General features: G+C 53.7%; 109 protein-coding genes and 6 pseudogenes (2 of these 115 running past the window's edge). 47 read left to right on the top strand and 68 right to left on the bottom strand.

The annotated features are described in order from the left end of the window. The 3 genes from HV318_RS02355 to HV318_RS02345 all read right to left on the bottom strand — a co-directional run. A protein-coding gene (locus tag HV318_RS02355) for a glucan biosynthesis protein D (RefSeq protein WP_182271373.1) crosses the window boundary here: on the bottom strand, window positions 1-111 show its 5' portion. The gene continues 1,545 nt to the left of window position 1, outside the view; the window shows 111 of its 1,656 coding nt (coding positions 1-111); it begins with the start codon at window positions 109-111; the stop codon falls past the left edge of the window. Window positions 112-342: 231 nt separating this feature from the next. After that, window positions 343-1,116: a transporter substrate-binding domain-containing protein gene (locus HV318_RS02350; protein ID WP_182271372.1), complete on the bottom strand. Its 774-nt coding sequence runs from the start codon at window positions 1,114-1,116 to the stop codon at window positions 343-345. Between the two features lie 33 nt (window positions 1,117-1,149). Continuing rightward, a complete protein-coding gene (locus HV318_RS02345; protein ID WP_182274510.1) occupies window positions 1,150-2,319 on the bottom strand; it encodes a pyridoxal phosphate-dependent aminotransferase in 1,170 nt (389 codons plus the stop codon). 113 nt (window positions 2,320-2,432) lie between these two features. Between HV318_RS02345 and HV318_RS02340 the strand changes: the two genes are divergently transcribed. Continuing rightward, window positions 2,433-3,275 (top strand): LysR family transcriptional regulator, encoded by an 843-nt coding sequence (locus HV318_RS02340; RefSeq protein WP_182271371.1) that lies wholly within the window; start codon window positions 2,433-2,435, stop codon window positions 3,273-3,275. Here HV318_RS02340 and HV318_RS02335 read toward each other — a convergent pair. Then, entirely contained in the window at window positions 3,262-4,770 is a 1,509-nt protein-coding gene (locus HV318_RS02335) for a carboxylesterase/lipase family protein (protein WP_182271370.1), read from the bottom strand. The two genes, HV318_RS02340 and HV318_RS02335, sit on opposite strands and share 14 nt — an antisense overlap. Before the next feature lie 42 nt (window positions 4,771-4,812). After that, window positions 4,813-6,156, bottom strand: coding sequence for a 2-oxoadipate dioxygenase/decarboxylase HglS (hglS, locus tag HV318_RS02330; protein ID WP_182271369.1), 1,344 nt, complete (start codon window positions 6,154-6,156; stop codon window positions 4,813-4,815). A gap of 273 nt (window positions 6,157-6,429) precedes the next feature. Here hglS and HV318_RS02325 point away from each other — a divergent pair, with 273 nt between their 5' ends. Next, on the top strand, window positions 6,430-7,353 hold the full coding sequence (locus HV318_RS02325; protein WP_182271368.1) for a LysR substrate-binding domain-containing protein: 924 nt from the start codon (window positions 6,430-6,432) through the stop codon (window positions 7,351-7,353). A 68-nt stretch (window positions 7,354-7,421) separates the two neighbouring features. Here HV318_RS02325 and HV318_RS02320 read toward each other — a convergent pair whose 3' ends face one another. The 3 genes from HV318_RS02320 to HV318_RS02310 all read right to left on the bottom strand — a co-directional run bounded on the left by HV318_RS02320 (window position 7,422) and on the right by HV318_RS02310 (window position 10,703). After that, entirely contained in the window at window positions 7,422-9,116 is a 1,695-nt protein-coding gene (locus HV318_RS02320) for a methyl-accepting chemotaxis protein (protein ID WP_182271367.1), read from the bottom strand. Window positions 9,117-9,275: 159 nt separating this feature from the next. Next, window positions 9,276-10,394: an S-(hydroxymethyl)glutathione dehydrogenase/class III alcohol dehydrogenase gene (locus HV318_RS02315; RefSeq protein ID WP_182271366.1), complete on the bottom strand. Its 1,119-nt coding sequence runs from the start codon at window positions 10,392-10,394 to the stop codon at window positions 9,276-9,278. A 33-nt stretch (window positions 10,395-10,427) separates the two neighbouring features. Beyond that, window positions 10,428-10,703: a metal/formaldehyde-sensitive transcriptional repressor gene (locus tag HV318_RS02310; protein ID WP_003857256.1), complete on the bottom strand. Its 276-nt coding sequence runs from the start codon at window positions 10,701-10,703 to the stop codon at window positions 10,428-10,430. 143 nt (window positions 10,704-10,846) lie between these two features. Between HV318_RS02310 and HV318_RS02305 the strand changes: the two genes are divergently transcribed. Together HV318_RS02305 and HV318_RS02300 are read left to right on the top strand one after the other, a co-directional pair. Next, entirely contained in the window at window positions 10,847-11,590 is a 744-nt protein-coding gene (locus tag HV318_RS02305) for a DeoR/GlpR family DNA-binding transcription regulator (RefSeq protein ID WP_182271365.1), read from the top strand. Between the two features lie 16 nt (window positions 11,591-11,606). Next, the gene (locus tag HV318_RS02300; RefSeq protein ID WP_182271364.1) at window positions 11,607-12,674 is read left to right on the top strand and encodes an oxidoreductase; all 1,068 of its coding nucleotides are present in this window, start codon (window positions 11,607-11,609) and stop codon (window positions 12,672-12,674) included. Between the two features lie 44 nt (window positions 12,675-12,718). Here the strand turns inward: HV318_RS02300 and cybB are convergent, their stop codons facing one another. Further along, window positions 12,719-13,255: a cytochrome b561 gene (gene cybB / locus HV318_RS02295; RefSeq protein WP_182271363.1), complete on the bottom strand. Its 537-nt coding sequence runs from the start codon at window positions 13,253-13,255 to the stop codon at window positions 12,719-12,721. Between the two features lie 190 nt (window positions 13,256-13,445). Here cybB and gap point away from each other — a divergent pair, with 190 nt between their 5' ends. Continuing rightward, window positions 13,446-14,447 (top strand): type I glyceraldehyde-3-phosphate dehydrogenase, encoded by a 1,002-nt coding sequence (gene gap / locus HV318_RS02290; RefSeq protein WP_182271362.1) that lies wholly within the window; start codon window positions 13,446-13,448, stop codon window positions 14,445-14,447. 33 nt (window positions 14,448-14,480) lie between these two features. On the opposite strand, the gene HV318_RS02285 is transcribed toward gap, so the two are convergent. Then, a complete protein-coding gene (locus HV318_RS02285; RefSeq protein ID WP_182271361.1) occupies window positions 14,481-15,275 on the bottom strand; it encodes a YdcF family protein in 795 nt (264 codons plus the stop codon). 425 nt (window positions 15,276-15,700) lie between these two features. Here HV318_RS02285 and HV318_RS02280 point away from each other — a divergent pair, with 425 nt between their 5' ends. Next, window positions 15,701-16,327: an O-methyltransferase gene (locus tag HV318_RS02280; RefSeq protein ID WP_182274509.1), complete on the top strand. Its 627-nt coding sequence runs from the start codon at window positions 15,701-15,703 to the stop codon at window positions 16,325-16,327. Window positions 16,328-16,440: 113 nt separating this feature from the next. Here HV318_RS02280 and hrpA read toward each other — a convergent pair whose 3' ends face one another. Continuing rightward, window positions 16,441-20,343 carry an ATP-dependent RNA helicase HrpA gene (gene hrpA, locus HV318_RS02275; RefSeq protein ID WP_182271360.1) on the bottom strand — a complete coding sequence of 1,301 codons (3,903 nt, stop codon included), beginning with the start codon at window positions 20,341-20,343 and terminating at the stop codon, window positions 16,441-16,443. 204 nt (window positions 20,344-20,547) lie between these two features. Between hrpA and azoR the strand changes: the two genes are divergently transcribed. Beyond that, complete coding sequence (gene azoR / locus HV318_RS02270; protein ID WP_182271359.1) at window positions 20,548-21,153, top strand: FMN-dependent NADH-azoreductase; 606 nt, start codon at window positions 20,548-20,550, stop codon at window positions 21,151-21,153. Between the two features lie 90 nt (window positions 21,154-21,243). Further along, window positions 21,244-21,942, top strand: coding sequence for an RluA family pseudouridine synthase (locus HV318_RS02265; protein ID WP_182271358.1), 699 nt, complete (start codon window positions 21,244-21,246; stop codon window positions 21,940-21,942). A 7-nt stretch (window positions 21,943-21,949) separates the two neighbouring features. Here the strand turns inward: HV318_RS02265 and HV318_RS02260 are convergent, their stop codons facing one another. Beyond that, the gene (locus tag HV318_RS02260; RefSeq protein ID WP_182271357.1) at window positions 21,950-22,489 is read right to left on the bottom strand and encodes a DUF2058 domain-containing protein; all 540 of its coding nucleotides are present in this window, start codon (window positions 22,487-22,489) and stop codon (window positions 21,950-21,952) included. A 209-nt stretch (window positions 22,490-22,698) separates the two neighbouring features. On the opposite strand from HV318_RS02260, the gene HV318_RS02255 reads away from it, so the two are divergent. Both HV318_RS02255 and HV318_RS02250 read left to right on the top strand, forming a co-directional pair. Next, the gene (locus HV318_RS02255) at window positions 22,699-23,673 is read left to right on the top strand and encodes a DUF1852 domain-containing protein (protein ID WP_182271356.1); all 975 of its coding nucleotides are present in this window, start codon (window positions 22,699-22,701) and stop codon (window positions 23,671-23,673) included. 27 nt (window positions 23,674-23,700) lie between these two features. Continuing rightward, complete coding sequence (locus HV318_RS02250) at window positions 23,701-24,729, top strand: methionine synthase (RefSeq protein ID WP_182271355.1); 1,029 nt, start codon at window positions 23,701-23,703, stop codon at window positions 24,727-24,729. Between the two features lie 210 nt (window positions 24,730-24,939). Here HV318_RS02250 and HV318_RS02245 read toward each other — a convergent pair whose 3' ends face one another. Next, window positions 24,940-25,551 (bottom strand): TetR/AcrR family transcriptional regulator, encoded by a 612-nt coding sequence (locus tag HV318_RS02245; RefSeq protein WP_182271354.1) that lies wholly within the window; start codon window positions 25,549-25,551, stop codon window positions 24,940-24,942. A 104-nt stretch (window positions 25,552-25,655) separates the two neighbouring features. Between HV318_RS02245 and HV318_RS02240 the strand changes: the two genes are divergently transcribed. Next, the gene (locus tag HV318_RS02240) at window positions 25,656-26,123 is read left to right on the top strand and encodes a nuclear transport factor 2 family protein (RefSeq protein ID WP_182271353.1); all 468 of its coding nucleotides are present in this window, start codon (window positions 25,656-25,658) and stop codon (window positions 26,121-26,123) included. A gap of 48 nt (window positions 26,124-26,171) precedes the next feature. Here HV318_RS02240 and HV318_RS02235 read toward each other — a convergent pair whose 3' ends face one another. Both HV318_RS02235 and HV318_RS02230 read right to left on the bottom strand, forming a co-directional pair. Next, window positions 26,172-26,711: an ester cyclase gene (locus HV318_RS02235; protein ID WP_182271352.1), complete on the bottom strand. Its 540-nt coding sequence runs from the start codon at window positions 26,709-26,711 to the stop codon at window positions 26,172-26,174. Window positions 26,712-26,736: 25 nt separating this feature from the next. After that, entirely contained in the window at window positions 26,737-27,855 is a 1,119-nt protein-coding gene (locus tag HV318_RS02230; protein WP_182271351.1) for an alkene reductase, read from the bottom strand. 99 nt (window positions 27,856-27,954) lie between these two features. On the opposite strand from HV318_RS02230, the gene HV318_RS02225 reads away from it, so the two are divergent. The 5 genes from HV318_RS02225 (at window position 27,955) to HV318_RS02205 (ending at window position 31,128) form a co-directional block, all read left to right on the top strand. Then, entirely contained in the window at window positions 27,955-28,863 is a 909-nt protein-coding gene (locus tag HV318_RS02225; protein WP_182271350.1) for a LysR family transcriptional regulator, read from the top strand. Between the two features lie 109 nt (window positions 28,864-28,972). Further along, on the top strand, window positions 28,973-29,287 hold the full coding sequence (locus HV318_RS02220) for a PTS sugar transporter subunit IIB (protein WP_182271349.1): 315 nt from the start codon (window positions 28,973-28,975) through the stop codon (window positions 29,285-29,287). 252 nt (window positions 29,288-29,539) lie between these two features. Beyond that, window positions 29,540-29,977 (top strand): VOC family protein, encoded by a 438-nt coding sequence (locus HV318_RS02215; RefSeq protein WP_182271348.1) that lies wholly within the window; start codon window positions 29,540-29,542, stop codon window positions 29,975-29,977. 201 nt (window positions 29,978-30,178) lie between these two features. Continuing rightward, the gene (locus HV318_RS02210) at window positions 30,179-30,721 is read left to right on the top strand and encodes a DUF3916 domain-containing protein (RefSeq protein ID WP_182271347.1); all 543 of its coding nucleotides are present in this window, start codon (window positions 30,179-30,181) and stop codon (window positions 30,719-30,721) included. A 134-nt stretch (window positions 30,722-30,855) separates the two neighbouring features. Then, the gene (locus tag HV318_RS02205; RefSeq protein WP_182271346.1) at window positions 30,856-31,128 is read left to right on the top strand and encodes a hypothetical protein; all 273 of its coding nucleotides are present in this window, start codon (window positions 30,856-30,858) and stop codon (window positions 31,126-31,128) included. A gap of 247 nt (window positions 31,129-31,375) precedes the next feature. Here the strand turns inward: HV318_RS02205 and HV318_RS02200 are convergent, their stop codons facing one another. The 16 genes from HV318_RS02200 to paaA form a co-directional block, all read right to left on the bottom strand. Next, complete coding sequence (locus HV318_RS02200; protein ID WP_182271345.1) at window positions 31,376-31,894, bottom strand: DUF2569 domain-containing protein; 519 nt, start codon at window positions 31,892-31,894, stop codon at window positions 31,376-31,378. Between the two features lie 111 nt (window positions 31,895-32,005). Next, window positions 32,006-32,350 carry a DUF1294 domain-containing protein gene (locus HV318_RS02195; protein ID WP_182271344.1) on the bottom strand — a complete coding sequence of 115 codons (345 nt, stop codon included), beginning with the start codon at window positions 32,348-32,350 and terminating at the stop codon, window positions 32,006-32,008. A 107-nt stretch (window positions 32,351-32,457) separates the two neighbouring features. Further along, the gene (locus HV318_RS02190) at window positions 32,458-32,850 is read right to left on the bottom strand and encodes a cell envelope integrity TolA C-terminal domain-containing protein (protein WP_182271343.1); all 393 of its coding nucleotides are present in this window, start codon (window positions 32,848-32,850) and stop codon (window positions 32,458-32,460) included. Window positions 32,851-32,980: 130 nt separating this feature from the next. Then, window positions 32,981-33,586 carry a phenylacetic acid degradation protein PaaY gene (paaY, locus tag HV318_RS02185; protein WP_182271342.1) on the bottom strand — a complete coding sequence of 202 codons (606 nt, stop codon included), beginning with the start codon at window positions 33,584-33,586 and terminating at the stop codon, window positions 32,981-32,983. Window positions 33,587-33,595: 9 nt separating this feature from the next. Further along, a complete protein-coding gene (gene paaX, locus HV318_RS02180) occupies window positions 33,596-34,531 on the bottom strand; it encodes a phenylacetic acid degradation operon negative regulatory protein PaaX (protein WP_182271341.1) in 936 nt (311 codons plus the stop codon). Window positions 34,532-34,641: 110 nt separating this feature from the next. Further along, window positions 34,642-35,964 carry a phenylacetate--CoA ligase PaaK gene (paaK, locus tag HV318_RS02175; RefSeq protein ID WP_182271340.1) on the bottom strand — a complete coding sequence of 441 codons (1,323 nt, stop codon included), beginning with the start codon at window positions 35,962-35,964 and terminating at the stop codon, window positions 34,642-34,644. 26 nt (window positions 35,965-35,990) lie between these two features. Further along, the gene (gene pcaF / locus HV318_RS02170) at window positions 35,991-37,196 is read right to left on the bottom strand and encodes a 3-oxoadipyl-CoA thiolase (protein ID WP_182271339.1); all 1,206 of its coding nucleotides are present in this window, start codon (window positions 37,194-37,196) and stop codon (window positions 35,991-35,993) included. Further along, window positions 37,196-37,618, bottom strand: a complete 423-nt coding sequence (paaI, locus tag HV318_RS02165; protein ID WP_182271338.1) for a hydroxyphenylacetyl-CoA thioesterase PaaI — start codon at window positions 37,616-37,618, stop codon at window positions 37,196-37,198. Before paaI ends, pcaF begins: the two co-directional genes overlap by 1 nt. After that, window positions 37,608-39,035, bottom strand: coding sequence for a 3-hydroxyacyl-CoA dehydrogenase PaaH (paaH, locus tag HV318_RS02160; protein WP_182271337.1), 1,428 nt, complete (start codon window positions 39,033-39,035; stop codon window positions 37,608-37,610). The genes paaI and paaH overlap by 11 nt, the downstream gene beginning before the upstream one ends. Window position 39,036: 1 nt before the next feature. Beyond that, window positions 39,037-39,825, bottom strand: a complete 789-nt coding sequence (paaG, locus tag HV318_RS02155; RefSeq protein ID WP_182274508.1) for a 2-(1,2-epoxy-1,2-dihydrophenyl)acetyl-CoA isomerase PaaG — start codon at window positions 39,823-39,825, stop codon at window positions 39,037-39,039. Then, window positions 39,825-40,592 (bottom strand): 2,3-dehydroadipyl-CoA hydratase PaaF, encoded by a 768-nt coding sequence (gene paaF, locus HV318_RS02150; protein ID WP_182271336.1) that lies wholly within the window; start codon window positions 40,590-40,592, stop codon window positions 39,825-39,827. The genes paaG and paaF overlap by 1 nt, the downstream gene beginning before the upstream one ends. Continuing rightward, window positions 40,589-41,659 carry a 1,2-phenylacetyl-CoA epoxidase subunit PaaE gene (gene paaE, locus HV318_RS02145; protein ID WP_182271335.1) on the bottom strand — a complete coding sequence of 357 codons (1,071 nt, stop codon included), beginning with the start codon at window positions 41,657-41,659 and terminating at the stop codon, window positions 40,589-40,591. The genes paaF and paaE overlap by 4 nt, the downstream gene beginning before the upstream one ends. A 7-nt stretch (window positions 41,660-41,666) precedes the next feature. After that, on the bottom strand, window positions 41,667-42,164 hold the full coding sequence (paaD, locus tag HV318_RS02140) for a 1,2-phenylacetyl-CoA epoxidase subunit PaaD (protein ID WP_182271334.1): 498 nt from the start codon (window positions 42,162-42,164) through the stop codon (window positions 41,667-41,669). A gap of 14 nt (window positions 42,165-42,178) precedes the next feature. Continuing rightward, entirely contained in the window at window positions 42,179-42,925 is a 747-nt protein-coding gene (gene paaC, locus HV318_RS02135; protein WP_182271333.1) for a 1,2-phenylacetyl-CoA epoxidase subunit PaaC, read from the bottom strand. Between the two features lie 8 nt (window positions 42,926-42,933). After that, window positions 42,934-43,221, bottom strand: coding sequence for a 1,2-phenylacetyl-CoA epoxidase subunit PaaB (paaB, locus tag HV318_RS02130; RefSeq protein WP_182271332.1), 288 nt, complete (start codon window positions 43,219-43,221; stop codon window positions 42,934-42,936). A gap of 11 nt (window positions 43,222-43,232) precedes the next feature. Then, a complete protein-coding gene (gene paaA, locus HV318_RS02125; protein ID WP_182271331.1) occupies window positions 43,233-44,162 on the bottom strand; it encodes a 1,2-phenylacetyl-CoA epoxidase subunit PaaA in 930 nt (309 codons plus the stop codon). A 284-nt stretch (window positions 44,163-44,446) separates the two neighbouring features. Between paaA and paaZ the strand changes: the two genes are divergently transcribed. The 3 genes from paaZ to HV318_RS02110 all read left to right on the top strand — a co-directional run bounded on the left by paaZ (window position 44,447) and on the right by HV318_RS02110 (window position 50,873). Continuing rightward, window positions 44,447-46,486, top strand: coding sequence for a phenylacetic acid degradation bifunctional protein PaaZ (gene paaZ, locus HV318_RS02120; protein WP_182271330.1), 2,040 nt, complete (start codon window positions 44,447-44,449; stop codon window positions 46,484-46,486). Window positions 46,487-46,651: 165 nt separating this feature from the next. Beyond that, a complete protein-coding gene (gene tynA / locus HV318_RS02115) occupies window positions 46,652-48,928 on the top strand; it encodes a primary-amine oxidase (RefSeq protein WP_182271329.1) in 2,277 nt (758 codons plus the stop codon). An 838-nt stretch (window positions 48,929-49,766) separates the two neighbouring features. Continuing rightward, window positions 49,767-50,873, top strand: coding sequence for a GGDEF domain-containing protein (locus tag HV318_RS02110; RefSeq protein WP_182271328.1), 1,107 nt, complete (start codon window positions 49,767-49,769; stop codon window positions 50,871-50,873). Between the two features lie 39 nt (window positions 50,874-50,912). On the opposite strand, the gene HV318_RS02105 is transcribed toward HV318_RS02110, so the two are convergent. Then, the gene (locus HV318_RS02105; RefSeq protein ID WP_182271327.1) at window positions 50,913-52,412 is read right to left on the bottom strand and encodes an aldehyde dehydrogenase family protein; all 1,500 of its coding nucleotides are present in this window, start codon (window positions 52,410-52,412) and stop codon (window positions 50,913-50,915) included. 241 nt (window positions 52,413-52,653) lie between these two features. Between HV318_RS02105 and feaR the strand changes: the two genes are divergently transcribed. Then, the gene (gene feaR / locus HV318_RS02100; RefSeq protein ID WP_182271326.1) at window positions 52,654-53,562 is read left to right on the top strand and encodes a transcriptional regulator FeaR; all 909 of its coding nucleotides are present in this window, start codon (window positions 52,654-52,656) and stop codon (window positions 53,560-53,562) included. On the opposite strand, the gene HV318_RS02095 is transcribed toward feaR, so the two are convergent. The 4 genes from HV318_RS02095 to gstA all read right to left on the bottom strand — a co-directional run bounded on the left by HV318_RS02095 (window position 53,563) and on the right by gstA (window position 57,632). Next, entirely contained in the window at window positions 53,563-53,883 is a 321-nt protein-coding gene (locus tag HV318_RS02095; protein WP_182271325.1) for a YdbL family probable chaperone protein, read from the bottom strand. Window positions 53,884-53,890: 7 nt separating this feature from the next. Then, entirely contained in the window at window positions 53,891-54,082 is a 192-nt protein-coding gene (locus HV318_RS02090) for a YnbE family lipoprotein (protein ID WP_182271324.1), read from the bottom strand. Continuing rightward, a complete protein-coding gene (locus HV318_RS02085) occupies window positions 54,079-56,718 on the bottom strand; it encodes a YdbH family protein (RefSeq protein WP_182271323.1) in 2,640 nt (879 codons plus the stop codon). Before HV318_RS02085 ends, HV318_RS02090 begins: the two co-directional genes overlap by 4 nt. Before the next feature lie 308 nt (window positions 56,719-57,026). After that, a complete protein-coding gene (gstA, locus tag HV318_RS02080; RefSeq protein ID WP_182271322.1) occupies window positions 57,027-57,632 on the bottom strand; it encodes a glutathione transferase GstA in 606 nt (201 codons plus the stop codon). A gap of 129 nt (window positions 57,633-57,761) precedes the next feature. Here gstA and HV318_RS02075 point away from each other — a divergent pair, with 129 nt between their 5' ends. The 6 genes from HV318_RS02075 to HV318_RS02050 all read left to right on the top strand — a co-directional run bounded on the left by HV318_RS02075 (window position 57,762) and on the right by HV318_RS02050 (window position 61,193). Then, window positions 57,762-58,652: a LysR family transcriptional regulator gene (locus tag HV318_RS02075; RefSeq protein WP_182271321.1), complete on the top strand. Its 891-nt coding sequence runs from the start codon at window positions 57,762-57,764 to the stop codon at window positions 58,650-58,652. Between the two features lie 375 nt (window positions 58,653-59,027). Further along, window positions 59,028-59,339 carry a type II toxin-antitoxin system HigB family toxin gene (locus HV318_RS02070; protein ID WP_182271320.1) on the top strand — a complete coding sequence of 104 codons (312 nt, stop codon included), beginning with the start codon at window positions 59,028-59,030 and terminating at the stop codon, window positions 59,337-59,339. Continuing rightward, complete coding sequence (locus tag HV318_RS02065; protein ID WP_182271319.1) at window positions 59,336-59,755, top strand: helix-turn-helix domain-containing protein; 420 nt, start codon at window positions 59,336-59,338, stop codon at window positions 59,753-59,755. The genes HV318_RS02070 and HV318_RS02065 overlap by 4 nt, the downstream gene beginning before the upstream one ends. 69 nt (window positions 59,756-59,824) lie before the next feature. Then, window positions 59,825-60,235 carry an Imm63 family immunity protein gene (locus HV318_RS02060; protein ID WP_182271318.1) on the top strand — a complete coding sequence of 137 codons (411 nt, stop codon included), beginning with the start codon at window positions 59,825-59,827 and terminating at the stop codon, window positions 60,233-60,235. 111 nt (window positions 60,236-60,346) lie between these two features. Further along, window positions 60,347-60,937: a hypothetical protein gene (locus HV318_RS02055; RefSeq protein ID WP_182271317.1), complete on the top strand. Its 591-nt coding sequence runs from the start codon at window positions 60,347-60,349 to the stop codon at window positions 60,935-60,937. A gap of 1 nt (window position 60,938) precedes the next feature. After that, on the top strand, window positions 60,939-61,193 hold the full coding sequence (locus HV318_RS02050) for a DUF2569 family protein (RefSeq protein WP_230857859.1): 255 nt from the start codon (window positions 60,939-60,941) through the stop codon (window positions 61,191-61,193). A gap of 128 nt (window positions 61,194-61,321) precedes the next feature. Here HV318_RS02050 and HV318_RS02045 read toward each other — a convergent pair whose 3' ends face one another. From HV318_RS02045 to HV318_RS24440, 5 genes and pseudogenes are all read right to left on the bottom strand, one after another. Continuing rightward, entirely contained in the window at window positions 61,322-62,560 is a 1,239-nt protein-coding gene (locus HV318_RS02045; protein ID WP_182271316.1) for an IS110 family RNA-guided transposase, read from the bottom strand. Window positions 62,561-62,820: 260 nt separating this feature from the next. After that, entirely contained in the window at window positions 62,821-63,930 is a 1,110-nt protein-coding gene (locus tag HV318_RS02040; protein ID WP_275943674.1) for a translesion error-prone DNA polymerase V subunit UmuC, read from the bottom strand. An 89-nt stretch (window positions 63,931-64,019) separates the two neighbouring features. Beyond that, window positions 64,020-64,116 (bottom strand): annotated as a pseudogene (locus HV318_RS24445) (kdo(2)-lipid IV(A) palmitoleoyltransferase); the annotation flags it as partial. Between the two features lie 200 nt (window positions 64,117-64,316). Further along, entirely contained in the window at window positions 64,317-64,589 is a 273-nt protein-coding gene (locus HV318_RS02035) for a hypothetical protein (RefSeq protein WP_182271315.1), read from the bottom strand. Between the two features lie 79 nt (window positions 64,590-64,668). Then, entirely contained in the window at window positions 64,669-64,845 is a 177-nt protein-coding gene (locus tag HV318_RS24440) for a YnfU family zinc-binding protein (RefSeq protein WP_220471149.1), read from the bottom strand. Window positions 64,846-65,000: 155 nt separating this feature from the next. Here HV318_RS24440 and HV318_RS02030 point away from each other — a divergent pair, with 155 nt between their 5' ends. After that, a complete protein-coding gene (locus tag HV318_RS02030) occupies window positions 65,001-65,234 on the top strand; it encodes a YnaE/YdfK family cold shock protein (protein WP_182274507.1) in 234 nt (77 codons plus the stop codon). 19 nt (window positions 65,235-65,253) lie between these two features. On the opposite strand, the pseudogene HV318_RS02025 reads toward HV318_RS02030, so the two are convergent. Next, window positions 65,254-70,647, bottom strand: a pseudogene (locus tag HV318_RS02025) (GH36-type glycosyl hydrolase domain-containing protein); the annotation flags it as partial. 70 nt (window positions 70,648-70,717) lie between these two features. On the opposite strand from HV318_RS02025, the gene tnpA (HV318_RS02020) reads away from it, so the two are divergent. The 3 genes from tnpA (HV318_RS02020) to tnpC (HV318_RS02010) are packed head-to-tail and all read left to right on the top strand — an operon-like array spanning window position 70,718 to window position 73,053. Next, a complete protein-coding gene (gene tnpA, locus HV318_RS02020; RefSeq protein ID WP_000839182.1) occupies window positions 70,718-71,122 on the top strand; it encodes an IS66-like element accessory protein TnpA in 405 nt (134 codons plus the stop codon). After that, entirely contained in the window at window positions 71,119-71,466 is a 348-nt protein-coding gene (gene tnpB, locus HV318_RS02015; RefSeq protein ID WP_000612626.1) for an IS66 family insertion sequence element accessory protein TnpB, read from the top strand. Before tnpA (HV318_RS02020) ends, tnpB (HV318_RS02015) begins: the two co-directional genes overlap by 4 nt. A gap of 48 nt (window positions 71,467-71,514) precedes the next feature. Beyond that, the gene (gene tnpC, locus HV318_RS02010; protein WP_008786790.1) at window positions 71,515-73,053 is read left to right on the top strand and encodes an IS66 family transposase; all 1,539 of its coding nucleotides are present in this window, start codon (window positions 71,515-71,517) and stop codon (window positions 73,051-73,053) included. A 38-nt stretch (window positions 73,054-73,091) separates the two neighbouring features. On the opposite strand, the pseudogene HV318_RS02005 reads toward tnpC (HV318_RS02010), so the two are convergent. Beyond that, a pseudogene (locus tag HV318_RS02005) lies at window positions 73,092-76,298 on the bottom strand (protein kinase family protein); the annotation flags it as partial. Window positions 76,299-76,444: 146 nt separating this feature from the next. Here HV318_RS02005 and HV318_RS02000 point away from each other — a divergent pair. Further along, window positions 76,445-76,785: pseudogene (locus HV318_RS02000) on the top strand (transposase); the annotation flags it as partial. Here the strand turns inward: HV318_RS02000 and HV318_RS01995 are convergent. The 9 genes and pseudogenes from HV318_RS01995 to HV318_RS01960 form a co-directional block, all read right to left on the bottom strand. Further along, window positions 76,780-77,086: pseudogene (locus HV318_RS01995) on the bottom strand (transposase); the annotation flags it as partial. The pseudogenes HV318_RS02000 and HV318_RS01995 overlap by 6 nt on opposite strands. Before the next feature lie 190 nt (window positions 77,087-77,276). Beyond that, entirely contained in the window at window positions 77,277-78,869 is a 1,593-nt protein-coding gene (gene tnpC, locus HV318_RS01990; protein WP_182271314.1) for an IS66 family transposase, read from the bottom strand. Window positions 78,870-78,899: 30 nt separating this feature from the next. After that, window positions 78,900-79,250 (bottom strand): IS66 family insertion sequence element accessory protein TnpB, encoded by a 351-nt coding sequence (gene tnpB, locus HV318_RS01985; RefSeq protein WP_135699773.1) that lies wholly within the window; start codon window positions 79,248-79,250, stop codon window positions 78,900-78,902. Further along, a complete protein-coding gene (tnpA, locus tag HV318_RS01980) occupies window positions 79,247-79,660 on the bottom strand; it encodes an IS66-like element accessory protein TnpA (RefSeq protein WP_182271313.1) in 414 nt (137 codons plus the stop codon). Before tnpA (HV318_RS01980) ends, tnpB (HV318_RS01985) begins: the two co-directional genes overlap by 4 nt. A gap of 81 nt (window positions 79,661-79,741) precedes the next feature. Further along, window positions 79,742-81,328: a tyrosine-type recombinase/integrase gene (locus HV318_RS01975; RefSeq protein WP_249421782.1), complete on the bottom strand. Its 1,587-nt coding sequence runs from the start codon at window positions 81,326-81,328 to the stop codon at window positions 79,742-79,744. Window positions 81,329-81,498: 170 nt separating this feature from the next. Then, a complete protein-coding gene (locus HV318_RS24140) occupies window positions 81,499-81,825 on the bottom strand; it encodes a hypothetical protein (RefSeq protein ID WP_249421781.1) in 327 nt (108 codons plus the stop codon). Then, window positions 81,822-82,820, bottom strand: coding sequence for a tyrosine-type recombinase/integrase (locus tag HV318_RS01970; protein WP_249421780.1), 999 nt, complete (start codon window positions 82,818-82,820; stop codon window positions 81,822-81,824). The genes HV318_RS24140 and HV318_RS01970 overlap by 4 nt, the downstream gene beginning before the upstream one ends. 80 nt (window positions 82,821-82,900) lie before the next feature. After that, window positions 82,901-83,125: pseudogene (locus HV318_RS01965) on the bottom strand (Y-family DNA polymerase); the annotation flags it as partial. 2 nt (window positions 83,126-83,127) lie between these two features. Next, window positions 83,128-83,547, bottom strand: coding sequence for a translesion error-prone DNA polymerase V autoproteolytic subunit (locus HV318_RS01960; RefSeq protein WP_182274505.1), 420 nt, complete (start codon window positions 83,545-83,547; stop codon window positions 83,128-83,130). A 447-nt stretch (window positions 83,548-83,994) separates the two neighbouring features. On the opposite strand from HV318_RS01960, the gene HV318_RS01955 reads away from it, so the two are divergent. Next, entirely contained in the window at window positions 83,995-84,984 is a 990-nt protein-coding gene (locus HV318_RS01955) for a 2-hydroxyacid dehydrogenase (protein ID WP_182271312.1), read from the top strand. Between the two features lie 39 nt (window positions 84,985-85,023). On the opposite strand, the gene dcp is transcribed toward HV318_RS01955, so the two are convergent. Further along, window positions 85,024-87,054 carry a peptidyl-dipeptidase Dcp gene (gene dcp / locus HV318_RS01950; RefSeq protein WP_182271311.1) on the bottom strand — a complete coding sequence of 677 codons (2,031 nt, stop codon included), beginning with the start codon at window positions 87,052-87,054 and terminating at the stop codon, window positions 85,024-85,026. A 143-nt stretch (window positions 87,055-87,197) separates the two neighbouring features. On the opposite strand from dcp, the gene ydfG reads away from it, so the two are divergent. Together ydfG and HV318_RS01940 are read left to right on the top strand one after the other, a co-directional pair. Then, window positions 87,198-87,944, top strand: a complete 747-nt coding sequence (gene ydfG / locus HV318_RS01945; protein WP_182271310.1) for a bifunctional NADP-dependent 3-hydroxy acid dehydrogenase/3-hydroxypropionate dehydrogenase YdfG — start codon at window positions 87,198-87,200, stop codon at window positions 87,942-87,944. Between the two features lie 91 nt (window positions 87,945-88,035). After that, a complete protein-coding gene (locus HV318_RS01940; protein WP_182271309.1) occupies window positions 88,036-88,722 on the top strand; it encodes a GntR family transcriptional regulator in 687 nt (228 codons plus the stop codon). Between the two features lie 41 nt (window positions 88,723-88,763). On the opposite strand, the gene HV318_RS01935 is transcribed toward HV318_RS01940, so the two are convergent. The 5 genes from HV318_RS01935 to HV318_RS01915 all read right to left on the bottom strand — a co-directional run bounded on the left by HV318_RS01935 (window position 88,764) and on the right by HV318_RS01915 (window position 94,579). Further along, window positions 88,764-90,227 carry a mannitol dehydrogenase family protein gene (locus tag HV318_RS01935; RefSeq protein WP_182271308.1) on the bottom strand — a complete coding sequence of 488 codons (1,464 nt, stop codon included), beginning with the start codon at window positions 90,225-90,227 and terminating at the stop codon, window positions 88,764-88,766. Window positions 90,228-90,451: 224 nt separating this feature from the next. Continuing rightward, the gene (locus HV318_RS01930; RefSeq protein WP_182271307.1) at window positions 90,452-91,819 is read right to left on the bottom strand and encodes an MFS transporter; all 1,368 of its coding nucleotides are present in this window, start codon (window positions 91,817-91,819) and stop codon (window positions 90,452-90,454) included. Between the two features lie 73 nt (window positions 91,820-91,892). Then, on the bottom strand, window positions 91,893-92,912 hold the full coding sequence (locus tag HV318_RS01925) for a Zn-dependent oxidoreductase (RefSeq protein ID WP_182271306.1): 1,020 nt from the start codon (window positions 92,910-92,912) through the stop codon (window positions 91,893-91,895). A 14-nt stretch (window positions 92,913-92,926) separates the two neighbouring features. Beyond that, complete coding sequence (gene rspA, locus HV318_RS01920) at window positions 92,927-94,141, bottom strand: starvation-sensing protein RspA (RefSeq protein WP_182271305.1); 1,215 nt, start codon at window positions 94,139-94,141, stop codon at window positions 92,927-92,929. Window positions 94,142-94,252: 111 nt separating this feature from the next. Beyond that, entirely contained in the window at window positions 94,253-94,579 is a 327-nt protein-coding gene (locus HV318_RS01915) for a YnfA family protein (protein ID WP_182271304.1), read from the bottom strand. Between the two features lie 153 nt (window positions 94,580-94,732). Here HV318_RS01915 and HV318_RS01910 point away from each other — a divergent pair, with 153 nt between their 5' ends. Continuing rightward, the gene (locus tag HV318_RS01910) at window positions 94,733-95,071 is read left to right on the top strand and encodes a DUF1283 family protein (protein ID WP_182271303.1); all 339 of its coding nucleotides are present in this window, start codon (window positions 94,733-94,735) and stop codon (window positions 95,069-95,071) included. Beyond that, on the top strand, window positions 95,071-95,631 hold the full coding sequence (speG, locus tag HV318_RS01905; protein WP_182271302.1) for a spermidine N1-acetyltransferase: 561 nt from the start codon (window positions 95,071-95,073) through the stop codon (window positions 95,629-95,631). The genes HV318_RS01910 and speG overlap by 1 nt, the downstream gene beginning before the upstream one ends. Before the next feature lie 16 nt (window positions 95,632-95,647). Here speG and HV318_RS01900 read toward each other — a convergent pair whose 3' ends face one another. Then, window positions 95,648-96,394 (bottom strand): YnfC family lipoprotein, encoded by a 747-nt coding sequence (locus HV318_RS01900; RefSeq protein ID WP_395122927.1) that lies wholly within the window; start codon window positions 96,392-96,394, stop codon window positions 95,648-95,650. 69 nt (window positions 96,395-96,463) lie between these two features. On the opposite strand from HV318_RS01900, the gene HV318_RS01895 reads away from it, so the two are divergent. The 4 genes from HV318_RS01895 (at window position 96,464) to clcB (ending at window position 101,485) form a co-directional block, all read left to right on the top strand. Further along, window positions 96,464-96,757 carry a DUF1161 domain-containing protein gene (locus tag HV318_RS01895; RefSeq protein WP_182271300.1) on the top strand — a complete coding sequence of 98 codons (294 nt, stop codon included), beginning with the start codon at window positions 96,464-96,466 and terminating at the stop codon, window positions 96,755-96,757. Between the two features lie 135 nt (window positions 96,758-96,892). Next, entirely contained in the window at window positions 96,893-99,334 is a 2,442-nt protein-coding gene (ynfE, locus tag HV318_RS01890) for a selenate/tellurate reductase subunit YnfE (protein WP_182271299.1), read from the top strand. A gap of 101 nt (window positions 99,335-99,435) precedes the next feature. After that, window positions 99,436-100,050 carry a Tat proofreading chaperone DmsD gene (gene dmsD, locus HV318_RS01885; protein ID WP_182271298.1) on the top strand — a complete coding sequence of 205 codons (615 nt, stop codon included), beginning with the start codon at window positions 99,436-99,438 and terminating at the stop codon, window positions 100,048-100,050. A gap of 124 nt (window positions 100,051-100,174) precedes the next feature. Then, entirely contained in the window at window positions 100,175-101,485 is a 1,311-nt protein-coding gene (gene clcB, locus HV318_RS01880; RefSeq protein ID WP_182271297.1) for a voltage-gated ClC-type chloride channel ClcB, read from the top strand. Here clcB and bioD read toward each other — a convergent pair. From bioD to ynfL, 3 genes are all read right to left on the bottom strand, one after another. Then, window positions 101,420-102,115, bottom strand: a complete 696-nt coding sequence (bioD, locus tag HV318_RS01875) for a dethiobiotin synthase (RefSeq protein WP_182271296.1) — start codon at window positions 102,113-102,115, stop codon at window positions 101,420-101,422. The two genes, clcB and bioD, sit on opposite strands and share 66 nt — an antisense overlap. A 130-nt stretch (window positions 102,116-102,245) precedes the next feature. Next, window positions 102,246-103,466, bottom strand: a complete 1,221-nt coding sequence (gene mlc, locus HV318_RS01870; RefSeq protein WP_182271295.1) for a sugar metabolism global transcriptional regulator Mlc — start codon at window positions 103,464-103,466, stop codon at window positions 102,246-102,248. Between the two features lie 121 nt (window positions 103,467-103,587). Further along, window positions 103,588-104,493, bottom strand: coding sequence for a multidrug efflux transcriptional activator YnfL/SxtR(Kp) (gene ynfL, locus HV318_RS01865; RefSeq protein ID WP_182271294.1), 906 nt, complete (start codon window positions 104,491-104,493; stop codon window positions 103,588-103,590). A 121-nt stretch (window positions 104,494-104,614) separates the two neighbouring features. On the opposite strand from ynfL, the gene ynfM reads away from it, so the two are divergent. From ynfM to HV318_RS01840, 6 genes are all read left to right on the top strand, one after another. Then, window positions 104,615-105,868 carry a multidrug efflux MFS transporter YnfM/SxtP(Kp) gene (gene ynfM, locus HV318_RS01860; protein ID WP_182271293.1) on the top strand — a complete coding sequence of 418 codons (1,254 nt, stop codon included), beginning with the start codon at window positions 104,615-104,617 and terminating at the stop codon, window positions 105,866-105,868. A 74-nt stretch (window positions 105,869-105,942) separates the two neighbouring features. Continuing rightward, window positions 105,943-107,427 (top strand): carboxypeptidase M32, encoded by a 1,485-nt coding sequence (locus HV318_RS01855; RefSeq protein WP_182271292.1) that lies wholly within the window; start codon window positions 105,943-105,945, stop codon window positions 107,425-107,427. 161 nt (window positions 107,428-107,588) lie between these two features. Further along, entirely contained in the window at window positions 107,589-108,131 is a 543-nt protein-coding gene (locus HV318_RS01850; RefSeq protein ID WP_182271291.1) for a thioredoxin fold domain-containing protein, read from the top strand. 178 nt (window positions 108,132-108,309) lie between these two features. Beyond that, window positions 108,310-108,801: an acid resistance repetitive basic protein Asr gene (asr, locus tag HV318_RS01845; RefSeq protein ID WP_182271290.1), complete on the top strand. Its 492-nt coding sequence runs from the start codon at window positions 108,310-108,312 to the stop codon at window positions 108,799-108,801. A 91-nt stretch (window positions 108,802-108,892) separates the two neighbouring features. Beyond that, window positions 108,893-108,976, top strand: coding sequence for a small membrane protein YdgU (ydgU, locus tag HV318_RS24435; RefSeq protein WP_021241182.1), 84 nt, complete (start codon window positions 108,893-108,895; stop codon window positions 108,974-108,976). 102 nt (window positions 108,977-109,078) lie between these two features. Next, entirely contained in the window at window positions 109,079-109,900 is an 822-nt protein-coding gene (locus HV318_RS01840) for a trypsin-like serine peptidase (protein WP_182271289.1), read from the top strand. Window position 109,901: 1 nt separating this feature from the next. On the opposite strand, the gene HV318_RS01835 is transcribed toward HV318_RS01840, so the two are convergent. From HV318_RS01835 to HV318_RS01820, 5 genes are all read right to left on the bottom strand, one after another. Then, window positions 109,902-112,064: a bifunctional diguanylate cyclase/phosphodiesterase gene (locus tag HV318_RS01835; RefSeq protein WP_182271288.1), complete on the bottom strand. Its 2,163-nt coding sequence runs from the start codon at window positions 112,062-112,064 to the stop codon at window positions 109,902-109,904. 84 nt (window positions 112,065-112,148) lie between these two features. Continuing rightward, entirely contained in the window at window positions 112,149-112,478 is a 330-nt protein-coding gene (gene mdtI, locus HV318_RS01830; protein WP_182271287.1) for a multidrug/spermidine efflux SMR transporter subunit MdtI, read from the bottom strand. Then, complete coding sequence (gene mdtJ / locus HV318_RS01825) at window positions 112,465-112,827, bottom strand: multidrug/spermidine efflux SMR transporter subunit MdtJ (RefSeq protein ID WP_182271286.1); 363 nt, start codon at window positions 112,825-112,827, stop codon at window positions 112,465-112,467. Before mdtJ ends, mdtI begins: the two co-directional genes overlap by 14 nt. A 118-nt stretch (window positions 112,828-112,945) precedes the next feature. Beyond that, window positions 112,946-113,116, bottom strand: coding sequence for a protein YdgV (locus HV318_RS24430; protein ID WP_419195709.1), 171 nt, complete (start codon window positions 113,114-113,116; stop codon window positions 112,946-112,948). Between the two features lie 151 nt (window positions 113,117-113,267). Continuing rightward, window positions 113,268-114,215 (bottom strand): zinc-dependent alcohol dehydrogenase family protein, encoded by a 948-nt coding sequence (locus HV318_RS01820; RefSeq protein WP_182271285.1) that lies wholly within the window; start codon window positions 114,213-114,215, stop codon window positions 113,268-113,270. 171 nt (window positions 114,216-114,386) lie between these two features. Between HV318_RS01820 and yajD the strand changes: the two genes are divergently transcribed. Then, a complete protein-coding gene (gene yajD / locus HV318_RS01815) occupies window positions 114,387-114,734 on the top strand; it encodes an HNH nuclease YajD (RefSeq protein WP_182271284.1) in 348 nt (115 codons plus the stop codon). A 116-nt stretch (window positions 114,735-114,850) separates the two neighbouring features. Here yajD and catA read toward each other — a convergent pair whose 3' ends face one another. Beyond that, window positions 114,851-115,343: the 3' portion of a type A chloramphenicol O-acetyltransferase gene (gene catA / locus HV318_RS01810; protein ID WP_182271283.1), read on the bottom strand. It continues 185 nt past the right edge of the window; 493 of the gene's 678 nt are visible here — the last part of the coding sequence; its start codon lies off the right edge, out of view — the gene reads right to left on this strand; the stop codon is at window positions 114,851-114,853.

Below are 115,343 nucleotides of genomic sequence, written 5' to 3'. Positions count from 1 at the left end.
AATATCAGAGTCAGCAGCGTATGCCGCCTGGGAAAACAGAGAAGCAAGGCCAGATGTGCCGCTCAGGGCAGCCATTGCCAGCGAGCCTTTTAAAAAACGTCTGCGATTCATGCCTGGAAAAACGTCCTTATGGTCGTGTGAATGTATTTCGCGAGTGGCGAAACGACGGCAAGAAAGAACGCACAGCCTAAACAAAAACGGTTAAGAATCCAATTGTTGCCAGGTGATTATATGAACAAAGTGAGAAATATTTTCTGTCGACCGGAACAGCACGGAAGTGATGTAAAGCGCGGTATAAAAGAGTCCCGGCTGGACATCAACAGCCGGGACCAAACGAGACGCTTATTTTACGCTGACATCGATACCCGGGAAGTACTTATCAGCGAGTCTGGCGATCGTGCCGTCGGCACGCACTTTATCGATTGCGGCATTAAGTTGCTTTTGGGTAGCCTCATCCCCCTTACGCAACCCAAAGCCGATACCGCTGCCCAGGATCGTGTCGTCAGACACCGGTTTGCCGATAAAACCAAACCCTTTACCCTGCGGCTTGCTGAGGAAACCTGCCTGCCCGGCAGCTGACATCACCAGCGAGGCATCAATGCGGCCATTCAGCAAATCTCCCCACGCCATGTTCTGATCTTTGTAAGACACTACGGTGACACCGTGTTTTTCCCAGTGCTCTTTAGCATAGGTTTCCTGAATCGAGCCCTGCAGCACGCCGATGGTTTTGCCTTTCAGCCCTTCAGGCGTTGCCTCAACCGCCGTGCCGGCCTTGCCGACGAGCTGGGAAGGGATACGGTAGATAGGCTGGGTAAAATCAATGCTCTTGCGCCGCTGTTCGGTGATGTTCATCGCCGAGTTAATAGCATCAAATTTCTTCGCCGCCAGTCCCGGGATCAACGCATCAAATGATGTTTCAACCCAGCTACATTTCAGCGCGGCTGCGTTGCAAATCGCCTTGCCCAGCTCAACGTCAAACCCTTCCAGCTCACCGGAGGCATTACGGCTCTCAAACGGTGGATATTCCGCTTCCAGCCCGTAACGCAGCTCAGTGGCGGCGAACGACGAAAACGTACACAGCAATCCCATGCCGACAACTAACGCGCGTAATTTCATCAACAACTCCTTCGAGCCTAATGGGATAGGCACTTAGCGTGGTTTAACCCGACACAGGGCCTGGGCACCTGCCCGTAACGTCGCCTCATCTTTCGCAAAAGAGAGACGGATCAATTTATTATCTGTGCCGTCAGCATAAAACGCCGACAGCGGGATCGTGGCAACACCGTATTCAGTAATCAGCCGTTTCACCATGTCGCTGTCACTCTCCTCGCTGAAATGGCTGTAATCCGCCAGCAGGAAGAATGAACCGGCACTCGGCAGCAGCCTGAACGGTGAATCACTCAACAAATTTTGCAGCAGGTCGCGCTTACGCTGATAAAACGCCGCCAGCGACAGCCAGGTTTGCGGATCGGTCATATGTTCGGCAAACGCGTGCTGCATGGGGGTATCGGCAGAAAACATCAGAAATTGATGGACCTTGCAGATTTCGTCCATCAGTACCGCTGGCGCAACACAATACCCTACGCGCCAGCCAGTGACGTGATAGGTTTTTCCGAAAGATGAGATAATGACGCTCCGCTCCGCCAGTTGCGGGTGCGTGGCCATCCCGTGGTGCGGTTCACCGTCAAACACCACATGTTCATACACTTCGTCAGACAAAATAATGATATCGGTATTACGGGTCACCGCCGCCAGCTGTTGCAGGTCATGCGCTGAAAACACCTGGCCACTCGGGTTATGCGGCGTGTTGATGATGATCATGCGCGTTCGCGGGGTGATTGCTGCCCGGACTTCATCCCAGTTAACGGCAAAGTCTGGTACGGTCAGCTTGATGGCAACCGGTGTGGCCCCCTGCAGGCGCACAATTGGCGCATAGCTGTCAAATGACGGCTCGAAGTAAATCACCTCATCACCCGGATGCACCAGTCCGCTGATTGCCGAGTAAAGCCCTTCACTGGCGCTGGCCGTGACCAGCACCTCGCTGCCCGGGTCATACTGTGTGCCGTAAAGGGTGGCGATTTTTTCCGCGATACGCTCCTTCAATGGCTGCAGGCCGGTCATCGCCGCGTACTGGTTATGCCCGGCTTCCATCGCACGGGTCACGCCGGCTATCAGTTTCGGGTCGCAGGAAAAATTCGGCGCACCCTGAGAAAGGTTGATGGCGTTATGTCGGGCAGAGAGCTGACCGATAACGGTAAAAATGGTGGTACCAACGTCAGGCAGTTTGGAACGGGCTTGCACCGGGGTTTTCAAAGTCATCATCTGTCCCTTCTCGTGGATATTGCATAACTATTCAAACAATAAGTGCGTTGTCGGGACAATCGAATTGTTGTCATAATAGCCATGAGAAAAATGCATAACTGAGGTGTTCTATGTCGCGCCGTTCATTCCCGCTCAATGCGGTTGACGCGTTTTTGAAAACCGCGCGTCACCTTAATCTCACCCATGCTGCCAGAGAGCTTTGCCTGACTCAGGGAGCCGTGAGCCGCAAAATTGCCGCCCTTGAAGCGTGGTTTGGTTTTCCCTTATTTGAGCGTCATTCACGCGGTCTGCGCCTCTCCCCGCAAGGCAGTGCCCTGCTTCCGGAGCTGCAATCCGCTTTTGAGCATCTGCTTACCGTGGCCCTGCAGGCCCGTGCCCAGCAAACCGTGATCCGTCTGAAAGCGCCTACCTGTGCCATGCGCTGGCTGGTACCCCGTCTGCTGGAGGTCGAGCGCGAGCAGCCTGATCTGCAAATCGCCTTAACCACGACCACCGATCACAACGTCAATTTCAAAACCGAATCCTACGACGCGGCCATTGTTTTCGGCACCCACATGAGTGCGGGCGATCTGCTGTTTGAAGAGGCCTTAACCCCGGTACTCAGCCCGTTGCGGGCGGGGGCGGCGCTGGAGTCACTGACGTTTCTCCACCCGACAAGGGATAAGACTGACTGGTCATTGTGGCTGGCGAAACAGACGCATCCGACATTTGTCATGCACAAAAATCAACACTTCGATACGATGGATCTCGCCATTACTGCTGCCATTCAGGGGCTGGGCATTGCCATCGCCGACGAGACACTGGTGGAAGAAGATGTCCGCGCCGGAAGGCTGGCGCGGCCTTTTGAGACGAGCATTAAAACCGGTGCGAGCTATCGGCTGGTGTTACGCGAATCGCCAGGCCCCGAACATGGCCTGGCGGCGTTTCGTTCCTGCCTGCTCAGTCGAGGCTGACGTGGTGCTTCATCACTCGCTTAAAGAGACTCATGCGGGCGCGCATAAAGCGGTTCTCAAGCCTGAAACCTGCATGTTTATTCACGCCAATACGTAGCAACACATCGCGGCCTTTGCGGCAGGCGGGCCAGTGCGTCGGCCCCGGGAGGATGTCACGGCTACTGTGGGCGTCACGTGCAAAGCTTACCCAGTAGTCGGCTACGTTTGCAGAAAACTGTAGATCGCGGGCGTTGACATACTGGCGGGAAGGTTCTATCTGTCCCAGCGTGTCAAAAACATAAGGCACTTCGTTACCGTGCCAGGCACCGTTGACATAAGTCGCATGTTCCGCTTCCGCCACATAATCAAACCAGTAGCGCCAGCACGGCGCGCCGATGCGTTGCTGAGCCTGCATCACCACATATCCCATCGTGGTGAAAGCCATATCACGACACACCTGCCTGCCCAGCTCCTCATCCCCCTTCACACCCGGATAGAGCAGCTTAATCAACCCCAGGCCAAAACGTCGTTCACGGCGAAGCTTCTGAATTTGCCCGGCAAGATCGATGCCAAATACCGCCATCACGCTGGCCTCATCGCTGTTAGAGCCAATCATGACCGGAACCGGATGCTGGCGGGCAGCAAAGAACATATCGAGCATCGCTTCCGGCAGGACACAATCTCCCACCACCGGCGCAGGGGCAATGTTCAGCGGAGCCGTCAGAGACCAGAACGCCTCTGGCGGAATGGCGCGCAACTGCTCCGCGCTGGCGTTTTCAAGGCCAAAATGTGTGGCCAGCGCTTCCCCTTTTTGCATTGCCTGCTCGCGCGGCGTGTCCGGTAACGTGTACCCGCTTTGCACAATCGCTTTATGGAATGCCCCCTCCGCCAGAGGAGATGCCAGCAGTGACAACACACTGCGCGCACCGGCTGATTCGCCAAACAGCGTGATGTTGTTCGGATCGCCGCCAAACGCGGCAATATTGTCCCGCACCCAGCCCAGCGCCGCAATCTGGTCGAGCAACGCGAAATTATGCACCACGCGATCTTCTTCTCCCTCCAGCGCAGGATGGGCGAAAAAGCCGAGATGCCCGAGACGGTAATTGAGGGTCACAACAACCACGCCACGTTCTGCCAGCGCTTTGCCGTTATACGGTGGAAGTCCACCCGCGCCGATGGTAAACCCGCCGCCGTGCAGCCAGACCATCACCGGAAGCGGAGCCTGGTGCGTGGCCGGCGACCAGACGTTGAGGTAAAGACAATCTTCAGAAAATTGACCGGGATCGCCGCCGCCAAGTTCCTGGCAATACTCACTGCTTTGCCAGCTTGAGGCAGAAAACGTCGTCGCCTGCCGCACACCGTCCCAGCGTTCGGGCGGTTGCGGGGAACGCCAGCGCCACTGACCAACAGGCGGTGCAGCATAGGGTATGCCGCACCAGACGTGAACATTGTCATCGGTAAAACCCGTCAGAGCGCCCTGCAGCGTTTCAGCCACGGGGGCGGAGGAATTTTTCATAACCACCTTCTTTTTCCATCACACCCCAGCAGAGTAACGATTTCAGAGTAAACCGCAACGCTGTTTGCTGCGTGTTTCCGCCTCCTGGTAAAGGGTAAACTCGTCATAGACCGGGCTTCCCAGCGCCGCTTCAAAAGCCTCGCGGCTGGCATTACCATGGCTTCGCGCCTGAGTTTCATTGCCGAGGTTCGACTGAAAAATCCCTGCTGCACTGACCGGCAGAAAATCTTCGTAGGTGATCGGCTGTGCGACCACCCACCCGCGCTCAATCAGTGGCTGCGGATCGTCACCCGGACGAAACGCATGGCGATGCGCTTCCCCTGCGGGTGTCAGGCGATAGCGGAAATACGCCAGCTCCTGACGGCGCATTAACATTTCGCTGTCCGGGAAAGCGCTAAAGATATCCTGCAAATGCAGCTGGTGCGTCAGGTTGTCTTTGCCCGTCCCGGCCTGCCCGAGCAAACTATCGTACAGTTCGCGGCCTTTCGGCGTGAGTGCGACGCCGCGCTGCTCAATTTCACCAAACCGGGCGGTATGGGTGCCTTTATGTTCCCCGGCAAAGAACACCGGTTCCTCCAGCGCTTTAAAGCTGGTCTGGCGTAGCAAAACTGGCACCTCTCGACGCGGCGGCCCTTCAATCAAAATTTTTGGCTCAATACCGTACTTCGGCATCAGCTCCTGCACCCGGTCGATATCCAGCGTGCGCGGTGTGAGATGGTTGATGTGGCAACCGGGGAAACAGACCACGTCGGCAATCAGGCGGTGTTCATTATGCAGTGCCAGGTAGGTTTCCTGATCGACCGTCGCATGGCGGTGCCAGCGGAAGGTTTCCAGTGCTTCCTGAACAAACTCACGCGCCTGTGCGTCGGTGAACTGCCCGGTTGATTCATGCAGTTCAATAAGTTCCAGACAGCGTGGCGTGAAGATGTATCGCCGTGAGAGGATCTCCGCCGCCCGTTCGCGCAGGGCGACATTTTCAATCAACTCAAGACGTAGCAGCGATGTGAAAATACGAAATGGATTACGGCAAAGTGCTGCATCCTCCACCGGCCGGAACGCCGTCGAGTGGACGGGAACCCCTGCCTGGGAGAGGTCGTAATAGCTGACCGGGTACATGCCCATAATGGCAAACATGCGACGTAATGTTGAAAGTTCAAGCGCAGTACCGACACGGATCGCACCGTGGCGCTCAACATTCAGACGCGCCAGTTCATCTGAGTTCGCCAGTTGTTCATGTAAGAGCGGGTTATTTTCCAGAACCGCCAGGTTTACGTCCGCAACCAGTTCAAGCAATGTGCCGTACTGCGGAACTTCCTGCTGGTACATCGCCGACATAGCCTGCGAAAAGTGTTCCCGAATATCATCAGCCGTGATGGTGTTCGCCATGATGTCATGCCTCCAGTGAATATTACCTGGAGTGTAGAGAAGCCCGTTCTTTCTGGCGGGAAGAATTTACGATTTGTGATCTGGACAGGCGAGTGGTTAAAGCCTGCTCTTTCCGGAACAAACTCAGAACCCTGGCTCATGAGGGAAAATTGCGCGGCGCGAAAAACAGCTTGTAACTCAAACAGATCAAATGTTAAAAATATTTTGCTATCAGGTTATCAAAATTAAACAACTTAACTTGTCACCCGCACCGCTCTGTTTTTAACATCGCCTATGGAAAAAAATGGTCTGTTCAGTCAGCGCATACGCTTGCGCCATTTGCATACATTTGTGGCCGTCGCTCAACAGGGAACGCTGGGGCGAGCGGCTGAAACTCTTAACCTTAGCCAGCCCGCCCTCTCAAAAACGCTAAACGAGCTGGAACAACTCACCGGAACCCGGCTTTTCGATCGTGGTCGCCTGGGCGCACAACTTACGCTTGTGGGGGAACAATTCCTGACGCACGCCGTCAAGGTTCTGGATGCTCTCAACACCGCAGGTCAGGCGTTGAACCGTAAAGAGGAGCACGCCAGCGAGATTGTGCGCGTTGGCGCTCTGCCTACGGCTGCGCTGGGGATTTTGCCTGCCGTTATTGGTCAGTTCCACAAGCAGCAAAAGCATACGACGATCCAGGTCGCGACCATGAATAACACCATGCTGCTCGCGGGGCTGAAATCCGGCGAGCTGGATCTCGGCATTGGGCGCATGTCCGATCCTGAACTGATGGGGGGGCTTAATTACGAACTGCTGTTCCTGGAATCACTGAAGCTGGTCGTGCGTCCCAACCACCCGTTGCTGCAGGACACCGTCACCTTAAGCCGCGTCATGGAGTGGCCTGTAGTGGTGTCACCAAAAGGTACAGTTCCGCGCCAGAACGCCGAGGCGTTATTAGAGATGCAGGGCTGCAAGCTACCTTCAGGTTGTATTGAAACGCTGTCGGCCTCTCTTTCACGCCAGCTCACCGTAGATTTTGACTACGTCTGGTTCGTGCCTTCCGGCGCGGTAAAAGACGATTTACGCCGGGGTACACTAACAGCACTGCCGGTCACATCGCCGGGGGCGGGTGAACCTATTGGGATCCTCACCCGGGTAGATGCCCCACTCTCATCAGGCGCACAAACGCTGCTCAGCGCGATCCGTAAATCAATGCCAGCCTGATGGCCCCTGTTAAGCGGACTGCATAAAAAAAGGGATCAGATGATCCCTTTTTTTGTCGGTTACCACACTCAGAACGTTTCCCAGTTATCCCCGTTATCCGCGACCGTTGGACGTAACGCCGCAGGTTTTACGGCCACAGAGGTCTGAGGTTGTCCACGCCCCTGTGTTTTACCACTCAACCGAAACGCTCCGACGGCCTCAGTCAGACGCGCACCCTGCTCTTCGAGCGATGCCGCGGCTGCAGAGGCTTCTTCCACCAGCGAGGCGTTCTGCTGGGTGACTTTATCCATCTCCGAAATCGCCTGGCTCACCTGCACAATACCCCGGCTCTGTTCGTCAGACGCAGCGGCAATCTCCAGCATAATATCGGTGACGCGTTTAACCGCCTCGACAATTTCATTCATGGTGTTGCCCGCAGCCACCACCTCGCCGGAACCCTGGTCAATCAGTGACACGGATTCGTTGATCAGACTTTCAATCTCTTTTGCTGCATTCGCACTGCGACTTGCCAGAGTACGCACCTCACTCGCCACCACCGCAAAACCACGGCCTTGCTCACCCGCTCGTGCGGCTTCTACCGCGGCGTTGAGTGCCAGGATATTAGTCTGGAACGCAATGCTGTTAATGACTGCGGTAATTTCAGAGATTTTCTTCGAACTGGTGGAAATGTTACCCATTGTTTTCACCACGCCGGAAACCATCTGACCACCGCGGCTGGCTTTGCCAGAGGCATCTTCCGCCAGCTTGCTTGCATGATGTGCGTTATCGGCGTTTTGCTTCACGGTTGCCGTCAGCTGTTCCATGCTGGCTGCCGTCTGTTCAATGGCGGCGGCCTGCTGCTCGGTGCGTGAAGAGAGGTCGGTGTTACCGGCAGAAATCTCGCTGGTGCCGCGGTAGATCTCTTCCGCTCCCTGACGCACGGTGCCTACCGTGGTCACCAGAGAGCGCTGCATGATTTGCAGATCGCGCGTCAGACGCCCGATTTCGCTACGCCCTGCCACATCCTCCGACATGGTCAGATCGCCTTTAGCGATATTCTCAATGCGCGTTGCAGCACGTTGCAGCGGGTTGATCACCGTGCGGCGCAGTACGATGAAGGTCATGACCGTCAGCACCAGTGCCAGCCCGAACGCACCGATCATAAACATCAGCCCCAGTTGTGTTCGGGTATGTGCCTCTGCTGTCAATGCGTTGGCACGATCGGTACGGATTTTAATCGCCTTCAACAACACGTCGTTATAGGCGTCATCCAGCGGACGCGCAATGTCATTTTCGTGGTTAATGATGGCTTCAAACATGCCGTTTTTGGCAAATTTGAGCATCGGCTGAAGGCCGGCGATATACGCGTCATAATGCGCTTTTATGTCAGTATCCAGCGCTTCGTCGGCAGGTGTGCGCACAGCGCGATTCATGTACGCGTTAAATCCCTCCTGCGACTGCTTAATACGCGTTTCTGCTTCACTGATGTTTTGCTTCATCGCCTCCATTTCAGCGATACGGCTTGCCGCACCTGCATGGATCATGTTGATACGCGCGGTTCGCAGGTGGTTAGAGCTGTTTGATAAACCCAGACGAACCTGAATTTCTGATGTGACATCCTGCTGATCGGTATCCGCTTTCAACAGGAAATAGCCCGCCAGGCCTGAGCTCAAGGCAAACAGAAGAATGATGCCACCGAGAATGGAGGAAAACAGCGGAACCAGCCTGATGTGATGCAAGAAGCTCAGCTTTTGCTGCGCCTGCATCGAAGTTGTGTTGTCCATGACCGTCGACTCTCTTGTAGGTAAGATGCGTATAAACACGCCTGTAAAATAGTCATCGGCACGGCAGGAAATTTGATTATGGCGAAAAGCGCAAGACAGGTCACACTTTAGAGAAGATTATTAAAGAAAGGCCAGCGGCAAAAACCGCTGGCAGAATAATTAGTTGTCGCCGAAATGGATGACGGTACGAATGGACTTTCCTTCGTGCATCAGATCGAATGCTTCATTGATCTGTTCCAGCGGCAGGCGATGGGTGATGAACGGATCGAGCTGAATTTTCCCGGCCATCGCATCTTCAACCATGCCCGGCAGTTGGGTGCGACCTTTCACGCCACCGAATGCCGAACCACGCCATACACGCCCCGTCACCAGCTGGAACGGACGCGTTTTGATCTCCTGACCTGCACCCGCCACGCCAATGATAACGCTCTCACCCCAGCCTTTATGGCAACATTCGAGGGCAGAACGCATCACGTCAACGTTACCAATGCATTCAAAGCTGAAATCGACACCACCGTCAGTCAGTTCAACAATGACGTCCTGAACCGGTTTTTCGTCATCTTTCGGGTTCACGAAATCGGTCGCCCCCATTTCACCCGCCAGCCGGAATTTCTCCGGATTGGTATCAACCGCGATGATACGACCGGCTTTTGCCTGTACCGCTCCCTGGATAACCGCCAGACCAATGCCACCGAGACCGAACACCGCAACGGTGTCGCCCTCTTTGACTTTCGCCGTGTTATGCACCGCGCCGATCCCGGTGGTCACACCGCAACCCAACAGGCAGACTTTGTCCAGCGGAGCCCGCGGGTTCACTTTTGCCAGCGAGATCTCCGCGCAGACGGTGTACTCACTGAAGGTACTGGTCCCCATGTAGTGATAAACCGGCTCACCGTTGTAAGAGAAACGGGTGGTACCGTCCGGCATCAGCCCTTTCCCCTGCGTCGCACGCACGGCCTGGCAGAGGTTGGTTTTACCGGATTTACAGAACTTACACTCGCCACATTCCGCAGTGTACAGCGGAATGACGTGATCGCCTGGCTTCAGGCTGGTCACACCCTCGCCCACTTCCACCACGATCCCACCGCCTTCATGGCCGAGCACTGCCGGGAATACGCCTTCAGGATCATCCCCTGACAGGGTGAATGCATCGGTATGACACACGCCGGTATGGGTAATTTTGATCAGCACTTCGCCTTTTTTCGGCGGTGCGACATCAATTTCAACGATTTTCAGTGGCTGGCCTGGGCCGAACGCGACAGCTGCGCGAGATTTCATAGTGTCTCTTCCCTTGTTGTGAGGTCTGTGGGTTTATTTTAGATAAGAGCGCAGTAAATGGCCGACTTCTGCCATCCGAACTGCCCGCTGATCCGGGGTTGTCTCCCCCGTCACCAGCTCATCTTTGAGGTGAATTTCGACCATCTCGCCCATCAGGCCATTGGCAGCACCGCGCACGGCGGCAATTTGCTGCAGGATAGCCAGACAGGGATCGCCTGATTCCAGCGCGCGCTCAAGCGCATCGACCTGCCCCCGAATGCGGCGAACGCGGGTCAGGATACGCTTTTTATCTTCGGGCGAATGCGGCATACGGCTCTCCTTAAGATACTATAGGGGGGTATAGTATTTGAGTTATTTGTTTATGTAAACCGTCCATTGCATCTGATATTCCCTTTCCCGCAAAATGCTGTAATATGCGATTTATTGCGACATTTTGCAGGATTAAAAGAAACATGCACAAAACCGCCAGGCAAAAATATGTCATTGATATTCTGAGTGAACAGGGCCAAGCCAGTATTACTGAGCTTGCAGAAAAGCTGCAGGTTTCTGCTGATACTATCCGCCGTGATTTGACCGACCTCGAAAAACAGGGTCTGGCACAGAAGAACCACGGCGGGGCTATCGCGCTTAATCTCCCGGCAATGGATCGCCAGGACAGAAATACGCTGCTGCCTGAAACCAAGCAACGTCTGGGAAAACGGGTGGCGGAAAGCGTCCCTGCCGGGTCGACGCTGTTTCTGGATGCCGGCAGCACGGTGATGGCGGTTGCGCGTTTTCTTAAGGGGCCATTGACGGTGATCACCCCCTCGCTGGATATCGCGCAGCATTTTAGCGACCGGGAAGATATCGGGCTGATCCTGCTCGGCGGAAAATGGGATCAGAAGCAGCGCCTGTTTGCCGGAAGTGCCACGCTATCCCTGCTGTCCCGCTACCGGGCGGACATTGCTATCCTCGGCGCGTGCGCCATTCACGCCCGGCTCGGCCTGAGCGCCAGCACAGAAGCCGATGCGGAAGTCAAACGAGCCATGCTGGCGGCAAGCCATGAACACTGGATCGTCGCCGACCATTTGAAATTAAACCACTGTGAACCGCATCTGGTTTGCGGGTTATCCGACATTCATCAACTGTTTTTAGACCGTCCCTGGGCAGAAGCCGGGGATACTGACGCATTGCAAATCACCCTTGCAGACGCGTAATAACGTGGAGAAGGTCATGAATAAAATGAAGACAATTAACATTGCACTGATCGGGTATGGATTTGTGGGTAAAACCTTCCATGCTCCGCTGATCCAGTCGGTTGAAGGACTTAAGCTGGCAGTGGTTTCTTCTCGCGATGAAGAAAAGGTCAAACGTGATATCCCGGATGTGACCGTTGTGGCGTCCCCCGAAGAGGCAATCCAGCATCCGGATGTTGACCTGGTGGTAATAGCCTCCCCTAACGCAACTCATGCGCCGCTGGCGACGCTTGCCCTCAACTCAGGCAAACATGTGGTGGTGGATAAACCATTCACCCTTGATATGCAGGAAGCACGCGACCTGATTGCCCTGGCTGATGAAAAGCAGCTGCTGCTCTCCGTCTTCCACAACCGCCGCTGGGACAGCGATTTCCTCGGTATTAAGCAGGTTATTGAACAAGGCAGTCTCGGTAAGATTAAACACCTTGAGTCACATATCGATCGTTTCCGCCCGGAAGTTCGCGTGCGCTGGAGAGAGCAAAACGTCCCGGGGAGTGGTTTGTGGTTTGACCTGGGGCCGCACCTGATCGACCAGACGCTGCAGCTCTTTGGCCTGCCTCAGTCCGTTCAGGGCAATATTGCGACACTGCGCGACGGCGCAGAAATTAATGACTGGGCACACGTTGTATTAAATTACCCGGAGCACAAGGTCATTCTGCATTGCAGCATGCTGGTTGCGGGCGGGACATCCCGTTTTACCGTCCACGGGGATAAAGGCAGCGTGGTAAAAGCCAGAATTGACCAACAGGAGGCGCAACTGCTGGCTGGCGTTATTCCAGGTAGCGAAAGCTGGGGGGAAGACAGCGACGATATGCTGCTGTTTGGTGCCAGCGGCGACGCGCAGGCGGTTAAAACCCCGAAAGGCGACCAGCGCCAGTATTACATCAATGTGCGCGATGCGCTGACAGGTAAGATCGATAACCCGGTTCATCCTGTTGAGGCATTAGCGGTCATGGCAGTGCTGGAGGCGGCAGTGAAATCATCAGAGACAGGGTCAACCCAGTCGCTGGAATTGACGCCAGAAGAACGCGCCCATCTGCAATAATCAGACGTGAAGGATGCCCTGCAGTTCACCGCAGGGCATAAAAATCATGGGGTCTGGCTTTTTTTCGGCATCATGCGCAGAAGCGTGTTGTCTTTCCAGAAGTAGTGATGCATCAGCGCCGCCAGTGCGTGCAGGCCAATGATAAAATACCCCAGATTGGCCAGCGTCACGTGCCACTCTTTCAGAACGTCCACCAGGTCAAAATTCGATTCCGCCGCGTACGGCATCACCATGCCAAAGGCAAACCAGTCATTACCACGGTTATACATCATCATAATACCCACCAACGGTAAGGCGATAAACAGCAGATAAACAACCAGATGCCCCAGATGGGATAACCCTGTCACCATCGCTTTAGGCTTCGGCTGGATCGGCGGTGAGCGGAATTTGAGGCGAACCAGCAGGCGCGTCACCATCAGCACCAGAATCGCGATACCGCACGAGGCGTGGATCATATTAATCAGGGGACGGGCGGTACGGGGGAAAAAGCCTCTGAACTCCATTGCACAGTAGGCCACGATAATTAACAGAAACACCAGCCAGTGAATGCTTATTTGCAGGCTTGTATATTTAGTGCGCATGTCATTTCCTGATAAAGAACAAATACAGCGCCAACATAACCAGCTTTCCCTAAAAATTCATTAACTTTTCTGCATGGTTTTTCAAATACTTCCCCAGGGATGAAGCATCTTCAATTGCCGCCATGCCCGTCATGGTCTAAGCCTGGATGAGTTCACACTGTCGCACCGACACGTTCACCAGGAGTAAACCATGAGTAAAATTGGTATTAACGGATTTGGACGCATTGGACGCCTTGTACTTCGTCGCCTTCTTGAAACCCGGGACAGCAACACCGTCGTTGCCATCAACGATCTCACCTCCCCTAAAGTTCTGGCCTATCTTCTCAGACATGATTCTAACTACGGCGGCTTTCCGTGGAGCGTTGATTTCACCGAAGATTCGCTGATTGTCGATGGCAAATCGATCGCGGTTTACGCCGAAAAAGAGGCTAAACATATTCCGTGGAAAGCGGCTGGGGTCGATATCGTCGTGGAATGCACCGGTTTTTATACTTCGGAAGAGAAATCCAGAGCCCATCTGGATGCAGGAGCCAGAAAAGTGCTGATCTCGGCCCCCGCAGGTGAGATGAAAACCATTGTGTTCAACGTCAACGACGACACCATCGATAGTCGCGATACGATCATTTCCGTCGCCTCCTGCACCACCAACTGCCTGGCTCCGCTGGCGAAAGCCCTGAACGACGCATTTGGTATCAACGTGGGTACCATGACCACCATTCACGCCTATACCGGTACTCAGGCGCTGGTGGATGGCCCGCGCGGGAAAGATCTTCGCGCCTCGCGCGCGGCGGCGGAAAATATCATCCCGCACACCACCGGGGCTGCAAAGGCCATTGGTCTGGTGATCCCGGCCCTCAGCGGCAAACTGAAAGGTCATGCGCAGCGCGTCCCGGTCAAGACCGGTTCCGTGACTGAGCTGGTTTCTGTCCTGAACAAAAAGGTCACCGTCGAGGAGATTCATCAGGCGCTGAAACGGGCCACGGAAAACAATGAATCCTTCGGTTATACCGATGAAGAGATTGTCTCTTCCGATGTGATCGGCTCTCACTTTGGGTCAGTATTTGATGCCACCCAGACAGAAGTGACGGATGCGGGTGACGTGCAACTGGTCAAAACCGTCGCCTGGTACGACAACGAATACGGGTTTGTCACACAGCTGGTGCGTACGCTGGATAAGTATGCCGCGCTGTAACTCAACATCCCCTCTCTGCTGAGAGGGGAATCTTCAGAGCAGTGAACGGCTGGCGAGGGCATCGGTCAGGATCGCGTCCTCGCGCAAGGTACGCCACGCGACGTCGACGTCTGAAGGAAATTCAACATGGGCGATAAAATCTCGCCCTGCCGGGCCGTAGCCGTTAATGTCGTCATGCAGGCGCGGGAGCTCACCCAGCACCAGCGACAAATAACGTTCAACAGGCCAAAGGCCTTCATTCCCGCCCCGCAAGACCAGACCATCATCGCTATTTTGCAACACCGGCGTTACGCCGGGATGGCTTACCCACATCGGTGATACAGGCTCGTCCCGACACACACGTGCAAAAGTCGCCATAGTGCGTCGCTGCATGGTAGGGTCCTGAACCACCAGCACGCGTTCAGCGGCCAGACGGTGGCGTTTTATCATCTCCCGGCTAAAGCGGGCGTTCTCACCACAGTTGGTTGACTGATCTTCCACCAGAATCCGTTCCGCAGGGATATTCCAGAACTCACGCGCGATATCCGCCAGAATGGCGGCTTCAGCGCGCCCAGCGGTGGGAAGCGTGTTATAGCGGGGATGGCGCGCAATCGCGGCATACAAAAAAGAGGTGGAGTGGCCGATACCACCACTGATAAGCAGCGGAACACCCTGCTCTGCCGCCACGCGACAGGCAGCGTCGATAGTCGGAATAACCGCATTTCCCGCCAGAATGACAAGATCAACGGACTGATCGTTCTGCAGATCGTCCTGCGCCAGCCACTCTCCCACAATGTTAATGGCATGGCGTGTGGCGTCGGGTAAACAAGGGAAACGTGCCCGTGTCATAGTGATATCCTTACAGTGTTTGGGTCAGAGTACTGCGCACATCGTGGCTGAACAGGAGATATCTCCGAAAGCCGACATCCCCGTCACCCCGGCAGATTGCCATCTTTCTGGAATAATCAAAAACAGCCGGGCTAACCTGCATTTTATGCTTTCGATTAACCATCATACAAAACATTACGCCACTCACCTCCAGTGAAAAAGCACCGATTGCTGATTATTTCATCGTGACCCTGTCAGCGCTCGTTTTTCATTAACTTTTCCACTTACATATGATTAACATGAATGAATCATATTCATTTGAACTCTGTTTTACGTCAGACGCTGAATCATCGGACACCAGGTAGTAGGCCAGGAAACGCTTTAAGACAAGCCTGAAACTAAGGAGTCAATCTGTGCAACAACAATGGTCTGTAGTCGATAATTACATGATTTCTTCGCTCATTCCTCAGGATGAGGTTCTCCAGCAGGTTCTCGAAAACAACAAACGTGCCGGTTTACCTGAGCACGACGTTGCCGCTAATCAGGGGCAGCTTCTGGCCCTCTTTGTCCGTATGACACAGGCAAGACGCATTCTGGAGATTGGCACGCTGGGTGCTTACAGCGCCATCTGGATGGCTCGCGCCCTGCCGGCTGACGGGAAGCTGATGACACTCGAAGCTGACCCGGTACATGCTGAGGTGGCACGCACGAATATCCAGCTGGCGGGGCTTAATGAGCGCATTGAACTGACAGAAGGTCCGGCGCTCAAATCCCTCGAACAATTTGGCGATATTCCCCCGTTTGACCTGATTTTTATTGATGCCGATAAACCAAACAATCCCGGCTACCTTGAGTGGGCACTGTACTACTCGCGTCCGGGCACGTTGATTATCGGTGATAACGTCGTGCGCGACGGCGAAGTCATTAACGGCCAAAGTGATGACGCACGCGTACAGGGCGTACGGCGGTTTATTGAGATGACGGGAGATAATCCACGTCTTACTGCCACAGCGCTGCAAACGGTAGGTCTGAAGGGGTGGGATGGCTTTACGCTGGCAATAGTGAACGGATGAACATGTGTGCCGGAGGGTTCCCCTCGCCCCAGAGGGGTGAGGGAATTGTGCACTGCCCGATTACTTTACGGGGGAACCCTCATCCCACCGGGAGAGGGATTCCCGGGTAACTGCTACGCTGAAACCTGCTCCATTGCCTGCAAAATACGTTTATCCGAAATCGGATATGGCGTTCCCAGCTGCTGAGCGAAGAAGCTGACGCGCAGCTCTTCAATCATCCAGCGGATCGCCTGCACGTCTTCATCTTCGCGGCGCGCCGGAGGTAACTTGTTCAGCCACTGCTGCCACGTCTGCTGAACGCTCTCCACTTTCAGCATCTGCGCGCGGTCACGATGTGGGTCGATGGCCATTTTCTCCAGACGTTTTTCTATCGCCTGCAGGTAACGCAGGGTGTCACCCAGACGTTTAAAGCCATTGCCGGTAACAAACCCACGGTAAACCAGCCCCGCCATCTGAGCTTTCACATCCGATAGCCCAAGCGCCATCGTCATATCCACGCGCCCTTTCAGGCGTTTGTTGATGTTGAACACGGTTGTCAGGATCTGCTCGACCTGTTTAGCAATTTCCACGACGGTGTCGTTCAGCTCTGCCCGCACCTTATCGTGCAGCGTGGCAAACGCCTCTTCCGACCAGACCGGGCCACCCGCCTCGTTAATCAGCTTATCCACGCCGCAGGAGATACAGTCGTCGATAAGATCCAGCACCTTGCCGTACGGGTTAAAGTACAGACCCAGTTTGGCTTTGTTCGGTAACTTCTCGTGCAGATACTTGATCGGCGACGGGATGTTGAGCAGCAGCAAACGACGCAGCCCGCGCCACATCATTTGCTGTTGTTCCTGCGGATTATCGAACAGCTTGATCGCCACGCTGTCACGCTCATCCACCAGTGCTGGCCAGGCCTTCACTTTATAGTTGCCGCGTTTCTGCTCGTAGCTTTCCGGCAGTTGACCAAAACTCCAGATGTGCAACCCGCTCTGCTCGATACCGTCATCCGCGACGGCAGAGAGTGTTTCCTGAACTTTGCCTTTCAGGGCATCTTTCAGTTCGGTTAGCGAACGGCCTTCCTGCAGTTTTTTGTTTTTATCGTCCACCACGCGGAAACTGATTTTCAGGTGATCGGGTACCTGATCCCAGTTCCAGTCATCGCGATCGATAGTGGTGCCGGTCATACGCCTGAATTCACGTTCAAGAGAATCCAGCAGCGGCAGCTCCAGCGGCGTCACGCGGCCTAAAAATGCTTCGGCATAGTTCGGCGCAGGAACAAAGTTACGGCGCACCGGTTTTGGCAGCGATTTAATCAACGCAATCACCAGCTCGCGGCGCAGGCCGGGGATCTGCCACTCAAACCCGCTCTCTTCCACCTGGTTTAACAACGGCAACGGGATATGCACCGTTACACCATCGGCATCCGTTCCCGGTTCAAACTGATAGGTCAGTCGCAGCTTGAGGTTGCCCTGGTGCCAGAAGTTCGGGTAATCGAGCTTACTGACCGACTCCGCCCCTTCCTTGATCAACATGCTCTTCTCAAAGTTGAGCAGGTCAGGCGTCTCTTTGCTGACTTTCTTCCACCAGTTGTCGAAATGACGGGCAGAAATCACATCGTGGCTGATGCGCTGGTCGTAAAACTCGAACAGTGCTTCATCGTCCACCAGAATGTCGCGGCGACGGGATTTATGCTCAAGTTCTTCAACTTCAGCACGCAGCTTAAGGTTTTCACGGAAGAACGCGTGGCGCGTCTGCCAGTCGCCTTCAACTAGCGCATGACGAATAAACAGCTCGCGGCACAGCGCCGGGTCAATCTGGCTGTAGTTAACCTTACGCGCCGCCACTACCGGCAGGCCATAAACGGTCACTTTTTCGGTCGCCATGACCGCGCCCTGCGCCCGCTCCCAGTGCGGTTCACTGTAAGCGCGCTTCAGCAGATGCTGAGCAACCGGCTCAACCCATTCAGGATCGATACGGGCAGCAATACGCCCCCACAGACGGCTGGTTTCCACCAGTTCGGCCACCATGGTCCACTTCGGCGGTTTTTTGAATAAACCAGAGCCAGGGAAGATGGAGAAACGGGCGTTACGTGCGCCGGTAAACTCCTGTTTTTCGGCATCTTTCATCCCGATATGGGACAGCAGACCGGTCAACAGCGCGATATGTATTTCACGGTATTCAGCCGGTTCGCTGTTCACCGGAATACCCAGTTCTTTCACCACCTGGCGCAGCTGAGTGTAGATATCCTGCCACTCGCGCACGCGCAGGTAGTTAAGGAAATCCACACGACACTGGCGGCGGAACTGATTCGACGACAGCGCTTTCTGCTGCTCGCCGAGGTAGTTCCACAGGTTCACAAAGGCGAGGAAATCGGATTCTTTATCGTGGAAGCGACGATGTTTCTCATCAGACGCTTGCTGTTTATCCATCGGCCGCTCGCGCGGATCCTGAATGGAAAGCGCCGAAGTGATGATCATCGCCTCGCGCACACAGCCGTGTTTCTGCGCTTCCAGCACCATACGTGCCAGACGCGGGTCAACCGGCAGCTGGCTGAGCTGACGCCCCTGCGGGGTCAGTTTATACGCCGTTGCCTGTTCGTCAGTGGTGATGGCTCCTAACTCTTCCAGAAGGCGCACGCCGTCCTGAATGTTGCGTTTATCCGGTGCTTCCACAAACGGGAACGCGGCGATATCACCCAGCCCCAGCGCGGTCATCTGCAGGATGACGGACGCCAGGTTGGTACGCAGGATCTCCGGGTCGGTAAACTCCGGGCGCGACAGGAAATCGTCCTCGGAATAGAGGCGAATACAAATCCCTTCCGATACACGGCCGCAACGCCCTTTACGCTGATTTGCAGAGGCCTGTGAAACCGGCTCAATCGGCAGACGCTGAACTTTGGTGCGGTAACTGTAGCGGCTGATACGCGCCGTACCCGGGTCGATGACATATTTAATGCCCGGTACGGTCAGCGAGGTTTCCGCCACGTTGGTTGCCAGCACGATGCGACGCCCGCTGTGCGCCTGGAACACACGGTTCTGTTCACTGTTCGACAGGCGTGCGTACAACGGCAGGATCTCTGTATGGCGCAGGTCGCGCTTGCTGAGCGCATCAGCGGTATCGCGAATTTCACGCTCGCCGCTCATAAAGATCAGGATATCGCCCGCGCTTTCGTTCCCCAGCTCATCGACGGCATCGAAAATAGCCTGCAACTGGTCGCGCTCGGTATCATCCGCCTCTTCAACAATCGGGCGATAACGCACTTCCACCGGGAAAGTACGGCCAGAAACTTCGATAATCGGTGCATTGTTGAAATGCTTCGAGAAACGTTCCGGGTCGATGGTCGCGGAAGTAATGATGATTTTCAGATCCGGGCGACGTGGCAGCAGCTCTTTCAGGTAGCCGAGCAGGAAATCGATATTCAGGCTGCGTTCATGCGCTTCATCGATGATGATGGTGTCGTACTGCATCAGCAGCCTGTCCTGCTGGATTTCGGCCAGCAGAATACCGTCGGTCATCAGCTTGACCATGGTGTTATCGCTAACGTGATCGCTGAATCGCACCTTGTAACCAATGCAACCGCCCGGCTCCGTTTGCAGCTCTTCGGCAATACGGTTCGCCACGGTACGCGCCGCCAGACGACGCGGCTGCGTATGACCAATCAGCCCTTTCACACCGCGCCCCAGCTCCATGCAAATTTTCGGCAACTGGGTGGTTTTCCCGGAACCCGTTTCCCCCGCGACAATCACCACCTGGTGGTCGCGCACGGCGTTAAGGATGTCCTGTTTTTTCTGGCTGACAGGCAGGTTTTCCGGGTAGGTGATATCCGGACGTGCGGCTTCGCGCAGCACAACTTTCCCTGCTGCCTGTTCAATCTCTTTCGCCATCTCCTGGTAAATGGCCTGTTGTGCATCAGGATTTTTAACCTTCTTGACCCCGTGCAGACGGCGGGCAAACCGCTGTTTGTCGCGCAGCATCAACGAATCAAGCTGCTGCAGGAGCATCGGGAAGGTTAATTTTTGTTGTTCTGTCATAGCGTTAACGGGCAGTGCTCTGCCGGGTAAAATCTCATTTTAATGATTGCTATAGAGTACCACATTGGCGCCTTCAGTGCCTTATTCAAAAAATTCGAACATAGACTTCGATATATTGCGCTATCTCTGCGACAGGATTGTGAATAAAGTGTCAACAAGCAACGGGGCACCCCCCTTCAATCAAATGCAAAACAGGAATCACCCATGAGCAAAGTATTAGTTTTGAAATCCAGTATTCTGGCAGGGTACTCTCAGTCTGGTCAGTTGTCTGATTACTTCGTTGAGCAGTGGCGTGAACAGCATCCTGCTGATGAAATCACCGTACGTGACCTGGCTGCCCGCCCAATTCCTGTGCTGGATGGCGAACTGGTTGGCGCGCTGCGTCCAGGCGACACCCCACTGACCTCACGTCAGCAGGAAGCGCTGGCTCTCTCTGATGAGCTGATTGCTGAACTGCAGGCGCACGACGTCATCGTGATCAACGCCCCAATGTACAACTTCAACATTTCAACTCAGTTGAAGAACTACTTCGACCTGGTAGCGCGTGCAGGCGTAACCTTCCGTTACACCGAGAATGGCCCAGAAGGTCTGGTTAAAGGTAAACGTGCTGTGGTTCTGACCAGCCGTGGCGGTATTCACAAAGATACCCCAACTGACCTGGTTACACCGTACCTGAGCGTCTTCCTGGGCTTCATCGGCATCACCGACGTGAACTTCGTGTTCGCCGAAGGTATCGCTTACGGCCCGGAAATGGCGACCAAAGCGCAGTCTGATGCGAAAGCCGCTATCGATGATTTCGTAGCCGCCTAAGATTTCCCCCTCTCACCGCCTGGTGAGAGGGTTTTTCTTTTTCCCGCCATTTCGTTATTATCCGCACCCACTCTCCTGTCGGGCTGCCTGATGTCTGCGATTATTGATACTTTTATTGCCCCGCCGTGCTTTGCGGAAATAGAGATCCTCTGGCAGGATGACGACCTTATACTGATCAACAAACCTTCAGGGTTGTTGAGCCTCTCAGGTAAAAACCCGCAAAACCTCGATTCTGTACACTACCGCCTGGTACAGGCCTTCCCCGGCTGCACGCTGGTGCATCGTCTTGATTTCGGCACCTCCGGGCTGATGGTGATTGCCCGTAATAAGGCGATCAATGCCGCGCTCTGCCATCAGTTCAGCCAGCGCGCCATCAACAAGGTTTACACGGCTCTGCTCTGTGGGCATGTGGATAACAACGAGGGGGTCATTGATGCACCGATTGCCAAAGATCCGGCGCTGTTCCCGCTAATGTCGATTTGCGCCATCAACGGCAAACCTGCCCGCTCCCATTATCGGGTGGTAGAGCGAATGTTTCAGGAACAGGAAGACGGAACGGTGTTACCGTTGACGCGCGTGCAGCTTACCCCGGAGACCGGGCGAACCCATCAACTACGCATTCACTGCCAGCAGTTAGGTCACCCGATTATCGGTTGCGATTTGTATGGTGGTCTTGAATGGCCGGGTACCGAACAGACGCCCCGGCTCATGCTGCACGCAAGCGGGCTGGATTTTGTTCATCCGGTGAGCGGAAAAGCGATCAACGCCCGTCACGACGCACCATTCTGAACGTTGCTTACCACATCAAATCATCAGGGATTTTGAAGTCTGCGTACGGATCGTCTTCATCCTGCTCTTCCTGGCTCAGCGCGCTGTTCAAAACAATACTTTCCGCATCACGCTGGGCGATTTTATCCGCCACCACTGCCGGGATAATCGCGTATTCACAATCACCGTTAGCGTTAATCACCAGGCGCGCAATGGCCAGACGACCATTAATCAACTGGGTTTGCGTCTGCTTATCGACGTCGATTTTTTTGATCAGATTACCGTCGGTGAAGTTAAAGGTGATCGTGCCTTTTGAAACGGTAATACGGTTCATTTCAATCAGCTGCTTCACCTGCGCTTTGAACTCTTTTGCAAGCACGGCCTGTTTTTGCTGTTCGCTGAGCTGCTTGTCACGTTCAATCTGCGCTTTCTTGTTCTCTTCCACAGCCTCTCTCGCCTCGCGAGCCTGTACGCGGGATTTTTTTGCCGTGCGCTGGACTTTAGCCATTTTCTTGCTGGTCACTAAGCCCGCTTTCAGCATCTGCTCTTGTAAGGTGAGTTTTGTCATGTTCGTTTCTAAACCGGTTGGAAATTTTGGCAATTATACCGGGAATTAGCGAGGGTGTACCAGACTGGCCGAACGTTAGTCCTTTTCACCGTGTATGAAGATAGCTCATGTTGCATTGAAATTAAGTCACTTCCCCTGCGCCACTGGCTAAGGCATAAATGATGTATTGATAACTTCCTGGCAACATGAACTTAGGATGCATAACCACAATGAATAAAAATTTTACATTCACCCTTAAGCGCAGTTGCTTCGATGAGAACTATAACCCTTCAGAAAATACGCGTACTACGACCAATTTTGCCAACTTAGCGCGCGGTGAAAAGCGTCAGGAAAATCTGCGTAATACGCTGGTGATGATTAACAACCGTTTTAATGCATTAGCACGCTGGGATAACCCTAAATCCGACCGTTATTCGGTCGAGCTTGAAATTGTTTCTGTTGATATGAATGTTGGTGACGACAATAGCTTCCCGGCAATTGAAATACTGCAAACGTTCATTGTCGACAAAGAAACCAACGAGCGTGTTGAAGGCATTGTCGGGAATAATTTTTCTTCATACGTACGCGACTATGACTTCAGCGTATTGCTGCTCGATCACAATAAAGATCAATCCAGGTTCAGCATCCCACATAACTTTGGTGATTTGCATGGCAACATCTTTAAGCACTTTACACAATCCGCTGAATACCAGCAGAACTTCAAAAAGCCGCCAGTGATCTGCCTGAGTGTCTCCAGTAAAGATATCTACCACCGCACAGGTAACTCCCACCCGGTGTTGGGTATTGAGTATCAGCCAGAGGGGTCATCATTGACTGAGCAGTACTTCGGTAAAATGGGGCTGAAGGTTCGTTATTTCATGCCTGAAAACAGCGCAGCACCTTTTGCCTTTTATTATTCCGGCGATTTGCTTGCCGATTACACCAATCTTGAACTGATCGGAACCATCAGTACGATGGAGACATTTCAAAAGATTTATCGTCCGGAAATTTATAATGCGAACTCGGCGGCAGGACAATGCTATCAGCCGGATTTGAATCAACAGGATCATTCATTAACAAAAATTGTTTACGACCGGGAAGAACGTAGCCAGCTCGCTATTCAGCAGGGCAAGTTTACGGAAGAGCAATTTATTAAGCCCTACAAACACATTCTTGAGCAGTGGTCTCATAACTTCACGCTGTGATTAATCAATATTAAAAGGTTTATTATTATGAAAACATTGCTCCCGACATCAACGGCTGGCAGCTTACCTAAGCCAACCTGGCTTGCCCAACCCGAAACGCTGTGGTCCCCGTGGAAATTGCAGGACGATGAATTACGTGCCGGTAAGCAGGATGCCCTGCGTTTATCCCTCGACGAACAGCTACGCGCGGGTATCGATATCGTCAGCGACGGCGAGCAAACCCGCCAACACTTTGTCACCACCTTTATTGAACATCTCAGCGGCGTGGATTTTGAAAACCGTCAGACTGTGCGCATTCGCAATCGCTATGATGCAAGTGTCCCTACCGTCGTGGATGCCGTGACGCGTCAAAAACCGGTTTTCGTTGATGATGCGAAGTACCTGCGCCAGCTCACTGACAAGCCGATCAAATGGGCACTGCCTGGCCCGATGACGATGATTGATACGCTCTACGATGCTCATTATAAAAGCCGCGAAAAGCTGGCCTGGGAATTTGCCAAAATACTGAATCAGGAGGCCAGAGAATTAGAAGCCGCTGGTGTCGACATTATCCAGTTTGATGAACCTGCGTTTAACGTCTTCTTTGATGAGGTGAACGACTGGGGTATTGCTGCGTTAGAGCGTGCCATTGAAGGGCTGAAATGCGAAACGGCGGTGCATATCTGCTACGGATATGGCATTAAAGCCAATACCGACTGGAAAAAGACGCTGGGCTCAGAATGGCGACAGTATGAAGAAGCGTTCCCTAAGCTGCAGACGTCAAACATCGACATTATCTCCCTGGAGTGCCATAACTCATGCGTGCCAATGGACTTGCTGGAACTGATCCGTGGTAAAAAAGTGATGGTTGGCGCGATTGATGTCGCCACGAACAGTGTCGAAACGCCAGAAGAAGTGGCCGATACGCTGCGTAAAGCGCTGCAGTTTGTCGATGCCGACAAGCTTTACCCGTCAACCAACTGCGGTATGGCCCCGCTTTCCCGTCAGGTTGCCAACGGTAAGCTGAAGGCCCTGAGCGCCGGGGCAGAGATTATCCGCAAAGAACTCGGCGCGTAACCACTACCCTCGACGCAGGGATCATCGCGTCTGGCTGAGAATAATGCGATCACATAGACGGTCTCCCAGCCAGGCGCGGTCGCAAGCGATGACTTTTAGCGGCACGGGCGAGCACATCCGCGGAGTATTTGTTCTGGCTCAAGCCCCGCGTCCTTCCGCAAGGTTTTCCAGCCGATATCAAGGGAGAATGTGCAGTTATGGGCCATACGCTCATTTCCGGTATGAATGTTGTTCAGGTGTATAGCCGTTTCCGCTCAGTCTCATTAAACCTGCCTTTAGCTGGTTTATTACCTCATCTGAATTTATCCCCATTTGCGCGTGAATAATCGCGCCATCAATGAGTAACATTATTTCACTGACGACGTTCTCATCAGCCATTCCCGTCAGCAACGTAATGACTTTCTTTGTTTCGAATTTATGATTGCGGCATATTTCTTTTATTTCGCTTTCAATATCTTCGGATTTTGCCTCTGCACTGGCGTTAATAAACGCACAGCCGTGAAACTGGGGCGAAGTAAACCATTCAGCGAGCGTTGCAGATAACACATCAGAAGGTATCTGGCTTTCGTCGAGATGTCGGCGCAGCGTGGTTTCAAACCACTTAATCCATATTTTATGCCGATATTGCAAATAGGCAAGAATAAGTAAACTTTTACTCGGAAAATGGCGATAAAACGTCACTTTCGTCACTTTCGCCTCTTTAATCAGCGTATCCACCCCTGTCGCCCTGAAGCCCGTGGAATAAAACAGATCGTGCGCCGTAAGTAATATCTTATCCCTGACGCTGATTTTTTTATCGTTGCTCGTGATTTCTGTATTCACTTTTCGGTAGCCTCAAACGAGTGTATTGACAGCGTTATTTTTCAGGACTAGATTACCGTAAGTAGACAGACCTGTCTACTTAATATCACTCTGAGGTAATCGCCATGAACACACGTCCTCCTTTACCGCCCTTTACGCGTGAAAGTGCCATCGAAAAAGTCAGACTGGCAGAAGATGGCTGGAACAGTCGCGACGCTGCGAAAGTCGCGCTGGCCTATTCGCTGGATACCCAATGGCGCAACCGCGCAGAATTCGCCAATAACCGTGAAGAGGCCCAGGCGTTTCTGGAGCGGAAGTGGAAGAAAGAGCTGGATTACCGTCTGATAAAAGAGCTTTGGGCATTCACAGAAAACCGGATCGCGGTTCGCTACGCCTATGAATGGCATGATGATTCAGGCAACTGGTTCCGTTCGTACGGCAATGAAAACTGGGAGTTCGAGCCGGACGGATTGATGAAGCGTCGTTTCGCCTGTGTAAACGATATGCCGATCAAGGGATCAGAGCGACTGTTCCACTGGCCGCTGGGCAGACGCCCGGACGATCACCCCTCGTTGAGCGACCTTGGGCTATAGGATTTACGCATCACTCCGGGCCACCCCCGGTTACCCGGAGTGATGAATTTACAGTGCGCCCAGCTGTTTCATCAGTGTCAGGTTATCCTCAATATGCCAGTTAGCCACAATTTTACCTTCGCTGATTTCATAGATATCCGTGGCGATGAAATCTATTTTCTGCCCCATCCCCTTCAGCTTGCCAAATGTCCCGGTGAACGTACCGCGAAAATGTAAATGGGATACGACACGGTTACCTGAAATAATCATTTGTTCAACGTCGCAGCGCAAATCAGGTACAGCTGAACGAAACGCCCTGGAGGCCAGAATTGCACCATCAGGTCCCTGCTTACGACCTTCAGGGGGCGTTTTATCAATGAAATTAATCGCCAGGGCGTCACGGGCCAGGGACTCTTTTCCCGTATTCCAGAATGTCGCATACTCTCTGGCAACATATTCATTCGCCGCTAATTGCGTCTGTGGCAGGCTCTTATCGACAATAAGATGTTCCGGTTTCACCAGTTCTACCTGGGCCGAAAAGGCTGTTCCTGTGGTAGCAGCAAGAATGAGCGCCATTACGCCTGGGGCCAAATACGTTGAATATTTCATAATCTCTCTCAACTCGTTATTAAGGTCACTGCAGATCATTCTCTTGCAGGTTGTAAATGGGGTAATCGGTATATCCCGTCGCGGTGCCACCAAACAGCGTGGCGGGGTCACGCACCCGAGCCAGAGGCAAATGGTGCTCAAGTCGATGCGGTAAATCCGGGTTGGCAATAAACGGCCGACCGAACGCGATCAAGTCGGCATAGCCCGCAGCCAGTATTTTTTCCGCTTTATCAAGGTCATAGTTCCCCGCGACGATAAGGGTTCCCGTGAATACCTCACGAAGTGATTTACGGAAGTGGTCAGGCACTTGTGGCGCATCGTCCCAGTCAGCTTCGGCCAGGTGGATGAACGCAATCCCTCGCTGTTCACACCAGGCCGCGAGAGCGAGTATTGCCTCAGTGACCTGCGGATCGTTCATCCCGCGTTGGGTAATAAACGGTGACAGGCGGATGCCCGTGCGCTCGTGACCAATGGCCTCAGCAATGGCGTTCAACACCTCCTGCGCAAAACGGATCCGGTTGGCGAGGGTGCCGCCATACTCATCCGTGCGTTTGTTTGAGGTTTGACGCAGAAACTGGTCGATCAGATAGCCGTTTCCCCCGTGGACTTCCACGCCATCAAACCCGGCCTGAACAGCATTCAATGCAGCCTGACGATACTGAGCAATAATGCCGTGAATATCCTTGCGTGAAAGCGTTCTCGGTTGCGGGCAGTCAACCATTTGGCCTTCACCTTTGTCATTCACTATCCACACCTTCGCGTCAGGAGCCAGGGCTGACGGGGCTACGGGCTTTCCATCCTGGTGAAAACTGGCATGCGACATCCGGCCGACGTGCCAGAGCTGAGAAAAAATCACACCTCCCGCCTGATGCACAGCCCCCGTGGTGAGTTGCCACCCTGTAACCTGGTCAGGAGAATGGATCCCGGGTGTCCATGAATATCCCTGGCCCTGGGGAGAGATCTGTGTGGCTTCCGTGATGATCAATCCTGCGCTGGTTCGTTGCCGGTAATACTCAGCCATCAGGGAGGACGGAATGTTTCCTGGCTGAAGGGAGCGCGCACGCGTCATCGGTGCCATAACGATACGATTTTTCAGGTTCTGTTTACCCAACCTGTAACGTTCAAAAAGTGAAATACGGTTCATGATTTCATCCCTTGTGCTTTGGATGAAAACACTTTACAGATGGCTACTGACTTTGATAATTACACGAAAAACAGATGCACTTTTCGGAAAAAATGAATAATGGGCAAACTTGAAGACATGGCATTGCTGGTTGAAGTCGCCGAGGCAGGAGGCCTTTCCGCCGCCGGACGACGCCTGTCGCTATCTCCTGCGACCATGACGGCCCGCCTGAAGGCAATTGAAGAGCGTTACCAGACTCGTCTGTTCCATCGTTCTACACGTTCCATCACGCTCACCCGCGCAGGCGAAGAGTTTTACCATGCCGCGCTGCGCGTACTGGAAGAGATGCATCACGCCGAGTCGTTACTGACACAAAAAGAAGGTGTTCTCAGTGGCAATATTCGTCTCTCCGCCCCCTCTGACTTTGGCAGGCAGTACCTTAGCCCCGCCGTTATCGAATTTTCCCGGCTCCATCCTGAAGTGAACTTTTTCATCTACTTAAGGGAACATGTTGAGGATCTGGTCGCTAACCGGCTGGATATGAGCATTCGTTTCGGCAACCTGCCGGACAGCAGCCTTGTCGTCAGAAATATCCGCCCGAATCACCGGGTTCTGGTCGCTGCCAGGGCTTATCTGAACGATCGTGGTACCCCCTCCACTTTTGCAGATTTAGCCCATCACCGGTGTCTGGCACTTGAGTCTCAGGGGGTGGTGATGAACGAATGGCGTTTTGAAAATGAGGGTGAAGAAACCGTCGTTCGCGTAGAACCAGCGATGGTGTGTGACGACGGGGCGTTGCTTCGCCAGTGGGCGCTCAGTGGGGCGGGTATAGCAGGAAAATCGTGGTGGGATGTGAAAGACGATGTTGAGACCGGCAGACTCACGGTGCTGTTTGCCGACAGTTTTACCGGATTTAGCCGATACGACCGCAAAGATGTCGGGATGCAATTTGTTTACCCGCAACGCAAATTACAGCCGCTTCAGGTCTCTGCTTTTAGCCAGTTTTTTCTCGACTGGCTTAAAAGGTAATAAGTCGTTGAGAGTCGCCATCCATTATTTGTCACAAAATAAGATGTAGCACTCATTTCAGGAATGATGCCAGGAATACCCTGTGAGCGGTTTTCAGGAGGTAAAAAACATGAAAAAGCTTCTGATATGTTGTTTGTTCGGTAATACCGCAAACTCTCTCGCCAAAAAGATGCAGTCTCTGGCTGAACGGGAAGGCTATCCGCTGATGATTAGCGCTGTCGGGCTGGATAACTTCGCCAGTGTCGCCCCCGCTTTTGACGGTTTTCTCATTGCGCCGCACATTCAATACAAACTTGATGAGATAAAAGAAACGGTTGGCAATACGCGTTCAATCGCCATTATTGAGAGTCTGCCCTATGCGTCCCTGGACGCGAAGAAGGTATTGAATTTCGTGAAGGAGCAAATGCCCGAACTGGCGGCCTGATATAAAAGGCCATATCGCACTGGAGTACCCTGCTCGGGTACTCCAGACAACAAAGTGCAAGGTAGCGGATATATGACTGCTGCGCTCATGCCATTAATGGTGGGGGATCGTCCTGTTTTGATTGTCATAGCCCTGACATTTAAACCCGTGGTGGTAAGCCCGTACAGTGAATGAGATACCAGAATTGAGGGTAGCGTTTAGGCCAGCCGTAATATAAATTCAGAATTAATTTCAGGCAATTAAGGGGGCGATATGTCGCAGATTTTACCAGGCGTTGACGTTTTGTTTGTCGCGGGTTTCGGGCCTATTTCACGAAATACAGAGTCCAGTGCCGGGTTTTATGTCGAGACACTCGGATTGCCGCTTAAGCCAATGGAGGGTAACTGCGACTATCTTCTTGCCGAAGAAGGTATGTTGGAGGGGGTTAAACATTTTGCCGTCTGGCCGCTATCACAGGCTGCAACATCATGTTTTGGCGAGGAGCAGTGGCCAGCCGACCATCCGATACCGCAGGGATGGATTGAATATGAGGTACAGGATCTCGCTTCTGCTACCCGTATCCTGAGTGAAAAAGGCTATCGCCTGCTGGTGGCTAACCGCACCGAACCGTGGGGGCAAACCGTTACTCGCCTGCTTAGCCCTGAAGGCTTGCTTACCGGGTTGACGATCACACCGTGGCTACGGGGGTAAGTGGTGTTCGCTTCTGGCGCGAAGCAGACTTGCATGAGGAAATGTGAGATCTGTTTTGAGCGAGGGGCAAACATAAATTCTTGCAAGCCGATTGCGGTGCATTAAATTGCAGACGTAACGATAAACTGAACAACTTAGGATAGAATGCTCTTTGTAGGGACACAACGTGAACCGTTTGAGCAGCTAAAAAGTAAATTATTCATGAGTAGACGACTTAACAGAGATCATCGAACCAAAGTCAGAAATATTCCCCGACGCATAAAAGCTCTTAACCGTTGGGCTGGTACTTTTCACAACCTTGAACGTAGTGTTTTTTCAGAAGATGAGCATTACTGGAATTTCAAAATTCCAGTAGATATCAACCTCGTTCAGGGGAAATATAGCACGCTTAAAACCAAAGCAGCTTGTGCGCAAGCTTTGATTAATGCATGTTCAAACCTCATAACGGCCACTGCTGGTATGAATTACAGCCCTCGGATTACCGCTGTAGTATGTCTTCCGGATATGTTTACAAGTGAGGTCTGTCTTTATCGCTCCGAGGAATATTATCAAGGCTTCGTAACTGAAGGTCGTTCTGAAAATGATGCTTCTGCTTTGATCAAAGATCGTAGCCTTGCTGCTGAGTGGGGACTCATTCTGCCAGCTAACGTACAGGAAATCGGTATCACACTCGAATACTATGGAAGCGAGGATCGTGATGAATGGTTCACAGGAGAACGCTGGTATTATGGTCAGGTTGCTTAGGTGTGTTGCATCCATAGGTTGAACTCACAGCAAAAAGCAGACGTACTCGTACCCTACTAATAACAATAGTTTCAGAAGTCTTACTAACGTTATATCAATGGTGTTAGGTATTTTTTCATGTAGAGGAAATAGATGTGAATAACTATGTAATCTTCATTAAAGGTGATGAGTCCAAAGTAATCGCTAAGAATCTATTGACGAGACATATTTCTAATGAACTGAAACATAAAGGATTTACTAGATATCCTTATACAATAGAAGCAGATAATGAAAAAGACGCCATTCAAATACTAAATAAACAAGGTCAAGAGCACCTAAACGCACTTTCTGAATACACAGGGAACATCTTTTTCTACTGTGCTGTTTTAGTTGCGGGATTGATGGTGGCACTCATTTTCTTCCGCTAATTTTTAAGAGACAGGCTGTCAATAAAAAAAAATCAACAAACCTTGACAGAAATCACAGATAAGCGGAATGCTACCGAATAATTGCTGCCCTGGTTATCTCGAATGAGATATTCCTTCTTTCACTTTTGTAATGTCCGCTCCAGGCGCAGGGCTGCAGTTGCAGCCCTGACAATCTGAGACTTCAACAGATTCAGCTTGTTCAATACCGGGAATCAAATCCACCAAAAATCCTTTAATATCGGTTCGCCTACCAAATGAACGTCTTTTTAACCCGTACGGAGGTGCGGAAGTACGGAATCCATATACAAGCGTAAATCACATATGTAATAACAGGCATCACCTGAGCAAAGTCCAGGGTGAGTTGCGGGAATATGTAAGAAGTGGCTACCCGATCAATTAGCATAAGTGTGATACTCGAAACAAGCAATGCACAATAAGCCAGGGGTAACTCTTTCTTTTTACGTAAAAACAGAGAAACAATATAAATGACAAAGAGCAGGAAAATTAAGTTAACCCCAGCAGCAATAAAGAGATAGATAGTCTGGGAGATCGGAAGACGACCTAACGTTCCCATGCCAGCACTTAAAGTTACTGCCAGAGAGTTGAAGTAAGAGTAAGCGATAAACAGTATATTGATCAGTGGCAGATATAACAAACCGCCTATTTTACGATATCGTTTTTCCTCACACTCAGCACAATATTCAAGATGCTGCGGGATCTCCTTGTCACATGTAATACACGTCCATTTAAAAGAGGTGTCGTTCATTATTCATCCTTATTGATATGTTCGATCTTAGTGATGTGGCTTTACCCCAGAACAGAGTAAAGCTTCACCAATATCGGCTAAGCATGCACTTTCTTTAGGGGTATTACCTGTTCAGGAAGGGAAAAATGGAGAGTACTGATAAACCGCCACCATCACTGAGAGACTCAATACCACGCTGATGATGAAATATGTTTTAAATGGTTGCTTTTGTGTTTTATGGCGAAAGAGCTGTTGACCCACAATCGCCCCCGGCCACCCCCCCATCAATCCAAACACCAGCAAAGTAGATTCTGGCACCCTGCGCCAGGCCTTACGCGCCGCCATTTTGTCTATGCCGTAAATCGTCAGTGTCAGTACGTTGACAAGCAGAAGCCACGTGACAAAGGGATACGACGTAAAAAGGCTCCCGAATGCCGCGAAGATCAGTAGCAGATAACAAAAGCGATTGAGATTCATATTATTAGTCACAGCAATTATCAGAATTGTATCGACACCGCATTATACGCAACATAAATGGCGGGAAGAACCCGCTGTCTGTCGCTTAGCCACGTGGAGGTGATGAACTAGCCGAGCATATCAAAGCGCGATTTTTGGAAATCTCCATATACCTCCGGATGGGTAAAGGCGGGGAATGTGGCTTTCTGAGCAGCGGATTTTAACGCTTCACAATATGCTTTATTACCATCACTGGTCGAAATATTTGAAGCAGTGCCATCCTGAGCAAACTCGATATGCAATCTGCATTTTTTCCCTTTCCAGCTTTGTGGTGCAACAAGTTTGGCATTAATAGCCGCTTTGATTGCCCGGGCCTGAGCGCCCCACTCATCCTGATCGTCCCAGCGGCCAGAACCGCAACTGCCCGTTGCCGTGGTTTTATGGCACCCGGAAGGATGTAACGGCGCACAACCCACAGCTAAACCGGCCAGAGCAATCAGTATGAAGATTTTCTTTTCCATATGACGAAATCCCTCTCGTTTTGTCAGCTAACGTTTAGCCCCCTATCATATTTCAATTCGCGCCCCTGACCAGCTACCATTATTGAACCCGGCGACAGAAATACTCGTACCTGTTCGCTTAATCAGCCCGTTAGCCCACTAACCCCGCCGACTTTGGCCTCAAATTCTCATCAAATATCAGCCGTTGCCGCCCGGGTTCTGCCTCGCGCAGCGGTTCAACCTGATGCATCGTCAGCTTGCAGCGTTCCACCAGCACCTGGTATTCCCGCGTGCCCTGCATCTTCCACGCTATTTCCTGTTCACTCAGCTCACGAATTGCTTTGGCCGGGCTGCCAATAATCAAATGGTTGGCAGGCATTTCCGCTTTCGCCTTCACAAACGCCGCCGCACCGACAATGCTGTTTTCGCCGATCACCGCGCCGTCCATCACCACCGCATTCATCCCGACCAGTGCGTTACGCCGGATAATGCAGCCGTGCAGAATGGCGCTGTGGCCAATATGCCCGTCTTCCTCGACCACGGTGTCCTGCTCCGGGAAACCATGCATCACGCAGTTATCCTGAATGTTGGCACCGTCTTTCACCACAATACGGCCAAAATCGCCGCGCAGGCTGGCATTTGGGCCAACGTAAACACCTTTACCCAGGATCACATCACCAATAAGTACCGCCGTCGGGTGAACATAGCTCTCGTCAGGCACGACCGGCGTCAGACCGTCAATTTGATAAACAGGCATCCTCACTCCTTATGCGCTTGTAAGACCACCAAAGCGTTGATAGTAGAGCGTGCCAGGCACGGGCAGTTCACCGACGGAGGTTTCGCCTTTCTCACTGACAAACGCCAGCGCTCCCGGTGCCACACGCTGATAAATATTGATGCAGAGCTGTCGGGCACTTTGCCCTGCCCAGTGCGCTGGTAGTAACTCTTCCGGCAACAGCGGGTCTTTCAGCACCACACGACGATAAAAATGGATCAGTAACAGCTGGATCTGGAAGCAACGTTCTGGCGTCAACTCTTCCGGCGCAGCCTCTTTCAGCAGCGGCAACAACGGCCGGAATGAGTCGATAAACGTCTCGTACATGACGTTTTGTTCTGTCAGTTGCCAGCACTCTTCTACCCGGGAGCGTAGCGCAGCGCGGGACAGTGCCAGCGGTGAGTGAGCCTCGAAGAAGATGACGTTTTCCGCCACGCCCGCGTCATGCAACAGGGACTGCACATCCGCCAGATGCTGAGATGGCGAGGCCATCAGGCTCGGCGCAAGCGTGCCAAACCCCTGCCATATAAGCTGTTTTTTCACATCGGCGAGGGTCGTTTTGTCCAGACCTTCAGAGAGCAGCAGCAGCCATTTGCCGTCCCATGCGGGCAGTTCCGCACGGTAGATTTTATTCTCCGCGCGACGGGTCAAACGCAGTCCTTTATCACTCAGACGGTAAAAGCTGCGACGCCCAATGCGGGAAACATCCAGCCAGCCCTCTTTGTTAAGGCGGAACAGCGCGGTACGCACAAAACGTTCACCAAACCCCATGCCTTCAAGTAAAGCGGCCAGGCTGCCGAGCCAGATTTCACCGCCTCGATGGGAAAGTGCATCACCGTATAGGGAAGAGATAAGCGATGTCCCGCTGATGGGAACGGAGCTGACTGCGTGCTGGATGAAGGCGTCGAGTTTATTCATGTGATTCATTCTGTTGTGATTTTTTTCCTGGATGAATCATAGCATAAAATGTTGTGCGGTTTGGTTCCCTCACCCAGCCCTCTCCCCAAAGGGAGAGAGCCAGGGTGACACGTCTGGCCTTAGCTGTTCGCCGCCACCTTACGCAGGTCGAACACCCGGCAGGCCTTCCCTTCAGAGCGCGGAATGCTGCCACAGTTAACGATCATCACATCGGTGGAGATCCCAACCATTGATTTAATGCGGTGGCGCAACTGATGACAAACCTGGCAGCGCTGCTCGTGAGTGAGCGTTAAGCTGCTCTCTTTCAGCTCCACCTTCACCGAAAGCGAATCAAGATGCCCACGGCGGTTCACCTCCAGCTGATAGTGCGGAGAGAGGTGTTCAAACTTGACGATCTCTTCTTCAAGCTGCGACGGGAATACGTTGACACCACGGATGATCAGCATATCGTCGCTGCGCCCGCTGATGCGATCCATACGGCGCATAGTGCGTGCGGTGCCCGGCAGCAGACGCGTCAGGTCACGCGTGCGGTAGCGGATCACCGGCAACGCTTCTTTGGTCAGCGTGGTGAACAGCAGTTCACCCTGCTCACCGTCGGCCAGCACCGTGCCGTCGTTCGGATTGACAATCTCCGGGTAGAAATGATCTTCCCAGATGGTCGGGCCGTCGGCGGTTTCGATACACTCCATCGCCACACCCGGGCCCATCACCTCTGACAACCCATAGATATCCAGGGCGGTGATCCCCAGTCGTTTTTCAATTTCACGGCGCATGGCCTGTGTCCACGGCTCAGCGCCGAACACGCCCACCCGCAGGGAACAGGTGCTGGCATCGCCCCCCATCTGGCGTTCCAGCTCTTCAATCAGGTTCAGGCAGTAGGACGGTGTAACCATGATCATGTCCGGCTGGAAATCACGGATCAGCTGTGCCTGCTTCTCGGTCTGACCGCCGGACATCGGGATCACCGTCGCCCCTAAACGCTCAGCACCATAGTGTGCCCCCAGTCCGCCGGTAAAGAGGCCGTAGCCGTAGGCCACGTGGATTTTATCTTTTGCGCTGCCGCCTGCGGCACGCAGGGAGCGGGCAACAATATTAGCCCAGTTGTCGATGTCGTTTTGGGTATAACCCACGACAGTCGGTTTACCGGTAGTACCGGACGAGGCGTGGATACGCACCACCTGCTCCATCGGTACGGCAAAGGTGTCGAACGGGTAGTTATCGCGCAAATCCTGCTTGGTGGTGCACGGGAATTTGCGAATGTCGTCCAGCACTTTGAAATCGTCAGGGTGAACGCCCGCAGCGTCAAACTTACGTTTGTACATCGGAACGTTGTTGTAGGCGTGATGCAGCGTCCACTTCAGGCGCTCGGTTTGCAGAGCCTGCAATTCGTCAATGGATGCAGTTTCGATCGGATCAAGCTTTGTTGTATTTGTCGTTGTCATTGTAGGGTACTCACATTGTAATTCGCTCAAACACGCTCAAGGATCATGGCGATGCCCTGACCCACACCGATGCACATCGTACAAAGCGCATAGCGCCCGTTGCGTCGGTGCAACTCATTGCTGGCAGCCAGTGCCAGCCTGGCACCGCTCATTCCCAGCGGGTGGCCTAATGCGATAGCGCCGCCGTTCGGGTTGACGTGTGCGGCATCGTCCGGTAATCCCAGTTGACGCAACACGCCCAGCGCCTGTGAAGCAAAGGCTTCGTTAAGCTCAATGACATCCATATCGTTAATATTCAGACCGGCGCGCTCCAGCACTTTACGGGTGGCTGGCACCGGGCCTAACCCCATCAGACGCGGTTCAACACCGGCGGTGGCCATCGCCACGATCCGGGTGCGTGGAACCAGACCTTGCGCAAGTGCCATTTGCTCGCTGGCGATAATCAGCGCGGCGGCACCATCGTTCACGCCGGAGGCATTCCCCGCGGTTACCACGCCGTTTTTACGAAACGGGGTTTTGAGCGCGGCGAGCTGTTCAGGCGTGGTATCGGCGCGCGGGTGCTCATCCACGCTGATTTCTGTCACCGTTCCCTTTTTACCTGGCACCCGTACCGGCACAATTTCCTGCGCCAGAACACCATTCTGCTGCGCCTGTGCGGTACGCTGCTGGCTGCGCAGGGCAAACGCGTCCTGATCGGCACGGCTGATATTTAACAATTCAGCTACATTCTCTGCCGTTTCCGGCATGCTGTCAGTTCCGAATTGCTGATGCATGAGCGGATTCACAAATCGCCAGCCGATGGTGGTATCAAAGATCTCCGCCTGACGCTGAAACGCCGCCGTGGCTTTACCCATCACAAACGGCGCGCGGGACATCGACTCCACGCCCCCCGCAATCATCAGATCGCCGTCACCGGCTTTGATAGCGCGAGCGGCAAAACCAATCGCGTCCAGCCCCGAACCGCACAGACGGTTGATGGTGGTACCGGAAACCGTCTGCGGCAAACCTGCCAGCAACGCCGACATGCGCGCCACGTTGCGGTTATCTTCCCCCGCCTGGTTGGCACAGCCGAAAATCACATCATCAATACGTTCCAGGTCGAGCTGCGGGTAGCGTGCCAGCAGCGCACGCAGCGGCACTGCCCCCAGATCGTCCGCACGTACACCCGCTAATCCGCCGCCATAGCGACCAACCGGGGTACGAACACCATCACAAATAAATGCATCACGCATCAGGCTTCTCCTGTCACACTGCCGCCAATGCGGTGAGATTTCCCGCGAAAGAGAGCGACCGTTTTCTGTTGTTGGTTCTGGATTTCAATGTCGTACACGCCGGTCAGCTTGCCCTGATGCTTCACCCGCGCAGTGGCGGTCAGCGTGTCCCCGGCAAAACCCGGGCGCAGAAAATCAATGGAGCAACCCGATGCCACCGCCGCCAGTCCCTGACTGTTACAGGCGTAGGCAAAGGCGGTGTCTGCCAGTGAGAACAGCTGTCCACCGTGGCAGGTTTTATGGCCGTTGAGCATCTGCGGGGTGATGGTCATGGTCACCACCGCATACCCGTCATCCATCTCGATAATGTCGATCCCCAGCGCCTGCGCGCAGGCATCCTGCTCATACATGGTGCGGGCGTTATGCCAGGCGTTATGACTCATAGCTACTCTCCAGAAGCGCCCGCTGGCGCAGCAGTGAACAGGGGCGATAACGTTCTTCACCGTAATGACGTTGCAGGTTTTCCAAAAGCGTGAGCAGGCGTTGCCAGCCCAGGCGTTCTCCCCATGCAATCGGGCCGCTCGGGTAATTCACGCCCAGACGCATCGCAGTATCAATATCCTTCTCGCTGGCGACCCCTTTTTGCAGCGCATCCAGCGCTTCGTTGGCAATCATCGCCACCGTCCGCCAGACCAGCAGGCCGGGATAATCGGCAATTTGCACCACCCGGTGTCCCTGCTGTTGCAGCCAGAAGATGGCCTTTTGCGTGGCGGTGTGCGGATTGCTGGACGCCGCCGCGATAACGGCCACATCGCGCTCAATACGGTCAACCACCACCACCGGGCTGTTCAGCCGAAGCGCCAGTGCCTGCGCAGTTTCGCCCTGTGTTTCAATCAACAGTACGTCGTCAATTTCCGTGACACCGTCACTTTTTCTCTGGACGCTCATCGGGCTAAAACTGTCGTTGACCGCCTCAAGCCACTGCACGTCCGGTTTATCGCCGTGCCAGTCGTAAACGCCCCGCCCGCTTTTTTTACCCAATCGTCCCGCCAGTACCAGCTCCTGCTGCACCAGCGATGGCAGGAAACGACGCTCCTGCCAGAAGGCGTTAAACACCGAACAGGTCACGGCAAAGTTGACGTCCTGACCAATCATGTCGGTCAGCTCCAGTGGCCCCATCGGGAAACCACCGCCTTCGCGCAGCGCGGCGTCAATCACCTCCGGTGCGGCCACCTGTTCTTCCAGCGCACGCCAGGCTTCGGAATAGAACGGGCGTGCCACGCGGTTAACGATAAAACCTGGCGTTGACTGGCAACGCACCGGCTGTTTTCCCCAGTTCAGCGCCAGCTCGCACAACGCATCAGCCACTTCAGGCGATGTCGCCAGCCCGCTGACCACTTCCACCAGTTTCATCACCGGTGCCGGGTTGAAGAAATGCAGCCCCGCGACGCGCTCCGGGTGGCGAATGTCTGCGGCGATGGCGGTGACGGAAATTGAAGAGGTATTACTGGTCAGCAGCGTCTGCGGCGGGCAGATTTCCGCCAGCTGTGTAAACAGCGCTTTTTTCACCTCCAGCCGTTCAGAGGCCGCCTCAATGACCAGATCCGCTGCGGCAAGGGCAGAGATATCCGTCACCGGAACCAGCCTTGCGAGGATCTGCGAGCCAGAGTCCGCAGACAACTTTCCGCGCATCACGCGGGAAGCCAGACGCTGACGAATACCGTCAATCGCGCGGGAAACGGCCTCGGAAGCGAGGTCATAAACCAGCACCTGATGACCATGACTTGCCGCCACTTCGGCAATCCCGGCTCCCATCGTGCCGCTTCCAATCACGGCGACAGTGCGGATAGGTATCGCCATGTTATTTCCCCGTAAAGTTCGGCGCGCGCTTCGCCAGAAAGGCGCTGACACCTTCCCGATAGTCGTCACTGCGCCCGGCCAGACGTTGATAGTCACGCTCCAGATCAAGCTGTGCGTCCAGAGTATTGGTCTCTGCGGCGTTGATCGCCTGCTTGATCAGCCCCAGGCCAAAGGTTGGCTGCGACGCAAAGTGCAGCGCCATCTGCTGTGCCGTAACGGAGAGCTGTTCGTCGTCCACCACCTGCCAGATCATCCCCCACGCCTGCGCCTGTTCGGCACTGAGTTTGTCACCGAGCAACGCCAGCCCCATTGCCCGGGCGCGTCCGGCGACGCGCGGCAGCAGCCAGGTACCACCGCAGTCCGGCACTAGCCCGAGCTTGCTAAAAGCCATCACAAAGTTAGCGGAGCGGGCAGCAATCACCATGTCGCAGCCGAGTGCCAGCGTAGCCCCCGCCCCGGCCGCCACGCCGTTGACCGCACAAATTACCGGTTTCGGCAGTTTTGCCAGACGGCGCACCAGCGGGTTGTAAAAGGTTTCAACGGACATCCCCAGATCGGGAGCCGGGCCGTTCGGGTCGACGTTGCGGTCGTTAAGATCCTGACCCGCACAGAAACCGCGTCCCGCCCCGGTGATCAACAGACAGCGGATGGTGTCATCCCGCTCGGCCTGCTTCAGGCACTCCGCAAGTTGCTGGTGCATCACGTCGTTAAAGCTGTTCAGACGCTCCGGGCGGTTCAGCGTAAGGGTCATTACGCCTTGCTCTACATGACTCAGAATAAATTCCACAATTAGCGTCCTTTAAAGTCGGGGGTGCGTTTTTGTAAGAAGGCGTCGATGCCTTCACGACGATCGTCAGTCGCCGAAAGCAACGTAAACAGCTGCCGCTCCTGGGCCAGCCCGGCCTGCAACGGCACTTCCTGAGACTGGCGCAGCGCCTGTTTCGCCGCCTGCAGCGCCAGCGGAGAGTGGCGCGCCATCAGCGCGGCCTGCTTCAGGGCGTACTCCAGCGTCAGCGACGCCGGAAACACATCGCTGACCAGACCGGCGCTCTGCGCCTGTTGTGCCGTAATGCTTTCCCCCGTCAGCACCATTTTGCTGGCAAGCGATTTGCCCACACAGCGAATAAGACGCTGCGTGCCGCCCGCACCCGGCATAATGCCGAGAGTGATTTCCGGCAGACCAAAACGGGCGTTGTCACCGGCGATAACCACGTCGCAGAGCAACGCGAGTTCACACCCGGCTCCCAGCGCGAAGCCGTTAACCGCGGCGATCAGGGGTTTGTTAAAGGTGTTGATCCGCGCCCACAGCTGAGGACGGATATCGTTCAGCGTGGCGGGCAGATCTTTCTCCGCCATTTCATTGAGATCGGCTCCGGCAGCGAAACAGCGCTCGTTGCCGTAGATCACACAGGCGGAGATGTCGGTATTCGCCGCTGCGGCTTCCAGTTCTTCAGCAATCTGCGTTAACAGCGCATTGTTGAGCGCATTACGCGCCGCCGGACGGTTCAACGTCAGCTGCAATACACGACCATGACGGGTGACAATCAGTTCGCTCATGCCATCCCCTTCGCGTCGAAATCGACGATCACGTCAGCGGTTAACGGCAATGCCTGACAGCTCAGGACATACCCGGCAGCCAGCTCGTCCGGCTCCAGGCTGTAGTTGGTGAGCATATCCACTTTGCCGCGCACCACTTTACATTTACAGGTGGCACACACGCCGCCTTTACAGGCATAGGGCAGATCTGCCCCCTGGCGCAGGGCAGCATCAAGAATGCTTTCGTCATCGGCCGTCAGGGTGATTTCACGGTCGCGCCCGTCCTGGCGGACGGTGACTTTCTGCCCTTCGACCTGCACGTTTACAGCGCGTTTCACCGCTGAGCCAGGCGTGTTGAAGCGCTCAAGGTGGATAGATTTTTCTGCCATCCCCAGCGCTTTCAGCGCCGCTTCAGCGTCGTCCATCATCGCCGACGGGCCGCAGATAAAGGCTTCGTCATACTGGTGGAAATTGATCAGGGTTTTCGCCAGCGCCTGCAGTTTTTCGCCATCAATGCGACCGTGAAGCAGATCGCTGTCAAGCCGCTCCTGGCTGAAGATGGAGACCAGCTGCAGGCGCTGCGGGTATTTGTCTTTCAGATCCGCCAGCGCGCCGCGGAACATCATGCTCTGGCTGCTGCGGTTGCCGTAGATCAGGGTGAAGTGGCTTTTCGGCTCGGTGGCCAGCGTAGCGGAGAGAATAGCCAGCATCGGCGTAATGCCCGATCCAGCCGCTATCGCCAGATAGTGACCCTCCCGTTCGGCCCGGGGCTGATAGCCAAAATGGCCCTGCGGCACCATGACGTCCATCGTCATACCCTGCACAATCGTATCGCGGGCATAACGGGAAAAACGCCCGCCTTCGATGGCTTTCACCGCCACGCTGATCTCATCCGGTGCGGTACTACGGCAGATGGAGTAGCAGCGGCGAAGCTCATCACCACCCAGCGTGGCCTTTAAGGTCAGGTGCTGACCCGGGCGAAAGCGGTAAGCATCCTGCAATTCCTGCGGCACGGAAAAGGTAATTGTGACAGCGTCACGTGTTTCGGGTTCCACTTTTGCCACTTTTAATGAATGAAACGTTGTCATGGCAGCCTCAAATGCATTTGAAATAATCGAAAGGTTCACGGCAGGTGTTGCAGCGCCAGAGCGCTTTGCAGGCCGTTGAACCAAATTCACTGATGAGCGAGGTATCGGTGCTCGCACAGCGCGGGCAGCTCACCGCCGCAGGAACATGGGCGTGACAGCTATGGCCTACAGGCGGGCTGATGCCATACTCACGCAGACGTTCGCGCGCATCGGCTGTCATCCAGTCGGTGGTCCAGGCGGGTTCAAGCTGGAGCACGATATGTACCGGGGTAAAGCCATGCGCAGTCATCGTGTCGCGGATGGCTCCCAGCAGGTGTTCCGTCGCCGGGCAGCCCGAGTAGGTTGGCGTGAAGCCAATCACCCAGCCTTCGCCCTGCGCGGAAACGCTGCGCACCATACCTAAATCGGTGATGGTCAAAACCGGGACTTCAGGATCCGGGATCTGGCTTAACAGCGACCAGATTTGCGGGATTTGTGCAGGTGCGATGTCCACGAGACGTTGCATGACATTCCCCTCTCTTACCACTGCTGCCCGGGGTACATACGCTGGAGATATTGCATCTCTGCCAGCATTGGCCCCAGATGTTCGGTGTGCAGCCCACGCTTGCCGCCAGTGCGATACGCCACTTCATCGGGCACGTTCAGGGTGGCTTCCTGCAAGCCAGCAAACACTTCGCTTTCCCATGCCTGACGCAGCGTGCGCGGGTCGATGGCAATACCGGACGCAACCAGTTCCAGTTCGACGTCATCGGCGTCGAACAGCTCAGCGGTAAAGCGCCACAGATTGTTGACCGCCTGCTGCATTTTTTGTGCGGATACTTCTGTGCCGTCACCCAGGCGCACCAGCCAGCCGCGGCTAAAGCGCAGGTGATAGCGCGCTTCCTTAATCGCTTTTGCGGCAATGGCGGCAATCTGGCGGTCGCTACTGTGGATCAGGCGCTCATACAACGCCACGTTCCACTCATCCATAAGGTACTGACGGACGAGGGTGTCGGCGAAATTGCCGTTAGGCTGTTCCACCAGCAATACATTGCGGAACTGGCGCTCATCGCGGCCAAAGGCCAGCGTATCTTCATCGCCCTGGCCTTCCAGTTCGGCGGCGTAGGTCAGGAAATTGCGCGCCTGTCCCAGCAGATCGAGACCGATATTGGCCAGTGCGAGGTCAATTTCCAGCTCCGGCGCGTGACCACACCAGGCTCCCAGACGCTGAGAGAGCACCAGACCGTTGTCGCCCAGACGCAGGACGTATGCAGATAATGTTTTCATCCCTGACCTCACATGTGCTCAATGCCATCAGGGATGGTGTAAAACGTCGGATGGCGGTAGATCTTGCTCTCCGCCGGGTCGAAAAACGCACCGCTCTCTTCTGGCTGGGAGGCGACAATCTCGCTCGCCTTCACCACCCAGATGGAACAGCCTTCGCTGCGGCGGGTATAAGCATCACGCGCGTTTTCCAGCGCCATGCGGTCGTCAGCGGCGTGCAGACTGCCAACGTGACGGTGGGATAACCCTTGTTTGCTGCGTACAAACACTTCGTATAACGGCCAGTAGACATTGCTCATGTTGCTTCCTCTTAAGCCACTTTGCGGGCGTGTTGTTTTTCTGCGTGCGCCAGTGCGGCTTCGCGCACCCACGCCCCTTCTTCCCAGGCTTTACGTTTTGCGGCCAGGCGTTCGTGGTTGCAGATACCGCGCCCGTTAATGACGTCGTCAAACTCGTGCCAGTCGATCTCACCGAAGCAGTAGTTGCCCGTCTCTTCGTCCAGGTGCAGGTCAGCATCCGGCACGGTCATGCCCAGCATTTCCACCTGCGGGATGGTGTTATTCACAAAACGCTGGCGCAGCTCGTCGTTACCAAAGCGCTTGATTTTCCAGGCCAGGCTGCGGGCGCTGTTCGGTGAGTTGTCATCGTTAGGCCCGAACATCATCAGTGCCGGCCACCAGAAACGGTTGATAGCGTCCTGTAACATCTGACGCTGGGATCCACTGCCCTGCGCCAGTGCCATGCAGGCTTCAAAGCCCTGACGCTGGTGGAAGCTCTCTTCTTTACAGATTTTCACCATCGCCCGGGCGTACGGGCCGTAAGAGGTACGGCACAGCGCCACCTGGTTGACGATGGCAGCACCGTCCACCAGCCAGCCGATTACGCCGATATCAGCCCAGCTCAGCGTTGGGTAGTTGAAGATGGAGGAGTATTTCATTTTGCCGTCGAGCATCTTCTGATAGATGTCTTCCCGCGCGCAGCCCAGCGTTTCCGCCGCGCTGTAGAGATACAAACCGTGGCCGGCCTCGTCCTGCACTTTCGCCAGCAAAATGGCTTTACGGCGCAGCGTGGGGGCGCGGGTGATCCAGTTCCCTTCCGGCAGCATGCCGACAATTTCAGAGTGTGCGTGCTGACCAATCTGGCGGATCAACGTCTTACGGTAGGCGTCAGGCATCCAGTCCTGCGGCTCGATGGCCGTCTCCTGCGCTATGCGCTGCTCAAAGCGTTGTTCTTGCGTCACATCATCACCTTTATGATTCGATAATCTATCTTAACAAGTGAAATGGTGAATCATTTCGTTTCTTAAAAGTTACACAGAAGTTAAATATAACCCCAAGAAATGTTTCCTTGTTTTGTGATGCTGCTCGCAAGGCTTTTCAAGCAAGGCGCGTGAACTGGGGCTTTATGGGCCGTATTTCGTCATGCCAGATCACAACGTTAACAATTCATTAAAACTCAGCTTGATTTTTATGATTCATGATCAAACTATCTATAGTGAAATTACGTAACATTTGGAGATAAGAGATGCAGCAGTTAGCCAGCTTCTTGTCCGGTACCTGGCAGTCTGGCCGGGGCCGCGAGCGCAATATTCATCACGCCATCAGCGGCGAAGCCTTGTGGGAAGTCACCAGCGAAGGGCTGGATATGGCGGCCGCCCGCCACTACGCCATTGAGCACGGCGGCAAAGCACTTCACGCGATGACCTTTATCGAACGAGCCGCCATGCTGAAAGCGGTGGCAAAACATTTGCTCAGCCAGAAAGAACAGTTTTATGCCCTGTCAGCCCAGACCGGGGCGACAAAGGCCGACAGCTGGGTCGATATCGAAGGGGGTATCGGCACCCTCTTCACCTATGCCAGCCTCGGTAGCCGCGAACTGCCGGACGACACGCTGTGGCCAGAAGATGAGCTGATCCCCCTGTCGAAAGAAGGCGGTTTTGCAGCGCGCCACGTATTAACCTCAAAATCTGGCGTGGCGGTGCATATCAACGCCTTTAACTTCCCGTGCTGGGGCATGCTGGAAAAACTGGCTCCCACCTGGCTTGCCGGGATGCCTGCGATCATCAAACCCGCCACCGCCACCGCGCAGGTCACGCAGGCAATGGTGAAATCGATCGTGGAAAGCGGTCTGGTACCGGCGGGAGCCATCAGCCTGATCTGCGGCGGTGCAGGCGATCTGCTGAGCCAGCTCGACAGCCAGGACGTGGTGACGTTCACCGGCTCCGCCAGCACCGGACAGAGCCTGCGCGTTCACCCAAACATCGTGGCGAACGCGATCCCCTTCACGATGGAGGCAGACTCCCTGAACTGCTGCGTGCTGGGGGAAGACGTCACGCCAGATCAACCGGAATTTGCCCTGTTCATTCGCGAAGTGGTCCGCGAGATGACCACGAAGGCCGGGCAAAAATGTACGGCTATTCGCCGCATTATTGTGCCGCAGGGGCAAATTGATACCGTCAGCCAGGCGCTGATTGCGCGGCTGGAAAAAGTGGTGGTGGGCGACCCGGCACAGGAAGGGGTCAAAATGGGCGCACTGGTGAATAGTGAACAGCGCGCCGACGTGCAGGAAAAAGTCGATCTGCTGGTTGCCGCAGGCTGCCAGATCCGTCTGGGTGGCAAAGCCGATCTGCAGGCCGCGGGGGCGTTCTTCCCGCCAACCCTGCTCTTCTGCCCGCAGCCGGACGAAACCCCTGCCGTACACGCCACCGAAGCCTTCGGCCCGGTTGCCACCCTGATGCCATACCGTAACGCAGAGCACGCGATAACGCTGGCACGCGCGGGCGGCGGCAGCCTGGCGGGCACGCTGGTGACGGCCGAACAGACCATCGCCCGCCAGTTTATTTCCGGTGCGGCGCGCGCCCACGGACGCATTCAAATCCTCAACGAGGAGTCGGCCAAAGAGTCCACCGGGCACGGTTCTCCGCTGCCGCAGCTGGTACACGGCGGCCCAGGCCGCGCGGGCGGCGGTGAAGAGCTGGGCGGTCTGCGTGCCGTGAAGCATTACCTTCAGCGTACTGCCATTCAGGGCAGCCCGACGATGCTCGCCGCCATTGGCAAACAGTGGGTACGCGGTGCGCAAGTGCAGGAAGATCGCGTACATCCATTCCGTAAATACTTCGAGGAACTGCAGCCGGGCGATAGCCTGCTGACGCCGCGCCGTACCCTGACGGAAGCCGATATCGTTAACTTTGCCTGCCTGAGCGGGGATCATTTCTACGCGCACATGGACAAGATCGGCGCAGCGGAGTCGATCTTTGGCGAGCGCGTGGTACACGGTTACTTCCTGATTTCAGCCGCGGCGGGGCTGTTTGTTGATGCGGGTGTCGGGCCGGTCATTGCCAACTATGGCATGGAAAACCTGCGCTTTATCGAGCCGGTCAAACCTGGCGATACCATTCAGGTGCGCCTGACCTGCAAACGCAAAACGCTGAAGAAACAACGCTCTGCCGATGAAAAACCGACTGGCGTGGTGGAATGGGCCGTTGAGATCTTCAACCAGAACCAACAAGCCGTCGCGCTCTACTCCATTCTGACGCTGGTGGCGCGCCAGCAGAGCGACTTCTGACGTTTTCCTCTCAAGTCCATTGACCGGGGTGTGATTTACCCCCGGTCTTTTTTTAACCTGGCAAGACTGGCAAATAACCTGGCAGATGCAGGCAAACGCTTTTCGCCTGCGGCTGTCAGGATAAGGTCATCACAACACAATAAACACAACAATATGAGGTCAACGATGGGAAGCAACTCTTCTTTTTCTGCCCGTAAAACGGCACTGGCCATGACAGTTGCTCTGTTTTGCGCCTGGCAGTCTCCCGTTTTCGCCCACGGCAGTGAGGCGCATATGGTCCCGATGGACAAAACGCTGCAGACGTTTGGCGCTGATGTGCAGTGGGATGATTACGCACAGATGTTCACCATTACCAAAGACGGTGCGTTTGTGAAGGTAAAACCCGGCGCAAAAACCGCCATCGTCAACGGCAAAACCCTGAAGCTGCAGGTGCCGGTGGTGATGAAAAACAAAAAAGCCTGGATAGCTGACACCTTCATTAACGATGTCTTCCAGTCCGGCCTTGACCAGACTTTCCAGGTTGAAAAACGCCCTCACCCGTTAAATGCGTTAACGGCTGACGAAATTAAGCAGGCTGTCGACATTGTCAAAGCCTCAGCCGATTTTAAACCGAATACCCGCTTTACTCAGATTGCCCTTGCTGAGCCAGAGAAAGCCAAAGTGTGGGACTTTGTGCTGAACGGCACGACAGTGGATTCCCCTCGCCAGGCGAACGTCATCATGCTGGACGGAAAGCATGTTATCGAAAGCCTGGTTGACCTGAAAGAGAAAAAAGTCCTGCGCTGGGAGCCGGTCAAAGACGCGCACGGCATGGTGTTGCTGGATGACTTCACTGCCGTACAACAGATTATCAATGACAGCCCGGAATATGCCGATGCGCTGAAAAAACACGGCGTCACCGATCCGAAGAAGGTCATTACGACCCCGTTAACCGTCGGCTATTTTGACGGTAAAGACGGGCTGAAACAGGAAGACCGCCTGCTGAAAGTGGTGAGCTATCTGGACGTTGGCGACGGTAACTACTGGGCGCACCCTATCGAAAACCTGGTGGCGGTGGTCGACCTCGAACAGAAGAAAATCCAGAAGATTGAAGAAGGTGCGGTTGTTCCGGTTCCGATGACCCCGCGCCCGTATGATGGCCGTGACCGCATAGAAACCCCGAAAAAACCGCTCGATATCATTGAGCCGGAAGGGAAAAACTACACCATTACCGGCGATATGGTGCACTGGCAGAACTGGGATTTCCACCTGAGCCTGGACTCTCGTGTCGGGCCGGTTATTTCTACCGTGACCTGGAACGACAATGGCAAAAAGCGCCAGATCATGTATGAAGGATCGCTCGGAGGGATGATCGTCCCTTACGGCGACCCGGATGTCGGCTGGTACTTTAAGGCGTATCTGGATTCCGGCGACTACGGCATGGGCACGCTAACCTCCCCGCTGGTGCGCGGCAAAGACGTACCGTCTAACGCCGTGATGCTCAATGAAACCATTCCGGATTACACCGGTGCACCCATGGAGATCCCTCGCGCAATCGCCATCTTCGAACGTTATGCCGGGCCGGAGTATAAGCACCAGGAGATGGGTCAGCCGAACGTCAGTACCGAACGTCGTGAACTGGTGGTGCGTTGGGTCAGTACCGTCGGCAACTATGACTACATCTTCGACTGGGTATTCCACGAAAATGGCACCATCGGTATTGATGCGGGTGCAACGGGTATTGAAGCCGTGAAAGGCGTACAGGCAAAAACAATGCATGATGCCACGGCCAAAGACGACACTAAATATGGCACCCTGATCGATCATAACATCGTGGGTACCACCCACCAGCACATCTATAACTTCCGTCTGGATATGGACGTGGATGGCATCAATAACAAGATGGTGGCGATGGATCCGGAAGTGAAACCCAACACCGCCGGTGGTCCGCGTACCAGCACCATGCAGATCAATCAGTACAGCATTGATACCGAGCAACAGGCTGCGCAGAAATTTGACCCGGGTACCATCCGGCTGCTGAGTAACACCAGCAAAGAGAACCGCATGGGTAACCCAGTCTCGTACCAGATCATCCCTTACGCGGGCGGTACACACCCGGTGGCGACCGGTGCGAAGTTTGCCCCGGACGAGTGGATCTACCACCGCCTGAGCTTTATGGATAAACAGCTGTGGGTGACGCGCTACCATCCAGATGAAATGTACCCGGAAGGGAAATTCCCGAACCGCTCAACGCATGATACGGGCCTGGGCCAGTACAGCAAGGATAACGAGTCGCTGAACGACCAGGATGATGTGGTCTGGATGACGACCGGGACAACTCACGTTGCACGTGCCGAAGAGTGGCCAATTATGCCGACGGAATGGGTGCATACCCTGCTCAAACCGTGGAACTTCTTCGACGAGACACCAACGCTTGGCAAGAAGAAAGACGAGCAGAAATAAGTAAACGACCGGGCGCGATGCCCTAATGTTTGTCAGTTAAGCGACGCAAAGGCACTTTGTTATTTCAGTGGTATCGTTCCGTTCACTCAGACATTTCTGCTACCTGCATAATCCGCTGCGGTGAACGTGTTAAGGGGGCTATCGCGCCCCCTTAACAATCCCGGCTCCCGGCAAAGAAAATCGCCGCTTCGCGGTGCCCTCAGCTTATTCCTTCCGGCTTTTCGGGGACGGGCGGAGGTAACCTCCCTGTAAAGCCGCCCTCGCCGCGCATCCCTGCGCGTCGCCCCGGCCTTCAGGAAACGCTTCGGCGATTTTCAGCCGGACTCACGCTCCCTCAACCTTCTTCATCGCCTGAATGTGGCACGGGTGTTGAGTCCCCGCTGAAATCGGCGAACCGGAGACCGGATGACAAGGGCTGGACGCCAGGGATGGCGGCCAGAGGCGAAACGAGACAGGACAAAATTGCCGGAAGCAATTTTGAACAACGCTTGCGTTGGCCCCGAAGGGGCGAGTCCCAGGGATGGGACGAGTAATCTTGAGTCGAGCCGACCGCAGGCAGCGGGTCGGGAGGTGAGCGCAGTGCGAAGCACCGATTTCTCCGCGGGGCCGCGGGGATTGATAAGGGGGCCGCGGTGGCCCCCTTATCCCGTTCACAGGTTGTGAGCGTATTATTTTCTGCGGATATTAAGGTGAACGGAATTATCCACCATGCTTAACTGACAAGCATTAGGCGCGATGCCCGTTTTTTTCCCCGTAAATTTGAGGAATCATCGAGCCTGATTATAGTTACTGATACATCGCTTACCCCATCTCTCCCCTGGACGGGAAAACAACGCCAATGGAAAAACGAAAAAATTCGCCCCCCGAACGTGCAACATGGCCGACGCGTCAGGCAATGGTACTTCACGGACTGGCAATGAACCTGCCGTGGCTGGCGTTTGTCAACGTGAGCTTTGCGCTCATGATCCTGCTACGCAACGTCCTGTTTCAGGACAGCGATACGCTTTACCCGATCCCGCTCCACCTGACGCGAATTGTCGATGCATCAATGTTCGGCATCATTATGCTGTCAGCCGCCTTAATCATCATGGCCTGGCAGCGCATTGCCGGTATCAGCGTTGTTCTGTTCGTCTGTAGTGCAATCTGGTCGATAACCTGTTACTGGTTTATCACCGACTGGCAACTTCCCCACGTCTGGCCGCTGTGTGCCATCCTGCTACTGGCAGGCCTGACGGCGCTGTATTTCTACCCGGAAGGATTATTGTCCTTCATGTTACCGCTCTGGCTCACCCTGCCCGTTGCCAGTTGGATGCTAAATGACGGGGTCAACATTCGCTTTGCCACCATCTGGATAGTCTTCACCCTGATCCTCATCTGTGGCCGTTTTATCCTGCTGAGCTGGTTTGATGAAGCCTGGCGGCGTAACCAGCAAAACCAGCTGTTGATCTCGCGGCTGGATGCGCTGGCGCACCAGGATCCGCTGACCAAAACCGCCAACCGCCGGGCAATGGAAAACGTGCTGAACAATGCGGTTGACCAGGGTAAACCCTTCTCATTGATTATGCTGGATATTGATGATTTCAAACGCTACAACGACACTTACGGCCACCAGGCAGGAGACGAATGCCTGGCGCGTGTTGCGGACGTGCTGAAGCAAACGGTGCGTACACCGAATGATGTGGTATCGCGCTACGGCGGTGAGGAGTTTGTGGTGATCCTCTTCAACTGCAAGGAGAGCATGGCGGAACAGGTTGCCGCACGTATTCAGGAGGGGCTGCGCATGGCGGCTATTCCACACGTTGCCTCAACGGTCAGCGACCACGTTACCGCCAGCATGGGGATTACGGGAATGACGGCGGGACTTACCGCCCACGAGATCATCGCCCGCGCCGATGTTGCACTTTATCAGGCCAAAAATGCCGGGCGGGATCGCTGGTCTTTGTAAAAATGCCGGGTGACGGCTACGTCTTACCCGGCTTTGCTTTTAGTAGCGCACACAAACCGATTTGGTTTCACACCATCCATCCAGCCAGTCCGGGCCGAAGTCGCGCCCGGTGCCGGACTGCTTCATGCCGCCAAACGGCAGGTTGGCGTCGATCAGCGTATGGCTGTTCACCCACACGGTACCCGCCTGTAGCCTGTCGGTATATTCCAGCGCCTTGCTGATATTCTGCGTCCAGACGCTGGCCGTCAGCCCGTATTCAGTGTCATTTGCCAGCGCCAGTGCTTCTTCACCATCGGCCACGCGCACCAGGTTCACCACCGGACCAAAGACTTCTTCACGGGTCAGCCTCAGTGCGGCATCCGGGTTTACCACCAGCGTCGGGGAGACGTAATACCCCTTGCCATCCGGGCCTCGGTTGCCGCTGATAAGCTCCGCGTTGTGCGACTTCGCTTCATCAAGGAAGGTCTGTACTTTATCGCAGTGCGCACGCGACACCAGCGGATTAATAAACGCCTGGGGTGACATACCCGGGCCAACGCTCAGGGATTTCACCGCCTGTTCAAAGCCGCCGACCAGCGTGTCAAACAGCGGTGCTTCAATGTAAATACGGGAGCTGGCCGCACAAACCTGCCCCTGGTTAAGGAAGCTGCCGGTCATCAACCCTTCAATTACCCACACAGGGTCGGCATCTTTGAGCACAATGGCCGGGTTTTTACCGCCCAGCTCCAGGGTAACGCCCGTCAGCGTATCCGCCGCCGTGCGCGCAATCTGTTTACCGGTCGCCGTTGAACCGGTAAAACTCACTTTCGCAATATGCGGATGCGACGTCAGCGCAGCACCACACACCGCACCGCTCCCCGTCACCACGTTAAACACGCCGTCAGGAATGCCCGCTTCGCTTGCCAGTTCCGCCACGCGTAGCATGGTCAGCGGCGTGGTCTCCGAAGGTTTGATCACGATGGAACAGCCAGCGGCCAGCGCAGGCATCACTTTCCACATGCCGATCATCAGCGGGAAGTTCCACGGCACAATCCCGGCGACGACACCCACCGGCTCTTTGCGCGTCCACGCCTGGTAACGAGCCCCCTGCGGCAACGGGATAGAGAGATCGAGAGTCTTCCCGGCAATTTTGGTGGTCAGCCCGGCGGTATAGCGCATCCAGTTCAGGGTGCAGCCCACTTCAAAGGCTCGGGAAATGTTAATCGATTTCCCCTGCTCCAGCGTTTCCAGCTGCGCCAGCTCTTCGCTGTGCTGCTCCACCAGGTCAGCAAAATGCAGCAAGATACGTTCGCGTTCTGCCGGGAGTTTCCCCGCCCAGCGGCGACCAACAAACGCGCGCCAGCCGGACATCACGGCACGGTCAACATCATCTACGCTGGCATCTGCGGTTGACGCAATCACCTCTCCCGTGGCCGGGTTGAACACGTTCAACCGTTTTTCGCTGTCGGATGCAGTCTGACGGCCTTCAATCCACAGGCCATGATGTCGGTCCAGAAACTGCTGCACGCCAGGCAGTACGGCTACCAGTGATTCAGACATAAGGTACTCCTTCGTTATTATTCGCAGGGTGTTACTGCAGTCTAAGAGGGCTTTCGCATTCCTGCTTTTATCTCTGTGACATTCGCTTTGCCACCTGTGACAGGCTCCGCAATTCGGGATAATTCCGGCTTATAACGCTGTTCCCGGTGAGTGTTCTTTCCTATAGTCAGCCTCATAGCCCTGACAAAATGCAACACAAATGCAACAATACGAACACATTGACGGTGCGGCGAGATAAACGATGGCGGGTGCAAGCGAACAGGAAAAGTATCAGCAGTGGCTGGCGCAAATTAACCAGGTTTGCGGGCATTTCGACGCGCGTCCTTTAGAGGGACAATTCATTGGTGAACTGGAAACCAGCTATGCCCGCAGCCTGAAGCTAAGCACCGTGACCGCAGGTAGCGTAAACCTGTTTCGTACCCGTCAGGAGATAAAAAACGGCAACGATGCCTGGTTCTATACGGTGTTTCAGCTCGACGGTAGCGCAGAGATTGAACAGGACGACCGCCGTGCCATTCTCAACACTGGTGACATTACCCTCATCGACGCCTCGCGCCCCTGCTCCATCTACTGGCAGGAAAAATCCCGCCAGATTTCGCTGCTTGTTCCTCGTCAGATTATTGAGCAACAGTGCCGTTTTCAGGAAGTCAGCTGCGCACTCACGCTGTCGCGCAGTCTGCCGACCGTACAGCTAAGCCATCGTTTGTTGCAGGAGAGTATGGGAAATGCCGACTTGAGCGATATAGAAAGTGAAGCGGCGCTGGAAGCGATGGTGTGTCTGTTACGCCCGGCCTTTCAGCAGCGTGAGTCTACGCAGCCACGTAAAGAGCGCCAGTTCCAGAATGTTCTGTCACTGATTGACGACCATATTCAGTCTGAAGCCCTGCGCCCGGAATGGATTGCCACAGAGAGCGGAATGTCGGTGCGCAGCCTGTACCGTATGTTTGCCGATAAGGGGCTGGTGGTCGCCCAGTATATTAAAAACCGCCGTCTCGACCTCTGCGCGCAGGTGCTGCGCTCCGCCAGCGATGATGAGAAGCTGGCGGGAATTGGCTACAGCTGGGGGTTTGCCGACCATAGCCATTTCTCAACGGCGTTTAAGCAGCGCTTTGGCGTGTCGCCCGGCGAGTACCGTAAGCGTTGCCGCTAACTACTTCTTCAGCCACTTACCGTTAATACCCTTCACGTATTCGCCCGGCTGTGCGCGCTCCACCAGTTTTTGCCCTGCCATTTTTGCCACTTCATCAACCGGTAAATTGTTGCTGTCGGCCAGCTTTTGATAGTTTTCCGTGCGCGCGGCGTTGATGCGGTTAACCAGCGCCAGGGTTTCTGCATCTTTCGCGATCGGGGCAATATAACCGCTCAGCGTCTCCCCAACGCGCCCCTGCGCACGCGCGTCGTTCAGCGTCAGCGTGGCGGCCTGCACGTTCATCCCCAGAGCCAGTAAAATGAGAGCTAATGTGCGTTTCATGGCGTCCTCAGAACAGATCGCTGCGTGATTTCAACAGGGTTTCAACGTCTTTATCGACCTTAATATGGATCTCATGTTCGATTTTCACGTTCATGTTGATGGTAATCGGCTCCTTCGGTGCTGCGACTTCAATGCGCGGCGTACAGCCCGTCAGCATCGCGACCACGGCAACGGTGAGCACACCAGCCATCTTTTTCATTGTTGTTCCTCACTTTCCTTGCCAGTCGAACTGCGGGTACTGGGTATTGCCGCGTGTTGCTCAAACCAGGTTTGCAGGTTGTCCCCAAAACGCAAGCTGCGCCAGAGGGTAAAGACATTCTCGTCATGGGTGTAGTTCAGGTTCACGGAGCTGCTTTTACCCTCTACCCGGCTCGTCCCCTTGATGGTGGCCTGCATGGTTAATTCACCCAGATTATCTAAATTGATTCTCGTCCACGAACGTGAGATTTCCATATAGCGGAGCCAGTTGATTGCCGCGCCCGCTACCATATTATCGTTCACAATCGCATCAGCCGTATCTTTATCAATACGCAGCGTCATTGGCCCCGGGTTGGTCAACCAGCCATCTTTGATGATCCATTTTTCATTCTCCAGCCAGAACGGCAGCGCACCGCTCACCGGACCTGACACGGCAAACTGCTTCGGATTGACGGCGCTAATCAGTTCGCTGGAGGAGATATTGTCAACACGTAGAAGTGCGGGATCGTGCTGCGGCATTCTCAGTTGTTGCATGGTGATTTTCCCGCCGAGCGCTTCAACCTTCACGTTGGTGAGCAACAGCGGGTTTTCCTCACTCCAGGGATAGTTCCCCTGGAGATCCGCCGTGATATTCCGCGCGGTCACCAGGTTTTCCACTTCGCCAATGCGCAACGTAACCGGGCCACGCGTTCCCAGCGACCAGGTGCCCTTGCTAAACCGGAACGGCAGAACGAAGTCGACGCCGTTGATTTGGTTATCAGGCATCCAGGCGCTACCGGATTTCAGTACCCCGTGCCCGCCCGCCTCAAAACCTTGATCGGCAGCCGCAGAAAACGCGACCTGCGCATAGAGTTCACCTTCACGCAGCGTCATTTTCCAGTCCGGTGGGATCAACGACTGGAAAACGGTGAGAGACTGCTTCGGCCACCACGCTTGCCCGCGAAGACGTTCACCATCCCAGCGACCATTCATCTGAACCGGGCCGATTTTATCGGCATGGAGATCGCCTTTGAACTGGAAGAGCGTCGGGTCAGTACCGTCAACGCTGAAGGTCAGTACCGATGGCGGCAACACGCTCCCCCCCGAGAACGTGGTTTGCCCGGCATTTAACGACAGTGCACCATTGAATGCCGGTTTAGCGGGATCGCGTAACCAGCGGATCGGTTTATCCAGCACCAGACGCGGCTTGCTGACCAGCATTGTTTCATACTGAAGTTTGTCGAACCCCGTCGACAGATCCGTCAGCGAGATCGCTGTATCGCGCCATTCCCCTTTACCAGCCACATCCCAGCGCGCATTCATCGGCGTGAAGTTCCCTTTACCCCAGTAACGCCACTGCCACAGACCTCTATCCGGTAAAAAATCGTTGGCCTGGCCGTCCAGATGCAGCTCAAAATCCCCCATTTCATTTTCATGCGCCCGCAAAATGGCCTGCAGGCGACCATCCACGCCTTTCTGCGCCAGCTTCACGCCCGCCAGCGGCCAGCGGATTTCATCAATATTGAGGGAGTTAATGACGCGGCCACGCGAACGCAGCAGTGCGCCGGGTTCAAAAGTGAGCTGCGGATCGTTCAGGCTTCCGGTCAGTTTTGCCGGGAGTTTGGCATACAGGACAAAATCGTTTTGTTTGGCTTCACCGCTCAGATGGAGCGGCATGTCACTGTTTTCCATACTGAGCTTGCCCGGCCCAATATTCAGTACCGCGTTCCCTTTCCCTGCATCGCCGTGGGTGAGCACATTCAGGCGTCCGGCAATTGTGGCTTTCTCCAGCCCTTGTTGCCAGTTGTCGATCCGCATACCCATTCGCCCACTCATCGGCATGCCTGACAGGTTCCAGTTCCAGCGTCCGTCGCTGATGTTCAGTTGTTCCGCCGTTATTTGCCACGGCAGGTCGAGCAGCGGATCGGGGTTATCACGCGCCATGACCACCAGCTGCCCCTGGTTTTCTTCCCAGTTCAGATCGGCATCAACCAGAGACGTTAACTGTGGCACGCTAAAGGTGGCGAGCGCATGGCCTTTCACCGGCACGCCGTCCGGAACCAGTGGTAACGTAAACTCACCCACCAGTTTCACAGGCTGCGGGTAATCCGGCAACAGAGCGTCCAGTTGGCTGATGGTCAGCGTCTGACCACGCAGTTTTCCCTTGATGCTCACCTGCTCACCTTTATAGGTGAGCGCCTGAATGGCTGGCGTCAGCGATGCGTGGAGTTCTCCCTGCCACTGTTGCCAGGGGGAAAGCGTCAGGCGGTGAATGGTGAGCCAGGTATTCGGCAATACAGCCTGCCACTGCGCCAGCGTTTTGGGGGCCACCGTTGATGGCGCAGACTGAGGCAGTTTGCTGAGACACGCCGAATTAAGCTCAAGCGTACCAATATCAATGTTCCAGCGGCTGGGATGCGACAGCGTCGCGTTTTCTACGCGAGCCATTTCGCAATCCTCAACCAGATAGCGAAGATCGGGGATCGTAATGGCGTGACGCGTCAGTCTGGGGCTTTTTTCAAAAGCGATACGTGTCCCGACAGGCAGCCAGATCCCGGCTAGCGTCGGTACCCACTGCGCGAGCGTCATCAGCAGCGTCAGCGGCAACAAAATCAACAGCAGTAAAAGCGCAATTGCGGCTTTATATTTACCCTTCATGGGCAGTTAATATCCTGATTTAGCGAAATAATTAAGCCGACAGTGCCGATCATTGTCGCATGTTTAGTCATTCAGTTGAAGTGAGTGACCGTTTTAAGGATAGATGCTCTCACACTATGCGGTGAATTTTTTATTTTTAGCCATCTCAATAATTTATTTATTATTCAATGCGTTGAAAATCATCGCGAGTGGCTAATCGCGCAGAATAGTAGCAAATTATCAGCCCCAATTTATACACCAGAATTCCTGGTTATCGCCCCAAAATGCGCTTTTTTGCGTCGCGTTTTCTTATCAATCCCCCACTGACCTTAGCCAGACGCTTCAGTCAGTAATGCGGACTGCACAGCAGGTCGTGTATTAATTCTTGCCATATATGCTGACAGCAAGGGCCAGCAATTCAGGTCGATGGAAAAGAATTTACACCAGCCAAGTACGGTGAAAAGGTAGGCATCAGCAACACTGAACGTTGAACCCATCAGATAGGTTTTACCGTTGAGCTGATCCTGAAGATAATTGAACCGCCGGAACAGCTTCTCTCGATAAATCGACTTAACGTCTTCGGGCAGTGAGGGATTGAATAACAACGCTGAGCCAGCGTGTATTTCACTGGTGATAAAGTTAAGCCATTCCTGCAGACGCACCCGCTCCCAGCTGCCCGCTCGCGGTGCCAGCCCGATTTCCGGTTTAAGATCCGCGAGATACTGCACAATGGCAGGTCCTTCAGTGAGGATCTTTCCATCGTCAAGTTCAAGCGCAGCGACATAACCTTTAGGGTTAATGGTCAGGAAATCACGTCCATCAGCGGTGAGCTTGCTACGGTTGTTCACTTTAACCAGCTCAAACTCAAGCTCCAGTTCACGCAGCACAATGTGTGGTGAAAGCGAACAGGTATCCGGGGCGTAATAGAGTTTCATTTTGTCTCCTTTTGAATGGAAAAGTTTTAATCAACGTTTAAGCCGATCCTGAAAACACTCTGCTTAATATGAATCTTTCTGTAAAATTAATTGTTCATAAACTCACTATTAGCTGAGCTACTGATACTCATGATGAATCTTTTGCACTGGCGCTTATTGGTCGCAGTGGCCGATGCCCACAATATTTCGCGCGCCGCTGAGGAAATTGGCATGACGCAGTCTGGTGCCAGCCAGGCTATCGCTCAGCTAGAGGCGTCACTTGGGTTTCCTGTTTTCACACGTGAGCGGCGATATATCGGCGTCACCGCCCTGGGTGTGCAGGTTGTCGAACATGCAAGGAGCATGGTATTGACGCTGAATGCGATCCGTTTGCTGGCAGATGAGAGCCGGGAGTTAAACAACGGGCGCATTCGCCTGGCCAGTTTTCCCTCCGTGACGTCCACGTTTTTGCCCAGGTTATTGCGGGACTTTAAGCGCCTGCATCCCGGTATTGAGGTAGTGCTCCTCGAAGGTACAGACGAGGAAGTCGAGGAGTGGCTTGCAGCAGACACAGTTGAACTCGGGGTTGTCATGAACCCCGCCCCCGGGCGTGCAGATGTTGTTTTAGGCAAGGATGCCTGGGTAGCGGTAATGCCCGCCCGTCATCTGCTGGCAGGTCATGCCAGGGCATATGGCATAACGTTAGAACAACTGGCAGATCAGCCCTTTATCCTTGCCACCGGGGGGTGTTTAGTGAATGGACGCAGCCTGATGGAAAATGCGGGCTTGCAGCTCACTGACGTGCGCGTGAAAGTTCGCGATTGGGTCAGCGCCTGCATGTTGGTAGGTGAAGGTATGGGCGTCGCACTTGTACCAGAATCAGCCCTACCGGAGGAATTACACGGCCTGTGTGTGGTACCACTGACCCCTTCCCTGCATCGTGAATTTGGACTGGTTTGTTCGCCATCCGGAAACGCTTCTGCGACGACCCAGATGCTGCTCAAAGGGCTGGGCAAACGGGAGTCTACGACTTCACGGTGAGCGTTTGATCACCTTGTTAAGTGTACGTTTTTGGTACGGAGCGGGCTTGCATGAAAACAGCAAGGTCTGCATTGAGCTGTGAGTTCAACCGATGGATGCAACACACTTCCATATACTGCTGTAAACAAAACTATCACCCACAGCACTTCTTCTCCCCCCACAATTCCTGAATACGCTGCGCAAATCAAAGAAATACCCAAAACCAAGCCATGCCATCCACTTTTATCTGCCATCATCACCTCTTAAAGTGTTCGTACTCAATACATAAGCGCCGTAATCACGAGCATATGGAAACTGCAGCCCATTGCAGTTTCCACATTGTCAACTCACCACTCACCATCTATAATGTTTCCATCCTGGAAATAAGGGGCATGGATGCACGTAGTCTCAAGAGCGCCTTTCGACGCGGCCACCAGACAATTTCCTAATCAAGCACTCGCCCTGCACGATCTTTACCGGGTGCTAAAGAAGGAACACTACCCGTCACCGGACGATATGAGAAAGCGATTCCCCAGCCTGGACAGGATGAAATACAGGGAAAAATGGTGGGTCATTGATGTGGGTGGCGGGCATTTAAGAGTGATGTTTTTTACTGATTTTGAGAGAGGAAAGATTTTCATCAAACACATCAGCACCCACGCAGAGTATGACAAGCTCACGGACCTCTACCGGAGAACGAAAGAATGAATTATGCAGCAGTCATCAAAGCGGCAAACGATCTGACCAACGCGCTCCCTTTCCTGGGCTCAAGCCCGTCGCGACAAGATTATGAGGATGCGCTAGCGCTGGTGGAGTATCTGGTCGAACACGAACCCGATAGCCCGCTGGTGGAGATCCTCACCGCCAAAATCGATCAATACGAAAACGAGTCCCCGGAGTTTGCAGATTTTAACGCGCGTGTTGCCAGCATTCCGTCAGGCGTTGCGTTATTGCGAACGCTGATGGACCAGTACCAACTCACTCAGAGCGACTTCGAGACAGAGATTGGTAAAAAGTCTCTGGTGAGCCGGATCCTTAACGGACAGCGTACGCTAACGCTGGATCATATGCGTGCACTGGCGAAGCGTTTTGGCGTGCCGGTGAGTGCGTTTGTGGGGAATTGATCGATAGCAGGCTCTGTGCACCCAATCCGCGATAATGAGTCGTTTACATACAAGAACTAAGAGATGCTTATGAAAACGATTGAAGAACTACGAAATGAGCTTCTAAAAATAGGTGAGAAATTAGGGAGAGGCACAAGGCCAAATCATTACTTCTTTATCCCTGACCAACCTGATGGGGTTGCAACTCCCTATCTTGAAATTCATGGAAAAGAATATCATTTTATCGTCGGTGAAAGAGGCCTTGAGATACAGCGAAAAGTAACGCTCAGTGACGATGAAATTCTTTATTGGTTTGTGGATAGACCCGTAGCGGGGCTGGCCTCAGCTTATGCGGCAAACCATTCATCTGAACGAGAATTTAGAGAGGTTTATTTTAGAAGGCAATATAGTTTAATGCTTTCTATCAAGCCTGAATGGGCAACAAGAAAGCGCAAAGAAATCACTGAGCTTCTCCATTCGCAAAGAAGCGAACGTCGTTAACCCAACCGGCTAGTTACATTTACTGCCCTCTTCCCCTATCTTTTCCTGGTAATTGCCTGCGATACACCATCTGTTATTCTGGCTGGACGTAAGGGATGACAAGGAAGAGAGATGCTGAACCCTGGATTCGTTACCCGCAAAGCGCTTGCTCAGTGGCAGGATGTTCCCGCTTTTCTCCCCCAGTTCCAGTTTCATGAAAAACACCTAACGGTCATTCACACTACCTACCCTGAAAATATTCTGCCGTTGATTGCAAACTTTGACGTCCGGCAAGATGCCGTGATTCGTCGGTTAATGTCTTTGCGTCAATTACCGCAAAAATTACTATGCAATCAGCACCCTGGCTCGAACGGCAACTTTGGCTTGCACCGTTTTACCCTTCTGAAAAACTCTGTATCTGAGCTCTGCTATGGCTTAAGAGGGCAATTCTGGCGTACCGATTTTGGTCTGGAAAACGTTCCGGATGCCAGCGCTTTTCAGACCCCAGCCGCGCCGGGCAGTGCGAAACTGTTGCTGCGCTACAAGGTAACGGAGGTGGCGTCTGGCAAGCATGAACTCTCTACGGAAACATTCATCTACTGTCCGGACAGACGCACTCAGCTAAAAATGTCAGCTTACTGGCTGATAATACGGGCAGGTAGCGGCTGGATCCGCAAAAGGACTCTGAAAGCGGTTAGGGCGAATATTGAAGGACCGGGGTGAAATGCAAAAGTTTACAGTCACAGTTCTTTCATTTTTCATAAGAAAGAAAAAGTCGCTACCAAAGCTTTATATTTTATTTTTGATATCAGTCGTAACGACGATGTCATTAAATATCTACATGCTTTACATGTTAATTCCTGGCACTGAGATTAGATATAATGAACTTGTGCCTGTTTTTAGAAATGTGATAACGGCTTTAATTTGGATTCCCTATTTCATTACATCAGTTCGTGTAAAAAGAACGTTTATTCGATAAAAAAGTACGAGTGGCTTCACCATTTTGATGATTGAACAGTCAGAGTTCTATTGATCCACCTCCTGTCATCAAAACCGAGCGGACGGTATCACCGTCCGCTTCACGCCCTGAGACATTCGACAAGCTTTTTATGGCTTCAGTAAGGGCGACTTTCGCGCTTCCAGTGCCAGCAAATATTTCGCTTCGTCGTACCGGGTTCTGGTCTTCCAGCAGCGGTAAATGATCCTTATCCATTTAAATGCCAGAGCCCGGATCGCTGACTGATGAGATTTCCCTTTTTCTCGCTGGCTCTGGTAATAAAGTCTGGCCCAGTACGATGAGTTAACCGTCTTCGCAGTCCATTCCACGAATGTCTGCCGGATGAACTTCGCGCACTGCCAACGCCAGTGTACCCAGGATTTTTGACCACTTCGTTCGGTTACTGGTGCGATGCCAGCGTAGTTTTGAATTTCTTCGGCGCTGTTGAAGCGGTCGCAGTTATCACCCAGTGCTGCAAGCATCCGTGGGCCCATACACGGTCCCATTCCAGGAAGTGATTTGAACAGTTCTGCATCCGGAAGCGTATCAAATAAGGATTCAATACGTTCATCGTAGGTTCTGATTAGGTCGCCTGTCAGTTTGATTTGGGATGCAAGTGCTGTTGCCATCAATGCATTTGCCTCGATGACAGTTTTATCTGTGGTCAGGGGAATAGCGCTGGCAATACTTGCAACCCGCTGTTCGGTATATGCAACAGCAGGACCACCTTTAGCATTCATAAAATGACGGACAGTATCGCTGCGAGCCCGTTTGAGTTGTTGCAGACTCGGCCAGCGAATGATTAGCTCGCAGAACAGGGAGCTGTCCCGATGGGAGAACCATTCCAGGGGCTGAGGGTAATACTGCTTAAGCGTATTGATGAGCCGATTAACAAAGCGACGCTTGTCTTCGACCAGCAGTCGGCGCTGCTCAACTAATTGCTGGAGTAATCGGATATCCGGATTGTCGACTTCAATGGCTTTTATCTTGTGGGGATAACGTAGCATCAGGTCTAATGCCAGCTCAGCATCCTGCGGATCATCCTTCGCACCGCTGGGCCAGAAAGCCTGTCGGTAGCGGGCCAGTGACAACGCGTGTACTGGAAAAACAGTGACAAATGAGTACTTCTGGAGTGCATACACCACCGGGCCTTTCTTCAGCTCAACGGCAATAGCAATCCTGCCTTTCGCCCTCTGGTGTAACTCATTGAGCCAGATATCAAGTGCCTCAGGCGTATGTTCAATCACATGGAATATGCGATCACCGTTTTTAAACTGAACGCAGACATCGTGTTTTTTATCCGCCCAATCCAGACCAACATGAGCAGCAAATTGATCTTTCGCAGTCATCACCAACTCCTTTTTATCGGGGATTGGTATGCATTCCACGCTCTTCGAAAGAAATATAGTCAGCAGTTTTTCTGCATGCCCTGAGTATTCGTTAGCGAACGTGGAGCACTTACTGGCTCGAAAGCAAAGCGGCAATCATCAAATCACATGATTCTGGCACAATATTCGTAACCAATAAGCGCATACCCTGAATCACTTAAAAGTGTAACTCTCAGGGTGTGAATGACTATATTTGGCACTGAACAGCCCCCCTATAACACTCATCGCACACTAAGAAGATCAGAGTATCTTGTGGTGTAACGCGGTGAGAGCATTTCACGCTTCATCTGCCATTGTTGCTGTATGCCCTGCCCGGCAAAGTACAGGATACTTCGCCCATCCTTAGAATTAAGATGATCCAGTACCTCCATTAATTTGTCACTTCCCGCGCGCGGGGCATTCTCATCGAAGAGGTTAAGCTGAGCCACACCCTGGCTGAAGAAGTCACCCAGCATGACACCGGCTTTCTGGTACCGGTGACCCTCCTTCCAGATAGCGTCCAGGCATTTTGTGGCTGCATTGATGATATCGCGACTATCTTGCGTTGGGGTGAGTAATTTTACCGATGAACTGTTGCCATAGTACGGTTCATTCAATGCAAACGGCGACGTTTTAACAAACGCCGAGATGAAACGGCAATATTGATGCTCACCACGCAGTTTCCATGCCGCCCGCGCAGCGTAGCTGCAGATGGCCTGCCGCATTTCTTCATAGTCGGTGATACGGCTACCGAAAGAACGTGAACAGACTATCTCCTGCTTCGCAGGTGCAAACTCTTCCAGATTGAGACATGGCTCGCCTCGCAGTTCCCGTACGGTACGCTCAAGCACCACATTGAAGTGTTTCCGGATAATCCACGTACTCTGTTCTGAGAGATCGAGAGCGGTTTTAATACCCATCGCGTTGAGCTTCTTGCTGATACGCCTCCCGACGCCCCAAACATCTTCTACCGGGATTAAAGCCAGTAGCCGACGCTGACGGTCGATGCTCGAAAGGTCCACGACTCCACCAGTCTGTCGCTGCCACTTCTTTGCTGCCTGGTTGGCCAGTTTAGCCAGCGTCTTTGTCTGTGCTATCCCGACACCGACAGTAAGATGCGTACGCTTCAAAACCGTCGCGCGGATCTCTTTGCCAAACTCCGTCAGATCCCGGCAATTGCGCACTCCGGTCAGGTCACTGAAGGCCTCATCAATGCTGTAGATTTCCACCTGCGGGCTCATTTCCTCAAGCGTCGTCATCACCCGGTTGGACATATCCGCGTTTATGTGGAATAGAAAATCTACAAAAATTATTAACGTTTTTAGTAGCCACAATGAGAGAAAAATGGACATCCAAATGCAAATTGGTTCAGTTGATGAGCCATGGTCTTCAGTTATATCGTAATCCACATGAAGCAGACCAAATAACTACCATTCTCAGCAACCGGGTAAGGAAGTTGAACGAGAAGCCACGGCAGGACCAGACCATGTAAGCCAGTAGCGGGGATGGAGTAAATTGTGAGTAAAAGGCTGTGGCATAAATTTCCCAAATGCTAATGAAGATTATAACGCAAAAGGAAAATAATGAGAAAATTCGTCTTTAGCAATACACTTTTTTTGGACAGTTTAAATCCGTCTAAATTCAGAAAGAATATTTTTCAATTACTGGTAAACGATTTGGAGAGTCAGGAATGAATTGTAAACCAGCAAAGTTATGCCGTTATAAACCCATGAATTTATCATTGATATTCAAAAAACTGTCTTCTTGATTCATCATCCTCAAGGTACTCAAAAGAAAGAAGGCGAATTGTAGTACGTTTATAAAACCACTCGCAATCGTTTCGTTTAATAATATCGCCAGGTTTGAAACATATCCCGGATGCCACCCGAATAATCGCATATTTACCATTACTAAACCTGACCCGGTGAATACAGAAAGGTTGACCGGCCTGCCCGTGACAGCTGTTCGACAGGATATGCCCTTCAATAAAAACAGATTTTTTAAATTTCATTATCATACCCTCGACAACCGCAGCACAGGAGAAATGTTGTCATTTCCCGACATCATTTACGTTAAGTGGCAGAAGCTGATCAGCCGCCGATACACCAGCATTCTGAAGGTCTGAACAACAGTCCGCAGGCAGGGCACTCAAGAACCGCATCTTTTCTTAGTTTACCTGCTTTCTGATCGGCTCTGTGTGCGCATACCGGGCAGGCAACATGAACCGGTCTTTCTTTAAAGTGCCTGAGTCCTTTTGTATAAGACATAAATAAAATCCTCTGAAGAATACAGTAGTTATTATACGCTTTACTATAAAAATAACCGGGTTAAGTTATGTTGATTTATGACTGAATCAGAACAAGAGATATTGAAAAATGAACGTCTGATTTATGATACAATACCCTTCCGTGAGAAATTTATGATGAAATCAGAAGATACCCTTGACTGGTATCCGGCACAGCTTCCGCCAGTGAAAATTATCCTGGGTGAGGCCGTGCTGGCTGTCGGTAAACAGGGCCGACCGATTAATACCCGAACCTTGCTGGAATACCTTCAGGTCATGCAGGGCAAACAAAAAAAGCGGGATGATAAAATCGCTATGCAGACTGCGATTGATGTTCTCAGGGATAATCAGCGCATTAACGGGAGACGTTAATGCGCCTCCGGGATCAGTGTCATTTCTGAATGATCTCAACCGTATGGTTTTGTCCATCATCCTTCAGCGGTATTCTGTCATCAGGGAGGAGAACACCATCCAGTGTCACGCGATATTCTGCATCGCCGCGTGTGACACTAATCTGATAATGGCTTTCGCCATACTGATAAGCAATAGAAAAAGACGGCCACTCATCCGGTAACCGGGCATGAACAGTAAAGTCAGTACCGGAACGTTTTATTCCCAGTAATTCCTCGGTAAGTAAACGCCAGGCCCAGCCTGCGGAACCTGTATACCAACTCCATCCTGCACGTCCGGTATGGGGAGCGACGCTGTAGACATCAGCACTCATGACATAAGGCTCAGCTTTATAAATCCCGACCGAGTCCACATTCAGAGTATGATTTATAGGGTTGAGCATTGACCAGAGTTGCCAGGCACGTTCGGCATTCCCCATCCGGGCAAATGCCATCACGGCCCAGATGGCGCCATGAGTATACTGCCCTCCGTTTTCCCGCACGCCGGGCAGGTACCCCTGTATGTAACCCGGATTTGGACAGTGTCCATCGAAAGGAGGCGTTAACAGTTTAATCAGTCCCCCTTCGTTATCCACAAGGTGCTTATCCAGCGCCTGCATGGCCTTTTCACACCGCTCCGCACTCGCGGCCCCGGACAATACTGACCAGCTTTGCGCAATCGCATCAATCCGGCAGTCCTGTGAGGTTTTCGATCCCAGGGGAGTACCATCGTCAAAATACCCGCGCCGGTACCATTCCCCATCCCAGGCGTGGGCTTCGAGATTGCTTTGCAGGCGCAAAGCCTGTGAATGGCACATCGCGGCGACGCTTTCATCCAGCCTGCGCTCCGCCAGCGCTGCAAACCGCTGCAAAATGTCGTACAGGAAGAAGCCCAGCCAGACGCTTTCACCTTTGCCTTCGATACCCACCCGGTTCATCCCGTCATTCCAGTCACCAGCCCCCATCAGCGGCAGGCCATGCTCCCCGAAGCGCAGTCCATAGTGAATAGCTTTGACGCAGTGTAACCAGAGTGTCTCTTCGGTGCCGCTGATGACCGGCGTGTCATAGACAGACTCTTCACCAGGCTGAAGCGAGCGTCCCTCCAGATAAGGAATGCGTATTTCCAGTGCATCCATATCCCCCGTCGTTTCAACATAGTGGCAAACGGCAAGCGGCAGCCAAAGATAGTCATCGGAACAGCGGGTACGCACACCGTTGCCGTGTGGCGGGTGCCACCAGTGCTGCACATCCCCCTCGATAAACTGCCGTGATGCACAGAGTATTATCTGTTCACGCATCCGGTTCGGAGCAGCATGGCTCAGTGCCAGCGTATCCTGCAGCTGATCGCGAAAACCAAATGCACCGCCAGACTGATAGTAGCCACTCCGGGCCATAAGACGACAGGCTACTGTCTGATACAACAGCCAGCCATTAACCAGTAAATTTACGGACGTGTCGGGGGTATTAACCACAATTTTATCGAGCACCTTGTGCCAGTGATTATGAATCCGGTTCAGCTCCTGACGGACCGTATCCTCGTTCATGTAACGGGCCAGTGTCTCCTGAACACAAACATCATTCTCCTCTGCGCCGAGGATAAAAATAAACGTCCTCTGATCACCATCAATTAATGTAACCGCCGATTGTACAGCCCCGCAGGGATCCAGACCGGCACCCGTCTTACCAGAAAGCTTTTGCAGTTTCATGGCCGACGGGGCGTGAAGGGAACCATTACGGCCAATAAACTCCCGGCGGTCCCCCGTCAGCGAACAGTTATTACCACTGACGGCAAAAAATGCAGTCCGGCCACCACCGTTGTCACCATAAAAGTTGTTCGCCAGCACCCCGCAGCCGCCAGGCGTTCTGGCCGCATGTGTCACAATGTGAGGGGCTGAGCGAGTTCGGGATTCTCCGAGCGTCCACTCCACATAGCCAGTTACGGAAAGTTTACGTGTCCGTCCCGAAGAGTTACTGAGCGTCAGGAGCACCAGTTTAACCGGATCCTCTTCGGCAACCAGGACCGTCAACTCGCTGTCTATACCACTTTCACAATGGGCAAAAACGCTGTAACCAAAACCATGGCGGGTCAGGTAATCACCGCGTCCGCGAACAGGCAAAGCCGTCGGTGACCAGCACTCACCGCTCTCTTCATCGCGCAGATAAAACACCTCGCCGCTGCGATCGCTCACCGGATCGTTCTCCCACGGTGTCAACCGGTATTCATGTGCATTCTCATACCAGGAGTAGGCCTGTCCAGCCTCGGAAATCACACTGCCAAAACGGGAATTTGCAAGTACGTTTGACCAGGGAGCCGGTGTCTGTGCATTTTCCCGCAGGACAATCTGATACTCCCGACCATCCTGAGAAAATCCACCGTACCCATTGAAATGGTATAACTGACTGATATCGGGGCTCCAGTCCGTATGTTGATTACGCTCGCGCACCGCTCGCGGAATGAAGGCTCTGGCCGGCGATTTCAGGGTATGAATACGCTGGTTAAGCTGATCATTAATGCCCCCTGCGCGCTCATCAAGATAAAGACAGGCCACGCTCATCAAAAGCAACTTATCCTCAGTGGAGAGATGCTCGCCATTACGGACAAAAAGCCCGCCCCTTTTGTCCAGCAGACTGGCTTCAGACCCGGCATAAATTAACTCCATAATCTGATTTTGTAACCCCTGCTGGTAGCCGCCGGGGCTGTTATTCAGGATAACCAAATCAACATCCAGCCCTTTCTGTCTCCAGTAACGGTGTGCCTGAATCAGTGTGGTAACGGGAGGGATGCTTTCCTCGCTGGTAATACTGAGCAGCACTATCGGCAGATCACCTGAAATTGCCCACCCCCACAGACCAGACTGACCACGCCGGTTGCGGCTGATCACCTGGCCTTCGGCGCGCAGCTCCCGAACAGGGTAAAACACAGCGCTGGCGAGACGATTAAACAAAGTTGCATCATCTTCACTGGCGTTCATCTGGCGTAATACCACCAGACTATGAGACCAGGCCAGTTCAAAAATGCGATCAGCGATAGGATAATCACGATATTTTTCCAGCAACGCCAGGCTCTGCTGGCGGGTCTCGCCGATGCCATAAATGATATCAATCGTGACCGGCTGCCCCGGCTGCAGAATGATGGTATGGCGTATTGCCAGTATCGGATCCAGCACTGACCCCGACGTGTTGCTGAGCGCCCCTCCAGCCTCTATTGCCATGGCATCAACAGGATTTCTGCCACGACCAAGAAATTTTGCCCTGTCCGTTTCAAAAGAGGCGTTATGGCGGTTATCGCCATGGACCACCATCATGTGAAACAGGCAAGGGCCCGGTTCATCCGGGGAGCGCGGGCGCCGGTGGCAAAGAATAGCGTCACGCTCAGGATCCAGTTCAGTCTGAATAAACAAATTACTAAAAGCCGGGTGTGCCAGATCACTGGCATCGGGTGCCAGTACCACTTCGGCATAAGTTGTCAGTTCCAGAGAGCGGGGCTGGCGCCCACGATGAATCAGTGTGAGACGTCGCAGCTCAATGTCATCCTCCGGTGAGATGACAATCTGCGTTTTGACGCTGAGTCCCCCGAAGGTACGTCTGAATTCAGCGCTCGCATCGGTGAATATTATTTCCTCGTTGTGATCGCTGGTGTTGCCTGTCGGCTGCCAGGTATTGCTCCACACGTCGCCCGTCTGCAAATCGCGGATATAGCAGAATGCTCCCCAGTTATCGCGGGTGGTATCACTGCGCCAGCGCGTAAGAGCAATATTATTCCAGCGACTGTAACCGCCACCGCCAGCGGTCAACATAAGATGATAATGGCTGTTGGACAGTAGTTGAATATCCGGGGCTGGTGTGTCCACGCCATAGAAAATTCTGGGTTCATAGCGAACGGGTTTGACCCTGCCTTCATGAGATTCAAAATGACGACGCGGACTGTACAGATCGACTGCATCCGGCACACGCTCCTGTAACAGCAGGCTCGCTGACCGGAAGACTGTACTGGACATGAATCGTTCAGTCATGGGGGCGTCAAGCAGCACATGAGCCAGTGCCTGAAATGCCATCCCCTGGTGATGCGCCATCCAGGACTGTACCACCGCATAGAGCTGACCGGTTGCAAGCCGTGAGGGGGTATAGTCCAGTGCTTCATAAAAACCGTATTCGCCATGTGCGCCATTTTTTTGCAGCCTGAACAGGTTCTCACAGGCCTTCTGTGGGGAGACCATCAGAGCCAGCACGGTGGCGTAAGGGGCGACAACCATGTCATCGGCAAGCCCCCTGCGCAGACCGAGGCCCGGCACGCCAAAAGCCTGATACTGATAATTATGCTGAACATCAAAAGCATGATATCCAGACTCTGAAACTCCCCATGGAACCCCACGTTCTTTTCCCCAGTGAATCTGCCGCATAACCGCCGACTGACTCATTTCATCGAGCAGACTTCCGGGCCTGATAGGCATTACCAGATTCGGCATCAGGTATTCAAACATAGACCCGCTCCATGACATAAGGGCAGTTTCATTATCAATAGTGGTAAACAGTCGCCCCAGCGCGTACCAGCTTTTAAGAGGTAGCTGATTAGTCGCAATGGCGAGAAAACTGGTCAGGCGGATTTCAGATGGCAGGAGATCATAATGGCTCTTGTCAGGCGTATTTGTGTCACAGTTATAACCGACACTGAGCAGGCTGGTTGCTTCGTTGTACAGAAAAGCGAAATCCATCCGGGCGTGTTCATCCAGCCGCTGTTCAAGCTCAGTGATAATATTGAGTCGCATCCGGGCCTGCTCCGTCGCGGACGCCGGAGGTGTTCCTTTACAGGTAAATGTCGCACGGGCAAGCTCGCTTAGAGTCGGCAGCGTCTGTTCGTTCCAGGATGCAGGTAACCAGCCAAGCAGCAGCGACCACTCATCGCAAAGCTGTACCAGTTGATGCTCAAGATGCCCTGCCCAGCGCAACTGAAGGGGAGATCCCTGATGACATTGCATGGTCAGATGGTTGCATTGGGTGCGCATGTTTTTCAGTTCGCTGAAAAACGCCTGCGGAGAGAGCGATACTGCGCTCAGGCAGTGTTTACGCAGCAATCGCAGGCTGTCAGGGGGGGACTGACCCCAATGTTTTTCCAGAATCTCCAGCGTATCATTCAGTCCGGCCAGTACTTGATGCATGTTTAAAACAGGCTGATAACGCATAGCAAACAGCCCTTCACGCAGGGTCAACAAATGCCCCGCCATATTGCCACTGTCGACGCTGGAGACATAACGTGGACTTAGGGGGGACAGCGTAAGGGTGTCATACCAGTTGAAGAGATGGCCCCGGTAGTGTTCCATTTTATCCATCGTGTCGAGCGTGAGTGATACACGCCGGAGCACCTCTCCGCCGGGAAGGTAGCCAAAGGTAAGCGTCGTCTCAGCACCGTCTGGCAGATCCTGATATTCCTGAGAGGATAGTGGACACCAAATATGGTGGACGCTATCCATGAAATCATTAACCGCAGTGCGTAAAAAAAGCCCTAATTATCCCGTTGAGTTCAAAATCAAAATGGTTGAACTCTCGCATCGACCAGAGATCTCCGTAGCGCAACTCGCTCGTGAGCATGGGATCAACGATAATTTGCTGTTCAAGTGGCGCCAGTACTGGCGCGAAGGAAAACTACGTCCTCCTTCAACAACAGAAAACAACGTGCCTGAGCTGCTCCCGATAACACTTGATACCGAAGATGTTGTCCCTGCAACCTCCCCCCGGTCACAACCTGTAGCTGCTGCGGCACCTGAATCACTCAATATCAGCTGTGAAGTGACGTTCCGGCACGGATCACTCCGTCTGAATGGTGCCATCAGCGAAAATATCCTGAACCTGCTGATACGGGAGCTCAAACGTTGATCCCATTACCATCAGGGACAAAGATCTGGCTGGTCGCTGGCATCACCGATATGAGAAACGGCTTCAACGGCCTGGCGGCAAAGGTGCAGACGACGCTGAAAGACGATCCGATGTCAGGTCACGTTTTTATCTTCCGTGGGCGTAATGGCAGTCAGGTAAAGCTCCTCTGGTCTACCGGCGATGGACTGTGTCTGCTGACCAAACGGCTGGAGCGCGGCCGCTTCGCCTGGCCGTCAGCCCGGGATGGCAAAGTGTTCCTCACACCGGCACAGCTGGCGATGCTCCTTGAAGGTATCGACTGGCGGCAGCCTAAAAGACTGCTTACGTCACTGACTATGTTGTAGGCCTCTTTATCCTGGTCGACGCTGAATGAGCCTGGTAATATACCCGGTATGAACAGCTTACTTCCTGACGATATCGATGAACTGAAACGTCTCCTTGCCGAACAGGAGGCGCTGAACCGTGCCCTTCTGGAAAAGCTGAACGAGCGTGAACGCGAAATAGATCACCTGCAGGCGCAACTGGATAAGCTGCGCCGGATGAACTTCGGCAGCCGCTCCGAAAAAGTCTCCCGCCGTATCGCGCAGATGGAAGCCGACCTTAAGCAGTTGCAGAAAGAAAGCGATACCCTTACCGGCCGGGTGGATGACCCGGCCGTGCAGCGCCCGCTGCGGCAGACCCGTACCCGCAAACCGTTCCCTGAATCACTTCCCCGTGACGAAAAACGGCTGCTGCCGGCAGCGTCATGCTGCCCGGAATGTGGTGGTGCGCTGAGTTACCTGGGTGAAGATGCCGCCGAACAGCTGGAGCTGATGCGCAGCGCCTTCCGGGTTATCCGGACAGTACGTGAAAAGCATGCCTGTACTCAGTGCGATGCCATCGTGCAGGCCCCCGCGCCTTCACGTCCCATCGAGCGGGGTATCGCCGGACCGGGGCTGCTGGCCCGCGTGCTGAGTTCAAAGTATGCAGAACATACCCCGCTGTACCGGCAGTCAGAAATATACAGCCGCCAGGGTGTGGAGCTGAGCCGCTCACTGCTGTCGGGCTGGGTGGATGCATGCTGCCGGCTGCTGTCACCGCTGGAAGAGGCGCTTCAGGGCTATGTCCTGACCGACGGTAAACTCCATGCCGATGACACCCCGGTCCAGGTGCTGCTGCCGGGCAATAAGAAGACGAAGACCGGGCGGTTGTGGACGTATGTTCGTGATGACCGCAACGCTGGATCAGCAGTCGCGCCGGCGGTGTGGTTCGCTTACAGCCCGGACAGAAAAGGCATCCACCCTCAGACCCATCTTGCAGGGTTCAGTGGTGTGCTGCAGGCCGATGCGTACGCCGGGTTCAACGAGCTGTACCGCGATGGCCAGATAACGGAAGCCGCCTGCTGGGCTCACGCCCGCCGTAAAATCCACGATGTGCACGTCCGCACACCGTCGGCGCTGACGGATGAAGCCCTGAAGCGTATCGGCGAGCTGTATGCCGTTGAAGCGGAGATAAGGGGAATGCCGGCGAAGCGACGCCTTGCAGAACGTCAGCAAAAAGCTAAACCGCGGCTGAAATCCCTGGAAAGCTGGCTGCGTGAAAAGGTGAAAACGCTGTCGCGACACTCAGAACTGGCGAAAGCGTTCACGTACGTACTGAACCAGTGGCCGGCGCTGGCTTACTATACTGACGACGGCTGGGCCGAGGCAGATAACAACATAGCTGAGAATGCGCTACGGATGGTCAGCCTGGGCCGCAAAAACTACCTGTTCTTCGGTTCGGATCATGGAGGAGAGCGGGGAGCGCTGCTGTACAGCCTGATCGGGACATGCAAACTGAACGGAGTGGAGCCAGAAAGCTACCTCCGTCACGTCCTTAACGTCATAGCGGACTGGCCGATAAACCGGGTCAGCGAACTACTCCCCTGGCGCGTAGCACTGCCAACTGAATAACACATCCCCGTCAATACGGTTCTCGCTGCACGCTTACAGCCAAAGTCCCAGGCAGTCAGGTTTGCCATAAGGGAAAGGCCAATATTGGTAGGGGAAGTACGATGGGCCACCGTTGGTTGCGGTATTTCCTGGTAGTTATCTGGCGGAAGCCAGTTTTCTTTTTCTGTGGCAAAGGTTTCAAAAAATGCCCAGATTTCGCGGCTTGTCTGGCGTAACAGCTGTTTCTGTTCCTGATTTGGCGAAAACACCTTACGCACGGGCTGGCGACTCAGCCAGCTCATCAGCAGAGGTGCCAGACACCATAACAAACCGATCGGCAACGCAATCCCCAGCAGTTGTGGTGCAAATTGTCCGGTCAATAGTGTCAGCGCCACGCCACCTGCAACATTCAGCCACATCACCTGATAAAAACGCGCAACAGTGGGTATGGCCTGATTACTGTCCTGGCTGTGGCTGACCCACTGGCTGAGGTGATGCCTGCTGACCCCCAGTCGCCATAGCGTCACAGCAATCGCCTTCAGCGAATATCCTGCTTCGTGTGGCAGTATCGCAAAATTAAGGCCGATACCTGACAGACGCTTCAGCGCGCCCGCCCCCACCAGTAACAGATGCGGCTTCAGGCGTCGACGCAGAGGTTTATGCAGAAGATCATGGGCAATGCAGAGGATAGCTGGCAACAGCCATATCAGCGACAGTACGCCCAGCCAGTAAGCCGGATTGGGTACCCCAAGCAGGGTGTAGAATAGCAGTATCAGTAAAGAGGGGGCAACCAGACTGCGTCGCAGATTATCAAGTAATTTCCAGTAAGAAAGCGCGGTCAGCGGATTCTTACTCCGCGTTCCATCAGCTTTTCTGACGCGTGGTTTCAGCCAGTTAAGCAGTTGCCAGTCGCCCCGGATCCAGCGTGAACGGCGTGCTACATCCGACAGATAATTATTAGGGTACTGTTCGTAGAGTAACACTTCACTCAGCAGCCCCGAACGTGCATAGCATCCTTCGAGAAGATCATGGCTGAGAACCAGATTTTCCGGGCAGGTGTTGGCAGTGGCCTGCATAAAAATATCAACATCATAAATCCCTTTACCCACGAACGATCCTTCCCCAAAGAGATCCTGATAGATATCCGAAGACATCATCGAATAGGGATTATTGCCCGGTATGCTGCTGCGCAGGGCTGCATAACGCCCCTGACCGTTGCGTGGTATCTCTTCCGCGAGACCGGGTTGCAGAATGCCGAATCCTTTGACAACCCTCTGGCGTATCGGATCATACTCTGGTGTATTCAGTGGATGAGCCATCGTCGCGACGAGTTTGTGTGCCGTATCGCGCGGCAGCACCGTATCACTGTCCAGGGTGATGACGTATTTAATGTGACCCGGTAAAAGGTGGGCAGGCATGTCTGCAACGCTGACGAATTGTCTCCCCGGATAGCGCAACCAGCTGTTCAGTAACGCCAGTTTTCCCCGCTTGCGTTCATAGCCCATCCACGTTCCTTCTGCGGGATTCCATTCAGGCTGGCGGTGTAGCAAATAAAAACGCGGGCGGCTGGAGGGGTAGCGGCGATTCAGCGCCTGTGTATCGGCGATCGCCTGTCTGAGCAGCATGTTACTTTCCGGCGAGGGTTCATTTTCAGAATCAGCGAAATCAGTGAGCAGCGCGAACCTGAGATTTTCATTTTCATTCCCCAGCCAGCAGACTTCAAGACTGGTGAGGAGCTGGCTGAAACTTACATGGCTGGTCAGCATACAGGGGATGACTAACATAGTGGCGCTGTCAGCGGGAATGCCGGTTGAAAAATCCATCCCCGGCAAGGGGCGAGGAACGCGAAAACGGGTAGTTGCGTCACTGAGTAGATCACTCATTAACTGAGTTAAAGCGATAATCAGAGGCAATATCACCGCGATCAACAGCCAGTCCGCGCCCTGCATGGCTGTTTCGTGCAATATTGCCGCGGTCGTTGCGGTGGTCAACAACGCCAGGCTTCCAAGCCATGACAACAGAGTTATTCTGTTGAAACTGTGCCTCAGGCGTATCAGCCTTGATGTGTCTGCCAACAGATGAGTTTCCAGCTCCTGTCGACCTTCGCCCGCGAGATAATAACCAACATGGTATTCCGGTGTGTCGGGAGCATTTTTCTCTGAAAGCGCCAGCACCCTGTCAGCAACCTCAGGCTCGCTGAGACCACTGTCCCTGGCCAGAATCTCAACAACATGCCGGTAATGATCCCGGGTATTGAAGTGCATCCGAGGATAGATACCAACAGGATCATTGCGTAATACCTGTTCGACAACACTTATTGTTTCGGCAAAATCAGCCCAGTCCGTTTCACTCAGTAATCGCAGACCCATGATGCTGTTACTGACGGATAGCTGGCTTGCGGCAAGCTGTTGATTGAAGCTATGTATGAGAACTTCGGTGGTGATCCCCTGTTCCCGTAGACACTGATCAACCCAGGTCAGAGGTAACGACAATGCGTTGCCATGCCCCTGCAGGCGGCGCACCAGTTCTGCAACAAACGCACTGGTTAACGGAGGTCGGGAGCGCGCCATATCGGCAACCACCATGATTAAATCACCAGATGCACTCTCTGCACATTCGAAAATCTTTGTTATCCACGTATCAGCCAGATTTCTGTCCTGCTGCGCTTTTATGACTTCCATGCTGATACGACGAAGATTTTCAATCAGCGCCAGGCGCATCATTCCCGGTAACGCCCAGACTTCACCTAATGTCAGGGGTGTCACCTGTTGATAGGCTGTGAGATAGCTGGTCAGGCTGGCAGCATCCCAGCGGCCATCACCGTGAGCAATGGCCTCTGATGCAATATGGTAAATTCGTGGGCAATTCAGCGGTGACATCAGCGACGGGAGACCTTTACCAAAGCTTTTCGGCAAGTGCTGACGGACAGTGCGGATTTGTTCCTCAATCAGATAATAATTGTCCAGCAACCACTCCCCTGCGGGCATGATACTGGTCTTTTTACCCGCGTTAAGCTCATAGCAGTTTTGGGTGATGACGGCCTCATTATCACTGAGTCTTTTCAGTAAGTAATAAGGAAGTTTATCCGGCGATAATTTATGGGTCCGCGCCAGCTTCTGACCGAAGCGTTCCATCTGGGCGGTCGAAAAGAGTTCTGACCGCGGATTGCTTTCAGCCGCAGGATCGTTCGCTGAAAACGTAACATTTTCGGCAGTATTCATCGTAATACGGGAGCGGCTAAACCACGCTCTGGGGTTCATTTTCATAGCATTGCTCTGATGCAACGTTTGCGCGCAGGAGCAGTTGCGAAATCAGTTCAGAAACATTCTCTCGGGATGGGCGTAAATCATCAGGGATTTAACAGCTGCTGGGATTTAACTTAAGTATAGGATATAGGTTCGGTCTGCGGTTTTTGGTCGCGCTAGCATCAGGAGATAAACAGAGCCTTACAGTCAAACCGGTTGTTGATCGCGGTCATTCTGTTTCCAGCGTTGCAACACATCTCGATATCACCACCCACAGCCTTTACGCCTGGATAAAGAAGTACGGTCCGGACTCATCCACTAATAAAGAACAGTCAGATGCTCAGGTCGAGATCCGCCGGATCCAGAAGGAGCTGAAGCGGGTTACTGACGAACGGGACATATTAAAAAGAGCCGCGGCGTACTTCGCAAAGCTGTCCGACTGAGGTACGCCTTTATCCGTGACAACACCTGTTGCTGGCCTGTTCGTCTGCTCTGTCGGGTACCCGATTAACGAGAACTGTTCAGGGAGTCTGACATCAAGAGCGCGGTAGCTTTTTTAATATGTCGTTTTCCATTTCAATGCGTTGTAGCTTTTTCTTCAGTTCGCGTATTTCGATCTGTTCCGGGGTTATGGGAGAGGCTTTTGGCATTTTACCCTGTCGTTCATCCCGCAACTGCTTTACCCATCGTGTCATGGTAGAAAGACCAACATCCATAGCACTGGCCGCAGCTGCAACGGTGTAGTTCTGGTCAAGGACCAGTTGAGCGGATTCACGTTTAAACTCTGCGCTGAAATTTCTTTTTTTCATTGGGACACCTGTTTTGTTCTGAGGTGAGCATATCACCTCTGTTCAGGTGGCCAAATTCAGTAAACCACTACACTTTGTTAACGTAGAGAGCCCGTAAGGTTTAGTCTTTTTGAGGTGGTGGCTGACTAGCCATTTTTTTTATGAATGCTGTCAGCTTATCGTAAGCGTTAAGTGAGCGCCGTATTGACGATTATTTATTGGTGAGATCTACGTTCCATGGCAGCAGTTCCGCCACTTTGTTGCTGGGCCACTCCGGCAGTACGCTCAGGATATGACGAAGGTAGGCTTCCGGATCGATACCATTGAGCCTGCATGTTCCGATGAGACCATACAGCAGGGCTCCGCGCTCGCCGCCATGATCGCTGCCGAAGAAGATATAGTTTTTCTTTCCCAGACATACTGCACGTAATGCCCGCTCAGCGGCGTTGTTATCAGCTTCTGCCAGGCCATCATCACAGTAGTAGCACAGCGCATCCCACTGGTTCAGGGCATATGCGAACGCCTCACCCAGCCGGGATTTTTTCGACAGCGTTGCGCTTTTTTCCACCAACCAGTCATGCAGGGATGCCAGCAGTGGCTTGCTTTGGGATTGCCTGGCTGCCAGTCGCTTTGCTGTCGGGAGGCCGCGTATTTCCTCTTCCACCGCGTACAGCTCGCCGATACGTTTCAGGGCTTCTTCTGCTGTGGCCGTCTGAGTACTTATATAGACGTCGTGGATTTTGCGGCGCGCGTGGGCCCAACATGCGGCTTCTGTTAACGGACCACCATCACGCTCTGCGCTGAACAACCGATCGTAGCCTGCGAAGGCATCCGCCTGCAGCACACCATGATAATGGCGAAGATGTTGCTGAGGATGTTTCCCCTGTCGGTCCGGGGAGAAGGCGAACCACGCCGCTGGCGGGTCTGACGATCCAGCGTTCCGATCATCACGCACATACGTCCAGATGCGCCCGGTTTTCGTCTTCTTTCTGCCCGGTGCCAGCACCGGCACCGGGGTGTCATCCGTATGCAGTTTGCGGCAGTCCATCACGTAGCGATAAAGGGCTTCATCCAGCGGTGCCATCAACCGGCAACACGTATCCACCCAGTTGGAGAGCAGAGCCCGGCTCAGATCCACGCCCTGGCGGGCAAAGATTTCGCACTGGCGATAGAGCGGCAGGTGTTCGCAGTATTTGGCCGTTAACACGCGGGCCAGCAGACCCGGCCCGGCGATACCCCGATCGATGGGGCGTGATGGTGCTGAGGCTTCAACGATACAGTCGCATCGGGTGCAGGCCTTTTTCACCCTGACCGTGCGGATCACTTTCAGGGCGCTGGATACCAGCTCCAGCTGTTCCGCGCTGACTTCACTGAGCCAGGCCATATCACTACCGCAACCCGGACAGCAGGTTTCTGCTGGCTCCAGACGATGGATCTCGCGAGGAAGATGTTCAGGGAGAGGTCGGCGGTGACGAGACTGGCGAAGCTGACGCGGAACCTGCGGATCGTCTTCCCGTCCGTTGTAGAGATCGCTTTGCTGTTCCTGCTGTTTCAGCAGGGCTTCTGCATCTTCAACCTGTCGGCGAAGTTTTTCGGAGCGGGTACCGAACAGCATCCGCCGCAGTTTTTCTATCTGTGCGCGCAGATGCTCTATTTCGCGTTCTTCGTTCTCGATTTTCTCTTCGGCGCGCGCCAGCGCCGAACGCAGGAACGACTCAGTCTCTGCAACGAGGCTGAGCTGACTGTCTTTCTGGCGAAGCGCGTCTTCCAGCGCGGCGATACGGGCGAGATAGTCCTGACTCATGACCCCATTTATAATGCGGTCATGCTCTTTTTACAACATTGTCAGTGAGTTAAGGCGGGCTGTTTTTGGCTGACGCCAGTCCAGCTTATCGAGGAGCATGGCGAGTTGTGAGCGGGTGATGGCGATTTTGCCATCGCGTACAGCAGGCCAGATGAACTGGCCTTCTTCCAGCCGTTTGGTAAACAGGCACAGGCCGTCAGCATCAGCCCAGAGGATCTTCACGGTATCGCCTTTGCGGCCACGGAAGATAAACAGGTGACCGGAGAAGGGGTTTTCCTCAAGGGCATGCTGTACTAACTCGCCCAGACCATTGAACGATTTTCGCATATCGGTGACCCCGGCAACCAGCCAGATACGGGTGCCTGACGGAAGGGATATCACTGGCTTCTCCCGGTCAGCTCACGAAGCAGCACGGCAAGCAACTCTGGTGACGGGTTCTCAAGCGTCATTTTGCTGTGACGGAACTCAACACAACAGGAGGTGGCATTCAACGTTGAGAGCTGATCCGGAGCTGTGTTCGTCTCACCTGTTGGCGCTGGGTTAGGTATCACTTCGACAGGCAGCATCATCGGTGATGGTGAAGCTTCGACCGTTGCCGGGAGGCGACGTGATATGCGGCCTTCATCCTGCCAGAGCCGAAGCCATTTGAAGATGACGTTATCATTGACGCCGTTTTCACGGGCAATCTGAGCAACGCAGGCACCGGGGCGGGAGGCCAGTTCGACCATACGAAGCTTGAAGTCATTGGGATAATTTTTACGGGGTTCTTTTCGCCAGGATTGGGATTCCATACTTAGATGTCCGTCTGTAACAGGTGGGCGTCTAAGTTACCAGCACTGGCTTAATGGCTACATACGGTGCTGGCTTTACGCTTACAGCTTATCAATATCACCTTCAGCAATGGCTTTCTCATCTGGCGTGAGCGGAACTTCCTCAAGATACCGATGTATGGATGCCTTACTTTCAAGAGCCTGAGCCCGAGAGCTGCTTTTTGGCAAGCTAAAATCACAGCCAATACAGGCCATTCTGTGCGGGCAACTGCTCCAAAATGGATTGGTGCAATACAAATCGCCTAAATCATAGTATAGGGCGGGCCCTGATGACGTTAGTGCCTGACTGTCATGATCGATCAGCACGCTGATCATATGAGAAATTTTGTCCGCTTTCACAAAAGAAGCCGCCAGCCGTGTTGGGCGAATGCGAATGTAGTGCAGGGTTGAGCGTGGGCAGCTATGTCCGGACCATTCCATCAACTCATGCAGAGTCATCCCCTGTGGCACACTGGCCAGCGCGGTGACGGCTGATGCTCTTCCCCTATGACTGGTAATCCGCCCCCGGCTGTCATCGAGAGGTACTCCGGACCGGGCACAGAGTACCGGGATGATCGTGTTATTCAGGATTGAGCTTCCTATCAGTTTTCCTCTGTACTGAAATAAATAATTGACCCTTTCAGCAGTTCGCTCATCCGTCAAAGGAGCCTGTTCTGTAGGGCGTTCCTGTAACCACAAATCTACATACTTTTTCACGACACTGGCGACTGGTTTGACAAATGCCCTTGATGTTTTTCCAGCCGGAACATCCAGATAACAGAGCGTTCCTGCAGGGATAATACTGCCGTCATCATGCACAATATCATCTGTCTGCTCGTGGACACAGCCTACGCTCAATCGAAATATTTCGTTCTGGCGTAAGCCTGCATGAGTCCAGATAACCGCCATCGCCTGGTGCATGGTAAACGGATAATGGATCCCGGTCAGCATATCCTCAGGTCGTAAATTCAGGCTGGCCCAGATCAGCTTCAGCCACACAGGATCGTCAATCACCCTGGGATTCACTCCCCGGCTGAAAGCTGGCGTGTCCGGCGTGGCCAGATGGCGGTAGGGACTCAGCTTCAGTCTTCCCCATCCCCAGAGTTCATAATCAACAAAAAAACGCCGCAGGGCATACAAAAAAGATGCCCGGGAGTTGCTCATCATTGGCTGTCCAGATCGGGCGGATACACGTCTTGTTTTTTCAGGCTCCAGAGAAAGCTCATCCACATTCATTCTTCCCAGCGCTGCGATGAAACTGGCACAGGTACTGATGCTCCAGTCAGCAGGCTCTCGGATATCAGGACAATCTCTGGCAAGCCACAAACCGATACGCAGAATAAAGCTGTAGTTCGATTCACGGGTCCGCGGCCGTAGTACGGACGTTTCCCGCCAGCGCTGACACCATCCGACCCATTCAGCGGCAATCCCGTCAGTTCGTTTCTCTTTCCAGCTGGTATAACCCCGCATACGCAATGGGCGTGACAAAATTCCCATGGCTGCCAGCCCATGGGAGACCTTACCTACCGCTCTGGCGATCCCGTTAGTGCGGTACTGTTGGCCCCGCTGGAGGAGCTCTTCGGTAAAGCTTTCCAGCCGCGGATCGCCATTTTCCAGCATCAGCATTCCTAGAACCGCCGAGAGAAACATTTCCTGATGACGAAGGGAATACCCCAGAGCCACTAGGACGTCCATAAGACGGCTGAGTTCTTGCTGAAAAATATCCCGGCCAAAAACCGCACAGGCATAATACGCAGGCTGCCGGCACCGGGTGCTGTGCAACGGGAGAGGAACCTGTGACAGGTGAAAGGCAAAAGCCGCTAGCAACGGACCACCGAGGTGTCGTCGCTGATACAACTTCTCCCATATATCTTCTGCCCAGAGGTGGCAAGGCAGATCCTGACGGGCCGCTTCGGCAGTACCGCCAGAATGGTTATCCTGGCGACCTCGGGCTTTATACCGCTCCGGGTGGCGATGTCATAAAGAGGGCGCAGGAATGCCGGCACAGGTTTCTGCTGAAGATACTTACCCCGTCGTTGTGGAGTGCTCAGGGCAAGACGTTCCTGTGCGGAGAAAGCGGCCCTGAGCTGATATGACTCCAGCTCAAAAGGCTGCCAGACAACGCCGGTAGTGTTTTCGGCTTTCATAAGAGAATCCTCTGGTCAGAAAAAACCAGTCCGGCAACTTTTCTGTCAAGCTCGGCGACAGCTCCGGCCATGCGGGCAGCAAGATCGGTACCGGACAGGTGCAGGTAAATCTGGGTCGTCCGGGGATCCCGATGCCCGGCATAGGCGGCGAGTTCGTGCAGTTTCCAGCCAGCCCGCGCCAGATGGGTCAGGCGTAGATGACGGAAGGTATGGGTGGAGAAATCTACCAGCCCGGCCTGGTCTCTCCATTTACGAACGGTTTTACTCCAGCTCCAGATGCTCAGCGGCATACCGTGATTCCGGTCAGAGACCGAGCGAAAAAGTGCCCCACCAGAAAAACCACTTTGCCGTAACAGGTGCAAATGTGCGGCAAGCACAGGGGTTACCGTTGGGCTGTAACACACCATACGTTCGCGATGATTCTTGGTGGTTTCGGCACGGATACGGATCAACCGGTGGCCCGGGTCAAGGTCGTCAACCTGAAGCGCCGTGACTTCTGCCCGCCGTAATGCGCCATAGTAGGCTAGTGCCAGCATCAGACGGTCGCGTAACGTTGCGGAGGCGGCCTGTTGCAGAAGAGTAAACCAGTCATGATCATCAGGAATACAGGGAAGACGGGTGATACGCGGTACCAGTCCGCGTCCGCTGAACACCGGGCCGGGCAACATTGCCCGGGGTATCGGACTGGTTTCACAGAGATCCTGGTAATAAAGATACTCGTACCAGAGCCGAATGGCCGAAATGCGCAACTGCAGTGTAGCACTGGCGGCCGGCTGTGCCATTCCCGGGAGCTGGGGCCGTAGATATGCGGAAAAATCTTCAAAACGGGCAGAAGGTGGATGTATTGAATTTGCTTCGCAGTACCGCAGATAATGCGTCAGAGCACCACGATAAGCTTTGATCGTGGCGTTAGCCCGACCCAGATCAGTCAGTAGCCCGAGCCATTGCTCAACAAGATGCATACTGGCAGTAAAAAGTGGATTTCTGACCATCATGTTGACCTCTTTTGACAGAGAAACAGGTGCAGTTTAGTTCAAACAGTCCAATCAAGTGTTGCATTCCACTTAACTTACTAGAGTTCATAGTTGCTACTGAAGCACACCACCCCATGCTGCCTGAAGAGATCTTTCTGTTTAAAGAACGGCTCACCCATTTTCACGAAGGGTTTTGCTTCAGCTGAGCGAGAGATGACGCAACCATCGTTGTTTGACAAAACGACGACTGGACGACCCTTCAGATCCGGGCGAAAAACAGTTTCACATGAGGCGTAGAAAGAGTTCACATCACACAGTGCAAACATGATCAGACAGCAGATTTCACGATGTACGTCACTACACCAAAAATTTCCAGATTATCTTCACTACCTATAATAAATGGCCTGTATGCGGAATTTTCAGGTTTGAGCATGACAACAGGATGCAGCTGAAGACGCTTAACCGTGAATTCACCGTCGACAGCAGCAATGACGATATCCCCGTGCTCAGCAGTACGGGAGCTATCAACAACCAGCAGATCACCAGCACTGATCCCGGCCTCAATCATTGAATCGCCTGCGGCTTTGACGAAGTAGGTCGAGCTGGGATGAGAAACAAGCAACTTATTGAGATCAATGCGCTGCTCAACGTAGTCGGCAGCCGGACTGGGGGATCCACACTGCACTAAATCACTGAAAAGCGGGATAGCAATAATTTCCCGTAAATCTGCTGGTCTGTAGAATTCCATAATGCACATCTCAATAACTGTTTTTATATACAGTAGTTTCATTTGAGAATACGTGCAAGACACTGGATACGCTATGTCTGTGTAAAGCCTCACCGCTTCGCTTCTAAGTTTCTATCTCGCTTCGAATTATAGTCTTTGTAAATTTTCCGGCGATGGCTTCTTATGCTCATCATTCAGCCAGCATTTGATGTTTGCTCGACGTGGATCGGTGATATGAACAGGATCAGGTGGACATGCTACACACCAGAATGCCAACGGCAATGTCCCCAGAACGCCCCCAGGATAAATTCATGCTGAAGAAAGTTGTGTAGTTTGAATATCATAGAGTTAATGGGTATAGATGTTCTAAAATAATTCATAGAACCTATTGAATTCAATAATATTTTATAAATTGTAAGAATATTTTAATCATGCTAACGTGGATGCAAAATTAATGGAGAAAGTCTTATGAAACTCGCGATATACAGCACAAAGCAGTACGACAAAAAGTATCTGCAACATGTTAACGAGGCTTACGGATTCGAACTTGAATTTTTCGACTTTCTGCTGACTGAAAAAACAGCCAAAACGGCGCACGGTTGTGATGGTGTTTGCATCTTTGTAAACGACGACGGCAGCCGCCCGGTGCTGGAAGAGTTGAAAAAACATGGGGTGAAGTATATCGCCCTGCGCTGCGCTGGCTTCAACAACGTGGATCTTGATGCGGCGAAAGAACTGGGTCTGAAGGTGGTGCGCGTACCGGCTTATTCGCCGGAAGCGGTCGCCGAGCACGCCATCGGGATGATGATGTCGCTGAACCGTCGTATTCACCGCGCTTATCAACGCACGCGTGATGCCAACTTCTCTCTGGAAGGATTGACCGGTTTCACCATGTACGGCAAAACCGCCGGTGTAATTGGTACTGGTAAAATTGGCGTCGCGACACTTCGCATTCTGAAAGGTTTTGGTATGCGCCTGCTGGCGTTTGATCCGTACCCAAGCGCTGCCGCGCTGGAGCTGGGCGTGGAGTATGTCGACCTGACGACGCTGTTATCCCAGTCAGACGTTATCTCCCTGCACTGCCCGCTGACGCCGGAAAACTATCACCTGCTTAACCAGGCGGCGTTTGACCAGATGAAAGACGGCGTGATGATCATCAACACCAGCCGTGGCGGGTTGATTGACTCTCAGGCCGCAATTGAAGCGCTGAAAACTCAGAAGATAGGCGCGCTGGGTATGGACGTGTATGAAAACGAACGCGATCTGTTCTTTGAGGATAAGTCTAACGACGTGATCCAGGACGATGTGTTCCGTCGCCTGTCTGCCTGCCATAACGTCCTGTTCACCGGCCACCAGGCGTTCCTGACGGCCGAAGCGCTGATCAGCATTTCGGAAACGACGCTGGGGAATTTGCAGCAGCTGGCGAAAGGCGAAGCATGCCCTAACGCGCTGGTATAAGCATTGTCACCCGGTGGCGTTGCGCCGCCGGGTGTTTTTTTAACTCAACCCACGATTCTTCAACATCGGTTCGATCTCAGGATCGTGCCCACGCCAGTTGCGGTACAGCGTTTCCAGGTCACTGCTGTTCCCGCGCGACAAAATCGCCTCACGGAATGCCTGCCCGTTCTCACGCGTTAACCCGCCCTGCTCGACAAACCACTGATAGCCATCGTCGGCCAGCATCTGCGTCCAGAGATACGCGTAATAACCTGCCGCATACCCGCCTCCGAAAATATGGGCGAAGTAGCTGCTGCGATAGCGTGGCGGTACGGCGGGCAGATCCAGCCCCTCTTTTTTCAGTGCTGCGGCTTCAAAAGCCTCAACATCATCCACCGCATCACGGACGCCGTGCCAGTTCATATCCAGCAGCGCTGCGCTCAGCAGTTCCGTCATGTCATAGCCTTTGTTGAACTGGGTCGCCTTGAGCATGTTGTCCCGCAGCGCTTCCGGCATCGGTTCTCCGGTTTCATAATGACGGGCATAATGCGCAAACACCTGCGGATGGCTGGCCCAGTGTTCGTTGATTTGCGACGGGAATTCGACGAAATCACGCGGCGTATTGGTGCCAGAGAGCGTGGCGTAACGCTGACTGGCAAACAGGCCGTGCAGCGTATGACCAAACTCATGGAATAGCGTGACCACATCATCCCAGGAGATCAGCGCCGTCTGTCCGTTAGCCGGTTTTTGATAGTTACAGACGTTGTAGATAACCGGACGCGCAGCACGCTCATACGATTGCTCGACAAAATTCCCCATCCACGCGCCACCGCCTTTGGAATCCCGGGCGAAGAAATCACCGTAGAACAGCGCCATGCCTTCACCGGTGTGGTCAAAGATTTCCCATACGCGCACGTCCGGGTGATAGACCGGAATATCAAAACGCTCGACAAAACGGATGCCAAACAGCTGGCTGGCCGCCCAGAAGACGCCATCATGCAACACGGTATTGAGGGCAAAGTACGGCCTGATCTGCGATTCATCCAGCGCATATTTCCCCAGGCGCACGCGCTCGGCGTAAAAAGACCAGTCCCAGGCCTGCACCGTGAAACCGCCCTGCTCGTCATCAATCACTTTCTGGATATCCGCCTGCTCACGCTCTGCCCGGGCGCGCGCCGCCGGCACGATACCGCGCATAAATGCCAGCGCTGCTGCAGGGGTTTTCGCCATCTGATCGGCAATACTCCAGCTGGCGTAATCGTCAAAACCCAGCAGGTGTGCCTGACGCGCGCGCAGCGCGACGAGGCGGAGGATCAGCTCACGGGTGTCATTTTCATCCCCTTTCTGGGTGCGCACCCATCCCGCGTTAAACAGGTTTTCACGCGTTTGCCGATCGGTCAGCGCAGCAAGCGCAGGCTGCTGCGTGGTATTGAGCAGCGGTATCAGCCAGCGATCGTTCAACCCTTTCTCTGCGGCAGCCTGCGCGGCGGTCGCCATCTCGTCTGCGCTCAACCCCTCAAGCTGGTCCGCATAATCCACCACCAGACCACCCGTTTTATCCGCCGCCAGCAGGCGCTGATTAAACTGACTGGTCAGTAACGCCGACTCGGTATTCAGCGCTTTCAGTTCCGTTTTCCCGGCATCGTTCAGGCGTGCGCCCGCCAGAATGAAGTGCTGATACGTCTCTTCCACCAGACGACGGGATTCGGCATCCAGCGCCGCGCGATCCTGCCAGACGCTCTCCACGCGGGTGAAGAGCGTTTCGTTGAGCCAGATATCGTTCGCCAGCCCCGCCAGCTCTGTCGAAAACTGTTCGTCCAGCACCTGTAAATCATCATTGGTGTGTGCAGAGGTCATGCCGAAGAAAACGTTGCTCACGCGCGACAGCATGGCACCGCTTTTTTCCAGCGCCAGCACCGTGTTGTTGAAGTCAGGCGCGGCGGTCTGTGCAACGATGGCAGCAATATCTGCACGCTTCTGTCGTATGGCTTCATCGAATGCAGGGCGATAATGGCTATCGTTGATTTCGTCAAAATGCGGAGCCTGATAAGGCAACAGGCTGATTTCAAAAAAAGGATTGCTGACCGACATCTTTCACTCCTGAGAACGGTGTATCTCCCCAGAGTAGGCCAGGCCGCCCTCACCTGCAATGCTGTCATACAAAAGTTGCCTTAACGCCGCGCCCGCGCGCGTGCTATGGTAGTTCAACACAAAAAGCGTTGAGGAACAGTGAGATGATTATTTTAGTTACCGGGGCGACGTCGGGTTTTGGTGAAAGCATCACGCGCCGCTTCGTTGCCAACGGGCATAAGGTGATTGCAACGGGTCGTCGTCAGGAGCGCCTGAAGGAGCTGAAAGATGAGTTAGGTGACAGTATCCTGACCGCGCAGCTGGACGTCCGCAACCGTGCCGCCATTGAAGAGATGATGGCGAACCTGCCTGCCGAATGGCATGCCATCGACGTGCTGGTCAATAATGCGGGTCTGGCGCTGGGTCTGGAGCCTGCCCACAAAGCCAGCGTGGAAGACTGGGAAAACATGATCGACACCAACAATAAAGGGCTGGTGTACATGACCCGCGCCGTACTGCCGGGCATGGTTGAGCGCAATCGCGGCCACGTGATCAACATCGGCTCTACCGCCGGTAGCTGGCCTTACGCAGGCGGTAACGTCTACGGCGCGACCAAAGCCTTCGTACGCCAGTTCAGCCTAAACCTGCGCACCGACCTGCACGGCACCGCCATTCGCGTCACCGATATCGAGCCAGGTCTGGTTGGCGGTACCGAGTTCTCTAACGTGCGTTTCAAAGGCGATGACGCAAAAGCGGATAAAACCTATGAAAACGCCAATGCACTGACACCGGAAGATATTACCGAAGCGGTCTGGTGGGTATCGACGCTGCCAAAACACGTCAACATTAATACCGTTGAAATGATGCCAGTCAGCCAGAGTTTTGCCGGACTTAGCATCCATCGCGGCTAATTTTGCCCTTCCCGGCCTGCGGGCCGGGTTTGTCGCAGATCCCAAAAGAATGGTAGTATGTTCAGGCTAACTCTCTGAGAAATGACAACTCATGGCCGCTGAATCACAACTTAATCCTACCCAGCCTGTTAATCAGCAAATCTATCGCATTTTGCGACGTGATATTGTGCACTGCCTGATCCCGCCGGGAACACCACTCTCTGAAAAAGAGGTCTCGGTACGTTTTGACGTTTCCCGTCAGCCGGTGCGAGAGGCATTTATTAAGCTGGCTGAAAACGGCCTGATCCAGATCCGCCCCCAGCGCGGCAGTTATGTGAATAAGATTTCACTTTCTCAGGTTCGTAATGGTTGTTTTGTCCGTCAGGCCATTGAATGTGCCGTCGCGCGCCGCGCCGCATCACTGATCAATGACAACCAGTGTTATCAACTGGAGCAAAACCTGCATCAGCAGCGTATTGCGATTGACCGTAAACAGCTGAATGACTTTTTCCAGCTCGATGACGAGTTTCACCAGAAGCTGGCGCAAATTGCGGATTGTCAGCTGGCGTGGGACACCATCGAAAACATCAAAGCCACCATTGACCGCGTGCGCTATATGAGTCTTGATCATGTCTCGCCGCCGGAAATGTTGCTCCGACAGCACCACGATATTTTCAATGCGCTGGAAAAACGCGATCCTGATGGCGTGGAAAAAGCGATGACGCTGCATCTGCAGGAAATTAGCGAGTCGGTCTTGTTGATTCGTCAGGAAAACAGCGACTGGTTTAGCGAAGAATAATGCTTGCCGCATCCCACCGCGTGCGGGATGCGGCAGTGGTGTTACCGCTGTGCCGCGTACTGCGCCACCGTAGCTTTCGCTCCTTTTTGCAGTAATGTCTGATAAGCCTTCATCACCGCATCCACAAAAACGGCTTCCTGCGGTAACTCTTTGCCAAAGATAGTCTCAATGCCCAGCAGCGCTTTCACGCGATTTTCGCCCTCTGGGCTACCGTTTACCGCAGCCTGAATGACCGCCAGTTGCGGGTCGACCACCTCAATGGCGTTACCCTGCTCATCCACGCCGCCGACATAGCGCATCCAGCCCGCCACGCCCAGCGCCAGCAACGGGAACGGTTTCTGATGCACCAGATGCCAGTGGACAGAATCCAGCATACGCTGTGGAAGCTTCTGGCTGCCGTCCATCGCGATTTGCCAGGTGCGGTGACGCAGAGCCGGGTTGCTGTAACGTGCAATCAGCAGATCAGCGTAGCGGCCTAAATCAACCCCTTTCACTTTCAGCGTTGGGGCCTGTTCTTTTAGCATTAACGCGTGTGCGGCGGCGCGGTAGTGCTCATCGGCCATGCAGTCGTTGATGTGCTGGTATCCCGCCAGGTAGCCGAGGTATGCCAGGAAGGAGTGGCTGCCGTTAAGCATACGCAGCTTCATCTCTTCAAACGGAATAACGTCTGCCACCAGCTCCGCGCCGGCTTTTTCCCACTGCGGACGCCCGGCGACAAAATTGTCTTCAACCACCCACTGACGGAACGGTTCACAGGCAACCCCCGCCGGATCGCGTACACCCGTCAGCTGTTCGATTTTATCCAGCGTTTCCGCCGTTACCGCTGGCACGATGCGATCCACCATCGTTGACGGGAAGGTCGCGTTGGCTTCAATCCAGTCTGCCAGTTCACCGTCAACAGCACGGGCATAGGCGCAGGTCACATTGCGCATCACGTGGCCGTTCTCTGGCATGTTGTCGCAGGACATCACGCTAAAAGCAGGCAGGCCCGCCGCTTTACGACGCGCCAGCGCTTCAACCACAACGCCCGGAGCAGATTTTGGCTGATGAACATTTTGCAGGTCGGCAGCAATTAACGGGTGATCGAGCATCAGTTTCCCGGTCGCCGGTGAGTGACAGTATCCTTTTTCGGTGATGGTCAGTGAAACAATGGCCACCTGCGGTTCGCACATCGCCGCCAGCACGGCTTCCAGCCCGTCAACCTGCGCATGCAGCGCTTTTTTGACAACGCCAACCACACGAGATGTCCATGCATCGGCGGACATCTCCGCCACGGTGTAAAGGTTATCCTGTGCCTTCAGATCGGCAATTTGCTGTTCGCCACCAATCAGGTTAACTTCGCAGTAACCCCAGTCGCTGCCGTGTTCAGCGGCGAGAATGTCGGTATACACCGCCTGGTGCGCACGGTGAAATGCACCAAACCCTAAATGAACAATGCGTGCCCTGAGGCTATCGCGATCGTACTGAGGAAGGGTCGCTTTCGCCTGTAATAACCGGTTTTCCATGATTGAGACTCGTTAAGTAAAAAAAGCTGTGATCCACTGCCGCCCTCTTACCGGAGCGACAGTGCCTGTTGACTACACCAACTAGAATGGTAGATGTCGTAAAAAAATATCTGCCATCAACCATACGGATACTTCAGATTCATATATTGATTTATATTAACTTTTGTCCATGTGGTGTGACACGAGCAAAAAGTTGTGTGACAAGTACCTCAAGATATAAACCATCAGCGGCGTGAAGAGAGCGCCCCGTACCCGACAGATCCGTGACGCGGGGCTTCAGCCGCGTCCTCCGCCAAACTCAAATCCCGGTCACGCACTTCTGGCATCAGGATGGCGGACACCAGCCCAATCACGGAGTACGCTACCAGCATTGCGACAATCGGCCACCAGGAGCCGGTCATATTACAGAAGATCCCCGCCAGCACCGGGCCGAAGCCAACCGCCACCAGACCACCCGCCTCTTTTGAGATAGCCATCCGGGTAAAGCGATTACGCGAACCGAACATTTCCGCCATCGTGATGTTTTCCAGCGCGAACAGCCCCAGTACCGCCACGTTATGAATCACAATCATGGAGAGCATAATGACGCCTGGTGCATAGCTTGTATCGACGATTACCGACAGCATTGGGTACGCCAGGATAATGGCCGAGATATTCAGAATAATGTACGGTAAACGACGCCCGACTTTATCGGACAGCCAGCCCAGCAGCGGGATGGAGAGGAAGCCCAGGATGGAGCTGATCATCAGCGCATCAGTTGGGATCGCTTTATCGAACAAGAGCGTCTGTACCAGATAACCAGCGAGGAACGTCTGGATCAGGCCGGAGTTCCCCGCCTGGCCAAAGCGCAGGCCGGTCGCCAGCCAGAACGATTTGCTCTTAAACATCGCCCCCAGCGACGTATCCTGGGCGGCAGTTTCAGCGTCGTTCACTTTCTCAAATACCGGGCTTTCTTTAAGGTTCATTCGCAGCCAGATGGCAAAGATCATCACCACCACACTGGCGAGGAACGGCACGCGCCAGCCCCAGGCGAGCAACTCTTCGCGGTCAAGGGCAAAGAACATCACCGCCCAGATGGCCGTTGCACTCAGCGTTCCGCAGTTGGTGCCCATCGCCACCAGCGAGGAGATGATGCCGCGTTTTCCTTTTGGTGCGTACTCTGCCAGCATGGTTCCTGCCCCGGAGATTTCCGCCCCGGCCCCCAGCCCCTGAATAATACGCAGCGTAACTAACAGAACAGGTGCAAAAATCCCTATCTGCGCATAGGTTGGCAATACACCAATCAGGGTCGTACAGATCCCCATCATGGTAATGGTGATAAACAGCACCTTCTTACGCCCGATGCTGTCGCCCATCCTGCCGAAGATAAACGCGCCGACGATGCGGGCAATATAGCCTGCGCCGTAGGTGCCCATCGCCAGAATCAGCGCCATTGCCGCAGATTGTTCCGGGAAGAAGATTTCGTGGAATACCAGCGCGGCACCCAGTGAGTAAAGCTGAAAATCCATGAACTCCAGCGCGGTACCCAGCCAGCCTGAAACGGCGGCTTTCACCAGATCGGAGGTTGTTCTTTGAGGTTGTACTTGCGTCATAATGGCTATCTCTGAAAGGTAAGATGCGTACCACTCAGAGCCTGTCTGTGCAGGCTCTTAACCGCGTGAATTATTATTGGCCGAACGTGAGCAAGACTTTGCAGCACTGCCGCTGGTCTTTCTCAAACAGTTCGAGGGCGTCTGTTACGTGGTGATAGTCAAAAGTATGGGTAATCAGTTTTTCAGGGTCGATCAGCCCCTTTTCCAGCCAGCCGATAACGACCGGGAATTTGTTAGCATTCAGGCGCGAGGAGAATATCGCCAGTTCTTTGCCGGTGATCCCCTGCTGAACAATCTGGCTCGGTTCACTGGAAAAGCCCATCAGCACAATGCGGGCTGCCGGGGAGGCCAGGGTAATGGCTTCCTGCAAAATAGACGGATGACAGGCGGCATCAATGATTAACGTCGGTTTGATCCCTTTCTCCTCCAGGGCTGCCTGTAATGACTGTTCGCCGTTATTCAACACCCAGTCCGCGCCGCTGCGCTGAGCCATCGCCAGGCGTTCGTCAATGCGGTCAACGACGATAACCTGCTTCACCTTGTAGACCCCCTTCAGCGCCTGCACGGTAACCAGCCCCATTGGGCCTGCGCCGTAGATCAGCGCAATATCCTGTTCGGTGGGTTTCGCCTGGCCCGTTACGTTGGCGGCAATGGTGAATGGCTCAACCATCACGGCATGTTTGTCCGGGATCGCGTCCGGGATTGGCCAGGCGTTTTTAGCGGGCACAACCGCGTATTCGCTGAACCCACCGTCACGGTGGACGCCCAGCACCACGAGCGAAGTACAGACGTTGGGTTTGCCGACGGAACATGGGTAACAGTGACCACAGCTGATCACCGGGTCAACCGAAACGCGCTGACCCAGACGTGTGTGCTCAACGCCCTCGCCCACAGCATCAATGACGCCAAAAAATTCATGACCGATTACGCGTGGATATCTGGCGAACGGGTTATGACCACGGTAGATATGGCTGTCTGAACCGCAGATCCCGGCGAGCCTGATTTTGACGCGCACGTCATCTGCACCAGGCGTCGGGAGTGGACGCTCTTCAATCACCAGTGCGTTCGGTTGTTGGATCACTACGCTTTTCATCGTTCGTTCCTCGTTTACCAGTTCCACAGCGTGCCATCTTCAAGACGAGCCACCGGCAGGTAGGCGGGATCATACGGGTATTTCGCCGCCCGTTTTTCGTCAAACTCAATGCCCAGCCCGGGTTTATCACCCGGGTGCATATAACCGTTATCGAAGCGCCAGCTGTGCGGGAAGACCTCCAGCATCTGCTCCGAATAACCCATATATTCCTGTACGCCAAAGTTCGGTACCCACAGGTCAAAATGCAGTGCGGCAGCGTGACAAACTGGTGATAAATCCGACGGACCGTGCGAGCCGGTACGCACCTGGTAGAGTGACGCGAAGTCCGCAATGCGGCGCATCCCGGTGATCCCCCCTGCGTGAGTAATGGTGGTACGGATATAGTCGATAAGCTGTTCTTCAATCAGCTGTTTGCAGTCCCAGATACTGTTGAACACCTCCCCCACGGCAATAGGCGTGACGGTGTGCTGGCGGATCAGACGGAAACACGCCTGGTTTTCCGCAGGTGTTGGGTCTTCCATCCAGAACATACGGAAGTCTTCGATGCTCTTACCGAAACGAGCCGCTTCGATTGGCGTCAGACGGTGGTGCATGTCGTGCAGCAGGTGTTCATTAAAACCAAATTGACTTCGCACCGCATCAAACAGCTTCGGCGTGAAATCGAGGTATTTTTCGGTGGACCACAGCTGCTCTTCCGGCCAGTCGCCTTTGGTCGCTGGCTCGTAGGCCAGCCCTTTTCCTTTAGACATACCGTAGGTGGTTTTCATACCCGGTACACCGCACTGGACGCGGATCGCCTTAAAGCCCATCTCTTTGTGACGGGCGTAATCTTCCAGTACGTCGTCGATGGTGTGCCCGGTGGTGTGACAATAAACCATCACCCCTTCGCGGGATGCGCCCCCCAACAGCTGGTAGAGTGGCATATTGGCCGCTTTGGCTTTGATGTCCCAGAGCGCCATGTCGACGGCCGAAATCGCCGACATGGTGACCGGCCCACGACGCCAGTAAGCGCCTTTATAGAAGAACTGCCAGATATCTTCTATGCGGTGCGCATCGCGGCCAATCAGCTGCGGACACAGGTGATCTTTCAGGTAAGAGGCAACGGAGAGTTCACGTCCGTTCAGTGTGGCATCGCCAAGACCGACAATGCCCTCATCGGTGGTGATTTTAAGGGTGACAAAGTTACGCCCCGGGCAGGTAACAAAAACTTCAGCCCCGACAATCTTCATGATCCAGTTCCTTACATCGCTCGTTGTGATGCAGGAAATTTATCCAACTGCACTACTACCATACAAGTATTGCGATCAAAAAATCAGCGAGAGATCACAAATTATGGGGGCTTACGCCCGCCCCCAGCCCGCGACAATAATCAGCATACCGCACAGTGCAACCAGCGCGCCGGCCCAGTCATACAGGCTGAGTCTGACGCCATCAACAACGCGCAGCCACAGCAGTGCGGTACAGACATAGACACCACCGTACGCCGCATAGACGCGTCCACTGGCTGCCGGATGCAGCGTTAATAGCCAGACAAACAACGCCAGCGCAATACCCGCAGGCACCAGTAACATCACCGATGCCCCCTTCTTCAGCCACAGCCAGGGCAGGAAGCATCCGAGAATTTCACACAGTGCGGTGGCAAAAAAAAGCAGCGTCGTCTTAATCATTTTGGACATTACGTGAGGATTGATTTAACTATCATACCTGATAATGCCCTTTACTTTTCAATACCTGCGGCGTGGGTATGACGCCATTTCGGTTTGATGTAGAATCGGGACTGGGTAACTTAATTTTCTGCGCCCATTAAAAAAGGAAACGCTATGACTACATTAAGCAAACGCCTTTGTCTGACAGCCCTGCTGGCGCTGTCATCGTTCGCCTTTGCCGCAACGGCTACAGCCGAAACCAGCAAACTCATTATTGAGTCTGGTGATAGCGCGCAGAGCCGTCAGAACGCTGCGATGGACAAAGAACAATGGAATGACACCCGTAACCTTCGTCAGAAGGTCAACAAACGTGCTGAAAAAGAGTGGGATAAAGAAGATGTTGCTTTTGATGCACGTGACAAATGTCAGCAAAGTGCAAACGTCAATGCCTACTGGGAGCCAAACACACTGCGCTGTCTGGATCGCCGTACTGGCCGCACGGTTGCACCTTAATGTCGGGCATAAGTGACATTAAATTGCGTCCGCTGGAGCGTGAAGACCTGCGCTTTGTTCACCAGCTCGACAACAACGCCAGCGTGATGCGTTACTGGTTCGAAGAGCCTTACGAGGCGTTTGTGGAGTTGTCGGATCTTTATGACAAGCACATCCACGATCAGAGCGAACGCCGTTTTGTGGTGGAGTGCAAAGGTGAAAAAGCCGGTCTGGTCGAGCTGGTTGAGATCAACCACGTCCACCGTCGGGCGGAATTCCAGATAATCATTTCGCCGGAGCATCAGGGGAAAGGTCTCGCCTCGCGGGCAGCAAAGCTGGCGATGGATTACGGGTTCAACGTATTAAACCTGTATAAGCTCTATCTTATTGTTGATAAAGAGAATGAAAAAGCGATCCATATCTACCGCAAGCTCGGCTTTATGGTGGAGGGTGAACTGATCCATGAGTTCTTTATCAATGGTGAATACCGCAATACCATCCGCATGTGTATCTTCCAGCACCAGCATCTGGCCGGGCACAAAGCATCCGGCACGACTCAACTGAAAGCGACCGCGCAGTAAACTGCGCGGTTTTTTCTTAATAGTAATCAATACTGTTTTTTATGGTGTATTTGTGTTCAACGGCGGGTTTGACGCTGTCGTCGATGATCATCAGATCGCAACTCACCGGGTTATTGTGACGGTCGTAATCGCAGCTCTGCTTCACATTTCCCAGCGGCTTATCGTTTAGTGTGCTCACCGCTGTATAATCCATTCGCTTGCGCAAATCCTTTGACGGTGTCGACTGCACGGACAAGTGCTGTTCGCCGGAAACCGTCGTTTTACCCAGCGGGTAACCGTCGGCATCGTAGCGGTACTTCACTTCCATCTCTTTTCCGTGTGCTGCCACCACAAAGCCGTTGTCGTCAGTGTCCCACGTCACGCCCGCCGACGGTAATTCAGCCAGCTGACATTTCCCCTGCAGCTTCACTTTGCGCTGCTGTGTTTCAGCATCAAGGTAGTAGTTGGCATCCAGCACCAGCGCGACGCCCGTATTATTTTCCAGGTCGTGCAGCTCCAGCGTATCGAAGCACCCTTCCGATGACATCGTGCCAGTCACCTGTTTGGATACCTCACCTTTGTCGTTGAACAGCGTCTGGGAAAAGTCTTTAACCGGCCCGCGCAGTGGGTCAAAATCAAATTCGTTCGAGAAGCTCGCCATCTCAGGCGTAAACGACAGCGGCGCAGAGTTGTTATCACACCCCACCAGTGCCGTTGCCAGTAACGTTATCACTGCGTATTTCTTCACATCATTTACCGATACAGGGAGATTATTCCCAATCATATTAGCAAATACAGATGTTTACACGATCCCTGCTAAAATTAATCTACACACAGAGAAAAGGAGCGACAGATGAAACGGTTACCCTGGATTACCGCCCTGCTGTTAATGAGTGTTTCAACGGCCGCTCTGGCCGCCCCGGATTCCTGCGAGCGCGTGAAGAGCGACATTCAGCAGAAAATCATCAACAACGGTGTACCAGAATCCGGCTTTACGCTGAGTATCGTGCCAAACGATCAGGCCGACCAGCCGGATGCACAGGTGGTTGGTCATTGTGCCAGTGATACTTTTAAAATCTTGTACACCCGCACAGGGAACAGCGCAGCTTCAGGCACTCAGGACAATACGCAAGGTGAACCTCAGTGATTTTTAGGCACCAGTACCCCTTGAATTGATGAGGATTAATATTTAATACCGCCAAATAAGTAACACTCACCCCATCATTAGCCCGGTTTTAATAACGGGAGAAAATAATACGTAACAGCAATGATGGGGTGAGTCATGTCCGATATTGAACGTCACGGCGGGATCAGCCGCCGAATGCTGGTTAAATCCACGGCGATAGGTTCTCTGGCTCTTGCTGCTGGCGGGCTTTCTTTGCCTTTTGGCATGAAAAGCGCCGCTGCGGCGGTACAAAACGCCATGCAACCCGCAGAAGATAAAGTGGTATGGGGAGTCTGTTCGGTAAACTGCGGTAGTCGCTGTGCGCTGCGCCTGCACGTCCGTGATGATGAAGTGTACTGGGTCGAAACGGATAATACCGGCGATGATGTTTATGGCAATCATCAGGTGCGTGCGTGCCTGCGCGGTCGCTCTATTCGCCGTCGAATAAACCATCCCGACCGCCTGAATTACCCGATGAAACGCGTCGGTAAGCGTGGCGAAGGCAAGTTTGAACGTATCAGTTGGGACGAAGCACTGGACACCCTTGCCACCAGCCTGAAAGGTGTGGTGGAAAAATACGGTAACGAAGCGGTTTACATTAATTACTCTTCCGGGATTGTGGGCGGTAATATCACCCGCTCCTCCCCCTACGCCTCGCTGGTGGCTCGCCTGATGAACTGCTACGGCGGATTCTTAAGCCACTACGGTACCTACAGTACGGCACAAATTGCCTGTGCAATGCCCTACACCTATGGCAGCAACGATGGCAACAGCACCTCTGATATTGAAAACACCAGACTGGTGGTGATGTTCGGTAATAACCCGGCGGAAACGCGCATGAGCGGCGGCGGGATCACGTATTACCTCGAACAGGCACGCGAACGTTCTCACGCGCGGATGATCGTTATCGATCCTCGCTATACCGACACCGCCGCAGGGCGTGAAGATGAATGGATCCCGATTCGTCCAGGCACTGACGCCGCGCTGGTGGCCGGTATCGCCTGGGTGTTAATTGATGAAAACCGGGTAGACCAGCCGTTCCTCGACAAATATTGCGTGGGATACGATGAGAAAACGCTGCCGGAAGGCGCGCCAGCAAACGGTCATTACAAAGCCTATATTCTCGGTCAGGGTGACGATGGCACGGCCAAAACGCCGGAGTGGGCCTCACGTATCACCGGGATCCCAGCCGATCGCATCATTAAGCTTGCACGTGAGATTGGCTCAGCGAAACCGGCGTATATCTGTCAGGGCTGGGGCCCACAGCGTCAGGCCAACGGCGAACTGACATCCCGCGCTATCGCCATGCTGCCGATCCTGACGGGCAATGTGGGGATCAACGGCGGTAACAGCGGCGCACGTGAATCCACCTACACCATCACGATTGAGCGTATGCCGCTGCCGGACAACCCGGTGAAAACGCAGATATCCTGCTTTAGCTGGACGGATGCCATCGTCCGTGGCCCGGAAATGACCGCCCTGCGCGACGGTGTACGCGGTAAAGATAAGCTCGATGTGCCGATCAAATTTATCTGGAACTATGCCGGTAACACCATCATTAACCAGCACTCCGATATCAATAAAACCCACGATATTTTGCAGGATGAAAGCAAGTGCGAAACCATCGTGGTGATCGACAACTTTATGACCTCGTCAGCGAAGTATGCCGATATTCTGCTGCCGGATTTAATGACCGTGGAACAGGAAGACATTATTCCTAACGATTACGCGGGCAACATGGGCTATCTGATTTTCCTGCAGCCCGTTACCGCACCGAAGTTTGAGCGCAAGCCTATCTACTGGATCATGAGTGAAGTGGCGAAACGTCTCGGGTCAGATATCCATCAGCAGTTTACCGAAGGCCGCACCCAGGCGCAGTGGTTACAGTTCCTGTATGCCAAAATGCTCGCAAAAGATCCTCAGTTGCCGTCCTATGACGCGCTGAAACAAATGGGTATATATAAGCGTAAAGATCCGGCTGGGCATTTTGTGGCCTACAAAAAATTCCGCGACAACCCCGAGGCAAACCCACTCAAAACTCCATCGGGCAAGATTGAAATCTACTCCAGCGCACTGGCCAGGATCGCCAGCACCTGGGCGCTGGAAAAAGATGAAACCATCAGCCCGCTGCCGGTCTATGCCTCTACGTTTGACGGCTGGGATGCCCCTGAGCGCAGCACCTTCCCGCTTCAGCTGTTCGGCTTCCACTTTAAAGCCCGCACCCACTCCAGCTACGGCAACATTGATGTTCTGCAAGCGGCCTGCCGCCAGGAGATCTGGCTCAACCCTGTCGATGCCGACAAACGTGGCATTAAGAACGGCGACATGGTGCGCGTCTTTAACGATCGCGGTGAGTTGCGTATTCCGGCGAAAGTGACGCCACGCATCATGCCTGGCGTGAGCGCAATGGGCCAGGGAGCCTGGCATGATGCCAACATGAACGGCGATCGCATCGACCACGGCTCGTGCATCAACACATTGACCACGCACCGTCCGTCACCGCTGGCAAAAGGTAACCCGCAGCACACCAATCTGGTGCAGGTTGAAAAGGTGAGCTGATTAACCGTGAGCTATTCTATGGTCTGCATATGACCGTCGGTATGGCAATTGCGGGTTAACATAAACGTGCGGGGCAACCCGCGCGAGTAAGGAATATAGTCATGAATAACGTATCACACCGCGAATCGTTCGCGTTTAGTGCCAGAGTATTAGGCGCACTGTTCTATTTTGCTCCGGACAGCGAGCAAGCCGCACCTCTGGTCAATGCGCTCACCGCTGGCGGCTGGACGCAGGACTGGCCTCTGACGCAGGATGTTTTGCAGCACATAGAAGGAACGATCAAAATGCCCGCCGATGAGCCGCTAACAGACGCCTGGCAACGTCTGTTTATTGGCCCGTATGCGCTTCCCGCACCGCCGTGGGGTTCCGTGTGGCTGGATCGCGAATCCGTGCTGTTTGGTGACTCAACCCTCGCGCTGCGCCAGTGGATGCGTGAGAACAACATCGTCTTTGAAATGCAGCAGAATGAACCGGAAGATCAGTTTGGTGCGTTGCTGCTGCTGGCCGGGTGGCTGACCGAAAACGGTCGCGATACGGAGCGCGACCAGCTTCTGGCCTGGCACCTTTTGCCGTGGAGCACCCGTTTTCTTTCTGTATTTGTCGAAAATGTCGGACACCCGTTCTACACCGCACTCGGTAAACTTGCTCAGTTGACGCTCGCGGACTGGCAATCCACATTAATTATTCCGGTCGCTGAAAAACCGCTTTATCGTTAACGAGGTTCTGGCTTGCTCACCGATACCGGGCAAGCCGGGTTCTCCACTTTTCCGCACGTATACCTTTTGCTAACACCGCGATTTCACTTCACAATACGGTATCTGCCCTGTTCAATTGCGACCCATGCAACGTCTTCACACTTACCCTGACATCCGAGCGATGTTTCGCAGACTCCTGATTGCCACCATCACTGGCGTGCTGGCCGCGCTGGCCGTTGCTGTATTCCGCCACGCCATGTATTTGCTGGAGTGGGTATTCCTCAGCAACGAAAGCGGCAGTCTGGTGGATGCTGCCGCGGCATTGTCGCCCTGGCGTCGTGCACTGACACCGGCGCTTGGCGGGCTGGCTGCCGGGCTGTTGTTGTGGGGATGGCAACGTTTGACGGCGCAGCGTCCCCATGCCCCAACGGATTATATGGAAGCGCTGGAAACCGGAGACGGACAGTTTGATTACGGAGCCAGCCTGGTCAAATCCCTTGCGTCGTTGCTGGTCGTCGCCAGCGGAAGCGCTATTGGTCGTGAGGGTGCCATGATCCTGCTTGCAGCACTGGCGGCCTCCTGTTTCGCCCAACGCTTTACGCCGAAATCCGAATGGAAATTGTGGATCGCCTGCGGAGCCGCCGCCGGGATGGCCAGCGCCTATCACGCACCATTGGCCGGTAGCCTTTTTATTGCTGAAATTCTGTTTGGCACTCTGATGCTGGCCTCGCTCGGCCCGGTTGTGATTGCCGCCGTGGTGGCACTGCTCACCACGCGTCTGTTAAGCCCCGGAGCCAGCACACTCTACGAAGTCCATCTTAGCGAAATGCTCACGGCGACGGATTATTCGCTGATCGTCGGAATAGGCTTGCTGGCAGGTATCTGCGGCCCACTGCTGATGTGGTTGATGACGTTCAGCCACTCTCTGTTTCTGCGTCTCAAACTCTCACCGCCCTGGCAGCTGGCGCTTGGCGGGCTGATCGTCGGACTGTTGTCACTGATGACGCCAAAAGTATGGGGCAATGGCTACAGTGTGGTGCAGGCGTTTCTTCTTTCCCCACCATTACTGTCGGTGATTGCTGGTGTGTTTCTGTGCAAATTACTGGCGGTACTGGCGAGTAGCGGCTCGGGCGCTCCGGGTGGGGTCTTCACCCCGACGCTGTTTGTCGGTATGGCAACAGGGATGCTGTTTGCGCAGATCTCCGCGCTGTGGTTTCCGGGATCAGAGATGGCAATTTTGCTGGGGCTGGCGGGGATGGCAACGTTGCTCGCCGCGACGACACACGCGCCAATTATGTCGGCGCTGATGGTCTGTGAAATGACCGGGCAGTATTTTTTGCTGCCCGGTTTGCTGGTAGCCTGCGTGGTGGCGTCTGTGCTGTCGCGAACGTTACGCCACGACTCTATTTATGGTCAACACGCTGCCGAAGGCAGAGAGATCGATGTACTGCGCTAACTCGCGCTGCTCGGCGCGAGGCAGATAAGGCAGTTCCCCCACCAGTGGACCTGGCAGTTTTTTGCTCAGCACCTCGATGATTTCTGCATAGTGCGCCAGACCCGGGTTGATACGGTTTGCCACCCAGCCAATCAACGGCAGGCCGTCGTTGGCAATGGCCTGCGCCGTCAGAAGTGCATGGTTGATGCACCCTTCCTGGATCCCAACCACCATCACCACCGGCAGTTGCTCTTGTACTACCCACTCGGACAACGGGCGCAAATCGTTCATCAGGCTGCGCCACCCGCCCGTGCCTTCAACGACCACATGGTCAACCTTCTCACTCAGGTTCGCCAGGCCGTCAGACAACAGGGTGTAGTTGATCGGACCGCTGTGTGCCACGCTGCTCTCATCTTCGCTCAACGCAATAGGGTTGACCGCATGATAAGGCAATTCCAGGGATGAAACGCTTTGCAAAACCAGTGCGTCTTTATTACGCAGTCCTTCTGGCGTCTCTTTACTGCTTTTTGCGACCGGTTTGTACCCTGCGACGCGCTCACCGCGTGCCGCCAGGGCTTGCAGCAACGCGCGAGACACCACCGTCTTCCCGACAGAGGTATCAGTACCAGTAACAAAGAAACGCTTAAGCATGACTCACTCCACCTCTTGGGTATGCTTCGGAAATATAAACCAGGTAAATAATTCAGTGGGGGAAGTCTACGGGATGCATGCGCTACCCGGCTTGAGATAGCGCAATCTTTCTTGCATCTGTGGAAAAGAGTTAACCCTGCAGTAAGCGAATAAGTAACGAGCCGTTGTACATCGCATCTTTCACCAGCGCAGCACCGGCCATCGTGCCCTGGTTCGAGAATTGCGTACTTTCGACCACAATATTCTTGCTGTACGCCGGGAGCGACTGCTGATGAATACAGGCCGAAATGGTCGGGAAAAGGATCTCTGCCGCCTGGCTAAGCGGTGAGCCAATCAGAATTTTTTGTGGGTTGAAGAGATTCACCATGATGGCCAGAATGCGACCGACGTTATTCCCCACACCGGTAATGATGTCCTTCGCCAGCAGATCGCCCTGACGCGCCGCGGCGCAGAGCGAGTCGACGGTTAACGGTTGCCCGTGGAGTGTCGAACTCATTGACTGGCTGAGTCTCACCTGCGCCAGCTCCAGCACGCTTTCCACGCTGGCAATGGTTTCCAGACAGCCGTGGTTTCCGCAGTAACACCGTTTCCCGTAGGGATCGACCTGGGTGTGACCAATTTCCACCAGGCTACTGCTCCCGGCGTGCAGAAGGCGTCCGTCGGTGATGACACCCGCCCCTACGTTGTGATCAATCACCACCTGAATAACATCCCGTGCACCGCGTGACGCACCAAATAGTGCCTCGGCCATCGTCCAGGCACTGATATCATGCTGAATATAGACCGGCACACCCGTATGACTTTTCAGTGCTTCACCCAGCGGCATCTCTTTAACATCGTCGTAAAACGGCATGCGGTGCACAATGCCATTTTCGGTATCAATAATCCCCGGCATGGTGATGGCGATCGCCGTTAAACGCTCAAGCCGCTGCTGGTGACGGATAAAGAACTGATCGATATGCGTGATGATCACATCGAGGAGCGATTGTTCCGTGTCGAGCGGCAACTCCAGCCGATCTTCCACCACCAGCTTGCTGCTCAGATCGCGCAGCGCAAGGAAAATTTCGCCGCGACTGATACGCAGCGACAGGTAGTGCCACGCTTCCGTTTCCACCACCAGCCCGACTGCCGGACGGCCGCGGCTGCCCGGCTCCTGAATTTCCGTCTCCTGAACCAGGTGGGCTTCCAGCATTTCGCGGACAATCTTGGTGATACTGGCAGGTGCCAGTTGTGCCAGGCGCGAAAGATCGATACGCGAAACCGGACCAAGCTGATCAATCAGGCGATAAACCGCGCCAGCGTTGGTCTGCTTAATCTGATCAATGTGCCCTGGCTGACTATCAGCAACCACCTCGTACTCCCTTATTTTCGAGCTTCGAAATAAACTGTGGGCTATGGTGAAGCACTTCAATGGCCGTCGTCAAATATTTACTTAGCCATGTGATTTACTGCACATTTTTATCCCCATTTCGCTATAAATATCGTCCTGCAGAGGCGGCGATAAGCTGCTTTTTGAAACGCTGTGCCGCATGGCTCTGTTCATGGTGTTTTGACCAGACCAGCCACATCTCTGAAACCGCATCAGATTCGGCAATGGGAACCCAGTGCATTTCACGCAATTGTACCCGTTTAAAGGAGGCCGGGAGAATAGAAACACCCAGCCCTGCCGCGACCAGCCCAATAATGGTCATTGCCTCTCCCACTTCCTGGGTAATCACCGGGGCAAGATCGTAGCGCCGCATCAGGCCGAGAATATCGTCATACAGACCCGTGCCTACCTGAGGGTCAAAAAAGACAAACGGCTCTTTTGCCAGCTCTGACAGCGTGACGGCGGGGCACGAGGCTAGCGGATGGTCATGCGGGATCATCGCCATCAGCGGTTCGCGCAAAATCACCTGCCACTCCAGCGTGTCAGGCAACTGGGTATTACGCATCAACCCCAGGTCGAGCGAACCTTCATTAAGCGGGGCAATCTGTTCGCGGGTGTTAATTTCGCGCGTCTGAATATGTACATCCGGGAAGTGACGACGAAACGACGAGAGCGTTTCCGAAACGGCGCTGATAAACGGAGCGGATGAGGTAAAACCGATGCGCAGTTCACCGGCTTCCCCCAGATAGAGCCGTTCGGCCCGGGCGGCTGCGTCATCAACCATGCTCAGAATTTGTCTGCTGTCGGCCAGAAACTGCTTTCCTGCCGCCGTCAGGCTCACGCTGCGGTTAGTACGCGCAAGCAGACGAGCCCCCACCTGCTGCTCCAGGATCTGAATTTGCTGGCTCAGCGGTGGCTGAGAGATGTTCAACCGCGCGGCAGCACGGCCAAAATGCAGCTCTTCCGCTACAGCGACAAAATAGCGCAGATGACGCAGTTCAATATTCATATCTTTAAAGTATCATTTGAGATTATTAATATATTAGACAGAATATTTACAATTTCCTACTCTGATCATGTGGTCATACCCGTCACCAGAAATCACGGGGATGTTTAAGCAAGGAACATGTGTGAGTCGTACAACTACCATTGATATCGCTCCGGCAAGCGATGTTGATGATTTACCCGCAGCATCACAGCCGGTGCAGTTCATCAAACGTGGTACTCCTCAATTTATGCGCGTCACGCTGGCGCTTTTCTCTGCAGGACTGGCAACCTTCGCCCTGCTTTATTGCGTTCAGCCCATCCTTCCCGTTTTGTCTCATGAGTTTGGCGTGTCGCCTGCCAGCAGCAGTGTTTCGCTGTCGATCTCAACCGGGATGTTGGCTATTGGCCTGCTTTTTACCGGACCACTTTCCGACGCCATTGGCCGCAAACCGGTGATGGTCACCGCGTTGATGCTGGCGTCCGTCTGTACCCTGCTTTCCACCATGATGACCAGCTGGCACGGTATTCTGATGATGCGCGCGCTGATTGGATTATCGCTGAGCGGTGTGGCGGCGGTCGGGATGACGTATCTCAGCGAGGAGATCCACCCCAGCTTTGTCGCATTCTCAATGGGATTGTATATCAGCGGAAACTCTATCGGTGGGATGAGTGGCCGCCTGCTGAGCGGGGTGTTTACGGATTTATTTAGCTGGCGCATTGCGCTGGCCGTGATCGGCTGTTTTGCCCTCGCATCTGCACTGATGTTCTGGAAAATTCTGCCCGAATCACGCCACTTCCGCCCGACGTCCCTGCGCCCAAAAACGCTGTTTATCAACTTCCGCCTGCACTGGCGTGATAAAGGGTTGCCACGGTTGTTCCTGACCGGTTTCCTGCTGATGGGGTCATTCGTCACGCTGTTTAACTACATTGGTTACCGCCTGATGCTCTCTCCCTGGCACCTGAGCCAGGCAGTCGTGGGTCTGCTCTCTGTCGCTTATCTCACGGGAACCTGGAGTTCACCGAAAGCGGGTGCGATGACCGCACGTTTTGGCCGCGGCCCGGTGATGCTGGTGTCAACGGCGGTGATGCTGCTCGGCCTGCTGATGACGCTCTTCTCATCCCTGTGGCTGATTTTTGCCGGGATGCTGCTCTTCTCCGCCGGTTTTTTCGCCTCTCACTCCGTGGCAAGCAGCTGGATAGGCCCACGTGCGCGGCGCGCCAAAGGTCAGGCGTCGTCCCTGTATCTTTTTAGCTACTATCTCGGCTCCAGTATCGCCGGGACGCTTGGCGGCGTGTTCTGGCATAACTACGGCTGGAACGGCGTGGGCGGGTTTATTGCGCTGATGCTGTGTGCGGCGTTGCTGGTAGGTGCCAGTCTGCATAAACGTCTGCATTAACATTCAACCGTCTTCGTGTTTAAATCGAGCCGATGCTATTTTTTGTCATCGGCTGATTCAGACACGAGGACTTCATGAAAAACAACAACTACCAACAACTCACCCGCACCTTCCAGCGTCTCTCCCGCTTCTCGCACCTCTCCTCCATCGCCAGCTGGGATATGTTCACCATGATGCCGCCAGGCGGCAGTGCCGCGCGTAGCGAAGCGCTGGCCGAAATGAGCGTATTGCAACATCAAATCCTGACCGACAAAAAAATGGGCGAATGGCTGGCTGCTGCCGCGAGCGAAGATCTGAATGACATTGAGCAGGCCAATCTGCGCGAAATGACGCGCCATTATCAGCAAGCCACGCTGCTGCCTGAATCACTGGTGGAAGCCAAATCGCTGGCGGGCAGCAAGTGTGAACACGCCTGGCGTACCCAGCGCCCGGCGAATGACTGGCACGGGTTTTCCGCAAACCTGAAAGAGGTGGTCAAACTCAGCCGCGAAGAGGCTCGCCTGCGTGCTGAGGCCAAAAGCTGTTCACCTTACGACGCGCTGCTGGATATTTTTGAACCGGACATGACCAGCGCTCGCCTGGACGTACTGTTTGGCGACATGAAATCCTGGCTGCCGGATCTGCTGGCTAACGCGGTGGAAAAACAGTCTCAGCAATCGTTCGTTCCGCCACAAGGCCCCTTCCCGACCGCCACGCAGCGTGAACTGGGGCTGGAAGCGATGAAAATGCTCGGTTTCGATTTTAACGGCGGTCGCCTGGACGTCAGCGCGCATCCGTTCTGCGGCGGCGTACCGGAAGATGTGCGAATTACCACACGCTATGACGAGGAGGAGCTGCTTAGCGCCCTCTTTGGCGTGGTTCACGAAACCGGACACGCCCGTTATGAACAAAACCTGCCGCGTGCATGGGCTGGCCAACCTGTTGCGCTGGCACGCTCAACGGCAATCCACGAATCCCAGAGCCTGTTCTTTGAGATGCAGCTCGGGCGCAGTAATGCCTTCCTGAAACATCTGCTCCCTGCCGTCCAGGCCCGCTTTGGCAGCCAGGCCGCATTCAGCGAAGAAAACTTTATCGCATGGAACCAGCGGGTGAAGCCGGGTTATATTCGCGTCGATGCAGACGAAGTGAGCTATCCGGCGCATGTGGTGCTGCGCTACGAGATTGAACGGGCGCTGATTAACGGTGACATCGAGGTCGACGATATCCCGGCGCTGTGGGATGAAAAAATGCAGGCCTGGCTCGGGTTATCCACCAAAGACAACTACCGCAACGGTTGTATGCAGGATATCCACTGGACTGACGGTGGTTTTGGTTACTTCCCGTCGTATACCCTGGGTGCCATGTACGCCGCCCAGTTGTTCCATGCCGCGAAAACGGCGCTGCCGGATCTGCAGGCATCCATTGCTGATGGCGATTTTTCGGCCCTGTTCGACTGGCTGCGCCAGAACATCTGGCAGCACGGCAGCCGCTTTACCACCTCACAGCTGATTACCCTGGCGACAGGTGAAGATCTGAACATTCGTTATTTCCGTGAACACCTGACCTCGCGCTATCTGTAATTCACCTGCCGGAGCATGCTCCGGCAGCGTCTTCTCCCGCTACGCAATAAGAATATGATTTTGTGCATATCATTACACTCTCGCCTGATGTATTAACTCTTTTCCTGGTCACACAATAAAACTGTTATCAGGCCAGGGTTAAAAAATAAATAAAGGGATGAATGATGAAAGGCATAATCAAAACGATAGCGTTAGCCATGCTGTGTACGGCGAGTGTGAGTACCTTAGCCGCCACGGATAACACACCAAAAGAAGCGTACGACGACATTACCCACTCTCTGGCCGACCTCCAGCCCATCACGTTTCAGGCTCCCACGGAAAAGTACAAACTGCTGGTGTTTATTGATAACCAGTGCATCTACTGCAGTAATGTGGTGAAAAACGTTAAGCAGTATACGGACGCCGGTTTGACGATGTCATTTCTGACCGTTGCGCCCGATTCCATTCGCGATTCCGTGATTGAAGATATGGGACGCGTCTGGTGTTCCACCGATAAGGTGAAAAGCCTGCAAAAAGCGATGGCGGGTTTTTTACCGGATAACGACACGACCCCAGCCTGTTCTGACCTGGTTACGCGCCAGTCCGCGCTGGCAGAAAGGATGGGCATCCGCGTCACACCATTCATGGTGGTGATCGAGCCCGAGCCGCGTTCGATTGTCGGCAGTCAGCCGCCGGCAGCTATCCTGGCCACACTGAAGAAATAGCCCTGACGTGTACGAACAGGCTGGTGTAGCCTCGTTCGTACATACCATTCCTGCCCGTTGTACATTACGTTACACGCCGATACCAATCACTCACGGAAACCTCGGTTTTACAGGGATATAGTTCTTTCAACGGCCCCGCAGTGGGGTTAAATGAAAAAACAAATTCGAGGGTATGAGAATGAACAAAGTATTAGCTCTGGTTGTTGCCGCTGCTATGGGTCTGTCTTCTGCTGCGTTTGCTGCTGAAACTACTGCAACCGCAACACCTGCTGCAGCGCCTGCTGCAACTGCAACTGCAACCACCGCTGCTCCAGCGAAAACAGTTCACCATAAGAAACACCACAAAACCGCTACAAAACACAAAGCAACTGCAACAAAAGAAGCAGCAGCTCCAGCAGCCGCAGCACCAACCGAGCAAAAAGCTCAGGCTGCTAAAAAGCACCACAAAAAAGCAGCAAAACCCGCTGTAGAGCAAAAAGCTCAGGCTGCTAAAAAGCACCACAAAAAAGCAGCAAAACCTGCTGTAGAACAGAAAGCTCAGGCTGCTAAAAAGCACCACAAAAAAGCGGCAAAACCTGCTGTAGAACAGAAAGCTCAGGCTGCTAAAAAGCATCACAAAAAAGCAGTAAAACACGAAGCTGCTAAACCAGCTGCACAGCCAGCTGCGTAAGAGTACAAGCTTAACCGTGCCCTTCGGGGCACGTTGGTAAACCGGCGCTGAACCGGAAAGGTACAGCGCCGTTTTTTTATCCGGAGGGCGTATGCTGCGGCGCTATCGGTTTGAGCTCATTCTTATTCTGCTTATTTTATGCGCGCTCATCGCAAGCCATTTTTATCTTTCCTGATTGTAGCACGCTGATTTTACTCCCACTTTAACGCTGTCCCGTCTATAGTATTTCCATAGGGTTCACTTTTAATAATCATAATTACCCCCACCAGAGTGTGATATGCGTAAATCTGTTGTGTTGTTACTGGGAACGTTTGGTCTTTTTTCTGGGCTCTTGCATGCGGATGATGGCGGTGATGACACCATTAGCGCCAAAGAACTAAAGACGCTGTTTTTTGGTCATGATGACCGCACGCGTGTCGCTAATCCTGCCCAGGCTCCCTGGGATGCCATCGGGCAACTGGAAACCGCCAGCGGTAACTTATGTACCGCGACCCTGATTACCCCTCAACTTGCACTGACGGCGGGCCACTGCCTGTTGACACCGCCGAACGGTAAGCCGGATAAAGCCGTTGCCTTGCGTTTTGTGTCGCAAAAAGGCACCTGGCGCTATGAAATCCACGGTATTGAAGGCCGGGTTGATCCTTCCCTCGGCAAACGCCTGAAACCTGATGGTGATGGCTGGATAGTGCCCCCCGCTGCAGCCTCCTGGGATTTTGGCCTGGTCGTCTTGCGCTATCCGCCGTCTGGCATTACGCCGCTACCGTTATTCGACGGGGATAAAGCTGCGCTGACTGCCGCGCTGAAAGCCGCCGACCGTAAGGTGACGCAGTCAGGCTACCCTGTCGATCATCTGGATGCGCTTTACACCCACACGGACTGTATTGTGACGGGCTGGGCGCAAAATAGCGTGCTCTCACATCAGTGCGATACGTTACCGGGTGATAGCGGCTCACCGCTGATGTTAAAAACGGAGAATGGCTGGCAGCTGATTGGGGTACAAAGCTCCGCCCCGGCCGCCAAAGACAGATATCGGGCCGATAACCGGGCCTTGTCGGTGACCGGTTTTCGCGACAAGCTGGATGCACTGGCACAACAATAGGTTAGCACTGTCTTACCTGGCGTAATGCCATAATCGCCTCAATTGGCATCGGCTGGCTGAACCAGAACCCCTGCAACTGATCGCAACCAGCCAGCCGCAGCAGTCTCATCTGTTTCTCGTTTTCCACCCCTTCGGCGACCACCGCCATCCCCAGGGCATTGGCGATCCGTACCGTTCCACTCACCAGAGCCGCCGCCTGTTCGTCGTTATCCACCAGCCCGGCCAGCGATTTATCTATCTTGATGGTGTCAAAATTAAAACGCCGCAGGTAGCCAATGCTCGAATAGCCCGTACCAAAATCATCCAGCGCCACCGCCGTACCCAGCGCTCTCAGGTTGGTTATCGCCGTGCGGGCACGCTCCGGATTTTCCAGAACATAGGTTTCCGTTACCTCAAGCTGAAGTCTGGTCGCCGGGAACCGGGTGACCTTCAACACATCTGCCACTTTGTCTTCAAATTCGGGATCGCGAAATTGTGCCGGAGAGATGTTAACTGACAGTTTTAATTCACCGAAAGGCTCCAGATCCTGACAGGCCCGATGCAAAACAAACTGCCCCAGTTTGTAAATCAGACCGCTGGTCTCTGCAATGGTAATAAACGTATCCGGGCCAAGCTCCCCACCCGGGCGACGCGGCCAGCGCACCAGTGCTTCCACACTGCTCATTTTCTGGCTGCGCGCATCAATAATCGGCTGATACCAGACCTCAAACTCATCGCGCTCCAGTCCATTACGGATCTGATTTTCAATCGCCAGCTGGCGTTCCCGAACGCTGTTTAATTCCGCATCGTAGTGCGTGACACGCCCTTTTCCGGTAATTTTGGAGTGATACATAGCGATATCGGCACGGCGGAACAGCTCGGAAGTGGTGCATTCAATCAGCGTTCCGCTGGCAATGCCGATGCTGGCACCAATATGGATAGTACGCTCACCCAGGCGAATCGGTGTATTGAGGAAATCAAGCACTGACCCGGCAAATGCGGCCGCCAGCGCTTCTGCGCGGTCGCCGCCAATGGTCATGGCGAACTCATCGCCCCCCATTCGCGCCAGCATCCCACCAGACGGGATCCGCGCATTCAGCTCTTTTGCTATCTCAATGATGAGATCATCGCCGACGCTATGACCATACACATCATTCACATCCTTAAAGCCGTCAAGATCGATAAACACGACGCTTTTCACGTCAATGTCACCGCGCAAACTCACTTTATCCAGCGCTTCAATTAACGCACGGCGGTTCGGCAGATGGCTTAACCAGTCCGTTCTCGCCACCAGCCGCGCCTGGCTTTCCCCCCTGGCAAGTTTGTACAGACCCACACTACTTACCAGAATAAACAGCAGGATCAGCGCTGCCGCCAGCACCACAATGTGCGTAATATCGGATGATGCAGCACGGGCTGCCTGAGCACCGGGAAGGCGCGCCTGCCAGTTGAGATAGCCCAGAAGTTCCCCTGCCGAACTGTGCAGCGGCATACTCAGGTTATTGATTTTGTCAGCGGTATAGTTGAGGTTATCAATCTGAAACGTTTCGCCCAGATCGGATAATATCTTGTCGTTCAGATGGCGGGTAATCACCAGATAACGCCGGGTATCTCCGTTAACCTGTAATCTTCCGATCATCGGCCGGACCAGACCAATCCCCACGAAAGCAACACCGTTTCGTGTTCGGGTGATCCCGGCATAGATATTCTTGTCGCTGGATAAGGCTCGTCGGTGTTGGTCAATCAGCGCCTTCAGGCCATTGCCGAAAAAGTCGAGATTCGTTTCATTAAAGGGTTGGCTCTGGAACGAGCCCCAAATCACGTTAAATTTTTCATCCAGCACAAACGTGCCGTCATAGAGATTATTGATTTTAAAACCTGCCCCCCAGGTGTTGTACAGCCATTGCGTATCAAGCCTGGGGCTGTAAACCTCGCGCACCGCATCGTCCCAGACGGCATTATCAATGACCAGGGAGGAGACACGAGTGACCGACGTCTCGATGGCACCCTGCACAGAAAGTGCTGAGCGATGTTCATCAATTTCATTGGTTTTGCTACTGATGAGATGCAGGGAAAGATAAAGCAGTGCGACGATGGAAATGATTAAGCCGATCCCCGCCATGAATATCATGATAAACAACGTTTTTGCTGTGGGGATATTGTGCCAGCTTAATGTGCGGTACATTCGCCATCCTCTTCAAAGTTTTACTTTTCTAAGCGTAATACAGGCAGCGGATTTCGCTGCCTGTAAATAATGGCGATGATGGTTTCAGGCGAGTTTTATCATAATCATACCCGCCAACAACAGCAGTAACCCTATCCAGCCTTTGTTATTTAAACGCTGACCAAAAAGCACCCAACCTGCCGCCAGCGTGGCGGTGATACCAAAACCACCCCATAGCGCATATGCCACCGAAAGATCGATACCTTTTACCGCCTGGGACAAGGCACTGAACGCCCCCAGCACGGCAGCAATCGACATCAGGCCGTAGAATTTACCACGAAAACCATCTGAGAATTTAAGAAAGACGTTAGCCACAATTTCCAGAACGATTGCGAGCGCCAGCCAGGCCGCATGGATCCACTCAAACTGCGGCATGGGTCTGCTCCTTCTGCTGTTTTGTCGGTTTACGTGTACCTGATTTAATCAGCACGATACCTGCTACCAGGGTCGTTAATCCGGCAACTTTCATCGTGGATAACGTTTCATCAAATAACAAGACGCTGAACAACGTAATCAACAAAATACCAATGCCTTCCCACAGTGCATAAGCCACACCCAGCGCTATTTTCTTGACTGCAAATGAGAGGAAAATATAGGACAGTGAGATCATCACCAACATTAAAATAAAACCCGTGTTGCCATCACTGACGCTTGCCCATTTCATAGAGAGCGTGCCGGTAATCTCAGTGATGATCGCCAGAGCTAATAAAATCCAGTAAAACATGTTTTTCTCCTGCTTGAGAATATAATCCATCAAGGCTCGCTGCGTGCAGCAAACCCAAAAAATATGAAATTAAATCAGATAGCTAAACGCATAGCGTCAGCTCAGGCAGAAGGTATGACTATAGCGCGGTGCGCCAGTGTTGCTCACCAGACAGAGGGTAAAGAGATGTGGAAAATACAGCGGTGTTTTTAAAAAAATACGTCCTGAACACATTGTCCATAAAATTACAATTATCCGCGGTGTTGCTTCTCGTCTTTGCGGATGAAAATTGTCCTCGGTAGTTGAACACTCCTGATTTGTACCATAAGCCAGGATTTTACTCAAAGCCTTTGCAATTCTTTACCCATCCGGTGCGATTTCGGTTAGTTTGTTGAAATGGTTTTCGCATTTATTATAAATAAAAGATCACTCAACATTATGCTGACGATGTTTTTTCACCTTCAGATGTCCATCGATAATACAGGTTTACTGCACCTCCCGGTCTGCCGATAAGCGTTCAGTGCCGCCTTCCACTCCGCCAGCGGGTATACTGTGACATCGCTATACTGACTGGCACACAGCTTAGGCCAGATGTGACAAAATTCGTCCTGCCACGCCTCAACATTCAGTGCATCAAGATAGTTGCGAATATGAAACCATTCCACGCGCGGTAAGGCCTGCCGCTGGCGGAATATCTGCCCGGAAAGCAGCCCATAACAGACAAATGTCCCCTGCACGGGCATCACGCTCAGGATCGTTTCCGCCAGCGCTCCCCCTGTGGCGTCGTAAACCACGTCAGCACGCGCGGCAACGACGCGCACTGCCTGCGTGTCGTGTTGCGCAAGGGGGATAATGCCTGCCGCGGCAAGGCGCTCAGCATGAATGGGAGAACGGTGAATACCGTACACCGCCTCCGCACCTGCCTGCAGCGCCCACTGACCAAGCAGAAGCGCGCAATCGGAGCCGGCAGCGGTTAGCAGCACCTGCTTATTCTGAGGTGAATAGCGGGTCAACATCATCTGTGCCGCCAGCGGATTGATGTACGCCCGTGCGGCCAGATGCGAATCGATGTGTTCCGGAACCGGGATAGCATACTCTGCCGGACAATCGACAACATGCTGCCAGGTTCCCTGCCCCCGCAACGGCAGGACGCGGCAGCCTGACAGATGCGCAAACGATGCGGGTGCCTGCGTCACGATACCGACACCTTCGTAGCCCGCCACTGCCGGCAACGGTGTCCGGTGGCGGTACGCACCGGTGATGGGAATAAGATCGGATGCATTGATCGGAGAAAACAGCATACGTACGCGGAGATTTCCCGGCATCAGCTCGCCAGGTGGTCCAGCCTCAGGTTGCAGAACAGATTCCGGTTCGCCAAAACGACGATACCAGAGAGCCAGGTTATCCATTACGATCTCGCTGTACAGAGTCAGGCGGCAAAGCTTAGCGCTTCTGCGCTGACAGGTCACGGCGTAATGAACGAAGATCGTATTGCTCCCTGAATATCAAAATTGGTTCTCCCTCTGTTCCATCGGGGGAGATATGGTAAAATTTTCTCTTTTCACAACAGGTAACTCAGCATGGCACTGATCCCCAAAAACTACGCCCGACTGGAAAGCGGATACCGGGAAAAAGCACTAAAAATTTACCCCTGGGTATGTGGGCGCTGCTCGCGGGAATTTGTGTATTCCAATCTCCGTGAACTCACGGTTCACCATATCGATCACGATCATACCAACAACCCGGAAGATGGCAGCAACTGGGAGCTGTTGTGCCTGTATTGCCACGACCACGAGCACTCAAAATACACAGAGGCGGATCAGTACGGCACTACCGTTGTGGCCGGAGAGGACGCGCAGAAAGATGTGGGTACAGCAACGTATAATCCATTTGCTGATTTGAAATCGATGCTGAATAAGAAAAAATAACGTTAAAGGCTCCTGCTCATGGCATAACTGCCCGCGTCGGTTACATGGGCAGTGATGCGCTGTGCGTTCTACAATTCAATGGCCAATTTTGCCGGGATACTGACACTTCTGGCGCATCAGGCATTAAATTCCTCTGACTGATGCGGTAAGGCATCACACATCTCTTGTAACTCATTGAACAATCTTGCCACATGGAAACCATCGCACACGGAATGATGTACCTGAACGGCGAGAGGCAACAATATTTTTCCATCCTGTTCGTAGTATTTTCCGAGAGTGAACATGGGGGAAAAAAAGTTCTGCATGTTAGCAATGTTCATATTAAAACTGGTAAAACTTACCCAGGGAATAGCCGATACGAAAAACACATTCTCCCGAGACTCTTCCTTAGGCCAATAAGAAAGGTTATTTCCATAGCGTGCAACGTCTTCTGAATAAACGTTCTGGAAGTGATGGATATTGCCATCGTAGTGACTCCATAATGACGAAAAGGTCTCCGTTTCATTATGGAAAATTGTATAGCTTGGATGAATATCCTTCCATATAACAAGCTCATTGTCCTTCATGTTCATACGGAACTCCGAATGCCTGTTTACGATTTTAGAAAGG

Origin of the sequence: Enterobacter sp. RHBSTW-00901 (assembly GCF_014103115.1) — a bacterium.
In the GTDB taxonomy this organism is placed as follows: Bacteria; Pseudomonadota; Gammaproteobacteria; order Enterobacterales; family Enterobacteriaceae; genus Enterobacter; species Enterobacter cloacae_P.
Note: the sequence above shows the minus strand (reverse complement) of the source record. Positions and strands in the feature narration are given on the sequence as shown.

Coding starts and splice junctions, on each gene's coding strand:
- tnpA (WP_182271313.1), bottom strand. CDS start 79,660: ATGGAATCCCAATCCTGGCGAAAAGAACCCCGTAAAAATTATCCCAAT.
- cybB (WP_182271363.1), bottom strand. CDS start 13,255: ATGCGCACTAAATATACAAGCCTGCAAATAAGCATTCACTGGCTGGTG.
- HV318_RS02340 (WP_182271371.1), top strand. CDS start 2,433: ATGTCGCGCCGTTCATTCCCGCTCAATGCGGTTGACGCGTTTTTGAAA.
- gstA (WP_182271322.1), bottom strand. CDS start 57,632: ATGAAACTCTATTACGCCCCGGATACCTGTTCGCTTTCACCACACATT.
- HV318_RS01900 (WP_395122927.1), bottom strand. CDS start 96,394: ATGATTGGGAATAATCTCCCTGTATCGGTAAATGATGTGAAGAAATAC.
- ydgU (WP_021241182.1), top strand. CDS start 108,893: ATGCTGCGGCGCTATCGGTTTGAGCTCATTCTTATTCTGCTTATTTTA.
- HV318_RS01850 (WP_182271291.1), top strand. CDS start 107,589: ATGATGAAAGGCATAATCAAAACGATAGCGTTAGCCATGCTGTGTACG.
- paaH (WP_182271337.1), bottom strand. CDS start 39,035: ATGGCGATACCTATCCGCACTGTCGCCGTGATTGGAAGCGGCACGATG.
- paaK (WP_182271340.1), bottom strand. CDS start 35,964: ATGACAACGACAAATACAACAAAGCTTGATCCGATCGAAACTGCATCC.
- dcp (WP_182271311.1), bottom strand. CDS start 87,054: ATGTCGGTCAGCAATCCTTTTTTTGAAATCAGCCTGTTGCCTTATCAG.
- asr (WP_182271290.1), top strand. CDS start 108,310: ATGAACAAAGTATTAGCTCTGGTTGTTGCCGCTGCTATGGGTCTGTCT.
- HV318_RS02085 (WP_182271323.1), bottom strand. CDS start 56,718: ATGAAGGGTAAATATAAAGCCGCAATTGCGCTTTTACTGCTGTTGATT.
- bioD (WP_182271296.1), bottom strand. CDS start 102,115: ATGCTTAAGCGTTTCTTTGTTACTGGTACTGATACCTCTGTCGGGAAG.
- yajD (WP_182271284.1), top strand. CDS start 114,387: ATGGCACTGATCCCCAAAAACTACGCCCGACTGGAAAGCGGATACCGG.
- HV318_RS02280 (WP_182274509.1), top strand. CDS start 15,701: ATGATTTCTTCGCTCATTCCTCAGGATGAGGTTCTCCAGCAGGTTCTC.
- HV318_RS01915 (WP_182271304.1), bottom strand. CDS start 94,579: ATGATTAAGACGACGCTGCTTTTTTTTGCCACCGCACTGTGTGAAATT.
- HV318_RS01895 (WP_182271300.1), top strand. CDS start 96,464: ATGAAACGGTTACCCTGGATTACCGCCCTGCTGTTAATGAGTGTTTCA.
- HV318_RS01970 (WP_249421780.1), bottom strand. CDS start 82,820: ATGATGGTCAGAAATCCACTTTTTACTGCCAGTATGCATCTTGTTGAG.
- ynfE (WP_182271299.1), top strand. CDS start 96,893: ATGTCCGATATTGAACGTCACGGCGGGATCAGCCGCCGAATGCTGGTT.
- HV318_RS01935 (WP_182271308.1), bottom strand. CDS start 90,227: ATGGAAAACCGGTTATTACAGGCGAAAGCGACCCTTCCTCAGTACGAT.
- pcaF (WP_182271339.1), bottom strand. CDS start 37,196: ATGCGTGATGCATTTATTTGTGATGGTGTTCGTACCCCGGTTGGTCGC.
- mdtI (WP_182271287.1), bottom strand. CDS start 112,478: ATGCCGCAGTTTGAGTGGATCCATGCGGCCTGGCTGGCGCTCGCAATC.
- paaC (WP_182271333.1), bottom strand. CDS start 42,925: ATGAAAACATTATCTGCATACGTCCTGCGTCTGGGCGACAACGGTCTG.
- tnpC (WP_182271314.1), bottom strand. CDS start 78,869: ATGAGTCAGGACTATCTCGCCCGTATCGCCGCGCTGGAAGACGCGCTT.
- HV318_RS02065 (WP_182271319.1), top strand. CDS start 59,336: ATGAATTATGCAGCAGTCATCAAAGCGGCAAACGATCTGACCAACGCG.
- HV318_RS02095 (WP_182271325.1), bottom strand. CDS start 53,883: ATGAAACGCACATTAGCTCTCATTTTACTGGCTCTGGGGATGAACGTG.
- gap (WP_182271362.1), top strand. CDS start 13,446: ATGAGTAAAATTGGTATTAACGGATTTGGACGCATTGGACGCCTTGTA.
- HV318_RS01940 (WP_182271309.1), top strand. CDS start 88,036: ATGGCCGCTGAATCACAACTTAATCCTACCCAGCCTGTTAATCAGCAA.
- HV318_RS02250 (WP_182271355.1), top strand. CDS start 23,701: ATGAAAACATTGCTCCCGACATCAACGGCTGGCAGCTTACCTAAGCCA.
- HV318_RS02055 (WP_182271317.1), top strand. CDS start 60,347: ATGCTGAACCCTGGATTCGTTACCCGCAAAGCGCTTGCTCAGTGGCAG.
- HV318_RS02190 (WP_182271343.1), bottom strand. CDS start 32,850: ATGGAAAAGAAAATCTTCATACTGATTGCTCTGGCCGGTTTAGCTGTG.
- HV318_RS02210 (WP_182271347.1), top strand. CDS start 30,179: ATGAGTAGACGACTTAACAGAGATCATCGAACCAAAGTCAGAAATATT.
- HV318_RS02265 (WP_182271358.1), top strand. CDS start 21,244: ATGTCTGCGATTATTGATACTTTTATTGCCCCGCCGTGCTTTGCGGAA.
- HV318_RS02215 (WP_182271348.1), top strand. CDS start 29,540: ATGTCGCAGATTTTACCAGGCGTTGACGTTTTGTTTGTCGCGGGTTTC.
- HV318_RS01855 (WP_182271292.1), top strand. CDS start 105,943: ATGAAAAACAACAACTACCAACAACTCACCCGCACCTTCCAGCGTCTC.
- HV318_RS01910 (WP_182271303.1), top strand. CDS start 94,733: ATGACTACATTAAGCAAACGCCTTTGTCTGACAGCCCTGCTGGCGCTG.
- HV318_RS02040 (WP_275943674.1), bottom strand. CDS start 63,930: ATGTCCATTTTTCTCTCATTGTGGCTACTAAAAACGTTAATAATTTTT.
- speG (WP_182271302.1), top strand. CDS start 95,071: ATGTCGGGCATAAGTGACATTAAATTGCGTCCGCTGGAGCGTGAAGAC.
- paaX (WP_182271341.1), bottom strand. CDS start 34,531: ATGAATCACATGAATAAACTCGACGCCTTCATCCAGCACGCAGTCAGC.
- HV318_RS02260 (WP_182271357.1), bottom strand. CDS start 22,489: ATGACAAAACTCACCTTACAAGAGCAGATGCTGAAAGCGGGCTTAGTG.
- HV318_RS02305 (WP_182271365.1), top strand. CDS start 10,847: ATGCACAAAACCGCCAGGCAAAAATATGTCATTGATATTCTGAGTGAA.
- paaD (WP_182271334.1), bottom strand. CDS start 42,164: ATGCAACGTCTCGTGGACATCGCACCTGCACAAATCCCGCAAATCTGG.
- HV318_RS01835 (WP_182271288.1), bottom strand. CDS start 112,064: ATGTACCGCACATTAAGCTGGCACAATATCCCCACAGCAAAAACGTTG.
- hglS (WP_182271369.1), bottom strand. CDS start 6,156: ATGGCGAACACCATCACGGCTGATGATATTCGGGAACACTTTTCGCAG.
- HV318_RS01955 (WP_182271312.1), top strand. CDS start 83,995: ATGAAACTCGCGATATACAGCACAAAGCAGTACGACAAAAAGTATCTG.
- tnpA (WP_000839182.1), top strand. CDS start 70,718: ATGAAATCATTAACCGCAGTGCGTAAAAAAAGCCCTAATTATCCCGTT.
- tnpC (WP_008786790.1), top strand. CDS start 71,515: ATGAACAGCTTACTTCCTGACGATATCGATGAACTGAAACGTCTCCTT.
- HV318_RS02325 (WP_182271368.1), top strand. CDS start 6,430: ATGGAAAAAAATGGTCTGTTCAGTCAGCGCATACGCTTGCGCCATTTG.
- paaE (WP_182271335.1), bottom strand. CDS start 41,659: ATGACAACGTTTCATTCATTAAAAGTGGCAAAAGTGGAACCCGAAACA.
- HV318_RS01975 (WP_249421782.1), bottom strand. CDS start 81,328: ATGTTTCTCTCGGCGGTTCTAGGAATGCTGATGCTGGAAAATGGCGAT.
- HV318_RS02255 (WP_182271356.1), top strand. CDS start 22,699: ATGAATAAAAATTTTACATTCACCCTTAAGCGCAGTTGCTTCGATGAG.
- HV318_RS01840 (WP_182271289.1), top strand. CDS start 109,079: ATGCGTAAATCTGTTGTGTTGTTACTGGGAACGTTTGGTCTTTTTTCT.
- ydfG (WP_182271310.1), top strand. CDS start 87,198: ATGATTATTTTAGTTACCGGGGCGACGTCGGGTTTTGGTGAAAGCATC.
- HV318_RS02235 (WP_182271352.1), bottom strand. CDS start 26,711: ATGAAATATTCAACGTATTTGGCCCCAGGCGTAATGGCGCTCATTCTT.
- HV318_RS02230 (WP_182271351.1), bottom strand. CDS start 27,855: ATGAACCGTATTTCACTTTTTGAACGTTACAGGTTGGGTAAACAGAAC.
- HV318_RS02050 (WP_230857859.1), top strand. CDS start 60,939: ATGCAAAAGTTTACAGTCACAGTTCTTTCATTTTTCATAAGAAAGAAA.
- HV318_RS01820 (WP_182271285.1), bottom strand. CDS start 114,215: ATGGATAACCTGGCTCTCTGGTATCGTCGTTTTGGCGAACCGGAATCT.
- HV318_RS02345 (WP_182274510.1), bottom strand. CDS start 2,319: ATGACTTTGAAAACCCCGGTGCAAGCCCGTTCCAAACTGCCTGACGTT.
- HV318_RS02350 (WP_182271372.1), bottom strand. CDS start 1,116: ATGAAATTACGCGCGTTAGTTGTCGGCATGGGATTGCTGTGTACGTTT.
- clcB (WP_182271297.1), top strand. CDS start 100,175: ATGCAACGTCTTCACACTTACCCTGACATCCGAGCGATGTTTCGCAGA.
- paaY (WP_182271342.1), bottom strand. CDS start 33,586: ATGCCTGTTTATCAAATTGACGGTCTGACGCCGGTCGTGCCTGACGAG.
- HV318_RS01960 (WP_182274505.1), bottom strand. CDS start 83,547: ATGGAATTCTACAGACCAGCAGATTTACGGGAAATTATTGCTATCCCG.
- HV318_RS02315 (WP_182271366.1), bottom strand. CDS start 10,394: ATGAAATCTCGCGCAGCTGTCGCGTTCGGCCCAGGCCAGCCACTGAAA.
- HV318_RS02200 (WP_182271345.1), bottom strand. CDS start 31,894: ATGAACGACACCTCTTTTAAATGGACGTGTATTACATGTGACAAGGAG.
- HV318_RS02045 (WP_182271316.1), bottom strand. CDS start 62,560: ATGACTGCGAAAGATCAATTTGCTGCTCATGTTGGTCTGGATTGGGCG.
- paaF (WP_182271336.1), bottom strand. CDS start 40,592: ATGAGCGAACTGATTGTCACCCGTCATGGTCGTGTATTGCAGCTGACG.
- HV318_RS24440 (WP_220471149.1), bottom strand. CDS start 64,845: ATGTCTTATACAAAAGGACTCAGGCACTTTAAAGAAAGACCGGTTCAT.
- HV318_RS02320 (WP_182271367.1), bottom strand. CDS start 9,116: ATGGACAACACAACTTCGATGCAGGCGCAGCAAAAGCTGAGCTTCTTG.
- HV318_RS02060 (WP_182271318.1), top strand. CDS start 59,825: ATGAAAACGATTGAAGAACTACGAAATGAGCTTCTAAAAATAGGTGAG.
- paaZ (WP_182271330.1), top strand. CDS start 44,447: ATGCAGCAGTTAGCCAGCTTCTTGTCCGGTACCTGGCAGTCTGGCCGG.
- HV318_RS01930 (WP_182271307.1), bottom strand. CDS start 91,819: ATGACGCAAGTACAACCTCAAAGAACAACCTCCGATCTGGTGAAAGCC.
- HV318_RS02335 (WP_182271370.1), bottom strand. CDS start 4,770: ATGAAAAATTCCTCCGCCCCCGTGGCTGAAACGCTGCAGGGCGCTCTG.
- HV318_RS01925 (WP_182271306.1), bottom strand. CDS start 92,912: ATGAAAAGCGTAGTGATCCAACAACCGAACGCACTGGTGATTGAAGAG.
- HV318_RS02225 (WP_182271350.1), top strand. CDS start 27,955: ATGGGCAAACTTGAAGACATGGCATTGCTGGTTGAAGTCGCCGAGGCA.
- paaB (WP_182271332.1), bottom strand. CDS start 43,221: ATGAGCAATGTCTACTGGCCGTTATACGAAGTGTTTGTACGCAGCAAA.
- HV318_RS02220 (WP_182271349.1), top strand. CDS start 28,973: ATGAAAAAGCTTCTGATATGTTGTTTGTTCGGTAATACCGCAAACTCT.
- HV318_RS02090 (WP_182271324.1), bottom strand. CDS start 54,082: ATGAAAAAGATGGCTGGTGTGCTCACCGTTGCCGTGGTCGCGATGCTG.
- HV318_RS02195 (WP_182271344.1), bottom strand. CDS start 32,350: ATGAATCTCAATCGCTTTTGTTATCTGCTACTGATCTTCGCGGCATTC.
- HV318_RS02110 (WP_182271328.1), top strand. CDS start 49,767: ATGGAAAAACGAAAAAATTCGCCCCCCGAACGTGCAACATGGCCGACG.
- HV318_RS02310 (WP_003857256.1), bottom strand. CDS start 10,703: ATGCCGCATTCGCCCGAAGATAAAAAGCGTATCCTGACCCGCGTTCGC.
- ynfL (WP_182271294.1), bottom strand. CDS start 104,493: ATGAATATTGAACTGCGTCATCTGCGCTATTTTGTCGCTGTAGCGGAA.
- hrpA (WP_182271360.1), bottom strand. CDS start 20,343: ATGACAGAACAACAAAAATTAACCTTCCCGATGCTCCTGCAGCAGCTT.
- HV318_RS02070 (WP_182271320.1), top strand. CDS start 59,028: ATGCACGTAGTCTCAAGAGCGCCTTTCGACGCGGCCACCAGACAATTT.
- HV318_RS02285 (WP_182271361.1), bottom strand. CDS start 15,275: ATGACACGGGCACGTTTCCCTTGTTTACCCGACGCCACACGCCATGCC.
- HV318_RS02300 (WP_182271364.1), top strand. CDS start 11,607: ATGAATAAAATGAAGACAATTAACATTGCACTGATCGGGTATGGATTT.
- HV318_RS02075 (WP_182271321.1), top strand. CDS start 57,762: ATGATGAATCTTTTGCACTGGCGCTTATTGGTCGCAGTGGCCGATGCC.
- paaI (WP_182271338.1), bottom strand. CDS start 37,618: ATGAGTCATAACGCCTGGCATAACGCCCGCACCATGTATGAGCAGGAT.
- rspA (WP_182271305.1), bottom strand. CDS start 94,141: ATGAAGATTGTCGGGGCTGAAGTTTTTGTTACCTGCCCGGGGCGTAAC.
- azoR (WP_182271359.1), top strand. CDS start 20,548: ATGAGCAAAGTATTAGTTTTGAAATCCAGTATTCTGGCAGGGTACTCT.
- HV318_RS24140 (WP_249421781.1), bottom strand. CDS start 81,825: ATGAAAGCCGAAAACACTACCGGCGTTGTCTGGCAGCCTTTTGAGCTG.
- HV318_RS02030 (WP_182274507.1), top strand. CDS start 65,001: ATGAAATCAGAAGATACCCTTGACTGGTATCCGGCACAGCTTCCGCCA.
- HV318_RS02105 (WP_182271327.1), bottom strand. CDS start 52,412: ATGTCTGAATCACTGGTAGCCGTACTGCCTGGCGTGCAGCAGTTTCTG.
- HV318_RS02035 (WP_182271315.1), bottom strand. CDS start 64,589: ATGAAATTTAAAAAATCTGTTTTTATTGAAGGGCATATCCTGTCGAAC.
- dmsD (WP_182271298.1), top strand. CDS start 99,436: ATGAATAACGTATCACACCGCGAATCGTTCGCGTTTAGTGCCAGAGTA.
- tynA (WP_182271329.1), top strand. CDS start 46,652: ATGGGAAGCAACTCTTCTTTTTCTGCCCGTAAAACGGCACTGGCCATG.
- mdtJ (WP_182271286.1), bottom strand. CDS start 112,827: ATGTTTTACTGGATTTTATTAGCTCTGGCGATCATCACTGAGATTACC.
- feaR (WP_182271326.1), top strand. CDS start 52,654: ATGGCGGGTGCAAGCGAACAGGAAAAGTATCAGCAGTGGCTGGCGCAA.
- HV318_RS02240 (WP_182271353.1), top strand. CDS start 25,656: ATGAACACACGTCCTCCTTTACCGCCCTTTACGCGTGAAAGTGCCATC.